This window comes from Bradyrhizobium sp. Bra78, assembly GCF_024519855.1.
GTDB classification, from domain to species: domain Bacteria; phylum Pseudomonadota; class Alphaproteobacteria; order Rhizobiales; family Xanthobacteraceae; genus Bradyrhizobium; species Bradyrhizobium japonicum_G.
On record NZ_JALJRE010000008.1, the window covers coordinates 224,446 to 334,607 of the forward strand.

Consider the following 110,162-nt stretch of genomic DNA (forward strand, 5'->3'; position numbering starts at 1 on the left):
TCATGGGTCAGGCCTGTTCAATTTCTTCGCGAAGCATCTCTAGTTCGAGCCAGCGCTCTTCCGCGGCGGACATTTCGTCATGCGCCTTGGCGATGGCGGCGGACGTGTCGTCGAATTTTTTGCGATCCTTGGCGTACAAGTTTGGATCGTCGAGCACCCGCTGCAATTTTGCAATATCGGCCTGCAATTTTTCCATCATCTTCGGCAGCGTTTCCAGCGCGTGCTTCTCGTTGAAGCTCAAGCGCCGCTTGGGCGCAGAGGCGGGTGCTGCGAGCCGATCCTCTTTCTTCTCCGCCGGGGCTTGCGCCTTCGCCGTCTCGCGCTTGAGGTCAGCGCCGCGCTGCGCGAGCATGTCGCTGTAGCCGCCGGCATATTCGGTCCATTTGCCGCTACCCTCAGGCGCGATCACCGAGGTGACGACACGGTCGAGGAAGTCGCGGTCGTGGCTGATCAGGATCACGGTGCCCTCGTAGTCGCCGAGCATGTCTTCGAGCACGTCGAGTGTTTCGAGATCGAGATCGTTGGTCGGCTCGTCCAGCACCAGAAGGTTCGACGGTTTCGCCAGCGCGCGCGCCAGCATCAGCCGGCCGCGCTCGCCGCCCGAGAGCACCTCGACCGGCGTGCCGCGTTGCTCCTGTGCGAACAGGAAGTCCTTCATGTAGCCGACGACATGCTTCGGCTTGCCGCCGACCATGATCTGGTCGCCGCGGCCGCCGGTGAGCGCTTCGGCCAGCGTCGATTTGGGATCGAGGCTTTCGCGGTGCTGGTCGAGGGTCGCTATCTCAAGATTGGCGCCGAGCCGAATGGTGCCGGAGTCGGGCTGTGCGCCGCCGGTCAAAAGATTGACCAGCGTGGTCTTGCCGGCGCCGTTCGGTCCGATGATGCCGAGCCGGTCGCCGCGCTGGATGCGGGTCGAAAAATTCTCGACGATCTTGCGCTCGCCATAGGCTTTCGTGACGCCCTTCGCCTCGATCACCAGCTTGCCGGATTGCTCGGCCTCGGCGGCGGCGAGACTGGCACTGCCTGCGGTGCCGCGATAATTGCGCCGCTGGTCGCGCAACGCGTGCAGATTGCCGAGCCGCTTGACGTTGCGCTTGCGCCGGCCGGAGACGCCGTAGCGCAGCCAGTGCTCCTCGTCGACGATCTTGCGGTCGAGCTTGTGCTGATCGCGCTCTTCCTCGGCGAGCACCTCGTCGCGCCAGGTCTCGAACGACGCAAAGCCGCGATCGATCTGCTTGATCCGGCCGCGATCGAGCCACGCCGTCGAGCGCGATAGATTGGTGAGAAAGCGGCGGTCATGGCTGATCAGCACCAGCGCGCTGCGCCGGCTGTCTAGCTCCTTTTCCAGCCACTCGATGGTGGAGAGGTCGAGATGGTTGGTCGGCTCGTCCAGCAGCAGGATGTCGGGCGAGGGCGCCAATACGCTCGCCAGCGCCGCGCGACGCGCCTCGCCGCCGGAGAGGTTTTCGGGGTTTTCGTTACCGGTGAGCTCTAGCTGCTCGAGCAGATAGCGCGCCTGGTAGGGATCGTCACCCGGCGCGAGGCCCGCCTCGACATAGGCGAGCGTGGTCTTGTGTTCGCCGAAATCCGGCTCCTGCTGCAAATAGCGCACGGTCGCGCCGGGCTGGACAAACCGCGTGCCGCCGTCGGGTTCGACGATGCCGGCCGCGATCTTCAGCAGCGTCGACTTGCCCGAGCCGTTGCGGCCGATCAGGCAGACCCGCTCGCCAGTCGCGACGTTGAGTTCGACGCCGTTCAGCAACGGTGTGCCACCGAAGGTGAGCTTGATGTCCTTGAGTTGGATCAGCGGCGGCGCCATGTCAGCCTTGACTCGAATTCTGGCTCGTTGCGGCCTGATCGGCGCGGCGACGCTGGATCCGGCGCAGCGTCTGGTCGAGCGCAGAGAGAAACGTCGAGCGGTCGCGTGGCGCGAACGATCGCGGGCCGCCGGTGACTTCGCCGGCCGAGCGCAAATCCGTCATCAAATTGCGGACCGCCAGCGTCATTCCGATCGATTCTTCCGTGAACGGTTTTCCGTTCGGCGCGATCACGTCGGCACCCGCCTTCACGCAGCGGCTGGCGAGCGGAATGTCCGATGTCACGACCACGTCGCCCGGCCTGGCCCGCTCGGCGATCCAGTCGTCGGCAGCGTCCATGCCGGCACCGGCGGCGATGCGCTCGATCATCGGGTCCTGCGGCACCCGGATGAAATTGCCGGCAACCACGCTCACGGGCACGCCGTGGCGGCTGGCAACGCGGTAGATCTCGTCCTTCACCGGACAGGCGTCGGCGTCGACATAGATGCGGGTGGTCGTGTCGGTCATTCGCCGCGTGGTACCCCATTCGGGCCGCAAAGGCGAGGGGATTGACCGGTGTTCCCTGGGGCCTACGATCGGCCCGAAGCAACAAGAATTTGGGGAAAGCCAAGCCATGCCGAACCGGCTCGAAACCTGGCGCGTCGAGGCCTACAACACCGCGAAACAATCAGAAAACAAGATGCATGACGACAGGGTGGCGCGCCGCTTCGGCTTTTCCGGCGGACTGGTCCCGGGCGTCGACGTCTTCGCCTACATGATGCACGTGCCGCTGGCTCGCCGGGGCCGCGATTTCCTGACGCGCGGGCTGGTCGAGGCCCGCTTCATCAAGCCGGTCTATAACGGCGAGACCGCCGACGTCGACGCCACCGAGCACAACGGCCTGCTCACGATCGAAGTGTTCAGCCGTACTGAGCTCTGCGCCACCGGGACGGCGTCGCTGCCGGCGGTCGCGCCCGTGGTTTCGCTGAGCGACTATGTCGATGTTCCCGCTATCGCCGAGCGCAAGCCGGTCAGCCCGGCGACGTTCGAGACTGGCAAATGGTTCGGAACGACACCGCGCCGCTGGGCCGGACAGGACGCGGCCGGCTATCTCGCCGACATCAGGGAGACCGATCCGATCTTCGCGCGCGAGGGGCTCGGCCATCCCGGCCTGATCCAGCGCGTGATGAACCGCGTGCTGGTGGACAACACCATCCTGGGGCCGTGGATCCATGTCGGCAGCCGCATGCAGCTGCTGTCAGCCGCGCGCACCGGCGATGAGATCACTGCGCGGGCCAGGGTCACGGCGAATTACGAGAAGAAGGGTCACCGCTTCGTCGAGTTCGACGCGCTGGTCGTCGCCAACGGCACGACGCCGCTGGCGCATTGCCAGCACACCGCGATCTACCAGCCGCGCGAGCAGGCGGCGGCGTAGTTTCCTCACCTCGCCCCGCTTGCGGGGAGAGGTGAATAGCAGTCTTACGCCGCCCCCTTCGCGTCCTGGATCGCGCGCCAGACGCGCTCGGGCGTCAGCGGCATGTCGATGTGCTTGATGCCGTAGTCGGAGAGCGCGTCGATCACGGCGTTCACGACCGTCGACAGGCTGCCGGCGCAGCCGGCTTCGCCGCAGCCCTTGCTGCCGAGCGGATTGGTCGTGGCCGGCACCGGGTGGTCGCCGACCGTCATGTTCGGCACGTCCTCGGCGCGCGGCAGTGCGTAGTCCATCAGCGAGCCCGTGATCGGCTGGCCGCTCTCGTCGTAGCGGATTTGCTCCATCAGCGCCTGGCCGATTCCCTGGACGACGCCGCCATGGAGCTGGCCCGCGACCAGCAGCGGATTGATCACCGTGCCGAAATCGTTGACCGCGCTGTAGCGCACGATCTGCACGACGCCGGTGTCCGGGTCGATCTCGACCTCGGCGACGTGGCAGCCGTTCGGGAAGGCGGAGGGCACCGGCTCGCTGGTGTGGTCGACGTCGAGGCTGTCGGGCACGCCCTCCGGCATCTTGCCGTCGTGCATGCGCTTGGCGAGTTCCATGATGTCGATGCTGCGATCGGTGCCGGCGATCGTAAAGCTGCCGCCTTCGAATTCGATGTCGGCCTCGGAGGCCTCCAGCATGTGCGCGGCGGCGCGCTTGCCCTTTTCGATCACGAGCTTGGCGGCGCCCACGATCGCCATGCCGCTTGCGGTGATCGAGCGCGAACCGCCGGTGCCGTTGCCGGTGTGGACGATGTCGCTGTCGCCCTGCACCAGCTTGACGCTGTCGAAGGGCACCCCTAACTGCTCGCACAGCACCTGCGCGAACGGCGTGGCATGGCCCTGGCCGTAATCGAGCGTACCGGTGATGAGCTGCACCGAGCCATCGGGATCGAACACGATCTTGCCGAGCTCGGGGCTCGGCGGCGCGGTGACCTCGAGGTAGGAGCCGACCGCGATGCCGCGCAGCTTGCCGGCCTTTTTGCTCTCCTTCTTGCGCTTGGCAAAATTCTCGTGGTCGGAGATGTCGAGCGCCTTGTTGAATACCGCCTGGAAGTCGCCGCTGTCATAGGTGACGCCGGAGGAGGCCGGGAACGGCATCTGGCTCTGCTTGATGAAATTGCGCTTGCGCAGCGTCAGCCGGTTGATGCCCATCTCGTCGGCGGCGCGGTCGATCAGCCGCTCCATGTAGTAGTTCGCCTCGGGCCGGCCGGCGCCGCGATAGGCGCCCATCAGCGTGGTGTTGGTCAAGACCGTCTTGATGTCGACGCCCATCAGCGGCGTACGGTAGACGCTGGAAAAGTTCTTGCCGGTGTTGAGCGAAAGCGGGCCGGGCGCAACGCCGGTGATGTAGGCTCCGAGATTGCCGTAGCCCGACAGCTTCGCCGCGAGGAAATGCCCCTCGGCATCGAGCGCCAGCTCGGCATGAATCTTCTGCGCGCGGCCGTGGCTGTCGGAGAGGAAGGCGGTCGAGCGCTCGTCCAGCCACTTCACCGGGCGGCCGAGTTCCTTGGCCGCGTACAGGATGCACATGTATTCGGGATAGTTGACGTTCTTCATGCCGAAGGAACCACCGACATTGGCGGTGAGGATGCGCACCTTCTCGTTCGGCACCTTCAGGTTCTTGGCGAGGTTGGCGCGGTTGCCCGCGACGCCCTGCGTCGGCATCTGGATGGTGTAGCGCTCGGTCTTCTTGTCGTAGGAGGCAAGGCCGACGCGCGGCTCCATCGAGACCACGGCGACACGGGTGTTCTCGATGTCGATCCTGGTGACATGGGCGGCGCTGGCGAAGGCTGCGTTCACCTTGTCCATGTCGCCATAATGGTAGTCGAGCGTGACATTGTTCGGGATGTGGTCGTAAAGCTGCGGCGCGCCGGGCTGGGCGGCTTCCTCGGGATCCGTCACCGCCGGCAGCGGTTCGATATCGAGCTCGACGGCCTCGGCCGCGTCGCGCGCCTGGGCCAGGGTATCCGCCACCACGAAGGCGACGGGATCGCCGACGAAGCGGACCTTGTCGGTTGCGAGCGGCTGGCGGTTGGTCTGGAGCAGGGGCGAGCCGTCGCGGTTCTTCAGCGGCAGGCCGCAGGTGAAGGGACCGTAGCCGGCGGCATCGAGGTCTTTCCCGGTCCATACCCCCAGCACGCCCGGCATCGCCTTGGCGGCATCAAGGCCGATGCCGCGGATCACCCCATGGGCATGGGTCGAGCGGACGATCGCGGCATGGGCCTGGCCCGGCAGGTTGAAATCGTCGGTGTAGCGGCCTTTGCCGCGCACCAGCGTGTCGTCCTCCTTGCGGCGGACCGGTTGTCCGACGCCATATTTTTGCAGTGCAATAGCGTTTTCGAGCGTGGACGATTTGGTGTGTTCTTGCATGGAATTGACCTGAAAAGCCGGCAATTGCGCGGTTTGGGGGGCGCCTAGAGGACCGGACCCTCCAAAAATAACCCACCACCCCGTTCACGACAACGCACGAATGGGCATGGTCCTATGTGATGCGTTGTTGCGCAGACCTGCCGCGCTGCTAATGTTTCAGGCGAAAAAGCAATTCCAGATCGGCCCCTTGGGCCGCGGAAAGACAGTTTGTATGAATGACCACACGCGGCTCCGCGACGGCCATGCGCCGCACGGTGAGCTCGAGGGGTCGATGGCGGCGGTGGCGTTGGCCCCCGAACCGGCCGTCGCCGCGCAAGCGCCGGGAACCGGCGTCTACGCGGCGCTGGACCTCGGCACCAACAATTGCAGGCTCCTGATCGCCTGCCCGACCCAAGACGGTTTTCGCGTGGTCGATTCCTTCTCGCGCATCATCCGGCTCGGCGAGGGCGTCTCGGCGACGGGGTGCATCAGCGAGGCCGCGATCGAGCGCGCCATTGCCGCGCTCAGCATCTGCCGCGACAAGATCAATTTGAGAAAGGCGCGGCGGCTGCGGCTGATCGCGACCGAGGCCTGCCGTGCGGCCTCGAACGCCGAGGGTTTTCGCAGCCGCGTCGCGGCCGAGACCGGCATCGAGCTCGAGGTGATCGACCGCGAGACCGAGGCTGCGCTCGCCGTGCTCGGCTGCTCGCCGCTGGTCGATCCGAGGGGGCGCGGCGCGATCCTGTTCGACATCGGCGGCGGTTCGACCGAGCTGGTGCGGATCGAGCGGGACGCCGCAAATCCGGAGCCGCGCATCAAGGCCTGGATGTCGATCCCGTTCGGCGTGGTCACGCTCGCAGAGCAGTTCGGTGGCCGTGACGTGACGCCGGAGATCTATGCCGCGATGGAGCACGAGGTCGCCCAACACATCGCCCCCTTCGCCGAACAGCATGGCGGCGATCTCGCCGACATGCATCTGCTCGGCACCTCGGGCACGGTGACGACGCTCGCCGGCATCCATCTCAACCTCGCGCGCTACGACCGCCGCCGGATCGACAGCGTCTGGATGAACGATTCCGACCTCACCGCGACCATCAGCAAGCTGCTCGGCATGAGTTACGAGGAGCGCGCGAACAACAACTGCATCAGCGTCGAGCGCGCCGATCTCGTTCTGGCCGGCTGCGCCATTCTCGACGCGATCCGCCGCGCCTTTCCGCTGCCACGCCTGCGCGTCGCCGACCGGGGCCTGCGCGAGGGCATGCTGGTCGAGATGATGCGCGAGGACGGCGCGCTCAGGAGCTGGTGAGATGGCGAAAGACACCACCGGCCGCTTGCACGTCCAGGTCAAGACCGGCGGCAAGCGCAAATTGTCGTCGAAGCTCTGGCTGGAGCGGCAGCTCAACGACCCCTATGTGGTGAAGGCGAAGTCGCTGGGCTATCGCTCGCGCGCCGCCTTCAAGCTGCTCGAGATCGACGACAAATATCGTTTGCTGAAACACGGCATGGCGGTGGTCGATCTCGGCGCCGCGCCGGGCGGCTGGAGCCAGATCGCCGCCAAGCGCGTCGGCTCGGTCGATGGAAAAGGCAAGGTCGTCGCGATCGACCTGCTGGAGATGCCCGAGATTGCCGGCGTTGAGTTCGCCCAGCTCGACTTCATGGACAACGACGCCCCGGAAAAGCTCAAGGCCATGCTCGGCGGCGGCGCCGACTTTGTGATGTCCGACATGGCCGCCAACACCACCGGTCACCGCAAGACCGACCAGCTCCGCATCGTCGGCCTGATCGAGACCGCGGCCGCCTTCGCCTGCGACGTGCTCAAGCCCGGAGGGACGTTCCTGGCCAAAGCGTTCCAGAGCGGCGCCGACGCCGATCTGCTCGCCCAGCTCAAGCGCGACTTTGCGACGGTGCGTCACGTCAAGCCCGCCGCGAGCCGGCAGGATTCGTCGGAGCGCTACGTGCTGGCGACGGGATTTCGGGGCGGTGCGGAAACGTAGCCGCAAACGTCGTCATTGCGAGGAGCTCTCGCGACGACGAGGTGGGACTAACCCAGCCGCTGGTCGCGGGCGTCCTGGGTATCCTCGGTTGCGGTTTTGACGGCGGCACTTGCCGCGCTCTTTGCGGCACCCTTGCGGCTCGCGATCTCCACCGCCTTGCGGCCGGAGATCTCGTGGCCGGCATCATCGGGCATCTGCCAGAAGAACCAGCTCGATGCCGCCGAGGTCAGCGCGACCACGATGAAGGCCGGCGCGAACACCGTGGCGTTGAGCTCGCTGACATGGCTGAACCACATCGTCGTCTCCACCGACGCTGCGCCGACGGCGACGCCGGCGGAGACCGCGAGCTGCTGGTTGACGCTGACGAGCGTGGTGGCGCGGCTCATCTGCGGGGGCTCGACGTCGGCATAGGCCACCGTGTTGATCGCGGTGAACTCGAGCGAGCGGAAAAAGCCTCCGACCACCAGGATGATCATGATGATGAGCAGCGGGGTCGTCACCGTGAACAGCGCACAGGCGGCGAGGAAGAATGCGCTGACGATCGCGTTCACCGTCATCAGATTGCGGAAGCCGAAGGTCCGGATGAGGCGCGCCGCCAGCGCCTTCATGCCCATGGCGCCGAGCGAGGAGCTAAAGGTCACGAGACCGGATTTGAACGGCGACAGCCCGAAACCGATCTGCATCAGGAGCGGCAGCAGGAACGGCAGCGCGCCGATGCCAAGCCGGAACATGAAACCGCCGAAAATGGCCGCGCGCAGCGTCGGCAGCTTCAGCAGGGAAAAGTCCAGCACCGGCGATCCCGTCCGCCGGGCGTGCAGGACATACAGCGTCATCGAGATCGATCCGCCGACGACCAGCGCGGCGACCGTGCTCCAGGGCAGCAGGTTGAGACCGGCGACCGAGAGGCCGAACGCAATGCCGGCAAGTCCCATGCCCGCCAGCACCATGCCATAGAGATCGAACGGCTCCCGTTCTTCGCTCTTGATCGGATCGATGAAGCGCAAGGCCATGAAGATGCCGAGCAGTCCGATCGGGATGTTGATCAGGAAGATCCAGTGCCAGGACGCGTAAGTGGTGATGAAGCCGCCGAGCGGGGGGCCGATCACGGGGCCGATCAGGGCAGGGACCGTCACCCACGCCATGGCGTTGACCAGCGCGCTCTTGTCGACCGAGCGCAGCAGCACGAGGCGCCCGACCGGCGTCATCATCGCCCCGCCCATGCCTTGCAGGATCCGCGCGAACACGAAATCGGTGACCGAGGTCGACAGCGCGCAGCCGACCGAGCCGACCATGAACACCCCGACGGCAATCGCGAACACCATGCGCGCGCCAAACCGGTCGGCGGTCCAGCCGCTCGCCGGGATGAACACTGCAAGCGACAGCAGATAGGAGGTGATCGCTAGCTTGAGCGTCAGCGGGCTGGTGCCGATGTCGGCCGCGATCGCCGGCAGCGAGGTGGCGATCACCGTCGAGTCCATGTTCTCCATAAAGAGAGCAGTGGCCACGATCAGCGGGATGATGCGTTGCTTGTCGACCATGACGGATTGGTAATGGAGAGCAGGAGGAATGGCGAGAATTGCGGCTTATCACCGCCACAGACCCGGGACCATTGCGGATCAACGCATAGCACCTAAATCCCGCGTAACAACGGTGTGACCCCAAAGCGGTTGCACCTGAGGCCGGAGACGTCGCGATGATCTACCTGCTTGCCGCGCTGCTGCCGCCGATCGGGCTGCTCATGAACGGACAGCCGTTCGCGGCGATCCTCAACCTCGTGCTGTGCGCCGTCTGCGCGATTTTGGGCCTGGTCTTCCACGTCCTGCTTCTTGTCCCGTCGGCCCACGCCCTCATCGCGGTGCACGTGAAGCGGGAGGACCGGCGCCACCGGGAGGTCGTGGATGCGATCCGCCGGCACGGCCTGCCGCCAGGCTATCCACGCTGATTTACCCAAAATGCCTGTGCATGGCTGGCCAGCGGTCCGATTTGCTTTGATTCGTCGCCCAGCCGTGCTATCGACCCGCGTCAACCCCACCGATGGGCTCCGATTCTCCGGCGTTGCCGCAAGGTACGCCGAGGGCGGCGCTCATCCATAGCTATTTGCGGCAGGGCCGCTGGAAGGAGTTGGCAAGATGGCCACGGTGCAACTTCAAGGCATTCGCGAAGCCCTCACGTTCGACGACGTGCTGTTGAAGCCGGGCCTGTCGGACGTCATGCCGGGCGAGGTCGACATCCGTTCCCGCGTCACCCGCGCCATTCCCCTCAACATCCCGATCATGGCCTCCGCCATGGACACAGTCACCGAAGCGCGCATGGCGATCGCCATGGCGCAGGCCGGCGGCCTCGGCGTCATCCACCGCAATTTCGACCCTGAAGGGCAGGCCGCGCAGGTGCGGCAGGTCAAGCGCTACGAGTCGGGCATGGTGGTGAACCCGCTCACCATCAGTCCCGAAGCCAGCCTCGACGACGCGCTCAAGCTGATGAGCGATCACGGCATCTCCGGCATTCCCGTCGTCACCGGCGCCGGCAAGTCCACGCCGGGCAAGCTGGTCGGCATCCTCACCAACCGCGACGTGCGGTTTGCGACCGATCGCCGGCAAAAAGTCTCCGAGCTGATGACGCATGAAGGTCTCGTCACGGTGCGCGAGAATGTCAGCCAGGACGAGGCGCGGCGGATGCTGCACCAGCATCGCATCGAGAAGCTGCTCGTGGTCGATGAGCAATATCGCTGCGTCGGCCTGATCACCGTCAAGGACATGGAGAAGGCGGTCGCCCATCCGCTCGCCTGCAAGGACGCGCAGGGCCGCCTGCGCGTTGCCGCCGCCACCACGGTCGGCGATACCGGCTTCGAGCGCACCGAGCGGCTGATCGATGCCGGCGTCGACCTCGTCGTCGTCGACACCGCGCACGGCCATTCCCGTCACGTGCTACACGCGGTGAACCGCATCAAGCGCCTGTCCAACTCCGTGCAGGTCGTTGCCGGCAACGTCGCGACCTCCGAAGGCGCGCAGGCGCTGATCGATGCGGGCGCGGACTGCATCAAGGTCGGCATCGGACCGGGCTCGATCTGCACCACGCGCATCGTCGCCGGCGTCGGCGTGCCGCAGCTCACCGCGATCATGGATGCGGTGGAAGCGGCGAAGAAGTCCGACATTCCCGTCATCGCCGACGGCGGCATCAAATTCTCCGGCGACCTCGCCAAGGCACTCGCGGCCGGCGCCGACATAGCCATGGTCGGTTCGCTGCTTGCCGGTACCGACGAGACGCCCGGCGAAGTGTTCCTGTGGCAGGGCCGTTCCTACAAGGCCTATCGCGGCATGGGCTCGGTCGGCGCGATGGCGCGCGGCTCGGCGGACCGTTACTTCCAGCAGGACATCAAGGACGCGCTCAAGCTCGTGCCTGAAGGCATCGAAGGCCAGGTGCCCTACAAGGGCCCGGTCGGCAACGTCATGCACCAGCTCGCCGGCGGCCTGCGCGCCGCAATGGGCTATGTCGGCGCAAAGGACATGAAGGAGCTGCATGAGAAGGCGCAGTTCGTTCGCATCACGGGCGCGGGCCTGCGCGAAAGTCACGTCCACGACGTCACCATCACGCGCGAAGCGCCGAACTATCCGGGCGGGGGTTAGCTTCCGCGCTGCTCTCGTGCCCCGGACGCAGTGCAGCGCTTGTTCAGCGGTGCGCTGCGGCGCGTCCGGAGGAACGCACGGCTGGCGACAACGCGCTCCACTGGTTTTGTATTGACGCAGCTGCCTCCCTCCGCTTCCGTTCGCGCCGAAGCATAATCAGGAGGAAGTCATCATGTCCCAAGGCAAACGCATCGTTCTCGCCGCGCGTCCCGTCGGTGAGCCAAAGCCGTCCGATTTCCGCATCGAGGAATTCGCTGTGCCGACGCCTGCGGCAGGTGAAGTCCTGCTGCGCACGATCTGGCTGTCGCTCGATCCCTACATGCGCGGGCGCATGAGCGACGGTCCATCCTATGCAGCGCCGGTGCCCGTCGGCGGCGTGATGGAAGCCGGTACGGTCTGCGAGGTCGCAGCCTCCAACAATCCGAACTTCGCCAAGGGCGACATCGTGCTGTCGCGCACGGGCTGGCAGACGCACGCGATCTCCGACGGCAAGGGACTGAACAAGATCGACCCGAAGCTGGCGCCGATCTCGACGGCTGTCGGCGTGCTCGGGATGCCCGGCATGACCGCGTATACAGGCCTGCTCGACATCGGCAAGCCGCAGGAAGGCGAGACTGTCGTCGTTGCCGGCGCCTCAGGTGCGGTCGGCTCGGCCGTCGGCCAGATCGCGAAGATCAAGGGCGCGCGCGCGGTGGGAATCGCCGGCGGCAAGGACAAATGCGATTACGTCGTGAAGGAGCTCGGCTTCGATGTCTGTATCGATCACCGCGATCCCGATCTGGCCGCGAAGCTGAAGGAGGCCTGCCCGAAAGGCATCGACGTCTACTTCGAGAATGTCGGCGGCGCCGTGTTCGAGGCGGTCTTCCCGCTGCTCAATCCGTTCGCGCGCGTGCCGGTTTGCGGGCTGATCGCCCATTACAACGACACCGAGGCCAAGCCGCCGAAATGGGCGGCCTCGATGATGCGCGCGACGCTGACCAAGCGGCTGACCTTCCGCGGCTTCATCGTCTCCGACTTCGCCTCCCGCCATGGTGACTTCCTGCGCGACATGTCCGGCTGGGTTCGCGACGGCAAGGTCAAGTACAAGGAGTTCGTCACCGAGGGCCTGGAGAGCGCGCCCGGTGCCTTCATGGGGCTCCTGAAGGGCGCCAATTTCGGCAAGCAGCTGGTGCGGGTCGGGCCGGATAAGGCTTGATCCGCCGCTCCGGCTCCCTCGGGGTCCGGATATGGTTAATAAAGAGTGACCGATCGGCCACACCCGCCCGTAAAAGCCGCAGGTGTGACCGTCGGTTCATTGACGGACCCACGAAGGCATTGAATCATTGCGCATATTTCAGGTGCGATGATGTTAGAGATTGTTGTTTTCTGCGTAATCCTGCTGGCTGCCGGATATTGGGCGACCATGTTTGTCATGGGCCGTCGCGACGACGTCATCCATGGCAAGTTCGTTCACACCGAGGACGCCGACACGTTCGCGCAGTCCGCGATGCCCACACCCATGCCGCCATTCCCCAGGCGTCCGGTCAAAGCCGCGCGGCCTGACAATGTCCAGCCTACCAATGCCGGGGCCAAGCCGGTGGACAGCGCGGCGCTGCAGTCCCTGCTGGCTGCGATCCAGCAGGACCTCAAGAGCGTCGCCTGACGATCGCCGTTAGTGCTCGCTACCCATCTGGGCGAACAACTCCTCGATATCGACGTCGACCTGGCCCGGCGCCCTGACGTGGCGAACCTCGAAACCGTCGGGCTGGAAGCGGTATTCCACGAGCCCGACTTCCTTGATCGCGATACGGTCCTGCCGCGCGTCGTTGATCTTGAAGCCGGCCGACGGCGCCCAGACGTGGCGAGTGTGCCTATAGGTGAAGTCGCGGCGCTGGTGCACGTGGCCGCTGGCGATCAGGCGCAGGTCGACATGCGCAAACATCTTGATCAGCCGCGCCCGGGCCGGCTGCGGCACATAGCGGATCGAGGTCTCCGGCGTTTCAGCATCGTCGGGCAGGTTGAGGAACATCGGCTTGTGCAGGAACAGCGCGACCGGCCTGCCGTTCACGCGTGAAACTTCGGAAGCGAGCCAGTCGAACTGTTCGGCCTCGAAGGCGAGCCCTGAATTCATCACCAGCGTGTTGAGGCCGATGAAGCGCCAGCCCGCGGCCTCGAACGACCAATGGTCCTCGCCGATGATGTCGCAGAATTGCCGGCGGTGTGCTTCTTCGACCGGCGGCTTCGGTGCCGGGCCGATCGCGGTCGGATTGTCGCCGATGTCGTGATTGCCGGGAAGGTAGCGGCAGGCGACGGGCAGGGCGTCGTGCAGGCCTTTGGCGAATGCGACGTCGTCGCGGCTGGTCGGCCCGTCGAACGAGACATCGCCGGTGTTGACGACGAGATCGGGCCTGTCAGCGTCGATGTGCTCGCTGACGCGGTGGAAGTTCGCAATCAGGCCGGGAAAGCGCCGGCCAAGATGCGTGTCGGAAATCTGCGTGAGGCGAAATTCGGACATGGGATGAATCATATCCGTGGTCGCGCGTCGGAACGATGACGGTGCGGGCATGCATCGCAGCGAACAAAGTTTAAAACACGCGGTAGCGGATCGTGTAGGCGTCTTGTGCCGCCGCGTTGCCGGTAAGCGGCGAGGAGATGCGGTCGGCGAGGTGCCAGGGTCCGAACAGCTCGGTGCGATGCGGCTCTGCGGGCAGGCGAAGGCGGAATTCGAAGGTGCCCTTGCCGGGCAGGTTCACCACCAGCACGCGGTCTGCGGTGCGATGCTTGAGCGCCACCGCGCCGCGCAGCACGGAGCGGCCATCGCCGATGTCCCGCACGCCGTCGACCAGCGCCAGCGTTTGGTTGCGGTCGGTGTGCAGCTCGATCTGGCTGTCGGCCGCCGCCGTCAGCGTCTCCTTGGGCATGCGGATCTCGAACTCGACCGCCGGCTTGGACGGGTTGAGGCCGAGATAGGCCATCGCGGCGTGACGCATGTCGTAGGCGGCAAAGGCCAGCAAGGCAGCTGCGGCCAGCGCCGCGAGGCCATGCCTGACGACATCGCGCCAGGTCCGGTAGCTCATTCGGAAGTACACCGACATCGCCAGCGCCACCGCGAGCGCCGCCGCGATGCCTGACAGCGCCGACATCAGGATGCTGAACTGGCCATTGGCGGATTCGGACCAAACGACGGTCAGGCCGGCGATCTGGCTGAAGAGGGTGTTCATGGCTCGCCTTGCGCCCAAAGTGGCAAAAGTCGCTTTAACGATCGCCATTTGGTCGCCGGATCGGGAACGCCGGTTCAACTCGTCGATTGTCAGCGCCAACGGTCGCGGCTAATGACGGTCCGCGGCGTTCCGCCTTACGGGAAAGTTCCGATGTCTGCTCAAATGGTCCTGCTGCCTGTCTTCGTGCAGGTCGGTCTCACCTTCGCGCTCCTGATCGGCATGGTCTTCGGGCGCCGGAAAGCGCTGGTCTCCGGCGAGACCAGGATCCGCGACATTGCGCTGGGCGAGCCGAACTGGCCCAAGGGCGCCACGCAAATCGCCAATTGTTACCGCAACCAGTTCGAGTTGCCGATGCTGTTCTATGCCCTGATCGCGCTGGCACTTCCCTTGCGCCACGCCGATCTCTTCATCGTGCTGATGTCCTGGGTGTTCGTGGTGACACGGTTCGCCCATGCCGGGGTGTTCGTCTCCTCCAACGACCTTGGCCGGCGCTCGGCGATCTGGCTCGCCGGCGTGCTCGTGCTGCTCGCGATGTGGATCTATTTCGCGCTGAGAATGCTGTTGCTGATCTGACGCTTGCGCGCCAATCCTGATCTGAAAGATTCAAATGACTCCCGCTGCCCGGCTGTCCGCCGCCATCGAACTGATCGACACCATCGAGAGAGACCGCGTGCCCGCGGCCAAGGCGTTGAAGGAGTGGGGCACCTCGCACCGCTTTGCCGGCTCCGGCGACCGCGCCGCCATCGCCGGCCTGGTCTGGGACGTGCTGCGTCGCTACGCCTCGAGCGCCTTCCTGATGGATGCCGATACCGCGCGGGCGCGGCTGATCGGCATGCTCCGGCTCGAGCGCGACATGGATGCGGCCACCATGGCCGCCTTGTTCGACGGCAGCCGCTTCGCGCCGGCTCCGCTCACCGAGGCCGAGCAGGCCGCGCTCGCCTCGCGCTCCCTTGAGGGTGCCCCGGCCGCGATCGCCGGCGACTATCCGGAATGGCTCGATTCGCATCTGGCAAAAGTGTTCGGCGAGGACCGCGCGGCGGAGGCCGCCGCGATGGCCAGCCGGGCCCCGCTCGATTTGCGCGTCAACACGCTAAAATCCAATCGCGACAAGGTGCTGGGCGCGCTTGCTCATCTTCATGCGAAACCGACGCCCTGGTCCGCAACGGGCCTGCGCATCGAGCTTTCGGCCGATGCGCGCAACCCGGGCATCCAGGCCGAGGAGGATTTCATCAAGGGTGCCGTTGAAGTGCAGGATGAAGGATCGCAGCTTGCGGCCCTGTTCACCGCGGCAAAACCCGGCGAGCAGGTGATTGATCTCTGCGCGGGGGCCGGCGGCAAGACGCTGGCGCTCGCCGCCATGATGCAGGGCAAGGGCCGGCTGATCGCGACCGACAGCGACAAGCGGCAACTTGCGCCCATTCATGAACGCCTGTCGCGCGCCGGCGTCCACAATGCCGACGTGCGCACGCCCAAGGGCGAGGCCGATCCGCTGGCCGACATCAGCGCCACCGCCGATCTCGTCGTGATCGACGCGCCCTGCACGGGCACCGGAACCTGGCGCCGCAACCCCGACGCCAAATGGCGCATGCGGCCGGGCGCGCTGGAGATTCGCCTGCGCGACCAGACCGCGGTGCTCGATCGCGCGGTTCCGCTGGTCAAGGCCGGCGGCCGCATCGCCTACATCACCTGTTCGGTGCTGTCGGAAGAGAACGGTGAGCAGGTGAGGGCGTTCATGGGCCGTCATCCCGAGTTCGCGGTGGTGCCGCCCGAGCAGACCGCGAGCGTGCTCTGGGACAAGGCGGACGACTTCGCCCAAGCGGCGCTGCAATCGCCGGAGGGGTGGCTGATGACGCCGCGGCGCACCGGAACCGATGGCTTCTTCGTCTCGGTGTTGAAGAAGGCGTAACGCGGCTTCGTTCGCCCCCCCAAAACAAAAACCCCGCGAACCGGAACCCGGTCGCGGGGCTTTCTAACTCTACGCTCTGCCGGTACGTCCGTGGTCAGAGCGCTCTTGCGTGGCGATTAGCCGACGCGGAGATTGTCGGCGGAGGACTTGCCGCTGCGACGATCGGCGACGATGTCAAACGAGACCTTCTGGCCCTCGTTGAGGGTCGAGAGGCCGGCGCGCTCGACGGCGCTGATGTGCACGAACACGTCCTTGTCGCCGTCATCCGGCTGAATGAAACCGAAGCCCTTTTGATTGTTGAACCACTTCACGGTGCCCATAGCCATGGGAATTTCCTTTGCTTAAGAAGTTAACACGCAGACCGGTACGCACTATTGCGCCCATAGTCCTGATCAGTCGATGTTGGAGAAATCATCTGAAGCGTGCGCGCCCGTCAGCAACGAAGCGAAGCGGCCCAGTCGTTCGGCCAAGTATCGATGATCACAATATAGCGAGATTTTGGGGCCACTTCAAGGCACCACCCGCGGCTCGGGATATCCATTCGGTTTGCTATTTTGCGGTGCAAATTAACCGTTCGGGGCACCTCAGTCGACGATGAAAAGCGTCGCTCCCGTCGCTGTGGAGGACCGATGCGCGGCGTCGCCGAAATCCGAGACCTGGTAGCTCATCCCCGCCGTGAGCTTGAACTTGCGCCCGTCGCGCAGCTCGCTGTCGAGCTCGCCTTGCAGAACGTAGAGCACGTGGCCGCGATCGCACCAATGGTCGGCGAGATAGCCCGGCGAATACTCGACCATCCGCACCCGGAGATCGCCGATGTTGAGCGTACGCCACTGGGCTTGCCCGGTCTCGCCGGCATGCGTGGTCGGCGCAACCTTGCTCCAGTCGGTGACGGTGAAGGGGGAGGCGGGGAGTTTCATGCTGTGTCCTGTCTTGGTGCCGGCGGGCGGAGTGTTAGCGCACGCGCGCGCCGCAGTCTCCGTCATTGCGAGCGCAGCCAAGCAATCCAGAAATGCATTCGCAGCGGCCTTCTGGATTGCTTGGCTGCGCTCGCAATGACGCGGATGGGCTAAAGCATGATCCGGAAAAGTACGAAGCGGTTTTCCGAAACGATCATGCTCAAACAAGAACCTAAAGCGCGATGACGATTCATCCCAATCTCATCGCGCTTTAGTGCGGCAAATGGTTGGCCGATCCCTGCACGATCAACCCCGCATCATTCACCCGCAGATATTCGCAGATCCGCTTGCCGCGCTCGTTCTCGTAGAACACCACGACGCTGTCAGGGCTGACGAAGACATCGATCAGCGAGAAGTGCAGGTTCGGCAGCAGGGCGAGCGCCTTGCCCCAATACGCCCGCAACGCGTCCTTGCCGCGCACGGTGCCGCTGGCATCGAACCCCATCGCGGGGATGCGGTCCGAGGTCATCATTGCGGCCTCGTCGTAGAGCGTGAGCACGCGCTCGAGATCGCCAGTATTCCAGGCCTCGACCCAGGTTCGGCCGAGCGCGGCAAGCGATGATGGCGGATGGTGCTGTGACACAAGCGTTCTCCCTGATCGGGCCCTGTTTGAGCAGCGAGGCACATTAGGTCAATAATACTTACCTATATCGGTTTGTCCATGCCCAAAGAAGGATGTGGGCGCGCAAACCTGCGCGGTTGCGGGTCGTCGCGCCGTCGCGTATCTGCTTGCCATGACAGCAGCACAGACCGACCGTTCCGCGTCGACGCCCTCCGTGGCCTCGGCGCATGACAAGATTCTCATCGTCGACTTCGGCAGCCAGGTGACGCAGCTGATCGCGCGTCGCGTGCGCGAGGACGGCGTCTATTGCGAGATCGTCCCGTTCAACAAGGCCGAAGAGGCCTTCAAGGAGATGAAGCCGAAAGCGGTGATTCTCTCCGGCGGGCCGGAGTCGGTGCACGAGGCCGGCTCGCCGCGCGCCCCGCAGCTGATCTTCGCCTCCGGCGTGCCCGTGCTCGGCATCTGCTACGGCCAGATGACCATGGCGGAGCAGCTCGGCGGTACCGTCGAGGGCGGCCATCACCGCGAATTCGGCCGCGCCGACGTCGAGGTCAAGGCGCCGAGCAAGCTGTTCGAGGACGTCTGGTCGCCCGGCGGCAAGAACCAGGTCTGGATGAGCCATGGCGACCGCATCACGAAAATGCCGCCGGGATTCTCGGTGGCCGGCACCTCGCCGAACGCGCCGTTCGCGATCATCCAGGACGAGACGCGCAAATATTACGGCCTGATGTTCCACCCCGAAGTGGTGCACACGCCCGACGGCGCAAAGCTGATCCGCAATTTCGTGCGCAAGATCGCCGGCCTCTCCGGCGACTGGACCATGCGCGCCTTCCGCGAGGAGGAGATCGCCAAGATCCGCGCCCAGGTCGGCAAGGGCAAGGTGCTCTGCGGCCTCTCCGGCGGCGTCGATTCAGCGGTGGCGGCCGTGCTGATCCACGAAGCCATCGGCGACCAGCTCACCTGCGTGTTCGTCGATCACGGCATGCTGCGCCTCGACGAAGCCAAGACCGTGGTCGATTTGTTCCGCCACCACTACAACATCCCGCTCGTGCACGTGGATGCCTCGAAGCAATTCCTCGGCGAGCTCGAAGGCGTCACGGATCCCGAAACCAAGCGCAAGACCATCGGCCGTCTCTTCATCGAGGTGTTCGAGGACGAGGCCAAGAAGATCGGCGGCGCCGACTTCCTGGCGCAGGGCACGCTTTATCCCGACGTGATCGAGAGCGTCTCCTTCACCGGCGGCCCCTCGGTGACGATCAAGTCGCACCACAATGTCGGCGGTCTGCCCGAGCGCATGAACATGAAGCTCGTCGAGCCCCTGCGCGAGCTGTTCAAGGACGAGGTGCGCAAGCTAGGCCGCGAGCTCGGCCTGCCCGAAATCTTCGTCGGCCGCCACCCGTTCCCGGGCCCGGGCCTCGCCATCCGCTGCCCCGGCGAGATCACCAGGGACAAGCTCGACATCCTGCGCAAGGCCGATGCCGTCTACATCGACCAGATCCGCAAGCACGGCCTCTACGACGACATCTGGCAGGCCTTCGCCGTGCTGCTCCCGGTCAAGACGGTGGGCGTCATGGGCGACGGCCGCACGTATGATTTTGTGGTCGGCCTGCGCGCCGTCACATCAACGGATGGCATGACCGCGGACTTCTACCAGTTCGACATGAAATTCCTCGGCGAGACCGCCACGCGCATCATCAACGAGGTGAAGGGCGTGAACCGGGTGGTGTACGACGTGACGAGCAAGCCGCCTGGGACGATTGAGTGGGAGTAGGGGGCGCTCCTGTGGTTCAACATCACTGAAGTGGGGCGCCACTTCCCGGAGAGGATGCGCGGCATAGATCATGGGATTTGGGGTTTTCATCCATCGATCGGACTCGATCTACGATGACAGCCCGGCTGAACGGTATCAGTTTCCCAGTCAGTATTTTCGTCGCGTCGAAGCATGCATCGGCGATTGGATCATCTATTATGAGCCGAGCAAAGTCGCCGAAACGCGCGGCTACTTTGCGATTGCTCGGGTTCAGCAAGTCATTCCCGATCCAGGCACTCCGGGGATGTACCTCGCTCTGATCGAACCCGGAAGTTACCTCGATTTTGCCAATCCGGTTTCCTTCAACGGGCCAGCTGGTCCTGTCGAACGCGGCGTCCTGAATGAGCAGGGGCGAATTTCGGGGCGTGCTCAGTCGGCAGTCCGACCAATCTCGCCGGAGGATTTCAACAGAATATTCGAGCTCGGTTTTGCGGAAGGCGCACCGCTGCTGCCCCGCGTTGATACCGATGTTCAGTTGTCTCAATTTGACGAAAAGCAGCAGGCCCCGTTCATATTTGAGCAACAGCGAGATCGCGTCAGCCTAACTGTATCGAGAGTTCTGCGTGACCGCGTCTTTCGCCGGATTGTACTGCGTGCCTACGATGAGCGCTGCGCCATTACCGGGCTGAAGCTCATTAATGGAATGGGGCGCGCAGAAGTCGCGGCGGCGCACATTCGGCCTGTGGAGGCAAATGGGCCGGATATCGTGAGCAATGGGATTGCTTTATCCGGTACCGCTCATTGGATGTTCGATCGCGGTCTGATCAGCTTGGCTGATGATCTGGAAATACTGATCTCGCGCCAGACAAACGACGTGGACGGCGTTCGATCGGTCATCAACAGGACCGGTCGTGCCCTTGAGCCCGAGAGGCCATCGGACCGACCTCATCCGCATTTTCTAAAGTGGCATCGCGAGCATTGCTTTAAGCAATGAACATGTAAGCAAGGCTGCTGGGCGGATTCCAACTTGAAGTGCAATACCCCGTACAGATATCGAGAGTGATCATGGGACGCCACGACAGCCAATGGAGTGCGATCTTGAACGGGGAAGATCCGGGAAAGTGGCGACCACACCATCGCGGTGGTGCATTGATGCGCGCCGCGTTGAAAGTGGTGATGGCCGCAATATTTGCTATGCCGGCTGCGGTGGCTCTGGCGAAGTCTCCGGACTGCGCGAGTTGGCCCACGAACATGGCCCTCACGCACCTCAAGAACGCCGGGTTGATTGATATCCCATCAGTGATCGAGGCGCAGACCAGGGCCGTTCGTTTCGCATCCGAAAAGATCGGCAAAGACCTCTACCAGCAGGTCTACGACATCACGTTTCACACCAAGGATGGCACGAAGATCGAGGTCATCACGAACAGCCGGGCATCAAGCGAGGAATGCTCGATGAGCGGCGTCGACGTCTACGTGGTCTCGAAGAAAATCGGCGGGTCGGCAGAGCAGCCATCTGAGGGCGCGACTAAAAAGTAATCCGGCTGCACCGAGAGCTCAAGAACTGTAATCGACCCGCAGCGGATGCGAACAAGTCCAGCGAAGACATCGAGGCAACCCGCTGCGGAGGTCGAGATGACGTCGGCTACGACCCGTCAGGGCTTCACGAACCGATAGGCGAAGCGATCGGTCTTGCCCTTGATCGAGGGATCGAACACCTTGATCGCGTGTGCATCGTCCTTGTTCGCAAGCAGGGTACTTTCTGCGTCCAGGACGAAGCCGGCCGCCTCCACCTCCTCGCGAACGGATGCAGGCTCAATCCGGTGCAGCGACGGGGCCTCGCTCGTGCCCGTCCCGACGGCGGCGGCGTGGTCTACGATGACGTAGCGCCCGCCGGGCTTCAGCCGCTCGTAGACAGCTCGATTGAACTGGGCCGCCGTCGCGCCTTTGGCTTGGATCAGCGCGGTGTGGAGATCGTGGTAGAACAGGTGCAGCCACAGCACGTCCGCAGGCTGCGTGGCCTGCGGCATCGCCACGAGGTCCGCCGAGACGGCTTCGACATTCTCTCGGCCCGGTTCCTTCGCAAGTGTCCGCATGCGGCCGACCGGATCGGTCTTGAAGTGGGCGACTTCGGCCGGCACGAAGCTGTAGACCCGTCCGCCGGGTCCGACGATTTCGGAGAAGAGACGGGTCCAGTCGCCGTCGCCCGGGTAAACGTCGATGACGGTGGAGCCCGCATCTATTCGTGCGAACCGGATCAACTCGGATAGCTTGGATTGGTCGTACATCGTGTTCTCCTTCAGGGTTGGGCATTCGACGGGCGCGCGGCCCGCGCCAGGGCCTGCGTGTCGACGTACTCCCTGATGTCAGTCACTTTGCCGCTTCGAACGGTCATGGCGAAAACCCAGTCGCCCCTGAACGGCTTGTTCGTGGCTTTGATCTTTCCCGTCGCGAAACCTGCGACCAGGACCCGGTCTCCCTGCGCTATGAACTCGCGGGGCTCCGTGGAGGTTTCCATCGTTTTGGATGCCGTCTCGAGCAAATCGGCGAGCCCGTCGTGCCCGCGGTGCGTGCCGGCCAGCGGCCAGTTTTCGCCCGGAATGATCCACTCGATGTCCTCGGCGACCAGCGCCAGCAGAGCTTTCCTGTCGCCGCGGCCGATCGCGGCGAAGAAGTCCTTCACGGTCTGAACGTTCGTCTCGGTGCTCACAGTCGTTTCTCCATTTCGCTCCGATCGGATCGCGCTGGATCCGATCGCGTGCGTCGTGTCCCTGTCGGTAGGAACGTTGTGGGCCTTCAGATCGCCGAGAAGCCGCCGTCGACAGACAGTTCCACCCCGTTCACGAAGCTGGAATCGTCCGAGGCAAGAAACACCGCGACCGCCGCAATTTCCTCGGGACGACCCATCGTCCCCCGCGGGATCAAGGATTCGAACATCCGCTTTGCTTCCTCGGTGAGAACCTGGTCCTGCATCGGTGTGGCGATCGGCCCCGGGCTCAGCACGTTCACCCGGATATTCCGGCCCTTCAATTCGTTGAGCCAGGTGCGTGCGAATGAGCGCAACGCCGCCTTGCTCGCCGCATAGACGCCGTAACCGGGAAAGCCCTTCACCGACGCAACGGACCCGGTCATGAAGATGGATCCGCCATCGCGAAACAGCGGCAGCGCCTTCTGAACCGTGAACAGCGTGCCGCGCGTATTCAGGCCGAAGGTCGCATCGAAATGCTGCTCGGTAATCTCGCCCAGCGGGACAGCTTCGCCGATGCCGGCGCTCGCGTACAGGACGTCGATCCTGCCCTTGTCCCGCGTGACCGTGTCGAACAGGCGGTCGAGGTCGTCGAGATTGGCCGCGTCGCCGCGCACGCCGGTCACGTTCCGGCCGATCAGTTTGACGGCAGCGTCGAGCGCTTCCTGCTTCCGGCCCGTGATGAAGACATACGCGCCTTCTTCGACGAACCGCCTGGCGCTCGCCAGCGCCATGCCGCTCGATCCGCCCGTGACGACGGCAACCTTACCCTCAAGCTTTCCCATAACTTCTCCGTTCGTGGTGTCGGGACAGCATCTGTCCCCGAGAACCCCGAGATGGGTCTGCCGGCGTCAGGTGGTGAGTGCGGAAGCGCGCACATCGGTGGTGCGAAATCGATCCGGTTGGACGACTGACTCCAACCGCGAGGATCGGTGTCTGCCGTTCGGAATTGGGCCGTGTTGCCGGTCTGGGCTATGATAATCGCCCCGCGCCACCCACATACGAGATGCTGTTCGATGGGTTGGACACGGCTCTGGAAGGCGCACCGCGCGGTGCGGGATTGCACCATGATCGACTGGGATGACGTTCGCTACTTTCTTGCCGTCGCGCGCGGAGGCTCGGTGCGGGCTGCCGCCGAGCGCCTCGGTGTGAACCACGCGACCGTGCTGCGACGCATCGCGCAGCTCGAGGAACGCCTCGGGGTCCACATGTTCGAAAAGCTGCCTTCGGGCTACCGCCTGACGGCTGCGGGCGAGGAGGTCCTCGAGTTCGCGGACCAGATGGAGGCGTCGTCGCACCTGCTGGAGACGCGCGTCTTCGGGCGCGACCAGGGCGTCCGCGGGCTCCTGCGGGTGACGCTGGCGCCGCCGCTTGCGACACACCTGCTCATGCCTGATCTCGCCGATTTCGCGCGTCTGCATCCGGACATCGAGATGGAGATCCTGTCGTCCGGCGAGCTGGCGAATCTGACCAACCGGGAGGCCGACGTCGCGATCCGCGTCGTCTACGACCGCAAGACCCTGCCGCTCAATCTTCACGGCCTGAAGGGACCGGAGGTGTTCGGCGGCATCTACATGTCCAGGGATCGACTGGCCGCGTGGCGCGCCGGCGCGCCTGATCCTGTCAGGTGGATCGTCATCAGCATTCATGGAATTCCGGATTGGGCCAGCGAGGGTGAGGTTCGCACCACCGGCGTTCCGTTCAGGATCACGGACGCCGAGGCGCAGATCGTTGCCGTCAGGCAAGGAATCGGGATCACGACACTGCCTTGCTTCGTCGGCGATGCCGACCCGCTGCTGGTGAGGGTGCCGGGCACCGATCTGCACATGTACGGAACGCTCTGGCTTCTCACACAGGGGGAGACACGCAAGACGAAGCGCGTGCGGCTCTTCACGGAGTTCGTATCCCGCAGGCTCGCCGCGTACGCGCCGCTTCTCGCGGGCCTGTCGATATCGCGCGACTGACGCGCGGCAGTGCTGCCGGTGTTAGCGGGGCCTCCCGGGCAATCCCGGAAGCAACCCTCCAATCCTTCTCTGAGCAAACGTAGACTGCTCCCGACACTTAAATGCCGGGAGCAAGGTTGTCACTTCGCGAGCGTTGCCTTCTCGATGACTTCAGCGACTTGCTTCGCATGGACGACGAGCGAGGCATGGCTGCCGGCGACTTCCGTCGTCTGGGCCTTGATCCTGGCTGCGAACGACTTCTGGGCCTCGGGCGCGAGCACCTTGTCCTTCGTGCTGATGACATAGAACGTCGGCTTGTCGTGCCAGGCCGCAATGTCGACGGGAGCTTCGAACGCAACGTGGTTCAACGGAAGCTGCGAGTTGGCGAGGTGCGCGGCGATCTCCGGAGGTAGGTCAGCCGCGACGGCCGACGGAAACACCTTGGGGTCGATGTACAGATTGCCCTTCGCGTCGGGATGGATCGCGCTGCCGCCTTCGGTCGGCGGGCCGGCTTTGGCCAGCGACGCCAGGGATTCACCGACCTCGGGCGCAAACGCGGAGACATAGACCAGCGCCGAAACCTTGGGATCGTTGCCGGCTTGCGTGATCACAACGCCGCCCCATGAATGGCCGACCAGAACTGTCTTGCCGTCCTGCTTCGCGAGCGCCTGTTTGGTGGCATCGACATCAGCGGCGAGCGAGGTGAGCGGATTTTCCACGAGCGTGACGTGATAGCCCTTCTTCGTGAGAATGTCGGCAACGGGCTGCCAGCTCGTCTGGTCCACGAAAGCGCCGTGCACGAGCACGATGTTGTGGGCTGCACCCCTGGGCAGTTCGGCGGAATGGGCGGAGCCGACCAATGGCGATCCGGCCAGGAGTGCGGTGGCGGCTGAGAATAGGAAATTTCGCATTGATTGTTCCTGTTGGCATGTCGGACGGAATAAAGTCCGGGGGAATGGACAGGCGTTTCCAGCAAGGTTGCGGTTTTTTCCATCCGCCGTTGGCGACATGGTTGCCGCACGTGACGTCGGCCCGCCGCGACATGACCTGGTGCGCGGGTATTTCGGACGATAGAGATCAATCGTCCGGATGTTGTGTCCGATCGTCCATCGGATTAGCTTCTCCGGCATGGATATCCTCGCCCAGGTGCTCGATCGCGTTCGTCTCGGTGGAACGTTGCTCTTCCACTTCGAGCTCGGCCATCCCTGGAATCTGGAGCTGCCGGCGCGCCCCTACGCGCTGTTTCACTATCTCAGCAGAGGTTCGGCGACCCTCGCGCTCGAACAGGGACAAGAAATCCAGATGACCGAGGGCGATTTTGTCGTCATCACACGCGGCGAGCCCCACAAGTTTTATTCGGATCGCCGGGCCAAGCCTTTGCGGATTGTGGATATCGATCGATCGTCGCCGCGTCTTGGCGTCGTTCGTCACGGCAGCCGTGCAAAGCCGCTCGCGACGATGATTTGCGGCAATTTCACCGTGTCACGGCCGCTGCTTGGCAGCGTGCTGGAACTGCTTCCGCCCGTGCTGCTGCTGAAGCCGACGGCGGACGGTGGCTGGCTCGAAGCCATCCTGCGCCGCATGGTCAGCGAGTCCGCGCTCGAGCGTCCCGGCCAACGCGTCGCGCTTTCACGACTGACGGAAGTGCTCTTTGTCGAGGCACTCCGAAGCTGGATCGCGTCCCTCAGTCCCGGGCAGGGCGGCTGGCTCGGGGCCATATCCGACCCGCATATCGGACCGGCGCTCAAGTTGATCCACGAAAACCCGGAGCGGCCCTGGACGCTGAGCGACCTCGGCCACCGCGTGGGGCTCGGCCGCTCGGTATTTTCAGCGCGCTTCACCAGGCTCGTCGGCCAGTCCATGCATCGCTATGTGATCGAACGCCGGATGGCGGAAGCGGTGTTCCTGCTCGAAACCAGCGACGAGCCCATCGCACGGATTGCGAGCCGGGTTGGTTACGAGACAGCGGCGGCGTTTTCAAAAATCTTTCATCGACATCACGGCCTGTCGCCCGGCCGCTACCGGACCGCTCAACGCCTTGATGAAAGCAAAGATGCGGACTGAACGGCTTCGACGCCGCACGCCATGTCGAGCTTTCGCGCCGGTGCTCAATTGTCGCACCTCCATGTGAACCCCTTCACACGCACGCTCGCATAAATCCTGCGATAAAGTACCTGCTGTGATTGAACGTGGTGAATTGGGTTGATTGATAGACCCGCCACCACATCAGCTTGAAATGAGCTGCACACGCCAGAACGGCATGTTGAGATAGCTTTCAGCCGGCGGATCACCGCTCGGTCGATGAAAAGCTATGGAGACACTATGGCTGACAAGCACGGACAGAGCATGGTTGGTACGTGGACCAAGGCCACGGCGGCTGCGTGTGCGGACAAATATCCCGCCACTCTCACGTTCTCGACCGGCACCTACCGCGGCACCCGCGGGGAAGGGCAGGGCATGGTGTGGTGGGACGCGGGAATCTACCGCCTGGAAGACTCCGAAACGCTCGTCGTGGGGACGGCGACCGACGAACTTGTGACCTATCGGATTTCACTGCACCCCGACCGATTTGAGTTTACGGATTCAGAGAGCTGCCATGTGATTTATCGGCGCGCGTAGGATTTGCGCGCGCCCTGGCTGACCGAAATAACGCGGGTGTACCCGCGAACGAGCCCGCTCACGTCGATCGCCTACGTTTCAACGAGGGAGAAGACGACATGTGCAATTGCTCAGAACATGAATCGAGTGGAAGCCTTTCAAACATGACCCCGGCATCGGTCGAGCCGGCGATGAAGCCGCAGGTACCCCTATCGCGCCAGATCAGCTTCGGCGATGACGAGTCCGGCGACCAGCCGGCCACAACCGATCTGCAGCCGTTTCCGCCCTTCAGGCTCTGCAGGCTCGACTTCCGCGAAGGCTGCTACCAGATCAACTTCAGGCCGACCGCGGGCTTCGTGACCTTCGAAGGCACGCTGCGCGTCGATCGCTCCGCGCCCGACGGCGGCGCCGACCATCTGATCGTCAGCGGCGATCTCTATTCGAAGCGGCCGGTGATCGGTCCGATCCCGGGGCCGGTGCTGCCTGTCGTGGGTGCCGGCACGGACGAAGAGGAGGGGGCGGACTCGGGCTTGACGAGCCTCGCCGGTTCGCTCAGCGCGCTCGACAACCCCATCATTCCGTCACCGATCCTCAGGCCGAGGATCCCCATCTTCCCTCGCGCGCGCTATCACTCCTATCTCAGGGTGACCAGTGTGTCCGCGCCGGTCGCGGTGCCGTTCCCAAAGAAGTGCGAGCTGACAATCACAGCCGAGCAGTTCAACTACACGCAGCCGCCGGTCGGCCAGTTCAAGGGCACGTTCCCGGCGACGCCGTCGCGCACCGTGACGATGAAGCTTTCAAAGGTGCCGGCGCCGTTTCCGTTCTCCCTGACCGGCGGGCCGTTCTACCAGGGACGGCTGTTCGAAGGCGGCGTGGACAAGGGCAGCATCACGCTTGCCTGGGTGTCGAAATTCTTCCGGCGCTGCACGCTTGAAATCGACACGCTGGTGGGGGCCGTGCGGCCCGCGCCGGTGCCCGATGGCGCCGGCGGCACGGAGTTCTTCGACACGGTCTTCGCCAAGACCGGCTGGCAGCTCTCGGTCGTGCAGGACCAGCTCAACGTCCCCGTGCCATCAGGCGTGACGCCGACCAATTGCTGGAGCTCGGCCGATTTGCACGCGCTGATGACCAATGTGCGCAATCCCGCGACGAATCTCGACACCGAATGGCGCGTGCACATGATTGTCGTGCCCGCGAAGCTCGGGTGCTCGCGCGGCATCATGTACGACCAGATCGGCGTTCCCCGCGAAGGCTGCGCCAGCTTCTCCGACGACGGCTATCCCGTCGGGGATTCCTCGAACTTCGGCCTCGCCGCCAACAAGAAGCAGCGCGACGTGCCGCGTGCGTTCCTGCGCAGCGCGACACACGAGCTGACGCACACCCTGAACCAGATCCATCAGGAGCAGGAGACGGCGGCCGACAACTCGATCATGACCACGACGCCGAGCGTCGCGGACGTGCTCGGCGGTCCCGCGACCGGTGCACCCGGCGTGTTCCCCGATCAGATCAAGCTCGCACACAACACCAACGTCCGTCATCACCTCAACCACATGCCGGACCCGGTCATTCGTCCCGGTGGATGGCCGTTCGCAAGCTGGTTCCCGACCGGTGCGCCGCAAGCCGCCGACCGGCACGATTTCGACTCCTCCGAACTGGCGCTGACGGTGACGGCTACGACAAGCCGTGTGGCGCTCGGCCAGCCGCTGGATCTGTCGTGGACGATGACGAACACGAGCGGCGTGTCGCTGCGCGCGCCGAACGACGTCAGCATCGAGGCCTTGTTCGCATCGATCACCGTCACCGATGCCGAGGGGCGCGAGCGTCCGGTCAGGCCCTTTGTGATCCTGTGCGAGCACGCGAAGCTGAGCGAGCTCGAGCCCGGCAAGAGCATCACGGCCTCGGCGAAGGTGTTCTGGAGCACGGCGGGCTTTGCCTTCGAGAAGCCGGGCCGCTACCGCGTCGACGTCGCCGTGTCGTGGTCGGCGCAGGGCGTGATGGTCGGCGTGCAATCGGGGGTCGACGTGTTCGTCGATTATCCGACCAGCGATACCGACAACCATTCGGCCAATCTCGTGCTGCATCCCGAGGTCGGCACATGGGTGGCGCTCGGCGGCGAGGCCTATCACCTCGGCGAGGCGTGCCGGCGGTTGCAGGCTCTCAGCCGGACCGCGGCGCCGGCAGGCGCCCGGGCGATGGCTGTCGGCGGCGACGGTGCGGCCGCGCCGCGTGTGCTCGACGGCTTCGCGGACATGCTGCCGGACCGCGCCAAGCTCGCCAGATTGCGTCCCGAGTTGACCGCCGACACCGGTGGGCGCAGGGAAAGCGGATCCGCGCGCGCAGCGGCGCCGGGGCGCAAGCGTGCGGCGAAGGCAAAGAAGCGCACCGGGCGAAAGGGCTAAGGCGCTGACCTGACGACCATCGGCATCACGGGCGGCGGCGCACCTGCGATCATGACATCGTAGGTGCGCCGTCGGCTCTATCGACGGATTTCGTTGTTGTGTTCCGGCCGCCGTGCTGATTGTCGCGCAGCACCCCGGCGCAATCGCGAGATGTACGCTGCGCGAGCCCATGATACGACACCGGCATCGTTCTCTCCGGAGCCAGTGTTCATGTCCGCCGCGTCCATGCCCGACCATCCTTCCGCCACCGAAACCGATCCCGAAACCCTCGGCTGGATGAAGGGCTCCCCGCCCGCGCCGGACCGCACCATCACCTTCCAGAACGGCTCGTTCCGCAGCTTCCCCGAATTGCGCTGGGCCTGGAGCAACATCCGCCAGCTGGTGCCCACCGTGAACGTCTGGCGCGGGGCGGGGCCGGCGTCGCCGCTGCCGCGCGAGGATCACGACATCGGCGCGGTCGCCTCGACCACGATGGACGGCCGGCCCATGACGTTCGCGAAAATGCTGGAGGAGACATACACCGACGGCATCGCCGTGCTGCACCGGGGCAAGCTGATCTACGAGCGTTATTTCGGCGCGCTGAAGCCGCACAAGCCGCATATCGCGATGTCGGTGACGAAATCGTTCACCGGCACGCTCGCCGGCATCTTGATCGCGGAAGGCAGGATCGACCCGCAGGCGCCGGTCACGGACTACGTGCCGGAGCTGAAGGCCAGCGCCTTTGGCGATGCGCGCGTGCACGAGGCCATGGATATGACCACGGGCCTCGCCTACACCGAAATCTACACCGACAGGAATTCCGCCGTGTGGGGATTGCGGCGCGCCAACGGCATGGCGCCGATCGAGCCCGGCTATGACGGTCCCACCAATATTTTCGATTTCCTAGTCGCGCAGAAGAAGCAGGGTGAGCACGGCAAGGCGTTTGCCTACAAGACCGTCAATTCCGACGTGCTGGCCTGGATCATCAGGCGCGCCAGCGGCATGACGCTGTCCGACCTGCTCTCCGAGCGCATCTGGACTCCCATGGGTGCGGAAGAGGACGCGCATTATCACGTCGATCGCATCGGCACCGAGAGCGGCGGTGGCGGCCTGTCCACCACCTTGCGCGATCTCGCCCGCTTCGGCGAGACCATGCGCAATCACGGCCGCTTCAACGGCCGCCAAATCGTGCCGTCAACCGTGGTCGAGGACATCGCGCGGGGCGGCGATCCCGAAAAATTCAAGCCGGCCGGCTACACCACGCTGCCTGGGGCCTCCTACCGCAATCAATGGTGGGTCACGCACAATGCGCACGGCGCCTATATGGCGCGCGGCGTCCACGGCCAGGGCATCTACATCGATCCCAGGGCCGAGATGGTGATCGCGCGCTACGCGTCGCACCCCGCAGCGGGCAACGCCGCCAACGATCCCGTGACGCTGCCGGCCTACATGGCGCTGGCGAAAGAGCTGATGGCGGGCGGCTGAGCCGAACCCCCACCGTCTCTCTCATCGCAGCACGCTGATTGATGGCGGGTTACGCTTTGTTAGCCCGCCCTGCGAATTATGATCGTGGCCCGTCTACGCCATCTCGCGCCAGCGCGTCGGCAGGACTCCGTCCTGCCTGAAACTGTCGAGGAAGCCGAAGCGGGCGGCTTGCGGATTGGGGCCGGCTTCGATCGTCGTGCCGAGGATCTGCACCACATCTGTCTCGTCATAGGCGGGCCAGGCCGGCAGGCCGGGCCCGTTGGGATCGCCGTGCGCCGCGAAATTCAGCCAATAGTCCATCATCGTTCGCGCCATCGCGCGGTCCTCTTCGGCCGGCGGCGCCGAGCTGCCGATCACCTGTTGCGGCGTCAGCGTGCCGAACACGAACGGAATTTCGGTGACGTGCGAGGCGATCGGCGTGTAGCGCGACGTGTAGCCGAACACATAGCCGTAGACCGGCGCGCGCTTCCCGCGCCGATGCAGCCGTAGCCACTGCCAGCACTGTTCGCCGATCACGGTGTCGCCCGTGAGCGCGGCTGCGGATGCCTTGGCCTCCGTGTCGGTCGCGGCGGGGTAGGCCTTCAGGAAGTCGGCCATGCGTTCGCGGCCGAACATCGCCTCGGCGGCGGCGAGAAAAGCGCGCGCCGATTGATCGGGGAGCGATTGTGCAGCGAACGGGAATTCCTCGGCGGTGTTCCAGCCCGCCAGCAAGGGGATGTGCATCTGCTCGCCGCGCAGAAATCTTCGCGCGGGCACATCCGGCACCACATGATGATCGATGCTCGGAGAGAACGCGGTCACGACCGGGCTGGTCGCAAAACTCCAGGTTGCGGCTGCATTCAACCGGTCGGCCGGCATGGCGCGCAAGGCTGCGATCGACGCCTGGCCCCGTTGCCGGGCGAAAGCGAGACCACGCGTGCGGGCTTCTTCAAAGCTTTGGAGCGGCCCGCGCTTGCCGTCCCAGAACGCGCCGCTCTGACCAATCGCCTTGTGAAACAGTCCATGCGCCAGCGGCGAGGCCATCAGGATGCCGACGGCCATGGCGCCGGCGGATTCGCCGAACAGGGTGACATTGTCGGGATTGCCGCCAAAGCCGGCGATGTTGGCCTTGACCCAGCGCAGCGCCGCAAGTTGATCCTGCAGGCCGTAATTGCCTGACGGCGCTTCCGCATCGAGATCGGGATGGGCGAGAAAGCCGAAGACGCCGAGGCGATAATTGAAGCTGACGACGACGGCCCCCTTGGCGGCCAACGCACCGCCGTCGGTCGCGGGGTTGGCCGAGGAGCCGAACTGAAAGCCGCCGCCGTGAATCCACACCATCACGGGCCGCTTCTCGTCCGCGTGGCTCGCTGCGGTCCAGACGTTGAGATAGAGGCAATCCTCATCGCGCGGCCCCGGCCGATGATCGTTCTCTAGCGATGAAAGACAGCCCGCGCCAAAGACAAGCGCATCGCGCACGCCGTCCCATGGCGTGGGCGGCTGCGGGGCGCACCAACGCAGAAGCCCGACAGGGGGCGCTGCGTATGGGATGCCCTTGAACGCCAGCACGCCGCTTGCGTCGCGTCGAAGGCCGCGTACGAGACCTGCTTGCGTGCGGATATCGCGTCCAAGCTCGGCGGTTGTTGCGGTGCTGAAGCCATGCATGGTCATGTCCCTTGATCGCGTGAGCGCCTGGCCGCGGCCGGGCAGATCCAGGGCGGCAAGCTATCGACTTTCGCGCGCGCTGGATTTAGATATTCAGGCAATCAATGACTAAAAACCGGCAAGCATGAGACAGCCCCTTCGCTTTCCGTGGTTGAATCTCGATGTGGACGATCGCTCCGCACCGGTCATCGCCGTGCGTGTCGATGTCATCGGGACCAAGGCGGAGGTGCCCGATCATCGGCACCGTAAGGGACAGCTGATCTTTGCGCTGGGCGGCGGCGTCACATGTCGCGTTCCCACCGGCCTGTGGATGGTACCGCCTCATTGCGCGGTGTGGGTGCCGGGCGGCATGCAGCACAGCAACCTCGCCACCGCCAATGCGCGGCTGTTCTTCGTCTACATCGAGCCCGACGTCGTCGAGCTGCCGGATCGATGCAGCACGCTGTCGATCTCGCCGCTGCTGCGTGAAGTGATCATCGAATTGTCCGATCAGGTCGCCGGCGACGAGGCGGGGGTGGACTTGCTGGCGAAGGTCCTTTTGCGCGAGCTTCCCCGCATGCCCGTTCAGCAGCTGCATCTGCCGCTCTCGCCCGAGCCGCGGCTGAAGCGGATTGCTGCGGCGCTGGCGAAAAATCCCTCCGACCGCAGCACCCTGGCACAATGGGCCAGGCGCGTCGCGCTCAGCGAGAGCAGCCTCGCGCGCCTGATCGTCAAGGAGACGGGGCTGAGCTTCGGGCGCTGGCGCCAGCAATTGCACCTGATCGTCGCCTTGCGGGAGCTGACGTCCGGCGCGAGCGTGCAGCAGGTGTCGGCCGACCTCGGCTACGACTCAGTCGCAGCCTTCATCACCATGTTCAAGAAGGCGCTCGGGAAACCGCCGGGGAAATATCTGAGCAGTGTCGCGCAAAATTCCGGTTCTGGATAGCGGGCTGGATTAGCCGCCAGCGTAATCGACCAAACCCTTTCGTCTCCAGTGAGCCGACCTGCGCAGTGATCCTCGATAGTTTTTGGTTCTCCGTAGATTGAATGGAATCTAGCTCCCCCGCGACATCTTCTCGAACCGCTTCACCAGCCGCTCCCGCCTCAGCCGCGACAACCGCTGGATCCAGAACATCCCGTCGAGCTGGTCGATCTCGTGCTGGTGGCAGACCGCGCGCAGGCCGTCCGACTCCTCGCTTTGCACCTTGCCGTCGAGATCCCGATAGCTGATCCGCACCCGCGCGTGGCGCTGCACCTCGTCGTTGACGCCGGGCATCGAGACGCTGCCTTCGCGGTGCATGATCAACTCGGGCGAGGCCCACGCGATCTCCGGATTGACGTAGGTCTGCGCACCCTCCTTGTCGTCGAGCTCGAGCACGACGACGCGCAGGGGCACACCGACATGCGGCGCCGTGATGCCGATGCCGGGTGCGGCGCGCATCGTCTCGATCAGGTCGTTTGCAAGCTCGCGCAAGGCATCGTCGAATGCGGTGACGGGGCGGGCCGGCATCGCGAGCCGGCGGTCGGGATAGCGCACGATCGGGCGAATGGTCATGAGAGGCTCCTACCACTCACGGATGGTTGAAGCATCCCATTCTTGACGCTCTACCAACTGGAAGGTAGTCAATCCGACATGAGCAACGCCACCTCGACCGCCGACGATATTCTGGCCTGCGCGCGCACACTGATCATCGCGGGCGGCTACAACGGCTTCAGCTACGCCGACGTGGCTGAAGTGGTCGGCATCCGCAAACCGAGCATCCATCACCATTTCGCCAGCAAGGTCGACCTGGTCCGCACCCTCGTGTCGCGCTACCGCGAGGAAGCGCAGGCGGGGCTGTCCACGCTCGAGCGCAATATCCCTGATCCGCGCGAGCAGCTCAAAAACTATGTCGGGTATTGGGAGGCGTGCATCACGGACGCGACGGCTCCGTTCTGCGTATGCGCGCTGCTGGCCAGCGAGCTTCCGATCCTGCCCGAGGAAGTGGCGCTTGAAGTTCGGGCTCATTTTCGCGCGCTCGCCTCGTGGCTGAATTTGGTGATGGAGCGCGGCAAGCGGAAGGGGCGGCTTCAGCTCTCCGGCACGGCCCGGGTCGAGGCAGAGGGATTCATGGCGACCGTTCACGGCGCAATGCTGTCGGCGCGTGCCTATGGCGATCAAAAAATGTTCGGTGTGATCACCGGGCCGCTGCTGGATCGGCTGTCCGCCAGGCACTGAGAGACATCGGCGAAACGATAACATGAGCGCGCGGGCAAGCCCGGGGACGAAGACGGCTGCGCGCAAAAACTACCAACTAGTAGGTAAAGGAGAGAATGCAGTGGTGCACTATCAGTTGGATCTGGTTCGTGCCGATCGCGAGCGATGGCTGAAGCAATACTACTTTATCCGGGCGGCGTTCTCCGTCGCCTGGGTCGCTGCCGCGCTTGCCGGCGGAGCCGTTTCTCCGGTGATCGCCGGCGCCTTGCTCGTCCTCTATCCGGCATGGGACGCCGCGGCCAATTTCGCGGATGCCTTGCGCAGCGGCGGCTTCAATCAGAACCGTACGCAGGTCCTGAACGTTCTAGCGAGTCTGGCGACGACCATCGCAGTCGTCATCGCATTGCAGGCGGGCATGAACTGGGTGCTCGGAATCTTCGGGGCATGGGCGATCCTGTCCGGACTGCTCCAGTTGGCGACGGCCATCCGCCGCTGGAGGAGTTTTGGCGCGCAATGGGCCATGGTGCTCAGCGGTGGCCAATCAGCGCTGGCAGGCGGCTTCTTCATCTTTCAGGCCACGCTGCCCACGGTTGCGTCGATCGCGAATGTTGCGGGATATGCCGGCGTCGGTGCGCTCTACTTCGGGGTCTCGGCGATCTGGCTCACGGTCGGCAAGTGGCGGCGTAACGCAGCGATATGAAGCACTGCCACGTGAAACCCTGCCACGTGAAACCTCACCACGGCGGCTCACGCGTCCGGGTAGGGCGTGCCGTCCTTGTGCACGAACCGGCCGTCGGAATTGGCGCTCTTCATGTCGATGTCGGAGCAGGTGGTGAGATCGTCGGCCGAGCGCGAGCCGACCTCGAGATAGAGGGCAACCGCATGCGAGCGGTTGATCATGTGGTGGCCGTTGCCGCTGCCCTTCGCGAAGGCGGCGCAGTCGCCGGCGCGGAGCACCGTCTCGCATTCGTCCTCGATCAGCGTCACTTCGCCCTCGAGAACATAGACGAACTCGACCTCATGCGAATGCCAGTGCCGCTGGCTCGACCAGTTGCCCGGCGGCAGGCGCATCAAATTGACGCCGAAATCGGACAAGCCTCCGGCATTGCCAAGCCGCTGCCGGACCCGATCGGCGCAAGGTGCATCGAAGGGCGCGGGATAGCCGGAGCCCTTGCGGGCGGGTACGGCAGCAAGGTCGATTTTCGGCATGTGGGCTTCCCCTGGAAGTCTTTCGTTTGAAGTTATTGGGCGAAAGCCGGGCGCACCAGAGGAGCAGTCGTGGGAACAATGCGCTGTCGACGGTCGCGACCGCGCGCGAAATAAAGTACCGTTGCCGTGTCGGCCCCCGCCGTTCCCATTCGTCTTCCACCCAGACAGACCTGACGGGGAGACCAAAATGTTACGTGCCAACTATCGCTGGGTGATCGTCGCCGCCGGCGGCTTGCTCGGCTGCGTCGCGATCGGCGGCATGTTTTCGCTGCCGGTGTTCCTGCAGCCGATCGCGACGGACACCGGCTGGTCGGTGACCGGCATCTCCAGCGCGATGACGATCGGCTTTCTGGCGATGGCGTTCACCAGCATGGCCTGGGGCACGCTGACCGACCGGTTCGGGCCGCTGCCGGTGGTGCTGACGGGATCGACGGTCCTGTCCCTCAGCCTGTTCGCGGCCAGCCATGCGACCTCGCTGCTCGCGTTCCAGTTCGTCTTCGGCCTCCTGGTCGGCGCCTCCTGCGCGGCGATCTTCGCGCCGATGATGGCGACGGTCACCGGCTGGTTCGACACCCATCGCAGCCTCGCCGTGTCGCTGGTCTCGGCCGGCATGGGCATGGCGCCGATGACGATGGCGCCGCTCGCGGCCTGGCTCGTCTCCGGTCATGACTGGCGCACCTCGATGCAGATCGTGGCGCTGGTGGTCGGCGCCATCATGATCCCGGTGTCGTTCCTGGTGCGACGCCCGCCCGCGCTCGAGCACGCCGTGGCCGCGCCTGCGGGCGAGGGCGCGCCGCAGACCGAAATGTCGATGGCGGAGGCGCTGCGCTCGCCGCAATTCATGATCTTGCTGGCCACCAATTTCTTCTGCTGCGCCACCCATTCGGGCCCGATCATCCACACCGTCAGCTATGCCGTGAGCTGTGGCATCCCGCTGATCGCCGCGGTCACGATCTACAGCATCGAGGGTTTTGCCGGCATGGGCGGGCGCATCGCCTTCGGCCTGATGGGTGACCGCTTCGGTGCCAAGCGCGTGCTGGTCTCCGGGCTCCTGTTGCAGGCGTTCGGCGCGCTCGGTTATGTGTTCGCGCACCAGCTCGCGACGTTCTACGCGGTCGGCGCCGTCTTCGGCTTCATCTATGCCGGCACCATGCCGCTCTACGCGGTGCTGGTGCGTGAAAACTTTCCGCTCAGGATGATGGGTACGGTGATCGGCGGCACCGCGATGGCCGGAAGCCTCGGCATGGCCACCGGTCCGCTCGCCGGCGGCCTGATCTACGACGCCTTCTCCAGCTACGCCTGGCTCTACATCGCCTCTTGGGCGATGGGCCTCGGCGCTTTCCTGATGGCGGTGAATTTCAGGCCGTTCGCGAAGCCGCAAGCGGAGGTGGCGCCGGCGGCGGCGTGAGGGGTCTCGTCGAGGCGCAGCGTTAGAGTTGCGCCTCGATCGCGGCCTTTTCGACGACCGAGTGCCGGCCAGTCCTGCCGGTTCAGACAGCCGATGCAGTCGCGGAAGATGTCAGCGAGGTCGGATCTGGTCACGGCGACGCTCCTGCGGCGTGGCGCTGCTGACGCGGCAGGCCGGGAGTCGCCGCGCCTTCACAACCGTTTTTCGAAGAACAGGTCCGGGTAGGGGTCGTCGTTGAAGCGAGGAATTTCGCTCCAGCCCGTGGTGCGGTAGAGCTGGCCGGCTTCGGTAAGCGCGCTGTTGGTGTCGAGCCGCAGCAGCTTGATGCCGAGCTGGCGCGCAGCATTCTCGGCCGCGTCCATCAGGCGCCGGCCGAGCCGCAATCCGCGCGCGGCGGGAGCGACCCAGAGACGCTTGATCTCGGCATAGCCGTGATCGGTGCCCTTCAGCCCGACGCAGCCGATCGGCAGCGTGTCCGACATCGCGACGACGAAGGTGCCGCGCGGCCGGCGCATGTCCTTGGCATCAGGGTCGCGCGACAGCGAGACGTCAAAGCCCTGCTTGAAGCGGCGGCCGAGCTCCGCATAATACTCGCCGAGGCAATAGCGGGCCGCTTCGCACCCCGGATCCATCTCGTCCAGCGTGACGCGCTCGCGCGTCAGCGCGGAGGCGATCATGTCCATCGCCGCCAGCAGCGCCTCGCGCTGCGAATGCTGCGCGACAAAGCCCTCGGCCTGCGCGTTCGACAATGCCTCATAGGCGTTGAACTCGCGCCGGCCGGCGCGTGTCAGCCTTGCGACGCGGCGACGGGCGTCGTCGTCATGTGCCGTCGTCTCGATCAGGCCTTCATCCTCGAGAGAGCGCAGCAGGCGGCTCATCAGACCGGAATCGAGACCGAGATAGTCGCGGATATCGGCCACGTCCGAACGCCCGTGCCCGATCGCATTGAGCACGCGCGCCGCCCCGAGCGGACGGCCACGCCCGAGGAACGAGGTATCGAGCGCGCCGACGGCAGACGTCACGGCACGGTTGAAGCGGCGAACACGGGAGACAGGATCAAGCATATATCTGACTTTAGTCAGATATCGTCTTCAGTCAATTGGGGTGTTGTTCACTTCAGCGTCAGCAGCGGCTTGTCCTTCTCGACGATGTAGGTCGCAAGCTCGCTCGCGGTGTCCTGGCCGACGTTCCTGGCCGCATGCACCGTTCCGGCCGGGATGAACAGCACGTCGCCGGCCTTCAGCGTCACCGGCGGCTTGCCTTCGACGTCGTATTCGATCGCGCCCGCGAGCACGTAGATGATCTCTTCGCCCGGATGGGTGTGCCGGCCGAACGCAACCCCGGGGGCGAGGTCGACGCGCACCTGCACGGCCTCGCTCCCGGGCGCGCTGAGATCGTGGCGCTGGAGGTCGGTACGCGTGACGCCGGCCGGCTGCGCGGCCGTGGGCAGGGTGAGAAGATTGACGGCGAGCACGGCGGCGCTGGCGAGAATACGCACGGCCGGCAAAAGACGATAGCCCATGGTCGGCTCCCGAAGTTCACGGAATTGATTGCGCCGCGCGGGCCCGGCCGATCTTCGGCCGGCCCGCGTCGTGGCGTTTCAAGCAAGGGTGGTGGTCACCTCGATGTTACGGTGCACCGCCTTGGAATAGGGGCAGATGCCGTGCGCGGCTTCGATCAGCTCTTGCGCGACGGCGCGATCGACGCCCGGGACGCTGACGTCGAGGCGGGCACGCAGGAAGAATGCGCCGCCGGCGTTGTTCAGGTCGATCGTGGTGTCGACCGACGGCTCGCTCGGCAGCTTGACCTTGCGCTGGGCGGCGGCAAGGCCGAGTGCGCCGAGGTAGCAGGCCGACCAGGCGGCGGCGAACAGGTTTTCGGCAGCGGGATGTGGCTGGGCCAGCTTGATGTCGAGAGTGCCGTCGCTCGCGTGCGCGGCGCCGTCGGCGCCGGAGGTGACGTGGGTCTTGCCGGTGAAGAGAAGCTTTGCAGCGGTGGTCATGGCGGATCCTTTCGGGTTGTATTTAGATCGTATCCGATTTAATCGGATGCGCGTTGAAATAAACTCCTTGGCCCCGCTGGTCAAGCTCTTCCGATTTAATCGGATGCGATTTATATCATGTGCCGGATCACGAATTGCGGAGGTTCCCGTGTCCCGTCCCGCCAAAGCTGCCGGCAAAGGCCGGAAACTGTCGAACTTCCTGTGCTTCGCCGTGTACTCGGCCAATCTCGCCTTCGGCCGCGCCTACAAGCCGCTCTTGGACAAGGTCGGTCTGACCTACACCCAGTACATCGCCATGGTGGCGCTGTCGGACGAGGACGAGCAGACGGTTAGCGCGCTCGGCGAGAAGCTGTTCCTGGAATCCAACACGCTGACGCCCATCCTCAAGAAGCTCGAGCAGATGGGCTACATCCGCCGTCGCCGCGATCCTGACGACGAGCGGCAGGTGCTGGTGAGCCTGACGCCTGCAGGGCGCAAGCTGATCGAGCAGGATCTCGGGGGGGCTGTGATCGAGGCGACCGGGCTCGGCGACGAATTTCCAGCCGTGCAGAAGACGGTCAGCAGATTGCGCGACAATCTGCTGCGCAACACCAAGCCTCGATAGGCCGGGTCTTGAAGCGTGCCGACGCTCGCGCTCAGCCGAGTCCCAGCGCCTTGCGCGATTTGCGCGTCAGCCTCGCCACGATCAGCGCGTGGGCCTGCGCGAGATAGGCCGTGAGCTCGGCGTCTGACAGCGCGTTGTTGCTCACGAGCTGCACCCATTTGGCGCGCGCAAGATACGGCGCAGGCCGCGCCAGACCGTGCTCGATCAGCATGGCATAGGCCATGTTCGAGACCTTGAACATGTAGCCGCCGGAGCTTGCGGCAAAGCCGCCGCCGAGCGCGAACATCTTGCCGCCGACCTTGAACACGGAGGTGCCTTCCCATTGCACCACCTTGGTGACGGATGGCAGGTGCAGACAGCGGGTTTCGAAAGCCTTGGGCGTCATGCGATCGCAAGCGAGAGTTCGGACATCGGCAGGCCGGCATGGCACATGCGGCCGCCAACCAGGGAATGACATGCCACGTCGCCAGTTTCGATCAAGACCTGGCGCGCCGTGCGGTGTTTTCAACCGTGTCACCGACATACTCCAGCTCGAAGCAGGGGGTTCCCCTCAGCGAAGCCGCCGAGTGACCTGACGCCCGGCGGCATCGCTCCCTGCGGGAACAGCGCCATGGTGTCCGATCACAGATTTGTGGGTTGCGGCGGCATCATCGCAAATTATATCGTAAGATATGTTTTACATAAGGACTTACGAAATGCACCACGGACGAGACCACAAGGACTTCCATTTCGGGCATTTCGCCCATTTCGCCATGGGCAGACACGGCGGACGGCATCGCTTCGGTCGCGGCGGCCATGGCTTCTTCGGGCGCGGCGGCGACGATTTTCCGGGTGCGCGGCGGCTGTCGTCGCAGGACCTTCAGCTCGTGATCCTGGCGCTGCTCGCCGAAAACCCGGCGCACGGCTATGAGCTGATCAAGATCATCGAGGAGCGGTCCGACGGCTTCTATACGCCGAGTCCGGGGGTGATCTATCCGGCGCTGACCTATCTCGAAGAGGTGGGCCATGCGCGCGTCGAGCAGGATGGCGGCCGCAAGCTCTACAGCATCACGCCCCAGGGCGAGGCTCATCTCGCCGAGCACCGTTCGACTGCGGACACGATCCTTCAGGCGCTGTCGCGGATCGGCCGCCGGATGGACGAGGTGCGCGAGGCCTTTGCCGGCGTCGGCGATCTCGATGGCGGTGCGTCGGACGAATTGCACCAGGCCCGCCATGGCCTCAAGCGCGCCCTGCGCGCCAAGCAGGGCTGCGATTCCGCCGAGGCGCGCCGCATTGCCGGAATTCTGGACCGTGCTGCGGCGGAAATCCTCGGCAAGTGAGATTTCGCGATGACGCCGCTTCGTCGAAATAACAAGCCCTTGTGTTGCCCGTCGGGCAAATCACGCCATCGATGGGTCGATGCCGGCCGGCGAAAATATTCCACTTTACCGAAATTCGGCTTTGGCGTATTCCTGCGTCACCTCATCCCTGTCAGAGGGGCGTATCGCGATCGTCACGAAACGCGGGATGGGTTGTGGCGGACGCTGGCAGCACTGGCGCGAAGGGCATCGCAGGGCGGCAAAACCGTGAGCGACAGCGGCGCGCAACGACCGGTGCGGTTCGCGTACGGCAAAACCGTGTCGTCCTGACGCCCGGGGTCTGTGCGTCAAGTCTTGCGGTGATGCAGCGGCCCAACCGGGCGCGCGCATCAGCGATCCGCAAGGCGACGGGGGCAATAGTGCATCGCTCCCCGGGGAGAGCACGGCATAAGCCGTCAAACCGCTGCGCAGGGAAGGCCGTGTGTTGGGCTTCACCTGTATGCCGCTGTGCAGAATCTTGTAGCGCAACCTTCGCACAGTGGACCGTGGGTGCCAGCCGGCACCCGGCCTTCCCTGCGCCCTCTGACATCCTGGGGGCGAAGCCATGAAGCAAAGCTCGGGCAAGGCAAGCCGCGAGAACGCGAAGCTGTGTCTGCGCCGAAGGCCTCTCGCTCCATCACTGCGAGCGACTTGTCCGCCGAGTCTCGGAGAACGAAGGCGGAAGCGAAGCAATTCAGAATCCATCCATGGAAAGACCCTGGAATGCTTCGTCGCAAGAGCTCCTCGCAATGACGATGCTGAAGCCCTCGTGCGCCTCTTTGTGAGTTGTACCGCAGCGGCAGAACGTTACCATGCGCCCGCACCCCGTGGAACACAGGGCCGGCACAGCAAGCGGAGGCGACATGAGCGGGCAGGAACGCAAGGTGAAGGGATCGGACCTGTTTGTCGCGGCGCTGGAGAACGAAGGCGTCGACCGCATCTTCGGCGTCCCCGGCGAGGAGAATCTCGATGTGGTGGAATCGCTCTGCACCTCCAGGATCGAGCTGATCCTGACCCGCCACGAGCAGGCCGCCGCGTTCATGGCCGCGACGCACGGGCGCCTGACCGGCAAGCCCGGCGTTTGTCTTTCGACGCTCGGCCCCGGCGCGCTCAATTTGTCCACCGGGGCGGCCTATGCGCATCTCGGCGCGATGCCGATGATCCTGATCACTGGGCAGAAGCCGATCATGAGCAGCCGGCAGGCGCGTTTCCAGATCGTCGACGTGGTCGCAACCATGAAACCGCTGACGAAGCTGTCGCGGCAGATCATCAACGCCTCCAGCATCCCGACCGTGGTCCGTGATGCGTTTCGCGTGGCGATGGAGGAGCGGCCGGGTCCGGTGCATCTCGAACTGCCCGAGGACATCGCCGGAGATGAAGTGCCTTACGCTCCCGTGATCCCGGTCCATCCGATTGATATCCCCGTGGCGCACCGCGCCGCGCTCGACCGCGCCGCCGAGATGATTTTAACTGCAAAGCGTCCTCTGGTGATGATGGGCGCAGCGACCAGCCGGCCGCGCTCCACCCACGGCATTGCGAGCTTCGTGCGGCGGACCGGCATTCCGTTTTTCACCACGCAGATGGGGAAGGGCACCGTGCCCGGCGGCACCAACCTCTACATGGGTACCGCCGCGCTGTCCGAGCGCGACTACGTTCACGACGCGATCGATGCCGCCGATCTGATCATCGCGATCGGCCACGACCCGATCGAGAAGCCGCCCTTCATCATGGGGCCGTCGGGCCCGAAGGTGATTCACGTCAGCTACACGCCGGCGAGCGTCGAGCAGGTCTATTTTCCGGATGCGGAAGTCGTCGGCGATGTCGGCCCGAGCCTGGAGCTGCTCGCCGACCGCGTCGAAGGCAAGCTGCCGCAGGCCGCCGCGCTGCTGCCGCTGCGCGAAAAGATCCTCAGCCAGATCGCCGATCGCGCCACGGAGGCGCGCTGGCCGCCGACGCCGCAGCGCATCGTGCACGACATCCGGCAGGTGATCCCGGAGAACGGCATCGTCGCGCTCGACAACGGCATGTACAAGATCTGGTTCGCGCGCAACTACCGCACCCGCGTCGCCAACACCCTGCTGCTCGACAATGCGCTGGCGACCATGGGTGCCGGCCTGCCGTCGGCGATGATGGCCGCGATGCTCTATCCGGACCGCCGCGTCCTCGCGGTCGCCGGCGACGGCGGCTTCATGATGAACAGCCAGGAGATGGAGACCGCCGTCCGCCTCAAGCTCAACCTCGTCGTGCTGGTGCTCGAGGACAACGCCTACGGCATGATCCGCTGGAAGCAGGCGGTCGATCATTTCGCCGATTTCGGCATGACCTTTGGCAATCCCGATTTTGTCCTGTACGCAAAAGCCTATGGCGCGAAGGGGCATCGGATCGAGAGCATCGACAGTTTCGCTCCGACGCTCGACAAGGCGTTCAAGGAAGGCGGCGTGCATCTGGTCGTGATCCCGATCGACTATTCCGAGAATGTGCGGGTGCTCGTCGACGAGCTGCGCGCGCACGAGAAGACAAAGGCGTGAGTTTGTGCGTTGCTGTTGCCTTCCTCGTCATTGCGAGCGCAGCGAAGCAATCCAGGCTGTCTCCGCGGAAGCGGCCTGGATTGCTTCGTCGCTTTACTCCTGGCAATGACGGCGTATGCGGAACGGCCTCAATACGATAACAAGTTGCGTCGATATCATCCAACCACAGGAATTATGAAATGACCCGCGTTCGCTGTATCACCGAGATGGGCATGGGCGTCGACGTCCACGGCAGGGACGCCACCAAGGCGGCGAAGCGAGCGGTGTCGGATGCGATCCGGCATTCCAGCCTCGGCTTCTTCCGGATGATCGGCAAGACCGCGAATGACATGTTCGTTGACGTCACGATCGCTGTGCCCAATCCGGAAGCGGTAGACAAGGAAGCCGTTGCGAAGGAACTGCCTTACGGCACCGTGACCGTGACTGCGGTCAAGGGCGGGCTGGAGATACCTTCGGCCACGGAAGTGGCCAACGACCCCATCCTCATCGCCAACGCGGCCGTCATCGTCAGCTTTGACAAGGACTAGGCCGGTGTCCAACAGTGACGAGCGGCTGCTGGATCGCCCGATCTGGAGCGCGCTGACAACGAGCCAGAAATATCTGGCGGAGGGCGGCCCGCAGGCGCGGCGCTATCCCGTGGACATGACGCCTTTTGCCGACATGACGGACATGTCGGCGACGAGCTTTGCTGCGCTCGGTGATCTCCTGTCGGGCTCGCAGGTTGCCGCGCTGTTCACGCCGGAGCCCGTCGAGGTACCCGAAGGCTTCAAGGTCGTGCTCGCCGAGACCGGCGAGCAGATGATCGGCTCGCCCGCCGACAGTTCGCTTCGCGATGCCGAGATCGTCACGTTAGGCGCCGCCGACGTTCCCGCCATGATGGCGCTGACGGCGCTGACCAAGCCCGGCCCGTTTGCCGCGCGGACGCACGAGCTCGGCACTTTCCTCGGCATCCGCGTCGGCGGCGAACTGGTCGCGATGACGGGCGAGCGCATGAAGCCGGGCAGGTTCACGGAGATGACGGCGGTCTGCGTGCATCCCGACCATCGCGGTCGCGGCTACGCACAGGCGCTGCTCGCGGCGGTCGCGCGTCAGATCGAGGCGCGCGGTGAAATTCCGTTCCTGCACGTATTCTCGAGCAACGCGTCCGCCATCGCGCTGTACCAGCGGCAGGGCATGACAATCCGCCGTCGCCTGCACGTCACCGTGCTGATGAAACAGGGATGAGCGGCGATGCGCTGGGCTTCATGTCCGGCGGATTCACGCTATATCCATCCCAACCAGACTTTGGGGGAACACATGGACGCCAGGACACCGGATTTTTCCGCCGTACGGACGGCGATTCAGCGTTACGTCGATCAGGAGATCATTCCCGGTGTATCCTGGGCCGTGCTGAAGGGCCGCGACGTCGTCGATCAGCAATGTGTCGGCTTCGCCGATCGCGAGGCGAGCACCGCGTTGCGGCCCGACCACATCTTCCGCGCGTTTTCCAACACCAAGATCTTCGTCACCTGCGCGGTCATGCTGCTGGTGGAGGAGGGCCGCATCGGGCTCGACGACGTCGTCGAGAAATTCCTGCCGCAGCTAGCCAATCGAAAGGTCTTGAAGTCGGGCGCCTCGAGCCTTGCCGATGTCGAGCCGGCGAAGAGTCCGATCACGATCCGTCAGCTCCTGACCCATACGTCGGGCCTCAGCTACGGCATCTTCGATCCGGGCACAGTGCTGTTCAAAGGCTACAACGAGGCGCGCATCCTCAATCCGCTGACGCCGCTGACCGACATGATCGACCAGCTCGCCGATCTGCCGCTGTCCTATCATCCCGGCACGAGCTGGGAATACTCGGTGGCCACCGACGTGCTCGGCCGTGTCGTGGAGGTCGTCTCGGGCAAATCCCTCGATGCCTTCCTCAAGGCGCGCATCTTCGATCCGCTCGGCATGGTCGACACCGGCTTTTACGCGCCTGAGGCACAGCAGGGCAGGCTGGTCGCGCTCTATAATGGCGCGGACGTGCTCGATCCGATGAAGCCGGGCCTCACGCGGGCCGACAATCTTCCCTTTCCGCAGGCCTATCGGCGGCCGTTTCCGCGGTTGTCGGGCGGCGGCGGTCTGGTCTCGACCTTGCCGGACATGCTCGCGCTGATCCGCGCGCTGCTGCCCGGCTCGGATGCGCTGCTGAAGCCGGAGACGTTGCGGCAGATGATGACGAACCAGTTGCCCGTGGGCCAGACCATCCGCTTCGCCAGTCTCGGCCCGATCCCCGGCAAGGGGTTTGGCCTCGGCGGCGCCGTCACCTTCGCGCCGACGCCCGTCGATCCCGACAATTCGGCCGGTGAATTCCAGTGGGGCGGCCTCGCCGGTACCCATTGGTGGATCTGCCCGCAGGCCAACACCGCCGGCGTGCTGATGACCCAGCGCTACATGGGCTTCTGGAATCCGTTCTTCTTCGACTTCAAGCGCCTGGCCTATCGGGCCGTCGGAGGCTGATCGCGAAAAAATTGCAGGCCTCCGCGAATCCCTTCCGGCCGTCGCATCCTTTCGCCTCGGAGCTGTTAACAATGAGCAACGGTAGGGTATCGGGTTCATACGCGTGAAGAACTATCTCGGCCTCGATGGCTTCCGCTTCGGCTGGGTCGCAGCCTGGATCGACGATCGCGGCGATCAGGGCTTCGACTATTCACCCGGTCTCACGCGATTGCTGGCGATGCCGCACGAGCGCGCGATGATCGACATGCCGATCGGATTGAAACCGAGCGGCTACCGCACGTGCGATTTGCGTGCACGCGAACTGGTCGGCTCCGCCGTGTTTCTCGGCGCGCGCCGCGATCTGTGGACATTTCCCGACATGGCAGCGGCCAATCGCCACTACTGGGAGCGCGAGGGAAGGGGCAGGGGCGTGTCGGCGCAGCTCTGGAACATCAGGGACAAGATCCGGGACGTCGACGAGATCATGACGCCGGCACGGCAAGTCACCATCGGCGAAGCTCATCCGGAGTTGATTTTCTGGAATCTGGCAGGGCAAGTCCGGCTTGCAAGGAAGACGTCGGCGGACGGCCGCGAGCAGCGCATCGCGCTTCTGGCGCAGCGCGGCTTCACACGCCTGCCGAAATGGCTGACGCAGCGTCACGGCACCGGTATCGGCCGCGACGATCTCATCGACGCCTGCGCCTGTGCCGTTGCAGCGCGCGACAGCGAGCAGCGTGTCGGCGGGGAGGAGGTCGATCCGCGCGGGCTGCGGATGGAGATCAATTATTGAGGTCGTCGGCCGATACGGATCGGGAAATAACGGCAAGTAATTGAAGCGTGCAGGAACTGTGGATGGCTGGCCTGCGTTCCTCGTGCGAAACGGGCACAGAGAAGCACTTACGATGAGGGATGCCAGTCGATTCGCGACCGCGATGCTCGCGCTCGTCCTTATCGGAGCGCTGCTCGTCACCGGCCAGCTCTTCATCGAGCAACGCGCACAGCGCGACGTGATCTATGCCACCAGCGATCTGCTGTGGCCGTTGTAACCTGGTCCCGGTGCGGGACGATGATGTAACGGCTGCCCGGCCTTGCGCCATTCGCGGTCTCGCCTAGATTAGGCGGCGTCTCACGAACGCAGCCGGAGTCCCGATGTCCGATCTGTCCGCCTTTCCGATCACCAAGCGCTGGCCGGCGAAGCATCCCGAGCTGCTTCAGCTCTATTCGCTACCGACGCCGAACGGCGTCAAGGTCTCGATCGTGCTGGAGGAGATCGGGCTGCCCTACGAGGTCCATCTCGTCGACTTTGGCAAGGACGATCAGAAGACGGCTGAATTCCTCTCGCTCAATCCGAACGGCAAAATCCCTGCGATCCTCGATCCCAATGGTCCCGGCGGCAAACCGCTGCCGCTGTTCGAGTCCGGGGCGATCCTGCAATATCTCGCGGAGAAGACCGGCAAGCTTTTGCCCGAGGACGCCGCCCGCCGTTACCAGACCATCCAGTGGGTGCATTTCCAGATGGGCGGCATCGGGCCGATGTTCGGCCAGGTCGGCTTCTTCCACAAATTCGCCGGCAAGGAGTTCGAGGACAAGCGGCCGCTCGAACGCTATGTCAACGAGTCCAAGCGCCTGCTCGGTGTGATGGAGACGCATCTTTCGGGGCGGCAATGGTTCATGGATGACGATTACACCATCGCCGATATCTCCATGCTCGGCTGGGTGCGCAACCTCGTCGGTTTCTACGGTGCCGGCGATCTCGTCGAGTTCACCCGGTTCAAATCGGTCGGTGCCTGGCTCGAGCGGGGGCTGGCGCGTCCGGCGGTGCAGCGCGGGCTGAACATTCCGAAGCGGCCGTGAAACTAGCTCAACGCCTTGTAGGTCATGTACAGCGCCATCAGCGAGACTAGGGCGATCATGGTCCGGCGCAGCACCGATTTGCTGACGCCGTTGGCCATGCGTGCGCCGAGATCGGTGCCGATCCACAGGCCGACAACGATACCGATGATGGCCGGCCAGCCGACAACGAGTCCCTTGCTCCAGTAGATCCACGCCGCCGGAATGTTGGTCGGGATGACCGAAAAGACGAGGCTGACGAGTTGCGCCTGATGCTGCGGCACGCGCAGGCCGGCGGCGAGGCCGACAGTGATCGCAAGGCCGCCGCCGATGCCCATGAAGCCGGAGGAAAAGCCGGCAAGCATGCCGATGAGGAGCAGGGGCAGCCAGGGCAATTTGTCGGGATTGGCAGCCCCGCTGCTGCCGTCCTTGCGGTCACGCCGCAGAACCAGCGCAGCGATCAATGCGACGAGGTAGACGACATAGGTCCATTGCAGGACCGCGTCGGAAACGGCGGTTGCGGCATAGCCGCCGCTGACACCACCGAGCAGAAATCCGACGCCGATCCAGACGACCCATTGCAGCGGGCTGCGATTGCCGTTCTGCCAGTAGCGGCGCACGCCGGCGAGGCCGGTCGGCGGCACCTGCGCGATCAGCGACGTGCCTTGGGCCACATGCTGCTCCGCGCCGAGCAGCAGCACGCAGAAGATCACCAGGCCTCCACCCGGGCTCGTCCCCATGAAGCCGGACGTCAGTCCTCCGACGAGACCGACGCCGATACAAGCGAGCAGGTCGTGAATCCAGGACATCGCTCACACCCGGGTCCGTCGCTTGATGTCGGGTTTCGTGGTGCGGAAGCCGTCGATCGCGCCTGCGACAGCCGCCATGCAGGCCTCGACGTCAAAATCCTCGCCCCAGCACTTTTGCAGCACGAAGCCCTGGAAAATCGCAACCAGCACGCGCGCGATCGCATCTGCGCCGAGGTCGCTCCTGATGAGGCCGTCGTGCTGGCCGCGCTCGACCAGCGCGACGATGAGCGTGCGCGGCATGTCGATGCCTTCGACGACGCTGGCGCGGACGCGGCGGTTGCGCAGCGCTTCGGCCCAGCCATGGATGCCGACACGGCGCCGCGCTTCGCCGGCGGGATCGGTGAGCCATTGCGCATAGACGCGGACCAGTGCGTGAAGTCCCTCGATCGGATCTCCCGATCCTTGCGCTACCGAGTTGAGCACGGCTTCGCGGCGATGCCGGTCGTCGGCGAGCGCCTCGATCAGGTCGTCCTTGCTCTGGAAGTAGAGATAGACCGCGCCGTGGCTCAGTCCCGACCGCTTGACGATGTCGGCCATGCCGGTCTGGTGAAAACCATCCTCGGCGAAGCATGCGAGGGCCGCTTCGAGAATCTGCTGCCGCCGGTCTTCACGCTGCTTGTCGCTGATCTTCGGCATCCGCGGTGTCCGTAAATAACTGACTGTTCAATCGTTTTTGATGTCCAGCCCAAACAGCGTGGAAGGCCCGTCCGTAAAATAAAAAACAATCGATCAGTCATTTTTAATTCGATGCGCGAGTTTGGTCAAGGCCCAATGGCCTGGGTCGAGGAACCGGGAGGATTTGACGGTTGGCAGGTCGACGGAGGCCGCGGCGTAGCCCTTGAATGCGCTCGGCTAGAACAGGCGTCCGCCGTTCGGCACGGGTTTGCTCGGCTGCACCAGCACGACCTTGCCTTCGGCATCGGGGAAGCCGAGCGTCAGCACCTCCGAAACGACCGGGCCGATCTGGCGCGGCGGGAAATTGACGACGGCCGCGACCTGCTGTCCGACCAGCGTATCGAGCGGATGGTTTTCGGTGATCTGCGCCGAACTCTTGCGCACGCCGATCGCCGGGCCGAAGTCGATCCACAGCCGCCAGGCCGGCTTGCGCGCCTCCGGGAACGGTTTTGCGTCGACGATGGTGCCGACACGGATATCGACCGCGAGGAAGGTGTTGAAGTCGATGGTCGGCGACACGGTCGCGGCGGGATCGTGGGTGACGTGCATGGCGTGTCCGTTCGAAGAGCTGGCGTCATTCGCAAATATTGTCGCGCGGACCGGAGTTTCGTACAACGCCGGGATCACGATACGACGCATGCGCGAGGGACCTCTTGCCCAACATCATCTACGGCATCAAGAACTGCGACACCATGAAGAAGGCACGCGCCTGGCTCGACACCCATGGCGTCGCCTACGAGTTTCACGACTACAAGGCGGCGGGGGTGGAGAAGGACAAGCTCAAGCAGTGGAGCGACAAGGTCGGCTGGGAGACGCTGCTCAATCGCGCAGGGACGACCTTCAAGAAGCTGCCCGACGCCGACAAGGAGGGCCTCACCGAGAGGAAGGCGCTGGCGTTGATGCTAGCGCAACCATCGACGATCAAACGGCCGGTGCTGGAAGTCGGCGGCAAGCTGCTGGTCGGCTTCAAGCCGGACATTTATGCCAAGGACGTCGGGACCAGGTAAGTCGAGGCCAAATCGCGCTGGCCGCTATTTCAGTTCGACGATCTCGGTGACGAGCCCGGGCTGATCGGCGAATTCGACCAATTCGGCGGCCGCGATGCGGCCGGGAGTGCGGTGAAACAGGTCACGATCGATCACCGCGCGCAATTTTTCGCGCGGCAGCGCGTCATTTCCGCGCATCAGATTCTTGATCTCGAAGCCGCCGTCCTCGCAGAACGTCTTGAGCGAGGCGATGACGTGACAGATCCTGCCCTCGGTTTGGAACGGCAGCAGCAGGCGCTCATAGGCGACGATGCGCCCGTAGATGTCGTCGACGTCGGCAACGCTGTAGACGGGCAACCCGCGCGCCACGCATTCATGATAGACCGGCATCACGAAGGGCACGAGCCGCGGCCCGATATAGTCGTCGAGCAGAACGCCCTTGCCGGTGTGTCCATAGGCACGCGAGATGCGCGTGCCTTCGCTCTGGATAGTGAGGCGCGGCGTCGGCGTCGACATGTCCACCGTATAATAGATGAGATCGGACAGCTCCTCCTCGAGCCGCGCGGGCTGGTACTCCCAGATCGCCGGCGTCGTCTGTTCGCGCGCATAAAGTCGCAGCCACGTGTTCAGGAGATCACGCTGCCTGATGGATTTGACCAGGGAAGGAGCGGCGCTTGCGAAATCCAAGACAATATTCCCGACGTATAAAACCCGCGCATGATCCGGGTTGCGGGAAAATTTTCTATGAAGGCTGGCGCATGGAACGAAAGACCGTTAACGACGGCTTGATGACCGGTGCCTTGCGAACCGGGAGGCCGGGCAGGCACGACGTCAAAACACCTCCGACTAAGGGAGCATTTGTATCCCGGCCGGAGGCCTGATCTGCTCAGCTTTCCGCCTTGCCTAACCCCCGTCAACTCCGGCATATTCCGCGCCCGGAGGCGGCGGTTCCGGGTGGGCTCCAGGGCCTCCGGAATGCCGAAGCAACAAGGACAGCCACGCGTATTGCGCGGGCAGGGGGAAAACTGTTTGGCCGATGAGTTCATTCTCGAAACGGAAGGCTTGACCAAGGAGTTCGCGGGCTTCTTCGCCGTCCGCGACGTTGCGCTCAAGGTTCGCCGTGGGAGCATTCACGCGTTGATCGGCCCGAACGGCGCCGGCAAGACGACCTGCTTCAATCTTTTGACCAAGTTCCTCAAACCGTCCGCCGGAAAAATCCTGTACAAGGGCCAGGACATCACCGCGATGGCGCCCGCCGACGTGGCGCGCATGGGGTTGGTTCGCTCGTTCCAGATCTCGGCGGTGTTTCCGCATCTCACCGCGCAGGAAAACGTCCGTGTCGCGCTTCAGCGCCAGCACGGCAGCTCCTTCGATTTCTGGCGCTCCAAGTCGGTGCTCAACGTCTTCAACGATCGCGCGCGCGAGTTGTTGAACGATGTCGGCCTCAGCGAGTTTGCCAATACGCCCGCGGTCGAGATGCCCTACGGGCGCAAGCGCGCACTGGAGATCGCAACCACGCTCGCGCTCGACCCCGAGATGATGCTGCTGGACGAGCCGATGGCCGGCATGGGCCACGAGGACATCGACAAGATCGCGGCGCTGATCAAGCGTATCTCCGCGAAATACACCATCCTGATGGTCGAGCATAATCTCAGCGTCGTGGCCAATCTTTCCGACATCATTACCGTGCTGACGCGCGGGCAGGTGCTGGCGCAGGGCCATTACAGCGAGCTCACCAAGGACGAGCGCGTCAAGGAAGCTTACCTGGGAGCCGGTCATGCCTGACACTGCGATCGCCGAGGCTCCGGCAAAGGCCGCGACCGGCGGGACCATCCTTCAGGTCCGCAATCTGGAGGCGTGGTATGGCGAGTCCCACATCCTGCACGGGATCAACTTCGACGTGAATGCGGGCGAGGTCGTCACCCTGCTCGGGCGTAACGGCGCCGGCAAGACCACCACGCTGAAGTCGATCATGGGGATCATCGGCAAGCGAACCGGCTCGGTGAAGTTCAACAACCACGACATCATCCGCACGACCTCCGACAAGATCGCGCGCATGGGCATCGCGTTCTGCCCGGAAGAGCGGGGGATATTCTCCAGCCTCGACGTACGTGAGAATTTGCTGCTGCCGCCCATCGTCCGCGCGGGCGGGCTGCCGCTCGATCAGATCTTCGACCTGTTCCCGAACCTGAAGGAACGGCTCAACAGCCAGGGCACCAAGCTGTCCGGCGGCGAGCAGCAGATGCTCGCGATCGCGCGCATCCTGCGCACCGGCGCGAGTTTCCTGATGCTGGACGAGCCGACCGAGGGGCTCGCACCCGTCATCATCCAGCAGATCGGCCACACCATTGCCCGGCTCAAGAAGGAGGGCTTCACGATCCTCCTGGTCGAGCAGAACTTCCGGTTCGCATCCACCGTCGCCGACCGCTATTATGTGGTCGAGCACGGCAAGATCATCGACGGATTTTCCAATGCGGAGCTTGCCGCCAACATGGACAAGCTCCACACCTATCTCGGCGTCTAGAATTGCCAACGAGAAAAATTAAAGAGGTACGTTGCATGAAGACCAGGTCGATTGCGTCATTGCTGCTGACCACCGCGCTCAGCTTCGTGATGACTGGCGTCGCGTCCGCGCAGGACAAGACCGTCAAGATCGGCGCGCTGTCCGATCAGTCCGGCCTTTACGCCGACCTCGGCGGACCAGGCTCGACGCTCGCCGCGCAGATGGCCATTGAAGATTCCGGCCTCGTTGCGAAGGGCTGGAAGATCGACATCATCTCGGGCGATCACCAGAACAAGCCGGACATAGGCACCGCGATCGCGCGGCAATGGTTCGACGTCGACAAGGTCGACACCATCGTCGACGTGCCGAATTCCGGCGTGGCGCTCGCCGTCAACAACGTCGTCAAGGAAAAGAACGGCGTCTACATCAACTCCGGTGCGGCGACCTCGGATCTCACCAACGCGCAGTGCTCGCCCAACACGGTGCACTGGACCTACGACACCTACATGCTGGCCCACACCACCGGTCAGGCGCTGGTGAAGGCCGGCGGCGACACCTGGTTCTTCCTGACCGCGGACTACGCCTTCGGCGCGGCGCTGGAGCGCGACACCACGGCGGTCATCACCGCCAACGGCGGCAAGGTGGTCGGTGGCGTCAAGCACCCGCTCAACACGCCGGACTTCTCGTCCTTCCTGCTGCAGGCGCAGGCTTCCAAGGCCAAGATCATCGGCCTTGCCAATGCCGGCGGCGACACCACCAACACGATCAAGCAGGCGGCCGAGTTCGGCATCGTCAAGGGCGGCCAGAAGCTCGCGGCGCTGCTGCTGTTCCTCACGGACGTCAAGGCGATCGGGCTCGAGACCGCGCAGGGCCTCAACTTCACCGAGACCTTCTACTGGGACATGAACGACCAGACCCGCGCGTTCTCCAAGCGCTTCGCCGCGAAGATGAAGAACAGTGCGCCTCCGACCATGGTGCAGGCCGGCGTCTACGCGGGCGTGCGCCACTATCTCAAGGCGCTGGAGGCGCTCGGCGGCAATCCGCACGATGGCGTCAAGGTCGTGGAGAAGATGAAGTCGATGCCGACCGAGGACGATCTGTTCGGCAAGGGCGAGATCCAGCCCAACGGCCGCACCATCCACAACGCCTACCTGTTCGAGGTGAAGAAGCCCTCCGAGTCCAAGGGACCGTGGGATTTCTACAAGCTGGTCGGCACGGTGCCGGGCGACCAGGCCTTCACGCCGCTGTCCGAGAGCAAGTGCGCGCTCTTGAAGAAGTAGGATAACCGCCCGCGGGCCATCAGGCCTGCGGGCGACTTTCAGGGAACGCCGAAGGGACCGGGTGCGGGATCGATGCAGGCTCTTTACGCTCAGCTACTGGTGGGATTGATCAACGGCTCGTTCTACGCGCTGCTCAGTCTCGGGCTCGCCGTGATCTTCGGCATGCTCAACATCATCAATTTCGCCCATGGCGCACTCTACATGATGGGCGCGTTCGTCGCCTATTTCCTGCTCAACAATGATTATCTCAGTATCGGCTACTGGCCGGCATTGATCGTCGCTCCGATTGTCGTCGGCATCTTCGGCATGATCCTGGAACGGACCATGCTGCAATGGCTGACCGGGCTCGACCATCTCTACGGCCTGTTGCTGACCTTCGGCATCGCGCTGATCGTGCAGGGCGTGTTCCAGAACTATTTCGGCTCGTCCGGCATGCCTTACGCCATTCCGGACCAGCTCAAGGGCGGCATGAATCTCGGGTTCATGTTCCTTCCTATCTATCGCGGCTGGGTCGTTATCTTCTCGCTGGTGGTGTGTATCGCCACCTGGTTCCTGATCGAGAAGACGCGGCTTGGCGCTTACCTGCGCGCCGCGACCGAAAACCCGACGCTGGTGCGCGCTTTCGGCGTCAACGTGCCGCGCATGATCACGCTGACCTACGGTCTCGGCGTCGGTCTTGCAGCACTCGCCGGCGTGCTTTCGGCGCCGATCAACCAGGTGCGGCCGCTGATGGGCGCCGACCTCATCATCGTCGTGTTCGCGGTGGTGGTGATCGGCGGCATGGGGTCGATCATGGGCTCGATCATCACCGGCTTCGCGCTGGGCGTGATCGAGGGCCTGACCAAGTATTTCTACCCCGAGGCCTCCAATACCGTCGTCTTCGTGCTGATGGTGCTGGTGCTCTTGGTGAAGCCAACCGGATTGACGGGAAAGGCGGCCTGATATGACAGCCTTGACGGACGACACGCTGCCGGTGACCCCGCGCGCGATCCGCGACGAGATGATCGTGTTCGTTGTGATGGCGCTGCTGCTGGCTTCGGTGCCATTCACGGGAGTCTACCCGTTCTTCGTCATGCAGGCGCTGTGCTTCGCGCTGCTCGCCTGCGCCTTCAACCTGCTGATCGGCTACGGCGGTTTGCTGTCCTTCGGCCATGCGATGTTCTTGGGGACGGCCGGCTATTGCAGCGCGCATGCGCTGAAGGTATGGGCGCTGCCGCCGGAGCTCGGCATCCTCGTCGGCATCGCCGGTGCCTTCGTGCTCTCGCTCATCACGGGCTATATCTCGATCCGCCGCCAGGGCATCTACTTCTCGATGATCACGCTGGCACTGTCGCAGCTTTTGTACTTCATCTACCTCCAGGCCCCGTTCACCCATGGCGAGGACGGCATCCAGGGCATTCCGCAAGGGCACATGTTCGGCGTGTTCGATCTGTCCAAGCCGACCGTGCTCTACTACGTCGTGCTGGTCGGCTTCCTTGCCGGCTTCCTGCTGATCTTCCGCATCATCAACTCGCCGTTCGGCGAAGTCCTCAAGGCGATCCGTGAGAACGAGCCGCGGGCGATCTCGCTGGGTTACCGGACCGATCAGTACAAGTTCCTGGCTTTCGTCCTGTCGGGCACGCTCGCGGGCTTTGCCGGATCGCTGAAAGTGTTCGTGGCGCAGAACGCCTCGCTCACCGACGTGCACTGGTCGATGTCGGGCGAAGTCGTGCTGATGACGCTGGTCGGCGGTCTCGGCACCGTGTTCGGCCCCGTGGTCGGCGCCTTTGTGATCATCGCCATGCAGCAATATCTGGCGGGGTTTGGCCAATGGGTGACTGTGATCCAGGGCTCGATCTTCGTGATCTGCGTGCTCACGTTCCGCCGCGGGGTCATCGGCGAAATCGCGCATTACTTCCGGCGTTCGCTCTAAACGATTGATATCGCACTAATTTATCTGGTGCGTGAAAGCGGTGGATGACCCGGCTCCGCGGGCGTGAGATGACACGCACGCGGATCGAAAATGGTCTATGACAGTTTTGTGACGGCCGGTTCGGCCGGGCCATTTCCAACCGGTAGTCTCTCCCCATGATGCGATGGTTTCGCGCTTTCCTGCCCAAGGAAGAACGCTTCTTCGACCTGTTCGACCGCCACGCCCAGACCGTGATCCAGGGCTCGATCGCGCTCCAGGGCATGCTCAACGGGGGCGAGGAGACGCCGGTCTTTTGCCAGCGCGTCAACCAGTTCGAGAACGATGCCGACAACATCACCCGTGAGGTGCTGACGGCGGTGCGCCGCACCTTCATCACTCCGTTCGATCGCGGCGACATCAAGAACCTGATCACCTCGATGGACGATGCCATCGACCAGATGCAGCAGACCGCCAAGGCCGTGATGCTGTTCGAAGTCCGCACCTTCGAGCCACCGATGCGCGAGATCGGCGGGCTCTTGATCGAATGCGCCAATCTGGTCGGCCGCGCGCTGCCGTTGATGCAGCAGATCGGCAAGAACGTGGCGATGCTGACCGCAATCACGGAAGAGCTGGGCAAGCTCGAAGGCCGGGTCGACGATCTCCACGACATCGGGATGAAGGAGCTGTTCCTCAAGCACCGCGACGGGAGCGCGATGGACTTCATCGTCGGTGTCGAGATCTACGACCACCTCGAGAAGGTGGCCGACCGTTTCGACGACGTCGCGAACGAGATCAACAGCATCGTCATCGAGCAAGTTTAGGCAGGGCGCCGTGGATGCTGCGTTGGGTCTTCCCCTCCTGGTCGGACTGATCGCCGTCGCGCTGCTGTTCGATTTCCTGAACGGCCTGCACGACGCCGCCAATTCGATCGCGACCATCGTCTCGACCCGCGTGCTGCGGCCGCAATTCGCGGTGTTCTGGGCCGCGTTCTTCAATTTCGTCGCCTTCATGGTGTTCGGTCTGCACGTTGCCCAAACCATCGGCACCGGCATCATCGATCCCGCGATCGTCGATGCCCAGGTGATCTTCGCGGCCCTCGTCGGCGCCATCGTCTGGAACCTCGTGACCTGGGGGCTCGGCATCCCGTCCTCGTCGTCGCATGCATTGATCGGTGGCCTGTTCGGCGGTGGCGTGGCCAAGGCGGGGATCTCCGCGGCGGTCTGGAGCGGATTGTCCAAAACGGTGATCGCCATCGTGCTGTCTCCACTCGTCGGCTTCCTGCTCGCGATGGTGCTGGTCGCGATCGTCTCCTGGGCCTCGGTCCGGTCCACCCCTTTCGCTGTGGACCGCGCTTTCCGCATCCTGCAATTCGCCTCCGCCTCGCTCTATTCGCTCGGCCATGGCGGCAACGACGCGCAGAAGACCATGGGCATCATCGCCGTGCTGCTCTACTCGCAGGGCCATCTCGGCAGCGAATTCTCGGTGCCGTTCTGGGTGGTGCTGTCCTGCCAGGCCGCGATGGCGATGGGCACGCTGATGGGCGGCTGGCGCATCGTCCGCACCATGGGATTGCGAATTACAAAGCTGACGCCAATGCAGGGTTTTTGCGCCGAGACCGGCGGCGCCGCCACCCTGTTCATGGCGACCTACCTCGGGGTTCCGGTGTCGACCACCCACACCATCACCGGCGCCATCGTCGGCGTCGGCGCCGCCCGCCGTCTCTCGGCGGTGCGCTGGAACGTCGCCAGCTCGATCGTCTACGCCTGGGTGATCACCATGCCGGCCTCGGCCATTGTCGCTGCGCTGACCTGGTGGGCGGTCAAGATTTTCCTCAAGTAACGAGTTTCAGCCCGACAATGCCGGCGACGATCAGTCCGATGCTGGCCAGGCGAAACGCGGTGGCCGGCTCGCCGAACAGGATGATCCCGAGCGTCGCCGTGCCCACCGCACCGATCCCGGTCCACACCGCGTAGGCGGTTCCAATCGGCAGTGATTTGAGGGCCAACCCAAGCAGCAGGATGCTCCCGGCCATCGCGGCGAGGGTCAGGACGGAAGGGATCAGCCTGGTAAAGCCCTCGGTGTATTTGAGCCCGATCGCCCAGCCCACCTCCAGAAGGCCAGCGACGAACAGGATGCTCCAGGCCATGACGACCCTCCATATCAAGGCAGGGTCGTCCCCGCGGCTGATGTGCTGAAAGAGGGGAAAGGTCGTCCTTCCCCAGGTCGATATGGGGCTGGCCGGAAGGCTCTGCAATCACCACATGAGGCTTGATCGGGCCGATTTTCCCTGTCAAACGCTCCCGCAATGTCCGACATCGCCACACCTGCCGAATCGACGGCCCGTTCCCCGCTTGCCGCTGAAGTGTCGCGGCGGCGCACCTTTGCGATCATCTCGCATCCGGACGCCGGCAAGACCACGCTGACCGAGAAGCTGCTGCTGTTCGGCGGCGCCATCAATCTCGCCGGCCAGGTCAAGGCCAAGGGCGAGCGGCGCAACACGCGTTCGGACTGGATGAAGATCGAGCGCGAGCGCGGCATCTCGGTCGTGACCTCGGTCATGACCTTCGAATTCGAAGGCCTGGTGTTCAACCTGCTGGACACGCCGGGCCACGAGGACTTTTCGGAAGATACCTACCGCACGCTGACGGCGGTCGATTCCGCCGTGATGGTGATCGACGCCGCCAAGGGCATCGAGGCACGCACCCGGAAGCTGTTCGAGGTCTGCCGCCTGCGCGACATTCCGATCATCACCTTCATCAACAAGATGGACCGCGAGAGCCGTGACGTGTTCGAGCTGCTCGATGAGATCGAGAAGACGCTGGCGCTCGACACCACGCCGATGACCTGGCCGGTCGGCCGCGGCCGCGACTTCCTCGGCACCTATGACGTCGCCAATGGCGGCGTGCGCCTGCTCGAAGGCGGTGGCGCCAAGACCGGCGCGGCGCAGCAGATCGAGATCGCCGAGCTTGGCAAGCTCAACGCCAATCTCGACGTCTCCGCGGTGAAGGACGAGCTCGAGCTCGTGACCGAGGCATCAAAACCGTTCGAGCTCGCCGCGTTTCGCGAGGGCCATCTGACGCCGGTTTATTTCGGCAGCGCGCTGCGCAATTTCGGCGTCGGCGACCTGCTGGAAGGCCTCGGCAAGTTCGCGCCCGAGCCGCGCGCGCAGGACAGCGACCAGCGCAGGGTCGAGGCGACCGATCCGCGCATGAGTGCTTTCGTGTTCAAGATCCAGGCCAATATGGATCCGAACCATCGCGACCGCATCGCGTTTGCGCGCCTCTGCTCCGGCAAGCTCAGCCGGGGCATGAAGGCCAAGCTGGTGCGCACCGGCAAGAGCATGCCGTTGTCGAGCCCGCAATTCTTCTTCGCGCAGGACCGCTCGGTCGCGGACGAGGCCTATGCCGGCGACGTCGTCGGCATTCCCAACCACGGCACGCTGCGCATCGGCGACACCTTGACCGAGGGCGAGGATTTCAACTTCGTCGGCGTGCCGAGCTTTGCGCCGGAAATCGTCCGCCGCGTGCGTCTCACCGACGCGATGAAGGCGAAGAAGCTGAAGGAAGCGCTTCAGCAGATGTCGGAAGAGGGCGTGGTGCAGGTGTTTCGCCCGCGCGACGGCGCGCCCGCGCTGGTCGGCGTGGTCGGTGCGCTCCAGCTCGACGTGCTGAAGGCGCGGCTGGAGGCGGAATATTCACTGCCCGTCGAATTCGAGGTCAGCGAGTTCCAGCTTGCGCGCTGGGTCTCATCGGATGACCGCAAGAAGCTCGATACCTTCATCGCCGCCAACACCTCCAGCATCGCCGACGATGTCGACGGCGACCCCGTGTATCTGGCGCGGAACGAGTTCTATCTGGGCTACACCAGGGAACGCGCCGAGGGCATCGAGTTCACCAACGTCAAGGACGTCAAGAAGAGGGGGTAGGGCGCCCCCGTCCCGCGGCCGAACGCGAGCATGTGAACGAAAGCGGGCTTGACGCCCTCTTGGGCGATGCCACGTTTCAGCCATGTGGCGCGGCATCCTCGTTTTTCTCCTGCTGGCAATATCGACGGTTGCGGCCGATGCGCAGCGTCGCCAGATCAACCCGATCCCGTTTGCGCACGAGCCGTGCAGTGTGCTCGACAATCGTCCCTGCACGCCGTCCTATTGCAGTCCGCTCGAACCCGGCCCCTGCATTCCCGAGATCGACTATCCCTACGGGCAGAACCTCCAGCTCACGATCGAAAGTGTGCCGCAGGACTCCGACCGCGCCAAATACCGCAAGCCCGATCACGACCTCGATACGATCGGCGATCTCTTCGCCGAGCTGCGCACCTGCTGGTCGCCGCCATCGGACAATGCGCGCGCGGGCATGCAGATGGCCGTGCGTTTCAGCTTCAACAAGGCGGGCCGCCTGATCGGCCCGCCGCGGCTGACCTTTGCGACTGCGGGCGTCCCCGCGGGTATCCGCACGACCTATCTGAATGCCATCAACGCGTCGCTGAACGCCTGCCTGCCGCTGAAATTCACCAGCAATCTCGGGGGCGCTCTGGCCGGACGGCCAATCGCGATCCGCTACGTCGACAACCGCAATCTCGCCAACTGATTTGCCAACGAGACCAGCCCGGCGGCGTTGGCCTCTATGGGAGGTCTAACGCCTCGCGTACAGCCGCAGTTGATCGGCCGTCTCTCGTTCGCGAGCCGCCGTACTCAGTTCAGCAGCTTCCATTTGTCCAATTTGAGCACGATGGTGGCCTCGAGGTCTTCGATCCTATTGAATTCCTCATAAGTGACCCCGTTGAGATCCGATGGCAGTCTCAGCGGTTTCTTCAGCAGGATGGCGACGCGCTCGAAGGCGCGGAATTTGGCGAACAGCAACCCCATCTCGAAGATGACATTCTCACGTGCGCGTGCCCCGTAAGGCTCGTTGGCTCTGGCCAAGCGTCCTTCGTCGTCGGGCGTGGCGAGGATGAAGCCTGCCCTGCATGTTCGGATCAACTCTTCCAGGCCCGACAAGATCGTCGTTGCGTTCTTGTCTTCCCGCAACAGCACCTTGGGGGTGACCTTGTTCTGCCGCAAGATCGACTCCAGCGCCTTTCGGCTAGTGTCGTCCCGTCCGTGCACGATGAAGACGTTGCGCTCGAGCTGAAGCTCCGGGTGCGGCGTGTGCAAAGCCAACGCCAGAATATCGGTGTAGGCCTCCAGGACGCGCAGATCGTCGGGAGAGAACACCTTGCCCGTAACGTTGTTATGAAAGCAGGCGACGCCAAATGGGCTGCGGCCCTGTCCTAATTTGATTGGAAAGCAGACCATGTTCTGGATGGGACTGTCGCCGGAGAATTCCCCGCCGAGAGCGCGCGAAAAGACCGTCGGCGTACCCGTGCGGAAGCAATTTCCGGCGATGGTTCCGAAGTAACCCAGCGTGGCCGGAAAGCTGGCCCGTGCTTGAGGATCCAGCAGTTGCTTGTCGAACAGGAAGTCGCCCTCGTTGAAGAGCACCAGCCTGTTCATCTTGGGGTGGTCGATCAGGACCGATCCCGCATCGGCCGCCGGGCTGATCGCGATCGCGGTTTGCAAAAATTCGACAATGATCGCTTCCTGCGAACGGCCGTGGGAAGCGCGAAGGAAATCCAATATTCTGGCGTCAAAACTGATTTTGCCGGTCATAACTAACCGTCCAATCCATCTGCAATGTTTCGATCATATTCCGTCGGGGGCCGAATTCAACAAGAAGTTGTCTTGGGCGAATTTGACCCGTAGCTTCGACCCATTCAATGCAGGATGCCCCGGGGGCCGCGTGAACCGATGGACGCCAGGATCAGCTATTTCCTATTTCTGCTCACGCTCCATTCGGCGCTGTTGGTCACAAGCACGATCGCAGGCTCGAAACTGTTCGCGTTGCCTTTCGGCCTGGACGCCAGTGCGACGGTCTTCAGCTATCTTCTGACGTTCATCATTCTCGATACGATCGCCGAATTGTTCGGCAAGGAGTATTCCAGGCGGGTCATCAATCTCGGCCTGCTTAGCATGGCCCTGTCGGCCGCCTATTTCGAGTTTGCCGCGTATCTGCCGGCGGCGGCAGGCTGGCACCACCAGCAGGATTTCGAGGCGGTCGTTAGCTCTTCCGTTCGCATCTGGATCGGCGGCTGGCTGGCTTACATGATCAGTCAGCACTTCGACCTGTCGTTCTTTCTCCTGTTGCGCGAGACGACATTCGGCAGGAAGTCCGTGGTGCTGTCTGCCTGGCTCAGCCTGATGTTGGCCCAGCTGTTGGACACCGCCATCTTCGTGTCGGTCGCGTTCTATGGTACCGGCGTTGTCCTGCCGACAATCGTCGGTCAGTATCTGATCAAGCTCATTTTCTCGACCGTTGCCGCGCCTCTGGTGAAGCTGAGCATCTCGTTTGGACGAGGCTGGATCGATGCGCGCAGCGGAAAGGTGGCCGAGCAGGACTAGGGCCGTCCTCTTGCCGGGATGGCGGCGCTCCGCGTGATGCATTGCGCTTCTCGGGGCGAAGATGCTACCTGAAGACGTGCGGCTTTGCGAAAGAGGGACGTCGTGGGTTTGCTGGTGATGATCCTGGGGCTGGCGCTGTTTTTCGCAGCCCATATTTTCACGACGAAACGAGACGCGCGCGCGGAGGCGATCGCGAGGCTGGGCGAGGGTACCTACAAGATCGTCTATTCGCTCGCCTCGCTCGCGGGGCTCGCGTTGATCATCTGGGGTTTTGCGCATTACCGTGCGACCGGCTGGATCGACGTCTGGTACCCGCCGAAGGCGCTGAAGCACATCACGCTCGCGCTGATGCTGCCCGCGGTCATCCTGGTGGTCGCGTCCTATCTGCGTGGCCGCATCTACGCGACGCTGAAGCATCCGATGCTGGCCGGTATCAAGCTGTGGGCTGCGGCGCATCTTTTGGCCAATGGCGATCTCGGCTCCATCATCCTGTTCGGCTCGTTCCTGGCCTGGGCAGTGTATGATCGCATTACGCTGAAGCATCGCACCGATGGCGGCGGGCCGCCGATCCCGGTGGGCGGCGTCAGCAACGATCTGATCGCGGTTGCGGTCGGAATCGTCGCTTATCTGGCGCTCGCCTTTGCATTCCATCCGGTCGTGATCGGCGTTCCCGTAGTGGGGGTCTAGCCGGTCAGCACAAGATGGAACCCTGATGCCCGTGCGCGGAAGGTAACAAGAGCAACAAGCTTTAAGGCGTTCCGATGAACTGGTCGCAATCTCAGATCCCGCCGATGCGGCTCGAGGCGCGCTTTGGCGATCGGGTGGTGCCCGCCTTTAGCGACCGGCCGGCGAGCTTGTGGGCGATGATTGCCGACGCGTGCGCCGGCAATGCCGACGGCGAAGCCTTGATCTGCGGGGATGTCCGCCTGAGCTGGCGGCAGGCTGCGGAGCAGGCCGCGCGGATCGCGGCAGGCTTTCGCAAGCTAGGCCTGCGGCGTGGCGATCGCGTCGCGATCCTGCTCGGCAACCGGATCGAATTTCCGCTGCTGCTGTTTGCCGCCGCGCATGAGGGGCTGGTCACGGTGCTGCTCGGCACGCGCCAGCAGAAGCCGGAAATCGCCTATGTTCTGAGCGACTGCGGCGCCAAGATCCTGATCCATGAAGCGGGGCTGGCCGAGCGTTTGCCTGATGCGCGCGACATTCCAGACGTGATTCACCACATCGCGATCGATGCCGACCCGCAGCGGTCGCGTTTCGCGATGCTCGCAGACAACGCGCCGGCGCCGGCGCCGGTCGATGTCGGCGAGGAAGAAACCGCGATGATCCTCTACACCTCGGGCACGACGGGCAAGCCGAAGGGCGCGATGCTGGCTCATTGCAACATCGTGCACTCCTCGATGGTCTTCGTGTCCTGCCTGCAATTGACGGCGGCGGACCGCTCGATCGCGGCTGTGCCGCTCGGCCATGTCACCGGCGTCGTCGCCAACATCACGACGATGATTCGCTGCGGCGGCGCGCTGATCATCATGCCGGAGTTCAAGGCCGCCGATTATCTCAAGCTCGCCGCCCGCGAGCGCGTCACCTACACGGTAATGGTGCCGGCGATGTACAATCTCTGCCTGCTCCAGCCCGATTTCGACGGCTACGATCTGTCGAGCTGGCGCATCGGCGGCTTCGGCGGCGCGCCGATGCCGGTCGCAACCATCGAGAAGCTCAAGGCGACAATTCCCGGCCTGCAGCTGATGAACTGCTACGGCGCGACCGAGACGACGTCGCCGTCGACGATCATGCCGGGCGAGTTGACGGCAAGCCATATCGACAGCGTCGGCCTGCCGTGTCCGGGTGCGCGTATCGTGGCGATGGGGGCGGACGGGCGCGAGCTGCCGCATGGCGAGATCGGCGAGCTCTGGATCCAGAGCGCATCCGTCATCAAGGGCTACTGGAACAATGCGACGGCGACGTCAGAGAGCTTCACCAGCGGATTCTGGCATTCCGGCGATCTCGGCTCGGTCGATGGGGAGGGGTTTGTCCGCGTCTTCGACCGGCAGAAGGACATGATCAATCGCGGCGGCCTGAAGATCTATTCGGCCGAGGTCGAATCCGTGCTGGCCGGCCACCCCGCGGTGGTGGAGAGCGCTATCATCGCCAAATCATGCCCCGTTCTCGGCGAGCGCGTCCACGCCGTGGTGGTGACGCGCGCGCCCGTGGCGGGCGAGGTCCTGCGCGCCTGGTGCGCCGAGCGGCTGTCGGACTACAAGGTCCCTGAAACCATGGTGATCACGGCCGAGCCGCTGCCGCGCAATGCCAATGGCAAGGTGCTGAAGCGGCAGTTGCGGGAACTCCTAGGAGCCTGAGCCGGGCCGGCGGGCATTCCTGGGCGTTCCCGGGTGGTTAACGCCTTGATCGGGCTCGCTTTGCCTTGCCACCGCCATATCGATAGGGTATCGCCGCCGCGACGCGGGGACGGGTTTTTGACGCGGACGATCTGGCGCGCATTCCTGACCGGGTATGGGGTTATCTTAAGTGTCTGAATTATTTGACGAAGTCGACGAGGAAGTACGTCGCGAACAGCTCAAGAAGCTGTGGGACAAGTATTCGATCTATTTCATCGCGCTGATGGTGCTGATCGTGGCCGCCGTCGGCGGTTGGCGCGGCTACCAGTATCTGGAGGCCAAGAAGGCCGCCGAGGCCGGCGCGGCGTTCGAGAAGGCTGTCGAGCTGTCCGAGCAGGACAAGCACGCGGAGGCCGAGGCGGCCTTCACCGAGCTCGCCACCAAGGCTCCGTCGGGCTATCGCACCCTGGCGCGACTGCGTGCGGCGGCCGAGGCGGCGGCCCGCGATCCCAAGGCGGCCGCCAAGCTGTATGACGACATTGCCGCCGACCGCGGCGTGGGCGGCGAGTGGCAGGATCTGGCGAAGATCCGAGCGGCCGGCCTCCTGCTCGACAGCGCCGGCTATGCCGACATGCAGCAGCGGCTGGAAGCTTCCGCCGCACCCAAATCGACCTTCCGTCACAGCGCCCGCGAGATGCTGGCGCTGTCGGCGTGGCGCAACAACGACATGACTGCGGCCCGCAAATGGCTCGACGCGATCGCCGAGGACGGCGAAACGCCGCCGGGCTTGCGCTCACGCGCCGAGGCGCTGCAAGCCCTGCTGCCGCCCGTCGCCAAAAGCTGACCACGCGCCGACGGCCCCGAGAGCTGAGACGAGATAAATCGATATGCGCCGCACGCCCCGCTTGATCGCAGCCGCCGTCCTGATCGCCTTCACGGGCGTCCTGGGCGGTTGCTCGAGCTTCGATCCGACCGACATGCTCGATTTCCTCGATACCAAGAAGAAGCTGCCCGGCGACCGCAAGCCGGTGTTTCCGGAGGGCGTACCGGGGCTCGAGCAGGGCGTCCCGAAGGATTTGTACAAGGGCGCGCAGCAACAGTCCGATCCGAACGTGCCCGCCGTTGCGGCCTTGCCCGCGGAGCCTGCGCCCGAGCCGGCCAAGCCGGCGAAGGGTGCCAAGGCGAAAAAGACCAGGCAGCCGGCCGCCGCCGCAGTCGCACCGGCCGAAGCGCCGGCTGGCGAAGTCGATGGCGAGGCTCAGCCGGAGGCCGCGCCGCCCGCGGCCGCTCCGCCGCCCAAGCAGAAGATCGTGCGCAAGCGCACCACCGCGCCGCCGCCCGATCAGCCCGTCCAGCAGGCGCAACCGAGCCAGACCACCCAGCAGCAATCGCAGGGCGCCTTCCCGGCGCCGCTGCCGAGCGGCAGCTTCTCGCGCTGAAGCATGATCCGGAAAAGTGCGAAGCGTTTTCCGAAAAGATCATGCTTAAACAACAACCTAAAGCGCGGTGAGGATGCATTCCAGCCTCATCGCGCTTTAATCGTTTCATTTCATTGACAGGCGCGGCCCCGGCAGCGCACGAATGACCAATGTCCTTCACAATCGCCATCATCGGCCGGCCCAATGTCGGCAAATCGACGCTGTTCAACCGCCTGGTTGGACAGAAGCTCGCGCTCGTCGATGACCTGCCGGGCGTCACCCGCGACCGTCGCGAGGGCGAGGCGAGGCTCGGCGATCTGGAATTCACGATCATCGATACCGCCGGCCTCGACGAGGGCGCCAAGGGCTCGCTGACCGCGCGCATGCAGGAGCAGACGGAGGCCGCGATCGCACAGGCCGACGCGCTGTTCTTCGTGATCGATGCCCGCATCGGCCTCACGCCGACGGATCGCGCCTTCGCCGATTTCGCCCGCAAGGCCAACAAGCCGGTGCTGCTGGTCGCCAACAAGAGCGAGGGCAAGCACGGCGATGCCGGTGCGATGGAGGCCTTCGCGCTCGGCCTCGGCGATCCCATCCAGATCTCGGCGGAGCACGGCGAGGGCATGGGCGAGCTTTACGATACGCTAGCCAAGCTGATGCCGGAGCCCGTCGACGAAGAGGAAGACGACGAGGACGACGCGCCGCTCTCGGAGGAAGAGGCCGCGACGCGCCCGATCCGGGTCGCCATCGTCGGGCGGCCCAATGCCGGCAAGTCGACACTGATCAACCATCTGCTCGGCGAGGAGCGCCTGCTGACAAGCCCGGAGGCCGGCACCACGCGCGATTCCATCGCGGTCGAGATCAACTGGAAGGGCCGCGAGTTTCGCGTGTTCGATACCGCGGGCCTGCGCCGGCGCTCGCGCATCGAGGAGAAGCTGGAAAAGCTCTCGGTCGCCGATGCGCTCCGCGCGGTGCGCTTTGCCGAAGTCGTCGTGATGACGATGGATGCGCAGAACCGCTTCGAGGAGCAGGATTTGCGCATCGCCGACCTGATCGAGCGCGAAGGCCGCGCGATGGTGCTCGCCGTCAACAAATGGGATCTGATGGAGAGCAAGGGGGGCGGCGCCATCTCCGGCCTTCGTCGTGATGCCGACCATCTGCTGCCGCAGGTCAAGGGCGTGCCGATCATCGCCATCTCCGGCTTGATGGGCGAGGGCATCGATCGCCTGATGCAGGCGATCCAGGACGCCTACGCGCTCTGGAACAGGCGCGTATCGACCGCGGCCTTGAACCGCTGGTTCGAGGAGGCGGTCCAGGCCAATCCTCCGCCGGCGGTGTCCGGTCGGCGGCTCAAGCTCAACTACATCACCCAGACGAAGGCGCGTCCGCCGAGCTTCGTGCTGTTCTGCTCGCGCGCGGACGCGGTGCCGCAGTCATATTTGCGCTATCTCACCAATTCGCTGCGTGAGGCCTTCGAGCTGCCGGGCACGCCGGTGCGCATCACCTTGCGCGAGAAGGCCAATCCGTTCGCCCACAAGCGCAAGCGGCCGTCGTGAGCGGCGATGCCGGCGAGGCGATGGCGCAAAGCGCAGCGCCGGTCCGGCGCGGCGCGGTCGCTTTCATCTTCGTGACCATCCTGCTCGACATGCTCGCGCTCGGCGTGATCATGCCGATCCTGCCGAAGCTGATCGAGAGCTTCGTCGACAACGACACCGCGCACGCGGCCCGTATCTTCGGCCTGTTCGGCACCGCCTGGGCGCTGATGCAATTTGTGTTCTCGCCGGTGCTTGGCGCCCTGTCGGATCGCTTCGGACGGCGGCCGGTGGTGCTGCTGTCGAATTTCGGGCTCGCCGCCGACTATGTGTTGATGGCGCTGGCGCCTTCACTCGCGTGGCTGTTCATCGGCCGCGTGATCTCCGGCATCACCTCGGCCAGCATCTCGACCGCCTTTGCCTATATCGCCGATATCACGCCGCCGGAACGGCGTGCGGCAGTCTTCGGCAGGATTGGAGCTGCCTTCGGCGCCGGCTTCATTCTGGGCCCGGCGCTCGGCGGCCTGCTCGGCGATATCGATCCGCGCCTGCCGTTCTGGGCCTCGGCTGCCCTGAGCTTTGCCAATGCGCTGTACGGGCTCTTCGTCCTGCCGGAATCGCTGGCGCTTGAGAAGCGTGCGCCGTTCCGCTGGGCGAGCGCCAATCCGATCGGAGCGCTGCACCTGCTCCGTTCCAACGCGGCGCTGGCCGCGTTGTCGGTCGTCAATTTCATCGCCCAGGTCGCGCATGTCGTGCTGCCGTCGACTTTCGTGCTCTATGCGACCTATCGCTATGGCTGGGATTCCAAGACGGTCGGCCTGACGCTGGCCATGGTCGGCATCTGCGCCATGGTGGTGCAGGGGCTCGCAATCGGCCCGATCGTGCGCGTGCTCGGGGAGCGGAACGCGCTGGTGCTCGGCCTGTGTTGTGGCGCGATCGGCTTCGTTATCTTCGGCGCGGCGCCGACCGGACCGCTGTTCTGGATCGGCATTCCCGTGATGTCGCTGTGGGGCATCTCGGGCGCCGCCATGCAGTCGCTGATGACGCGGCTGGTCGCGCCCGATCAGCAGGGTCAATTGCAGGGGGCCACCGCGAGCGTGCAGAGCGTGTCGCAGCTCGTCGGCCCGTTCCTGTTCACGCTGACGTTTTCGTATTTCATCGGCACCAGCGCGCCGTGGCATCTGCCCGGCGCGCCGTTCCTGCTCGCGGCGCTGTTGATGGCGGCGTGCGTTGCGATTGCGATGCGAACGCTGGCGACCACGAAGACGGTTGCTTAGGGTGGGCAAAGGCGCTCTTGCGCCGTGCCCACCATCTCTCTACGACCTGAAGAAATGGTGGGCACGCTTCGCGTTGCCCACCCTACGGCAGCTATGCCCTTACTTCTTCACCAGCGGGCACTCGCTGTCCTTGAGCGGCTTGGCCGCATCTTCCGCCGGAATGGTCGCGAGCAGCTTGTAATAGTCCCACGGTCCCTTCGATTCTTCCGGCTTCTTCACCTCGAAAAGAAAGGCAGGAATGATACGGCGGCCGTCCTCGCGCAGCGGGCCCTTGCCGAACAGCGGATCGTCGGTCGGAAGCTCCTTCATCTTGGCGACGACCTTGGCACCGTCGTGCGGATTGCCGCCGAGGGCGTCCATCGCCTTCAGAAGATGCAGCACGGAGGCGTAATTGCCGGCCTGCGTCATCGAGGGCATCGCCTTGTTGGCGACCTTGGCCTGGAAGCGCTTCGAGAAGGCGCGCGTGCCCTCGTTGAGGTCCCAGTAGAAGGATTCGGTGAAGGTGAGGCCGTGCGCGGTCTTCAGGCCGAGCGAGTGGACGTCGTTGATGAACAGCAACAGCGCGGCGAGCTTCTGGCCGCCCTCGACGATGCCGAACTCGGCCGCCTGCTTGATCGAGTTGGTGGTGTCGCCGCCGGCATTGGCAAGACCGATGATCTTCGCCTTCGAGTTCTGCGCCTGGAGCAGGAAGGAGGAGAAGTCCGACGTGTTGAGCGGATGCTTGACGCCACCGAGCACCTTGCCGCCATTCGCTGTGACGACCGCACTGGTGTCACGCTCGAGCGCGGCGCCGAAGGCGTAGTCGGCGGTCAGGAAGAACCAGCTGTCGCCGCCGGCCTTGGTCAGCGCCTTGCCGGTGCCGTTGGCGAGCATGTAGGTGTCGTAGGTGTAGGAGATGGTGTTGGCGTTGCAGGCCTTGCCGGTGAGGTCGGCGCTGGCGCCGCCGTTGTTGAGCAGGACCGCGTTCTTCTCCTTGACGACGTTGCTGACGGCGAGCGCCACGCCGGAATTCGGCGTATCGGCGATCACGTCGACCTTCTGGGTGTCGATCCACTGCCGGGCGATGTTGACGCCGACGTCAGGCTTGTTCTGGTGGTCGCCGCTGATGACTTCGATCTTCCAGCCCTTGGCGCGGAGACCGGAGTCCTCCACCGCCATGTTGATGGCCGCCACGGCGCCGGGGCCGCCGATGTCGGCGTAGAGACTGGACATGTCGTTGAGCACGCCGATCGTGACGGTCTTGTCCTGGGCGTAGGCGGATGTGGCAAAACCGAAAGCGGCGCAGGCCAGAAAGGCCGCGGAGCGGCGTGAGAACGTCGTCGTCATGAAAGAATTCCTCCATTGTCAAATATGCGGACGGCTCTCTTGCGAAGCCCTGTTCCGGCTGATGGCTCTACCGTGTCCGACGGTCGTCGGCAATGCGCCTAAAGCCGGATGACGCTGCGTCCTGGCGTCATCCGTCGGTTAACTTTTGGGCAAAATGCGTTGAGACGCTATTTGAGCGCGTCGGATGTGAGTTTGAATTTCTGGATCCGCTTTCCGGTGTCGACCTCGGCGGTATAGACGTTACCCTTGGCGTCGATCGCCATGGCATGAACCCAGTGAAATTGCCCGGCATTGCGGCCGTTGTGGCCGAAGCTGCCGACCACGCTGCCGTCGTCGCGCCGGATGACCCTGATCTCGTTGTTCTCGCCATCTGCGCTGAGCAGCCAGGTCTGCTTCGGATCGGGCCAGATCGCGATGTCCCACACCGCGCCGTTGCCGAGCGTGTTCTTCTCGAAGAAGAACTCCTTCACGAAGGTGCCGTCCTTCCTGAACACCTGGATGCGGTTGTTGATGCGGTCGCAGACGTAGACGAGACCGTCATTGGCGAGCTTCACGCAGTGGACCGGATTGCCGAACTGCTGCGCAACCGGGGCCTTGGGATCGTAAGGCGCCTGCTTGGCGTCATCGGGCTTGTTGCCGTAGGCGCCCCAGTGCCGCTTGTAGGCGAGCGTGGTTGCGTCGAACACGATGACGCGGCGGTTGCCGTAGCCGTCGGCGACGTAGATTTCGTTGGCGTCCTTGTCGATCGCGGTTTCGGCGGGCTTGCCGAGCTGGGTCGTGTCGTTGCTGCCGAGGCTCGGCGCGATCTTGCCGATCTGGGCGACGAACTTGCCGTCGAGCGTGAACTTCAGGATGGCGTTGTCATTGTCGGCATTGCCGCCGACCCAGACGAAGCCGCGTTCGTCGACCTCGATGCCGTGCTCGCGGCCGACCCATTCATAGCCTTGGCCCGGACCGCCCCATGAGCGCAGCAGGTTCCCGTCGGCATCGAATTCGAGCACGGGCGGCGCCGACACGCAGCACTTCGAGCGCGGCGGGTTGAGGCTCGCGCCTTTCTCGTCGTCAGTGAGCGAGCGCGGGCGATGGATCACCCAGATATGGCCCTGCCAGTCGACGGTGATGCCGCCGACCTGGCCGAGGATCCAGTTGTTCGGCAGCTGTTTTGGCCAGGAGGCATCGACCGCGAATGTCGGCACGTCGCCGGCGGTCGCCACCTGCGGAAGCACAAGCGCGACGGCCGCGATCAGGATGGAGAAGGCGTGAGAGACATTTGCGAGCGCACGCGTAAAGCCTGCGCGATTCCGCCACGGCGCCATGGCGACCTCCCTTTTTTGGCTTGCGGCTTGCTGCCGCTTGAGCGCGGGCAGTCAATCGCGGGGAGGCCTTCAAGTCAATCAGGCCGGCGAGCGGAAGCTCATCAGGCTGCGCGTCTTGTAGTCGTAGAACTTGCCGGTCTCGGTCCAGCCGGGGGTGCACATCGGCACGATGAATTCGGCGACCTGCTCGGCTGTGTCGAGTGTCGCCGGATCCTCGCCCGGCATCAGGGTCGCGCGCATGCGGGTGCGGACCGGGCCCGGGTTGAACAGGTTGACGCGCAGCTTCGTGTTCGCGGTCTCCTGCGCCCAGGCGCGGGCCAGCGTTTCCAGCGCGGCCTTCGAGGCGGCGTACGGGCTGACATAGGCCGTCGCCTTGTTGGCGGCGCCGGAGGTGATGAACACGGCGCGGCCGGCGTCGGACTGCTTGAGCAGCGGCTCCATGCAGCGGATCAGCTGGAAGTTCGCGGAAACGTTGACCGCCATCACGTCGGTGAAGGCCTTCAGCTCGATATGGCCGATCGGCGAGGAGGGGCCGAGCACGCCGGCATTGCCGACGAGGATGTCGAGCTTGCCGTAGCGCTCGTGCAGGCCGGCGCCGAGCCGCGCGATGCCGTCGGAATCGGTGAGGTTGAGCGGCACCAGCGTGGTGCTGCCGCCGTCCTTCCGGATCTCGTCGTCGAGTTCCTCGAGCCCGCCCTGCGTGCGCGCGACCGCAACGATATGCGCGCCGGACTTTGCCAGGGCCTTGGCGGTGGCAAAACCGATGCCGCGCGAGGCGCCGGTGACGAGAGCGATGCGGTCAGCGAGGGGCTTTGTCATGGCGGGGTTTTACAGGCGTGGATGGCCGGGACAAGCCCGGCCACGACGGAATTTTGCCATGGGCTTCAGCTACCGCCGCCCTACTGAATGCTATTGCTGAATGTTATTGCTATTGGGTCCGTTTCCCGAGCTATCGGGCGTCACCTTCATGCCCGGCCTGTAAGCGAAGACGATGAAGCCGACCAACAGCCCTCCGCAGAGAATGGCGATGGTCAGCTGCATCGTCGCGGCCTTGCGTCAGCTCGCCTCCGCCAGCAGCGACAATTGCCGCGGCTGCTGCTCGGTCTGGGTCTGGTCGGTGAGGTGGGTCGGATACGCCCCGGTGAAGCAGTGATCCGAGAATTTCGGATTGGCGGGGTCGCGGCCGGGCTCGCCCATGGCGCGGTACATGCCGTCGATCGACAGGAAGGCCAGCGAGTCGGCGCCGATGATCTCGCGCATTTCCTCCAGCGAGTGCGTCGCTGCAAGAAGACCGCCGCGATCGGGCAGGTCGATGCCGTAATAGTCGGGATAGAGGATCGGAGGCGAGGCGAGGCGGAAATGCACTTCCTTGGCGCCGGCATCGCGCATCATGCGCACGATCTTCTTCGAGGTCGTGCCGCGCACCAGCGAATCGTCGATCAGGATGATGCGCTTGCCTTCGATCGCGGCGCGGTTGGCCGAGTGCTTCATGCGCACGCCCGATTCGCGGATCGCCTGCGTCGGCTGGATGAAGGTGCGGCCGACATAATGGTTGCGGATGATGCCGAGTTCGAACGGCACGCCGGAATGCTGGCTGTAGCCGACCGCGGCGGGCACGCCGGAATCCGGCACCGGGACCACGACGTCGACCGGCACATGGCTCTCGATGGCGAGCTGCGCGCCGAAGGCCTTGCGCACCTCGTAGACCGAGCGGCCGTGGACGATGGAATCTGGTCGGGAGAAGTAGATGTATTCGAAGATGCAGGGCCGCGGCGCGATCGGCGGGAATGGCTTGTGGATGTCCTGGCCGTTCTCGTCGAACACGATGACTTCGCCGGCCTCGATGTCGCGGATGAAGCGCGCGCCGATGATGTCGAGCGCGCAGGTCTCCGAGGTCAGGATCGGGCAGCCGTCGAGCTCGCCGAGCACCAGGGGGCGGATGCCGCGCGGATCGCGCGCGCCGACCAGCTTCTTGTTGGTCAGCGAGACCAGCGCATAGGCGCCCTCGATCTCGCGCAGCGCGTCGATATAGCGCTCGATGAAGCGGCTGCGCCTGGAGCGCGCGACCAGATGCAGGATCACCTCGGTGTCGGTGGTCGACTGCATCATCGCGCCGTTCCTCACCAGCTCGCGGCGCAGCGTCAGGCCGTTGGTGAGGTTCCCGTTGTGGGCGACTGCAAGGCCGCCAGCATTCAGCTCGGCGAACAGCGGCTGCACGTTGCGCAGGATGGTGGCGCCGGTGGTGGAGTAGCGGACATGGCCGACCGCCATGTTGCCGGGCAGGCGGTCGATCACCTCGCGGCGGGAGAAGGTGTCGCCGACGAGGCCGAGGCGGCGTTCGGAATGAAAGCGGCTGCCGTCATAGGAGACGATGCCGGCGGCTTCCTGACCGCGATGCTGAAGGGCATGGAGGCCAAGCGCCGTGATGGCGGCGGCGTCGGGGTGGCCGTAGATGCCGAATACGCCGCACTCTTCGCGCAGCGTATCCCCTTCCAGATCATCCTGCAGCTCTAGCGCGGCCGGGCCGTGGTCACGTTGGGCGTCCTGGTCAGGGTGTCGCATCTCGTCCACGCCTCTCTTTGGGCCTAAATCAACGCGCTGCAGGTTTCTCGATCAGCTTTTTCAGGCTGTCACGAGCCGGTTTGCTGTATCCGTCGCCACTGCCCGAAGGCTGCTGCTCGGTATCAGCTTGATCATCATCTGGTTTGTTTTTCTTGAATCTCTTCAAGATGGTGTTCTCGGGGTCGTCAGGCAAGAGGGCCATCAGCCAATCGCCGGTTCCCTGCAGCACCACGCGGGATTTCGCCCCGGTGACCCAGTCCGGGCGCTGCTTGTCCGGCACCAGCCAGGTGAAGAACAGAAAGGCGACCACGACGATCAAAAGCCCGCGAGCCAGCCCGAACAGGAAGCCGAGGGTGCGGTCGAGCGCGCCGATGCGCGAATCGAGGATCATGTCGGAGATCCGGACCGTGATCACGGAGACCACGACCAGGGTGCCAACGAACACGCCGGCGACGACGACGACGCTCGCGACGGTATCGTTGTTGAAATAGGTCTTTGCAGTCGGCAGCAGCTTCGAGAACGAATAAAGGGTTACGATTGCCGCCGTGCCCCAGGCCGCGATCGACAGGATTTCGCGCATGAAGCCGCGGACCATGGCGAGCAGGCCCGAAATCAGCATCACACCGAGCAGGATCAGGTCGAGGAGTGTTACAGGCATCGGCTGGTCTGGTCCGCTCGTACGTCGAAGGTGCTCAGCGAATCGGTGCTTGGCCGCCGCCCTAAGTGAGGGCCAGACGACGTTCCCGGCAAGGCCGCAACCACGCAATCCCATGCTGCTTTTGTGACGGCTGTATAGCTGTGGGGGCGGGGGACGTCACCTCCACCTAACCCTCTCCACGGCGGAATCTTGCCGGTGTGGCATTTTTCTCTGCCGGTGCGCTCTGCTCGCCCCGGCGGGAGCCGCGGGCGGCGATTTCGGCGACCAATGTCGTCAGGCTGTTGATCGCGTTCAGCGACAGTCCGGCATCGCCGCCGGCTTCGCCCCGGGCCGATTCGGGCAGCACGGCGCGCTGGAAGCCGAGTTTTGCCGCTTCCTTGAGCCGGGCAGGGGTCTGCGCCACCGGGCGCACCACGCCGGACAGCGAGATTTCGCCGAAATAGACCGCATCGCTGGGTAACTGCGCGTTAACCAGGGACGACACCAGCGCCGCCGCGGCGGCAAGGTCAGCCGCCGGCTCGTGGATGCGCAGGCCGCCCGCGACGTTCAGATAGACGTCGTGGCCGGACAGCTTGACCCCGCAATGGGCCTCCAGCACCGCCAGCACCATCGACAGCCGGCTCGGATCCCAGCCGACCACGGCCCGGCGCGGGGTGCCGAGCGAGGTGGGAGCCACCAGCGCCTGCAATTCGACCAGGACGGGCCTTGTGCCCTCGATGCCCGCGAAGACTGCGGTACCGGGCGTGCCGAGATCGCGCTCGGACAGGAACAGCTCCGAAGGGTTGGTGACCTCTCGAAGCCCGAGGCCCGTCATCTCGAACACGCCGATCTCGTCGGTCGGCCCGAAACGATTCTTCACGGCCCGCAGGATGCGGAATTGCTGCGAGCCTTCGCCCTCGAACGACAGCACGGCATCGACCATGTGCTCGACCACGCGAGGGCCAGCGATCTGGCCGTCCTTGGTGACATGGCCGACCAGGATGATGGCAGCACCCGTCTTCTTGGCGAAACGGATCAGCGCCTGCGCCGAGGCGCGCACCTGCGTCACCGTGCCGGGCGCCGATTCCACCGTGTCGGTCCACATCGTCTGGATCGAATCGATCACGATCAGCCGGGGCACCGCGCCTTCCGACAGCGTCGAGACGATGTCCTCGACCGACGTCTCCGCTGCGAGCTGCACCGGCGCATCCGACAACCCGAGCCGCTCGGCGCGCAGCCGAACCTGCGCGACCGCCTCTTCGCCGGAAATGTAGACGACGCGATGCCCGGCGCGCGCGAGCAGGCTGGTGGCCTGCGTCAGCAGCGTCGACTTGCCGATGCCGGGATCGCCGCCGACGAGCAGCACGGAGCCGCGGACGAAGCCGCCGCCGGTGACGCGGTCGAGCTCGGTCATGCCCGAGGACAGGCGAGGAGCGTCCTGGGTTTTTCCCGACAGGCTCTCCAGCGCGAATGTCCGTCCCTTGCGCTTGGAGCGGATCGAGACCGGGACGCTTCCGGTCGTGTCCTCCTCGGCCAGCGTATTCCACTCGCCGCAGGACTCGCACTTGCCCTGCCAGCGGTTATAGGCCGCGCCGCAGTTCTGGCAGACGAAGGAAAGCGTGTTCTTGGCCATGGGGACCGCGAGCCTTGGGGACAGCGAGTCGAGGGTTTCAGGTTTGCTGATAGCACGGAATGACGGGCCGAGAGAGCGAGCCGGGCCGCAGCCCGAATATCGCAATTCAGCTCGCCCGATACACCCTTTGTTAGCTCTAAGCCGCCGCAACCGGCCGGACTTTGCCAAATGTTAGCGGACGCGGGTCCAGTTTCGGAACCAATACGGGATGGCGAAGCGAATGACGGGACTCTTGCGGATATTGCTCGCTGTGGGCATGGCCTGCGGCATTCTTGTGCCGCCTGATGGCGCTGTTGCGGCCGATGCCAAGCGTCTCAACATCGTCTTCGTGAACCCGGGCAAGACCGGTGAAGTTTATTGGGACATGGTCGCGCAGACCATGCAGGCCGCCGGCCGCAAGCTCGACGCGCATGTCGAGGTGCTGAACAGCGAGCGCAATTACCGCACCATGCAGGAGCTCGGGCTCGGCGTGGTCGCACGTGGCGACAAGCCCGACTTTCTCATTCTCTCGAACGAGGAATCCGCCGCCGTCCCGATCCTGGAGGCGGCCGAGGCCGCCGGGGTCAGGACGCTGCTGCTCTCCAACACGCTGATCGGTGACGACGCGGCGCGTCTTGGACCGCCGCGCCAAAAGCTCAGGACCTGGCTCGGCGACATCACGACTGATCTCCAGACCGCGGGCGCGCGGATGGCCAATGCCCTGATCGGCGCGGCGCGCGCCGAGAAATGGCAGAGCCCGGACGGCAAGATCCACATTCTCGGCATCGGCGGGGACGAGATCACGCCGGCCTCGATCGCCCGCAATGCCGGTCTCCAGCTTGCGGTAGCGGCCGCACCCGACGTGGTGGTGGACCGGATGCTGTTCGCCAACTGGACGCAGTCGGAGGCCGAGCAGGTCACCACGAATTACCTGAGCTGGGCCGCGCGCAAGCAGATCCGGCCTGCCGGGATCTGGGCCGGAAACGATCCGATGGCGCTCGGCGCGCTCCGTGCGGTCACTGCTGCCGGCCTCACGCCCGGCGGGGACATCCAATTGGTCGGCCTCAACTGGTCGGAGGACGCGCTGCGCGAGATCAAGGCAGGCCGTCTGCTGCTGACCGATGGCGGGCACTTCCTGCTCGGCGGCTGGTCGATCGTCCTGCTGCGCGATTATGCCGACGGCTGCGATTTTGCGGCAACATCGCCTCGCGTCGAGGTCAAGACGTCTGCGATCACGCGCGACAACCTCGCGGCGGTCGGCGACCTGATCAAGACGCGCGCCTTCGACCGGATCGATTTCACGCGTTTCAGGGCAAGGGCAGGCCGCTGCGGTCAGTACGACTTCTCCATCGATGCGCTCATCTCGTCGCTGACGCCTCTGGAAGGCACGGCTGACTGATGCAAAACCGTGACGACATGACCGATCGGGATGGCAAGCAGGCGGCGCGGCCGCGCTTGCGCTCGGTCGTCCGCGCGATGATCTGGGCCACGGTACCCGTGCTGCTGCTGGTGCAATTGCTCGCCTCCGCCGGCGTCGAAGCTTCGAGCTTCTGGTCGCAGATCAGGCAGCTCGACGCCCGCATCGCCCGCGTCGCCGAGAGCCGGGCCGAACTGATTGCCGAACCGCTCTGGAAGATGCGTTACGACCAGGTCACGGGCGTGCTCAACGAGATCATGCACGACGAGACCATCGCCGCGGCGGCCGTCTACGACGATACCGGTACGGCGATTGCCCGCGTGGTGGCGCGTCCGGCAGGGCAGGCGGTCGCGGAGGTCTCGCGTCCGATCAACTACAGCAACGGCAATATGTCGGTTCAGGCCGGCCGCATCGCGATCGCCTATTCGTACGCGACGCTCTATTCGGACACGGGCAGCCGGCTGGCGCTGCTGCTGGTCGTCGGCCTGCTCGCAACATTCGCGACCCTGATCGCAATGCGGATCTCCGCCAACATCTTCATCGGCAAGCCGCTGGCGGCGATGATGTCGGCGATCCAGCGCAGCAAGCAGGACGGCCGCGCCTATCCGGCGGAGGTCAGATCCTCCAACGAGTTCGGTCAGCTCGCACATGCCTTCAACGCCATGCAGCACACGACGTCGGGCGCGCTCGACCGGCTCGGGCACATGGCCGCGCACGATCCGCTCACGGGGCTGCCCAATCGCCGCTCCCTGTCCGAGCACCTGATGACCCTGAGCAACGATGCCGGCTCGCCGGACTCCCTGATCGCGTTCTGCTTCATCGATCTGGACGACTTCAAGGGCATCAACGACACCTTCGGCCATGATGCCGGCGACAAGTTCCTGGTGCATATCTCCGAACGCCTTCGTGATGCGGTCGAGCCGCAAGACTGGGTGGCCCGGCTCGGCGGCGATGAATTCGTCGTCATCCGTCCCGAGGTCAGCAATGAAGCGACCGCACAGAGGTTTGCGCGCCAATTGCTGGATGCGATTTCCGAGCCGATCCGGCTCCACGACAAGCAGGTCGTGCCGCGCGCCAGCATCGGCCTTGCCGTGCGCCGTGCCGGCGATCCCGAGCTTTCGCACCTGCCGGCGCTCGCCGACATCGCGCTCTACCATGCCAAGAGCAAGGCGCCCGGCACGGTCGCCGTGCTCGACGAAACGCTCCAGCGCGACTATCGCCGCCGCCGGGATCTCGAACTCGCCATCCCGACGGGCTTCGCCGAGGGGCAGTTCGAGGTCTGGTATCAGAGCCAGGTCGATCTCGTAAGCCACGACGTCGTCGGCCTGGAAGCGCTGATCCGTTGGCGCCATCCGGAACATGGCGTGATCGGCCCCGGCGAATTCTTGCCGCTGATCGAGCGCAGTGGCAACAATGCGCAGCTGACACGCTACGTGCTGACCGATGCCTGCCGCGCGCTGAAGCGGCTGGCCGCCGCCGGCAGGCCGCAGATGCGGATCGCGATCAACCTGCCGCCGTCCGAGCTCGCCGACCATTCGCTTGCCGCCGAGCTGCGCGCGACCTGCGCGCGCTTCGATGTTGCGGCATCATTGCTGGAGCTCGAGATCACCGAGGGATCTCTGATCAACAACATCGCCAGCGCGTCCGAGACGCTGCACCGCCTGCGGCGCCTGGGGGCGACCATCGCGCTCGACGATTTCGGCACGGGCTACAGCTCGCTCGCCCATCTCAGGCGGTTTCCGCTCGACAAGGTCAAGATCGACAAGGCGTTCATCAGCGAGATACCTGACAGCGCCGAAGACAAGGCGATCGTTGGCGTCATCGCGTCGCTCGCCGGCACGCTGGGGCTCACCCTGGTGGCCGAAGGCATCGAGCGCGCCGAGCAGGCCGAGGCCATGCGCGAGATGGGTGTGATGCTCGGGCAGGGTTTTCTCTATCATCGGCCGCAGCCGCTGGAAGCCGTGCTGGAATGGCTCAAGGAACAGCCGGCACGCGAGAGCCGCGTCCTCGCGGATAGCCCGCCGATCGCGCCCGAATTTGCCGCCTGAGCGCAGCGCGGCTACGGCTGCGCCGCGTTCCAGAGCATGGAGAGACCAGCCGCGATCATGATCGCGTCCATCACCAGGCGGAAGATTTCGGGCTTGAGCTGCAGGACGAAACGCTTGGCAATGAAGGCGCCGGCCATCAATGAAGATCCCGCGACCAGGCCTTTGAGGAACACGTCGCCGGTCAGCGCGCCGAAGCGTTCGAAGGTCACGGATTTCGCGAAGTAGAGGCCGAGCGAAGAAGCCGCCTCGGTGGCGAGGAAGGCGCCCCTGGACAGGCCATAGAACAAGAACAGCGGGACGCTGAGCGGGCCGGTCGAGACGACGATGCCGGTGAGATAGCCGATGACGGCCCCGCCGATCGCCAGGTGCCAGAGGTTGGCCTTGAGATCGTGCCGGGCCAGCCAGTGCCGCACCGGCACCATCGCGATCAGGAAGACGCCGATGGCGAGATCGACGGCGTGTGCGGGCAGCGCCAGCAGCGTGCGCGCGCCGAGCACTGCAGCCGGAATTCCCGTGACCGAATAGGCCGCGCAGGCGCGCCAGTCGACTTCGCGCCACCAGGCCAAGATCCGCGAAAAATTCGCCATCACAGCGGCCACTGCCATGATCGGGACGGCCTCCTTCGGCCCATAGGCATAGACCAGCACCGGCATCAGCATGATCGACGATCCCGTGCCGACGATGCCGGAGATGGTACCGGCGATGAGGCCGACGCTGAGGACGAAGAGAAAGGCCAAGGCGGTCTCCACGAATCGGGAGAGTTTAGCCGCGGACCGTCACGGCGGCGATCCGTCCCAGGCCATGGAACCTATTGCACTCCGCATCGGCATGCCGGTCTGGGCGCCGGGCTTGAGACACTTCAATGCAGCGGCCTCGCAGCTTATCCCGAGTGCGCGTTGCAGCGAGGCGCCCTCATGCAGCATGGCTGCAAACGCGCCGGCAAAAGTGTCGCCGGCGCCGGTGGTGTCAACGGGTGTGATGCGCGGAGCAGGTGCTCTGATGCGGACACCGTCGGCGGTGACTGCCAGCGCGCCTTGCGCACCCGCAGTGACGATGCAGGTGAGGTCGCCGGTTCTCGCGAGATCCTCGGCTGCGGCCCCGTAGTCCGACGCGACGAGGCCGATTGCTGCCGCGGCGTCGAGCGCCTCGTGCTCGTTGACGAGAAGATAGTCGGTCACGGTGAGAAGCTCCGTGACCATCTGCCCCGTCATCTTCTCCGGGACGGGTGCGAGGTTCCAGACGACGGTGCCGGAGGCCGACGTCATCCGGCGCGCGGCCTCGAGCGCCTCCGCAAACGGCACTTCCATCTGAAGCACCAGCACGGTGTCCGGGCCAAAGAGCGAGCCGGGCAGGTCAAGGGCGCCCGCGGCCAAGTTGGCTCCGCTCGCCACCGTGATCGCATTCTCGCTGGCCTGATCGACCGTGATGAAGGCGCAGCCGGTCGGCTCATCCGATCTGATGACGAGACTGGTATCGACACAGTTTGCCGCGAGGTTGTCGATCGCGCGGTCGCCAAATCCGTCCTGGCCGACGCGGCCTGCCATCTGGACCTGTCCTGCTCCTGCGATCCGTGCCGCGGCCACGGCCTGGTTGGCGCCCTTGCCGCCGAAATGCGTCTGGTAGGACGGCGCCAGCACGGTGCGGCCGGGGCCGGGAATGACCGGAACCTGCGCGACCAAATCGATGTTGAGTGACCCGAACACCAGGATCATGGCAGGCGGGACCGCCAACCTTGCTCGTCCATGACACGAAGCTTTTCAACGCGGCGGCGGAAATCCTCGTCGGTGGAGAATTCGGCGGAGAGATAAGACGAGACGAGATCCACGGCGAGCCAGGCTCCGACGATCTGCGCGCCGATGCACATGACGTTGACGTCGTCGTGCTCGACGCTTTGATGGGCCGAATGAACGTCGTGGCAGACCGCGGCGCGAATGCCCCTCATCTTGTTGGCGGCGATTGAGGCGCCGACGCCGGTGCCGCATACCATGATGCCGCGTGCGGCTTCGCCCGAGGTCACCTTCTGCGCAACGGCGCGTGCGATGTCGGGGAAGTCCACCGGCTTGTCGTCATGGGAGCCGACGTCGATAACGTCGTGGCCGAGCTTGCGGATATGGTCGATGACGGTCTGCTTGAGCGGCCAGCCGGCGTGGTCGGATCCGATGACGAGACGCATGTGATGTCCTTTTCGATTGTCCTGTGGCCGTGACGACCGTGGATGGTCGTCACGGCCCGGTGCGGTTCAACCACGCATATCGGGCGGCAGCTCGACCCCGTGGAACTTCTTGTAGATGGCGTTCAGCTTGCCGTTCTTGACGTTCTGGTCGACCCAGGCATTCAATTTTTCCAGCAGCTTTGGTTCTCCCTTTTTCACGCCGATAGCTAGATCGAAGGTCGTGATCGGAATCTTGGCTTCGAAGATGCGCTCCGGATTTTTCTTGCCGATCTGGGCGATGATCGGCAGCGAGGTGCCGATGCAATCGATCTGACCGGAGACGGCCGCGGTCACGTCAGTGGCGTCGTCCTCATATCGCGCGATGTTGAATTCCTTGTCCTTCATGTTCGTCAGGGTAGTGTCCTGGGTCGTGCCACGCGTGACGCCGACCGTCTTGCCCTTCAGATCAGGCCAATCCTTCACATTCATCGACTTCAGGCAACCGACATCGGATTCGAGCGTCGCATAACGCTTAGAGAAATCGATCACCTTGGCGCGGTCGGGGGTGACGGACAGCGTCGAGATGATGACGTCTGCTTTTCCGGTCATGACGTTGGGGATGCGGGTCGCGCCAGTCGTCTGGATGAATTCGAGCTCCAGACCCCAATCCTTGGCGAGCAATTGTGCGACCTCGACGTCGGAGCCGGTCGGCTTCATGTTGGCGTCCATCATGCCATCAGGCGGAATCGCAAGATCCGTCGAGACCCGGATCTTCTTCGCCTTCATGATGTCGTCGAGCAGATCGGCCGACGCGGGCGTGGCCGCAATCATGATGAGGCCGCACAACGCGGCGGCGGTGCCCAGCAAGGTCTTGTTTGTCATCTTGGTCTTCCTCTCCCTGTTATGATTTTAGGTTTCCCGTCCCCACGAATTGCGTGAGTTCGGGCGTGGTCGGCGACGTCAGGATCGAGGCAGGTCCGGTCTCGTGGACCCTGCCGCGATGCATGAAGACAATCCGGTCGGCGATGCCCTTGGCAAAACCCATCTCGTGGGTGACCATCACCATGGTCATGCCGTCGGCCGCGAGCTGCTCGATCACCTTCAGCACCTCGCCTGTGAGCTCGGGATCGAGCGCCGAGGTGACCTCGTCGAACAGCATGACTTTCGGCTGCATCGCCAGCGAGCGGGCGATTGCGGCGCGCTGCTGCTGTCCGCCCGACAGCTGCTCGGGATAGGCGTGCAGCTTCTCTTCGAGCCCGACCTGCGCCAGCACCTTTCGCGCCAGGTCCTTGGCCTGCGACGTCGCCATGCCCTTCACCGTGCAGGGCGCGAGCGTGATGTTCTGCTCGATCGTGAGATGCGGAAACAGATTGTAGCTCTGGAAGACGATGCCGACGTCCTGGCGCAGCGCGCGCAAGTTCACGTCGGGACGGTCGACCCGATGTCCGCAGACGACGATCTCGCCGGCATCGACCTTCTCGAAGCGGTCGATGCAGCGCAGCGCCGTGCTCTTGCCGGAGCCGGAGCGGCCGATCAGGGCGATCACCTCGCCGCGTGCGACGGCAAAGGAGACGCCGTCGAGCACCCGGAGCGGGCCAAAGCTCTTCTGCACGTCGCGGAGCGACACGATCGGTTCGGCGGAGGGAGCGTTTTGCTGCATGTCAGGCTGGCGCGAGGTTGGACCGGCCACGCCCCATCCGCCGTTCCAGCTTCTGGCTGAACAGTGACAGGGGATAGCACATGGCGAAATAGACGACGGCGATGATGGCGTAGATGGCGAACGGCTCGAACAGCGAGTTGTTGACGATCTGGCCCGAGCGCATCAGCTCGACGAAGCCGACGACGGAGGCGAGCGAGGTGTTCTTGATGATCTGGACCATGAAGCCGACGGTCGGCGGCGTCGCGATGCGGATCGCCTGAGGCAGGATCACCTTCATCATGCGCTGGGTCCGGCTCAGCGCCAGGCCGTCGGCGGCCTCCCATTGCGGCTTCGGCACCGACTCGATGCAGCCGCGCCAGATCTCGCCGAGATAGGCGGCGACGTAGAGCGTCAGCGAAGCACCGGCGGCCGCAAGCGGCGAGACCTTGAGGCCGATCGCGGCAAGGCCGAAATAGCCGAGGAACAGGATGACGAGCAGCGGCGTGCCCTGGACGAGCTGGACATAGACGGCGCTGCCGATCCGCACCGATTTGAGTGGCGAGATCCGCGCGAGCGCGATCACGAAGCCGACGATGCCGCCGCCGATCAGCGCGATCACGGACAGCCCTATAGTCCACAGCGCGCCCTGGCCGAGGAACATCAGATGGTTGATGTTGAGATGTCCGCCCATGGTCATCTCACAGTGGCGTGCCGAGCCGGCGCCGGCGCGGAAACAGCACGAGGCCGAGGCCCCAGAAGCCCGCGCGCATCACCAGCGACAGGATGACGTAGAGCACGGCGACGATGATGTAGGTCTCGAACGCCCGATAGGTGTCCGACTGGATGTAGTTTGCGACCGCGGTGAGTTCCTCGGCCGAGATCTGCGAACAGACGGAGGAAGCCAGCATCAACAGCACGAACTGGCTGGTGAGCGCGGGATAGACCTTCTCGATCGCCGGCAGCAGGATGATGTGCCAGTAGATCTGCAGGCGCGACAGCGCCAGCCCTTCGGCGGCCTCGATCTGCCCGCGCGGGATCGCCTCGAAACCGGCACGCATGATCTCGGCGGTGTAGGCCCCGACATTGATCGTAAGCGCGGCCACCGCCACGGTGAAGGCCGAGAGTTTCAGCCCCAGACTGGCGAGGCCGAAATAGACCAGGAAGATCTGCACGAGCAGTGGCGTGTTGCGGATCGCCTCGACATAGATTTTGCAGGCTCCCGCGATCAGCGGGCTTCGCGAGCCGCGGCCGATGGCTGCGAGCGTGCCGATCAGGGCGCCGAGCACAGTCGCGAAGCACGCCAACTCCAGCGTCAGCACGGCGCCGCCGAGAAGGCTCGGCCAACGCTCCAGCACTGCGGGAAAGTCGAGTTGGATGCTCATCGTAACAGGGTCAGCCGGTCGTCTGGTTGGTCATGCGGTCGTAGACGCGGAACAGCGCCTGGTTGCCGTTGGCGCCTTCGCCATGTGCGCGGGCGTCGACATACTGGCAGGTGACGAGCGCGGTGCCGGGCAGGGGCACGCTCAGCGATTGCGCATGCTCCTGCACCAGGCGGAGGTCCTTCAGCATGAGGTCGATGCGGAAGCCGGCCGCCGCGTCGCCGGCGATCATGGCGGGGCCGAGCTTGTCCAGCATCCAGGAGGCGGCGGAACCGCCGAGCAGCATCCGGCGCAGCAGATCGAGATCCACGCCCGAGGCGCGCCCGAGCGCAAGTGCCTCGCAGATCGCCTGGATGTTGATGCCGCAGATGAGCTGATTGCAGAGTTTCACGGTCTGGCCAGCGCCGCTGGCGCCGGCATGGGTGATGGTCGTGCCCATCGCGCGGAAGAACGGCTCGGCCTTGGCGAAGGCGTCCGCCTCGCCGCCGGCCATGATCGACAGCGCGGCGTTCTTTGCGCCCAGTGGTCCGCCCGAGACCGGCGCGTCGATGAAGCTGACCCCGGCCTTTTGCAGGTCGGCATGGATGCGGCGGACGGCGACCGGCGAGATCGTGCTCATATCGACGATGAGCTTGCCGGGCGGGGGCGACTCCAGGAGGCCATGCTCGCCGTAAATGGTTGCTTCCACATGGGGCGTGTCCGGCAGCATGGTGATGACGATGTCGGCGCCTTGCGCGGCAACGGCAGGGCTGTTGGCGCGAGCCGCGCCTTCCTTGACGATCTCGGTCAGAGCCGCCTCGTTGAGGTCGAACGCGCGCACCGCGTGCCCGGCCTTGAGGAGGTTGCGCACCATCTCCAGGCCCATCGTGCCGATGCCGATGAAGCCGACGTTGCCCTTGTCGTTCCGTCCCATGTTGTCAGTCCGCTTCTTGGTTCGCCCGCGATCAGCGCGAGGCGCTGGTCTTGTCGCTGGTCTTGTCGATGTCGCCGACGACGGCCCGCCTGCGGTATTCGTCGCCGATGGCAAAATGCTTGCGCAGCGTTGCGTCCGCCCGCTCCGGATCGCGCGCGATGATGGTGTCGAAGATGCGCCGGTGGTCGTCGATCAGATAGGTCTTCATCGACGGGAAGGCCTGCACCAGCTCACGGCGACTACGATGCGAATGCGTCAGCAGGCCCGCCATCGAGCTATGCAGCACGGTAAGCGTCTCCGAATGCGATGCCACGACGATGGCGCGATGGAATTCGAAGTCGGCCATGCCGCCGGCATCAGCCTCGTCGATCGTCTCGCCGATCTTTGCGAGCGTCCGCTGGAGGCGCTCGAAATCGGCGATGTTGGCGCGTTCGCAGGCGAGGCGGATCGCCTGACATTCGATCGCGACGCGCGCCTGCATGACGTCGTCGAGCATGTCGGCCTGCTGGGCCAGCGCGAAGGTGAAGAAGTCGTTCAGGACCGACACATCCGGCCGGGTCACGACGGTGCCGATGCGGTCGCGGATCTCGACGATGCCGAGCACGGTCAGGGCGCGCAGCGCCTCGCGAACGATCGGCCGGCTGACGCCAAGCAGGGTCGCCAGCTCGCGCTCGGAAATCAGGCGGTCGCCGGGCTTGAGCGAGCCCGCAAGCAGGCGCTCCCGCAAGAAGGCGAACACCTTCTCGAACCCTTTTTCGCCCTCGGCGGCCCGCTTCAGCTCCATCCCGGTCTCTTTTGGTCTGATCTTGGTCAGACCAGTATGCTAACCAGAGTGCCCGCGTCAAGGGCTCTGGTTAATCGGCGGTGTCTCGGGCGCCGCCAATCCGCTCCACTTGCCGGCCTGATCCTTCAAATTTGACGCGTATTGATCGGAGCGTTCGCTCAAAGAACTTGAGGTGCGTGATGCCCGACCATGAGTCCTTCTCCGCGCTCGACCGCCATGCGGTACTCGGCGGATCCGACGACGGTTTTCCCTGGTATGCCGGCGCAATGCTCGCGGTCGAAGCGAGCGAGGTCGTGCGGCTGCGCTATGAGAAGCTCAGCCACGGTGATGAGGCCGCCGGGCAGGAGGCCGTGCTGATGGTCAGCGAGAAGATCGCCGCGGCCTTCGAGGCCGCCGCGAGCCTGCTTGCCGGCGTAACGCCGGGGACCATCGTCCGGCGCTATCGCGAGCATGTGGCTGCGAACGCCGAGCGGCTGTCGGCGAACGAGACGTCCTGACGGAATGGTGCTGCTGACAGCATGTTGGCAGCAGGGACCGGCTACGACCACCTCCTGACAAAACGGAGAGTGGGTCATGCCGATCGAGGCAAGCTGTCATTGCGGTGAAACGGTGTTCGAGGTGGCGGAGGCGCCCTCGGGCGTGACTCGCTGCACCTGTTCGCTTTGCGCCAAGCGCGGCGCGCTGTGGGCCTATTACACGCCGGCGCAGTTTCGGCTGCTGTCGCCGCCGGAGAACGTTGCGACCTATCTCTGGGGCAGCCGCACGGTCAAGCATCATTTCTGCGCGAACTGCGGCTGCGGCACCTATTCGGAATCGCCGGACTGGTCGACCGGCAAGCCCGATTTCGACAATCCCAAGGTCGGCGTCAACGCGCGCCTGTTCGACGATTTCGATCTGGAGGCCGTGCCGGTCAACCTGATCGACGGCAAGAATTTGTGGTGAGCAGTATAGGTTCGTACAATCTATCTCAGCATGATCCACGCCGGCGCGTGATCGCTCGCGCCGTCCTCGCCGCGGACCTCCTTGTCGACGCCCGCTTTGGCCAGGCGTGAGACGAGGACGGGGCTAACCAGGAGGTGATCGAGCCGCAAGCCCGCATCGCGCGGCCAGCGGTTCCGCTTGTAGTCCCAGAAGGTGTAGATGCGCTTGTCCGGATGCAGCTCACGGATCGCGTCGCACCAGCCCTGTGAGACGAGCGAGGCAAAGGCCGCGCGGCTCTTCGGCTGGATCAGGGCATCCTTGTCCCACGATCGTGTCGGATAGATGTCGATCTTCGTCGGCGCGACGTTGTAATCGCCGGCGAGCACCACCGGCAGATCCTGCTTGATGAAGGTCCTGGCGTGGCGCTTGAGACGCGCGAACCAGTCGAGCTTGTAATCGAATTTCGGTCCCGGTTGCGGATTGCCGTTTGGCAGGTAGATGCTGGTGACGATGATTCCGCGCACCGCAGCTTCGATGTAACGGGCTTCGTGATCATCAGGCTTTCCCGGCAAGCGATCGCGCGTGAGAACCGGCTCGGCATTGCGGGCGAGAATGGCGACGCCGTTCCACGTCTTCTGTCCACACCACACTGCGCCGTAACCGGCCTTTTCGATGGCGGCCGCCGGAAATTCGCCATCACTTGCCTTCAACTCCTGAAGCGCGACGACGTCAGGCTTCGCCGTTCGCATCCACGCCAACAGATTGGGCAGGCGGCGATTGACGTTGTTGATGTTGAATGTCGCGATCTTCATGTAGAGCTACCGGCTCCTGCCTTCCGTCACCGGAGATACAATGTCCAGATTGAGCTTTGTCGCCATCGTCGTCACCGCTGCCTTCTCCGCAGCGGCTTCGGCACAATCGGCCGATCCGCGCGGCGCATGCAAGGCGGACTATGATAAATTCTGTGCCGGCCTCGCACCCGGAGGCGGGATCGTCGCCTGCCTCAATGGCAAACGCGACCAGCTCAGCGCGACCTGCAAGGCGGCCCTGGACAGCAGGAAAAAGAAGTAAGCGGCGAACAGCTCAGCTCAGCAGCGGCGGCGGGCTCGCCGGCTGCTCGATCGGCGGCGTGGCGGGCGTCTGCTCGGCCACCGGCGCCGGACGTCCCAGCGGCTCGACCGCGTTGCCGCCCTTGTAGATACGGGCGTAGCGATGGCCGAGGCTGGTCAGCACCTCATAGCCGATCGTGCCGAAATGATGGGCGAGCTCGTCGACGGTGATGCCTTCGCCGAGCAGTGTCACCATGTGGCCGCGCCGCGCCGCGTTCGGGGGCAAATCGGTGATGTCGATCGCGATCAAGTCCATCGAGACGCGGCCCGCGACCGGGCAGCGCTTGCCGGCGACGATGACCTCGGCGCCGCGGGTGCCGTCATTGGAGCTGGCGGCGCGGAAATAGCCGTCGGCATAGCCGACCGCGATGATCGCGAGCTTGGTCGGCCGCCGCGCGGTCCAGGTGCCGCCATAGCCGACGCTCTCACCGCGCTCGACATTGCGGATCTGCACGATGCGCGCCTTCAGATCGACCACCGGCTGCATCGGATTGTCGGCCTCCGGCGTCGGATTGACGCCGTAGAGCGCTGCGCCCGGCCGCACCAGATCGAACTGGAAGGGCGCGCCGAGGAAGATTCCGGAGGAATTGGCGAGCGCCGCGGGCACGCCGGAGAATTCGCTGGCGATGCTGCGGAAGGCTGCGAGCTGCTTGGCATTGACGGGGCTGTTGAGCTGCTCGGCCGAGACCAGATGGCTCATCACCAGCGTGATGCCGTGATCGCCGGCATTGATGCGGGGGATGATGGCCTGCGCTTCCGCCAGCGTCAGCCCGAGCCGGTTCATGCCCGTATCGATGTGGATGGCGGCGCCGCCGGTCCAGCCGGTGCGGCGGCAGAACACGTCCCATTCGGCGAGCTCGTTGAGATCGCCGATCACGGGGCGGCAATTGATCTGGGCGTAGTGCTCGCCGGTGTTCTGGAAATGGCCGCCGAGCACGTAGATCGCCGGCTCGGGGACCGCGGCGCGCACCTTGCGCGCTTCCTCGATGGTCGCGACGAAAAAGGTCTTGCAGCCGGCCTTGTTCAGTGCGCGCGCGACCTGCTCGGCGCCGCAGCCATAGGCGTCGGCCTTGATCACCGCCGAGCATTCGGCCGGGACCGCCGTCTTCTCGAGCTTGCGCCAGTTGGCGATGATGGCGTCGAGATCGACGGTGAGCACGCCGCCGAAGCCAGCGAGTGCGGCTGCCTGATTGGCCTCCGCCGAGAGAAGGCCGGATTGAGGGATCATTTTCGGGTCGGACGCCATTGTCATGGCGCCGTTTTACGCAAGAGGCCGGTCCGGTTCAAGGAACTCAGTACTCGCTGCGATCCGGAATCTGGCCGTCATGCGCGAGGTCGCCGAAGCGCGTGACCGATGCGTCGAAGTGCAGCTCGACGGTGCCGGTCGGGCCATGGCGCTGCTTGCCGATGATGACTTCGGCGCGCCCCGCCGTGCGTTCCATGTCGGACTGCCATTTGGCGTGTTCCTCGGTCCCGGGGCGCGGCTCCTTCATGGCGAGGTAATATTCCTCGCGGAACACGAACAGCACGACGTCGGCGTCCTGCTCGATCGAGCCGGATTCGCGCAAGTCCGAGAGCTGTGGCCGTTTGTCCTCGCGCGATTCCACCTGACGCGAGAGCTGCGACAGCGCAATCACGGGGACGTTGAGCTCCTTCGCCAGCGCCTTCAGACTGGTCGTGATTTCCGTGATTTCCTGAACGCGGCTGTCGCTGGCGCGCTTGCCCGAGCCGGACAGAAGCTGGATGTAGTCGATCACGAGGAGATCGAGGCCCTTCTGGCGCTTCAGCCGGCGCGCACGCGCCATCAGCTGCGCGATCGACAGGCCGCCGGTTGCGTCCACATAGAACGGCAGCGACTGCAGCTCGATCGAGACCTGGCGGATCTTCTCGAAATCGGCCTCCGAGATGCCGCCGCGGCGGATGTGGGAGGAGGGGATGCCGGTGCGCTCGGCCACGATACGCGTGGCGAGCTGGTCGGCCGACATTTCGCAGGAGAAGAAGCCGATGACGCCGCCGTTGGCGGCCTTCATGGTGCCGTCGGCCTGTAGTTCCGGAACGTAGGCCTGCGCGACGTTGTAGGCGATGTTGGTCGCCAGCGACGTCTTGCCCATGCCGGGACGTCCCGCGACGATGATGAGGTCGGAGTGCTGCAAGCCGCCCATCTTGGTGTCGAGATCGCGCAGGCCCGTGGAGATGCCCGACAGCTTTCCGTCGCGCTGGAACGCCTTGGCAGCGAGATCGACCGCGACTGTCAGCGCCTGCGAGAATTTCTGGAAGCCGCCGTCGTAGCGGCCGGATTCCGCGAGCTCGTAGAGGCGGCGTTCGGCGTCCTCGATCTGCGCCCGCGGCGCAAAGTCGACCGGGGCGTCATAGGCGACATTGACCATGTCCTCGCCGATGCCGATCAGGTCGCGGCGCAATGCCAGATCGTAGATGGTGCGCCCATAATCCTGCGCATTGATGATGGTGGTCGCTTCGGCCGCGAGCCGCGCCAGATATTGCCCGATGGTCATGCCGCCGACATCGGTGTCGGCGGGCAGGAACGTCTTCAATGTCACCGGCGTGGCGATCTTGCCCATCCGGATCAGGCTGCCGGCGGTCTCGTAGATGGTCTGGTGCAAGGGCTCGAAATAATGCTTCGACTCCAGGAAATCGGAGACGCGGTAGAAGGCGTCGTTGTTGACCAGGATCGCGCCCAGAAGGCTCTGTTCCGCCTCGATATTATGCGGCGCGCTCCGATAAGCGGGAGTTCCGGCTTCGGGCGCGAGTTTGAGAACGTTCGAATCAGTCAGGGCCATGGTCGAGCGATAGCAATTTTCTGGGGCGGATGCGGGGCCGGGATAAAGCGCCGCCTCGGCCCAAAGCGGAAGCGAAAGCTGGCTGCTATCAACCGATCATTAAAATGGTGGATGATTGGTCGCCGCAGCCCGCGCCGCGCTTGACGGGTTTTCGCGGAACTCGGGGCGCGGCCTGGAAGCGGCCGCAGCGGCGCCACGGAAAACTCCGGATGAAGTGAACCTAATGGATTGGCGGGCAGACGTATCGAGATGCGCGCGAAATGACGCACGCTGGGAGCTTTCGGCTCGCCTTCAGACCAGCAGGAGGTAGACCAGCGCAACCACGGCCGCCCCGACGCCGGTCACGATCAGGGCGTAATCGGTGCGGAGGTCGTCCTGCATGTCGAATGAGGTTTGGGTCTCTTTGCTCATGGCGACGGTCTAAGCCAGGCCCGACGAGACTTATGTGAAGCAGATCACATCTCCCCGGATTCTTTCGGGGGTAGTGCCGGAACAGGCAGGCGGGCAGGGAATTATCCCGTGATCCGCCAACGGGGGAGACGAGGCAGGCGATGCGGCCAGAACGGCAGCCCCAGAATTGGCGGAGCGAGGCAGGCAGCCGGCTTTGGCTGTCGGGCCTGATCGCGGCCATGGAGCACGCCGAACGTCCCGAAATCCGGCGCCAGCCGGTCGCACCCGAGGTCATCGTGGAATTGCGCGCGCAACTGGCGTTAACAGCCTCTTTCCGCCTCTCCCAGATATCGACCCTGCGCCACTAGGCCATCATTCATCTGCGACCTTTCGTCTGAGCAGCCTCATGTGCGCCATGGCGTCGCGGGTGGAGCAGAAATCAGTTCAACATCGGGGCACTGGCGAGCCGTCATTGCGGTCTGCTATTGCGCTGTGATCACAGCCGATATTCCAAAAGCGCTTAATCACATCCTTGCGTGTGGAGCCTGCTTCCATTCGCGGCTCAATCCGCTAAAAGGTGACCCGCCGCCGCGCCTTCTGCCGGCCGGACCTCTCGGAATTCAATGGAGATGATGGGAATGTCGAGCCGAGCGCTCAGCCTCGCGACGGTGTTGCTTCTGATCGGCTTCGGTGCGACCGATGCCGCTCTTGCACAGGCGACGAACCTCGAGGCCGGCAAAAGCCCGTCCCAGATTTTTGCGCAGACCTGCACTGCCTGCCACAAGAGCCCGCGCGGACTTCTGAAGTCCGTGGCGCCGGGTTCGCTGCCGGGATTCCTGCGCCAGCACTACACCACGAGCTCGGACATGGCGGGCGTCCTCGCCTCCTACCTCGTCTCCAACGGTGCCACCGACACCCGCTACCAGGCCAAGGACGGTGGCAAGGACAAGAAGGACGGCGCCAAGGAGAAGGAAGCGAGCACCAATCCTGCGCAGTCGCCTGAGCATCATGGCCGTCGCCAACGCTCCCAGGAGGCCGCCAAGCCGGAAGGCGAGGCTGCTGTCGCCCCGGCGGCCGAGGGCGCGCGCCAGAAGCGTGCTGCGCGACCGAGCGAGGAGGGTGCCAAGGAAGCTGCAAAACCCGAGGGGCAAGCCACGCCGGAGGGCCGCAAGGCCAAGCGTCTCAGCAAGCGCGGCAAGCCCGAGACCGAAGAGGCGCCGAAGGCCGATGCCGCCACGCCGGCCACCGACGACAAGAAGGCCGACGACAAGAAGAACGAGTCCAAGCCCGAGACCGCCAAGCCCGAGACCGCCAAGGTCGAGCCCGGTCGCGATGAGGCCAAGCCCGACAGCGGCAAGGCATCGGAGAAACCCGCCGAGTCGAAGCCGGAGAGCGCCAAGGTCGAGCCGCGTGGCACTGATACGCCGGCGCTGCGGCCCGATCCGGTGCCGCAGGTGACGCCGGCGCCGCCGGCAGCGGCCACTGCCGAACCCAAGCCTGCCGAACCCAAGCCTGCCGAACCCAAGCCTGCCGAACCCAAGCCCGCTGAGCTCAAGCCGGCGGAAGAGGCGGCTCCCAAGCCGGCCGCGCCCGCCGCCAGCTCCGAACCGGCAGCCAAGCCGCCGGAGCCGGCGCCGCCCGCGACTGCTGCGGCCCCGCCGCCGGCGGAATCTTCCGGACCGCCGGCGCCGCCGATCTCGCGGTAGGCCGCACCCCATTTTTATTCGACAAACGGAAGCCGCGCTCATCGCGGCCTCCGCATCATCTTGACCATGACTAGAGCACTGCTCTAGAGTAATGCTCCAGGAGGCGCCGATGACGGCGAGCGTGCGCGACGATCTGCTGGCGGCGGGGCTTTTCGTCTTCGACCGCGTCGGCTTCGAGGCTGCCACGGTGGCTGCGATCCGCGCCCGGGCGCGCGCCTCCAACGGCAGCTTCTTCCACGTCTTCGGCTCGAAGAAGGAGCTTGCCGGTGCGCTGTTCTTGGACGTGCTGCGGCAGTATCACGCCGCGATGCTGGCCGCGCTCGATCCTCTGCCTGACGCCGGGCAGGGCATCGATGGCCTGATCCGGGCGCATCTCGACTGGGTCGTCACCAGCCGGCGCCAGGCGCGCTATCTGTTCGATATCTCGCGCAGCGAATGGGGCGAGGACGTTCGCGACGCCCAGCGCGCGCAGAATGCGCGCCTTGCCGAAGGCATCGAGCGCTGGCGCGGGCCGCTGGTGGGGCGCGGAGAGCTTTTGCCGATGACGCCGGCGATGTTCGTCAGCCAGCTCATCGGTCCGGCGCAGATTTTTTGCCGCGCCTTCCTGTCGGGACGCGACCGCACCGATCCGCGCGCCGAGGCCGAGACGTTGATCGCCTGCGCCAGCCGTGCGCTGCGGCCACTCGATCGTATCAACACGCCCTGAGGAGAGGCCCATGCCAGCCGAAGCAGATCCCGAATTCGCGGCGGTAGCCGAGCGCATCCACGCCAATGTCGGCCGGCAGGGCTTTATGAACCTGGTCGGCGCCGAGCTGTCCGAATTGTCGCGCGGCACCTGCACGATCGCGGTCGAACGCCGGCCGGAGCTGCTGCAGCAGCACGGCTTCTTCCATGGCGGCGTCACCGCCTTCCTGGTCGACAACGCGACCACGATCGCGGCGGCCACTTCGCGCGGCCAGCCGGCACTGACGGCGGAATACAAGCTCAATCTGCTCTCGCCTGCGGTCGGCGAGAAGCTGATCTGCCGGGCAAGGGTGATCAAGCCGGGCCGTCAGGTCGCGGTGGTCGCCGCCGACGTGTACTGCGTCAGCGGCGGTGTCGAGAAGCACACGGCCACTGCGCTTGCCTCGATCGCGATGCTGAGCGAGGAGGCCGCCGCCAAAACGATCAGCCCGGCCGCCTGAGGCGGCCGGGCTGATCCATTTTCCGTCGTCATTGCCGGGCTTGACCCCAATCCATCTTCTTGAGCAAGGCTCTTTTGATGGATGCGCGGGTCAAGCCAGCGCATGAGGCGTATTTACTTCTCGGTCTCTGCCGCCGGAGCCGGCTCGACGTCGTCGTGCTCGGCTTCCGGATCGAAGAACTCGCCTGCGGCGGCGATCGCTTCGGCAGCCGCGTCGCGGTCTTCGTTGCGGGTCGAGATGTCCTCGCCGCGGTTGATGCGCTCGGCCTCGTCCTGGCTGCGCGCGACGGTGACACTGATCTCGACCTCGACCTCGGGGTGGACCGCAACCGTGATGGTGTGCTTGCCGATGGTCTTGATCGGCGCGTCGAGCTGAACCTGCGGGCGGGACAGCGAAACGCCGTCGGCTTCGAACGCCACGACGATGTCACGCACGTTGACCGAGCCGAACAGCTGGCCGGCTTCCGAGGCCTGCCGGATCACGATGATGTTCTTGCCCTGGATCTTCTCGGCGACCTTGGACGCCTCGCCCTTGGACTGGAGGTTGCGAGCCTCGAGCTCGGCCTTCATGCCGTCGTACCTGGCACGGTTGTCGGCGGTGGCGCGCAGGGCCTTGCCGCGCTTGAGCAGGAAATTGCGGGCATAACCGTCGCGAACCTTCACGACTTCGCCCATCTGACCGAGCTTGTTGACGCGTTCCAGCAAAATGACTTCCATATTCGTTCTCCTTTGAAGTGTTGAGTGAGTTGGATTTTCGGACTTGAACTCAGGGGGTCGGCAGCGGCGGTGGCTGGCGCATACGCAGGAAGCGCTCGCGGAAGCCGAACACGGCATCCGCAAGGCCGAGGATGACCATTGCAATGACGGGCCAGCCGAAAAAGACGACGACGGCGTAGGTCGAGCCGAGCCAGAAGGTGCGGCTTTTCAGTGCCAGCGTCAGCGTATGCAGCACGGCAAAGCCGGTCAGCGCATACCCCATCATCAGCGCCGCCGTGGTGATCTGCGCGACGATCGCGAGCAGTCCGCCGGTGAAGCAGAGGGCGATCGCGATGCAGAGCGCGACGAGCGTCATCGGCGGCAGCTCCGCCGTCATCAGGTCCGGCCAGGGACGTCGCAGCCGCCCCGACGTCGCGGTCACCTTGGCGCTGAGCCAGAGATTGAGTGTCAGCGTCATCATCGCGACGATGGTGGCCGCGGCCGGTGCGATATTTACCAGCGCGTCGACGAACTGGCCGGCTTCGCCGGAGGCCTGCGGGTCGGCGGTACGGAGGAGGCGCATCAGGCCACGTCGCAGCGCGCCGGTGATGGTCTCGGCGTCGGTACCGAGCGTGAGCAGGGCGGCGATCGTGGTCAGCGTGGCGAAGCCCGCAATCCAAAGCAGGATGCGGCCAACCGGATACCACTCGAGCTCGGGTTCGGCCGGCGGCGCGGCGTCGGCGGCGGGCGCTGCGCCCGGCACCAGCCGGCTGAGCAGGACGAGATGGCCGAGCCACCAGGCCGGCAGTGCGACGGTGACGGCGAAGGCGATGCAGTAGGGCAGTCCGAACAGGGCGCCGAGACCGAGCGCGGCAGCGATGCCGCCGAGCGTCGCGCAAAGCGGTCCCCAGCCGATCGAGGCGACCATCAGCGGCAGCGGTGCGAGATAGAACAGGACGAGCGAGACCAGCGCGCCCGAAATGATCGAGGCGAACATCAGGGCCGACGCAGCGCCGGCGATCAGGGCTATCAGTCCAAAGGCCATCATCAGCTGTCCCGCTCCCTTCGAGCGGTTAGAGGCGTCTTGCCCCAACCATCGGCGACCGGACGACCCGGAAGCCTTATGAAACTCAAGCATGATCCGGAAAAGTGTGCAGCGGTTTTCCGAAAAGATCATGCTCAAACGACAACCCAAAGCGCGATGATGATTCATCGCGTTTTGGAGTGCGGCCGGCGGCGATGTCGTCGCCGGCCGGGTTCGTCTTAGCGAATGACGTAGGGCAGCAGGCCCAGGAAGCGCGCGCGCTTGATCGCACGGGCGAGCTCACGCTGCTTCTTCGCGGACACCGCGGTGATGCGGCTCGGCACGATCTTGCCGCGCTCGGAGACGTAACGCATCAACAGCTTGGAGTCCTTGTAGTCGATCTTCGGAGCGTTCGCGCCCGTGAAAGGGCAGCTCTTGCGACGACGGAAAAACGGACGGCGTGCACCAGCTTCAGCCATTGATCTTACTCCGCATCCGGCGTTGAGGTTTCAGCTTCGTCGCGCGGACGGCGCGGACCGCGGTCACCGCGGAAGCCACCACCGTCGCGATCGCCGCCACGGAAACCGCCTTCGCGGTCGCCACGGAAGCCACCGCCTTCGCGATCACCCCGGAAGCCGCCGCCACGGTCGTCACGCTCGCGGTCGCGGTCGGCCTTGCGCATCATCGCGGACGGGCCTTCCTCGAGTTCTTCGACGCGGACGCTGAGATAGCGGATCACGTCCTCGCTGATGCGCTCCTGGCGCTCGATCTCGGCGATCGCGGCGGACGGCGCGTCGATGTTGAGCAGCACGAAGTGCGCCTTGCGGTTCTTGTTCATGCGGTAGGTGAGGGAGCGCACGCCCCAGTTCTCGGTCTTGGTGACCTTGCCGCCGAGACCCTCGACGATGCCGGTCATCTGCGCAGTCAGCTCTTCGACCTGCTGCGTGCTCGCGTCCTGACGCGCGAGAAAAACATGCTCATAGAGAGCCATGGTGGTCCTTTCCTCATGTTGGCGCATCGCCCGGCGTCAAGCCCTTAAGAGGCCTTCGGAAAGGACTCTGGGATTAAGCTCAGAAGGCGGAAACACGGGACGACGGGCCGACTGGCCCTGCCACACCAAAATCACGAATGATTTGCTGAGACCGTCCGTTCAGCTCCCGGCCGGGGTCTGCGGTTGCGCGCCTTATACGGATTTTGGCCGACTTGGCAAGGATGCAGGCGGCTATTCGCCCGGACGGTTCCCGTCCAACGGCATTGGGCCGGTCCTTTCATACCACAATCCAGCTTGATCTATTTGTTTGTATGTCATACAAATAAACGAGCAAGAGGGCTCCATGGCGGAAAAGTCGGTTCATGAGCCGTTTGAGGCGGCTGGCGACCCCAAGCATACCGCGCGCGCCACGCGCTCGGCAGGCCGCAAGATGCGGTCGCTGCTGCTGGATGCCGCGAGCCCGATGTTCCGGGAGCGGGGGCTGTCGGGCACCGCGATCACCGACATCGCGGCCGCTGCAGACGCCTTCCCGAGCCAGATCACCTATTACTTCCGCACCAAGGAGGCGCTGTTCGTCGAATGCGCCTGCCGCGAGCTGCTGTATCTGGCGCGAAAGACGGAGCAGGCGGCGCTGAAGGCGCGCACGCCACGGGAATACACCCATGCGCTGGCCGAGACCGTAACGGCGAGCGATTCTGTCGCTTTCTTCGCCGAAGCCCTGACATTGACACGGCGGCGCCAGGATCTCGCACCGCTGGTCGAGCGCACCATCGAGCGTCTTCACAGCGAGGGCGCGCGGGCCTATGCCAGTCAGGTGGAGCGGCACGGCTGGCGCTCCCTGCGTGCGCCCGACGAAAGCTCCCGGCGGTTCTGGGCCGTCGCCATCGGCATCATCCTCGAGGGTTACGCCATGGGCCGTTCGCCCGAGGAGCTCTGTGCCGAGATGCTCCGCGTGCTCGGCGAGCAGGCGAAATCCGTCGGCGACGCCGCGCGCCTGCGCCTCGTCGACGCGCACACTGCATCAAGCAATTCGAACGAGGAGGGTAGGCCATGACCGCGCTTCGCATGCGTGCCCGTGATTTCCTGACCGACGATCAGCTCGCCGACGTGCGCCGGCGCGTGACGTGGAAAGGTGTCGCACTGATCGCCCACGCATGGGCATTGATCATCGGTGCGATCGCACTGGTCGCGTGGTGGCCAAATCCGGTCACCTATGTTCTCGCCGTCGCCATCATCGGCTCGCGCCAGCTTGGGCTCGCGATCCTGATGCATGACGGTGCGCATGGTTGCCTGTCCGCCGACGAGAAGACCAATCTGGCCCTGAGCCAGTGGTTTTGCGCCTATCCACTCTTCGCGGAGACGCGAAGCTACCGGCGCTATCACCTTCAGCATCATGCGCGCACCCAGCAGGAGGAGGATCCTGATCTCGTGCTGTCGGCGCCGTTTCCGATCACGAAGCTGAGCTACCGCCGCAAGTTCATTCGGGACATCACCGGGCAGACCGGCTACCAGCAGCGCAAGGCGCAACTGCTCAATGCGCTCGGTCCGAAGGACTGGTCGTGGCGGCAGCGCGCGGCGCATTTCCGGGAGCAGCTCGGGCCGCAATGCCTCGTCAATGCGGCGATGTTCGCAGCGCTTGCGGCGGCCGGTGTGTGGTGGGCCTATCCGCTGCTATGGCTGGTGCCGCTGCTCACATGGATGATGGTCATCACCCGCATCCGCAACATCGCCGAGCACGCCGTCGTCCCCGACAGCAGCGATCCCCTGCGCAACACCCGCACCACTTACGCCAATTTTCTCGAGCGCCTGTTCATCGCGCCGTATTACGTGAACTATCACCTCGAGCATCATCTCTTGTTCTACGTGCCCTGCTACAATCTGCCGAAGGTGCATCGCCTGCTGAGCGCGAGCCGGCACGCCGGCCGCATGGAGGTGCAGCCGGGCTATGCGGCCGTGCTGCGGCTTGCGACGGCGAAGCCGAACCGCGACGACCGGCCGGGTCAACTGGTGAACAGCGCACGCCGCGCGCAGGCCGGGTCGGAGGTCGATGCCAACCAGACCGCCGGCGGATTTTAAGGGGTCGCGTTCCCGGTTGAATGCCGGTCGAAGTTCCCATCTTGGCTTGACAGTCCGACCCCGGACAGTGTCTACGGCCCCCTTTGGAGCATGATCCGGAACCATGGCCTAAGGCCGTGCGTAATCGGCTGCCGGTTCTCGCAGAGATCACGCCCGACAAGCAGGGAGCGCCGATGACGGCTGCATTCACATTTCCAGGGCAGGGTTCCCAGGCGGTTGGCATGGGCAAGGCTCTCGCCGACTCATTTCCGGTGGGGCGCGCCGTGTTCGACGAGGTCGATGCCGCGCTTGGGGAGAGGCTGACGGCGACCATCTGGGAAGGCCCGGCCGAAACCCTTCAGCTCACCGAAAACGCCCAGCCGGCCCTGATGGCGGTGTCTGTTGCCACATTGCGTGTGCTTGAGGCTGAAGCCGGTTTTTCCGTGGGGCGGGACGCGACCTTCGTCGCTGGCCACTCGCTCGGTGAATACTCGGCGCTGGCTGCGGCCGGCAGCCTGACGATTTCCGACACCGCGCGGCTGCTTCGCACTCGCGGTCTCGCAATGCAAAAAGCGGTGCCGGTCGGCGCCGGCGCGATGGCCGCTCTGCTCGGCCTCGACTACGAGGCCGCCATGGAGGTCGCGCACGAGGCGGCGCAGGGGCAGGTCTGCCAGGCCGCCAACGACAATGGCGGCGGGCAGGTGGTCGTCTCCGGCGACAAGGCCGCGGTCGATCGCGCCGTCGAGATCGCCAAGACCAAGGGTGCCAAGCGCGCGATGTTGCTGCCGGTGTCCGCGCCGTTCCATTGCAAGCTGATGCAGCCGGCTGCGGACGCGATGGCCGAGGCGCTGGCCAAGGTTACGATCAGGGCGCCGGCGGCGCCGCTGGTGTCGAACGTGCTGGCGCGCGCGATTACCGATCCCGACGAGATCCGCCGCCGTCTGGTCGAGCAGGTCACCGGCACTGTGCGCTGGCGCGAGTCGGTCGCCTACATGGCGGGGCAGGGCGTCACCCGTTTCTTCGAGATCGGCGCCGGCAAGGTGCTGACGGGACTCGTCAAGCGCATTGCGGACGGTGCCGTCGGGGTTGCGGTCGGCGGGCCGAACGACATTGCCGCCGCCAGGGATGCATTGGCCGCTGCGAAGCAGGGCTAACGCGCGATGGTTCGTCATCGCGCTTCAGTTCTTTAAGTTTGCGCACGATCTTTCCGGACAACTTCTGCACGCTTTTCCGGATCGTGCTTTGAAGGAGTTATCGATGTTCGATCTGACTGGCAAAAAGGCGCTCGTCACCGGCGCAACTGGCGGCATCGGCGGCGCGATCGCGCAGGCGCTGCACGCGCAGGGCGCCACCGTAGCGATTTCGGGCACGCGGAAGGAAGTGCTGGATGAGCTTGCCGGCAAGCTCGGCGAGCGTAGCCATGTGCTGCCCTGCAATCTCTCCAAGGCGGACGAGGTCGAGGCGCTGGTGCCCGCCGCGGAAGCTGCGATGGGACAGGTCGACATCCTCATCGCCAATGCCGGCATCACCCGCGACAACCTCTTCGTGCAGCTCCGTGACGAGGACTGGGATGAGGTCATCAACGTCAATCTGACTGCGACCTTCCGCCTCGCGCGCGCCGCGACCAAACTGATGATGCGCAAGCGCTTCGGCCGCATCATCGCCATCACCTCGGTGGTCGGCGTCACCGGCAATCCCGGGCAAGGTAATTATACGGCCTCGAAGGCGGGCCTGATCGGGATGATCAAGACCCTGGGTGCCGAGTACGCCAAGCGCGGCGTCACCGCGAACTGCATCGCGCCCGGCTTCATCAAGACGCCGATGACCGATGCGCTCAACGACAAGCAGCGCGAAATGATTCTGACCAAGGTTCCGGCTGCCCGCCTGGGGACGCCTGAGGACATTGCGGCGGCCGCCGTCTACCTGAGTTCGAACGAAGCTGCCTACGTCACCGGCCAAACCATCCATGTCAACGGCGGCATGGCCATGATCTGACCCATGATCTGACGCCTCGCTCCGCGCCGCCCCTCGGGGCGGGCCGGATGCGGCAAACGGCCGTTTCCGGAGCGAAATGAGGCTTGTAGTCAAGGCAATTGAAGTATGATAACCGGACCTTCAACGGATGGGCAAAGAACGCCATTGCAGGTTTTTGAAACCCTGTATATTGGCGATGCTGAGCCTTGGCCGTCGTTCGCCGGGCCCTGCATCGGTTAGGATGGGGCCAAATCAAAGTTCGTAAGCGAAGGCAGTCAAACGACCACGACGGCTCGTATCGTCCCGGGGGGTCGGGTCTACAGGGAACAACACGAGGTTAAGCAATGAGTGACATTGGCGAGCGGGTTAAGAAGATCGTGGTCGAACACCTTGGTGTTGAACCCGAGAAGGTTGTCGACGCTGCGAGCTTCATCGACGACCTCGGCGCCGACAGTCTGGACACCGTCGAACTGGTGATGGCGTTCGAAGAAGAATTCGGTTGCGAGATTCCGGACGACGCCGCGGAGACGATTCTCACCGTCGGCGACGCGACGAAGTTTCTCGAGAAGAACGCGAAGAGCTAAGGCTCTTCAATTTCGCGGGGACAACATTGAAACCGGACGGGCCGCTTCCCAGCGGTCAGCCGGTTTCTTGTTATTGGCCGCGAATCTTTCGATACGGAGTTTTCAGATATGAGGCGGGTTGTCGTCACGGGTCTCGGCATGGTGTCGCCACTCGGCTGTGGCGTCGAACCGACCTGGAAACGCATCCTCAACGGCGAAAGCGGTGCGCGCAGGATCGAGAGCTTCGACGTCTCCGATCTGCAGACCAAGATCGCCTGCACGGTCGTGCGTGGTGACGGAACGAACGACACCTTCAATCCCGACAAGTGGATGGAGCCGAAGGACCAGCGCAAGGTCGACGACTTCATCATCTTCGGCATGGCTGCGGCCGGCCAGGCGCTCGACGATGCCAACTGGCATCCCGAGACCGAAGAGGACAAGTGCGCCACCGGCACCATGATCGGGTCCGGCATCGGCGGCCTCAACGGCATTGCCGACACCGCGATCCTCCTGAAGGAGCGCGGACCGCGCCGGGTCTCACCGTTCTTCATCCCGGGCCGCCTGATCAATCTCGCTTCCGGCTACGTCTCGATCGCGCACGGGCTGAAGGGGCCGAACCATTCGGTGGTTACGGCCTGCTCGACCGGCGCACATGCCGTCGGCGATGCCGCCCGGCTGATCGCGCTCGGCGATGCCGACGTGATGGTCGCCGGCGGCGCTGAATCGCCGATCGGCCGCATCGGCATTGCCGGCTTCAACGCCGCGCGTGCGCTCTCCACCGGCTTCAACGACACGCCCGAGAAGGCCTCGCGTCCTTACGACAAGGACCGTGACGGCTTCGTGATGGGCGAGGGCGCCGGCGTCCTCGTCCTGGAAGAACTCGAGCACGCCCGGCGCCGCGGCGCGAAGATCTATGCGGAGGTGGTCGGCTACGGCCTCTCGGGCGATGCCTATCACATCACCTCGCCGGCACCCGATGGCGATGGCGGCTTCCGCAGCATGGCCGCCGCGCTCAAGCGCGCCGGCATCACGGCGTCCGATCTCGACTACATCAACGCCCACGGCACCTCGACACCGCTCGGTGACGAGATCGAGCTCGGGGCTGTCGAACGTCTGCTCGGCAATGCAGCATCCAAGGTCGCGATGTCCTCGACCAAGTCGTCGACCGGACATCTGCTCGGTGCAGCCGGCGCGATCGAGGCGATCTTCGCCGTTCTGGCGATTCGCGATAATGTCGTGCCGCCGACCATCAACCTGGAAAATCCGTCGGTCGAAACTGCGATCGATCTCGTGCCGCGCACGGCGAAGAAGCGTGAAGTCAACATCGCGTTGTCGAATTCTTTCGGTTTTGGCGGTACCAACGCGTCGGTGATCGTCCGGCGTCTGGACCATTAGTTTGTTGTTGCGACGAATCCACCGTTTTGCCGCATTCGGCGATAGTCATGGAAGTGGGCGCGTGCATCTGGCTCGGCAAGCGATCGTCGGGCCGCGATTGAACCGGCAGGATTCAGGTTGCATCGATGAGTGAAAGGCCGCCCATTTCGCCGCGGAGTCCGCGGGCAGCGCTCGAGCCCGAGCAGGTCCCGCCGCCGCCGAAGCGATCGGACCGCGCGCGCAATCCTTTCGTGATCGTCGGCAACGCCATCATCACCCTGCTGCTGATCGCGATGATCGGCGCCGGCGGCGTCTATTATTACGGCCGGCAGGTGCTCGAGGCGCCAGGGCCGCTGAAGGACGACAAGATCGTCAACATTCCGCAGCGTGCGGGCAAGCGCGACATCGCCGAGACGCTGAACCGGGAAGGCGTGACCGACGTCAATCCGTGGGTGTTCATCGCCAGCGTTGCTGCGTTGAAGGCGAGTTCGGATCTCAAGCCCGGCGAGTACTCGTTCCAGAAGAACGCATCCTTGCGCGACGTCATCGCCACCATCGTCGAGGGCAAGGTGGTGCAGCATGCCGTCACGATCCCGGAGGGCCTGACCTCCGAGCAGATCGTGGCGCGGCTGTCCGACAACGACATCTTCACCGGCAGCGTGCGTGAGCTGCCGCGCGAGGGCACGCTGTTGCCGGAAACCTACAAGTTCCCGCGCGGGACCCCGCGTGACCAGGTGGTCCAGCGCATGCAGCAGGCGCACAAGCGCGTGCTGTCCGAGATCTGGGAGCGCCGCAGCCAGGACATCCCGGTCAAAACTCCTGAGCAACTGGTGACGCTGGCCTCGATCGTCGAGAAGGAAACCGGCAAGCCGGACGAGCGCAGCCGCGTCGCCGCGGTGTTCGTCAACCGCCTGAAGCAGAGGATCAAGCTGCAGTCCGATCCCACGATCATCTATGGCCTCGTCGGCGGCAAGGGCACGCTCGGCCGTCCGATCAAGCGCAGCGAGATCACGCAGCCTTCGCCCTACAACACCTATGTGATCGAGGGACTGCCGCCGGGGCCGATCTCCAATCCCGGCCGCGCCTCGCTCGAGGCCGCCGCCAACCCGGCCCGCACCCGCGACCTCTATTTCGTCGCCGACGGCACCGGCGGGCATGCCTTCACCGAGACCTACGACGCGCACCAGAAGAACGTCGCTAAGCTCCGCGCGATGGAGAAGCAGATCCAGAACGACACGGTCGAGCCGGCCGAGGACGCGCCGCCGCCGGCCGCCGCCGCGCCCAGCGCCGCCGACACGCCGACCGCGACCACGCCGGCGCGGCCCAGCCAGCAGAAGAAGCCGCCTGCGGCGCGCCCCGCGCCCGCCCGGCAGGGCGCGGTGCAGACCTCGCCCCCGGTGGTCCAGCGCTAACCCGGCGCAGACCTGTCAACCGCAGACCTGCCTGCGGGACTTTGCGGATTCCACTTTCCTGCAAAATAGTCTTAAGATTCGCGTGCCTTGATGGGCCCGCGAATCCCGTGTTTCTGGAGAAATTGACCTGATGGCGTTGTCGTCCATGACGGGCTTTGCCCGAAGCCACGGCGCTAGCGGGCCGTATACGTTCGAATGGGAATTGAAGTCGGTCAACGCCAAGGGCTTTGACTTGCGCGTGCGGCTGCCGCAGGGGTTCGACGAGCTCGAGGCTCATGCCAAGAAGCGCGCCGCCGAGCTGTTGTCGCGCGGCACCGTCTACGCCAATCTGACCGTCAAGCGCGCCAATGCCGCGGCGTCCGTCCGTGTCAACGAGGATGTCCTCAACGCCGTCCTGAAGGCCGCAGCCGTGATCGCCGGCAAGGTCGACGCGGTCGCGCCGAGCGTCGACGGACTTTTGGCCATCAAGGGTGTCATTGAGGTCGCCGAGCCCGAGGGCGACGAGGAGGAGGACAAGGCCGCGCGCACTGCTGCAGCCGACGCCTTCGACCAGGCACTCGCCGATCTCGTCGAGATGCGCAAGCGCGAGGGCACCTCGCTCGGGCAGATCCTGACGCTGCGGGTGGACGAGGTCGAGCAGCTGGCGAAGAAGGCCGAGGCTGCGCCCGGCCGCAAGCCCGAGGCGATCAAGGCCAGGCTCGCCGAACAGATCGCCAGCCTCCTCGACACCTCCGACCGTTTCGATTCCGACCGCCTGATGCAGGAGGCGATCCTGATCGCGACCAGGGCCGACATCCGCGAGGAGCTCGACCGCATCGCCTCGCATATCGCGCAGGCACGCGAGCTGATCGGCAAGGGCGGCCCGATCGGCCGCAAGCTCGACTTCCTGGCGCAGGAGTTTCACCGCGAGGTCAACACCTGCTGCTCGAAGTCTAACGACATCGAGCTGACCAATACGGGGCTCGCCATGAAGAACGTGGTCGAGCAATTCCGCGAGCAGGTCCAGAATCTGGAGTGATCGATGACGACGGGCGGTCACGGAACTGACGGTGTCGAGCGGCGCGGATTGATGTTCGTGCTGTCTTCGCCCTCGGGCGCGGGCAAGACGACGCTGTCGCGTCTGCTGATCGAGCGGATGCCCGGCCTGCGAATGTCGGTGTCTGCCACCACGCGGCCGATGCGGCCCGGCGAGGTCGACGGCCGCGACTATCTGTTCGTCGACAAGCCCCGCTTCGATGCGATGGTGAAGGGCGACGAGCTACTGGAATGGGCGACCGTGTTCGACAACAGCTACGGCACGCCGCGCGCGCCGGTCGAGGCGGCGCTGTCGGCGGGGCAGGACGTGCTGTTCGACATCGACTGGCAGGGCACGCAGCAATTGCGCGAGAAGGCGCGCGCGGACGTCGTCAGCGTCTTCATCCTGCCGCCCTCGGCGGCAGATCTCGAGAAGCGGCTGCACTCGCGCGCGCAGGATTCCGACGAGGTGATCCGCAAGCGCATGAGCCGCGCCAGCCACGAGATGAGCCACTGGGCCGAGTACGACTACATCGTCATCAACCACAACGTCGATGACGCCTTTTCCGAGGTGCAATCCATCCTGAAGGCCGAGCGCCTCAAGCGCGAGCGGCGGACTGGCCTCGTGGGTTTCGTGCGCGGTCTGCAAGGCCAGCTTCAAGGCTAGGCTGCGACAGGCGCGGCCCGTCCTGCGCCAGCCGTTCCAGCATCGCCGTGATCACGTCGACGTCGACGGCGTCATCAATTGCCTCAGCCTCATCGCGATCGGCCGGCTCTTCGTCATGAGCCTCGTTGGCCGCGAGCCGGGGCGCAGACGCCTCGATCTCGAACTCTCCGCTGAACACATCGGCCTCGTCGAGTTCTGCGGCCGCGTTGCGGGCCGGCGGCTCACGCGCGTCGATCACTTCGATCTCACGATCAATCGCGGCCAGCTGCAAGGGTTTGGGCTCCAAGGGTTTGGGCTGCAAGGCTTCGGGCGCCAAGGCTTTGAGCTGCGAGAGTGGGGGGCGTACAGCATCGAAATCGATCGGGCGCGGCTGCTGCGCGCGCGGTGCGATGTCGGTTGCGTTGAGCCAGGGCGCACGGCCGTCGCCGTGATCGTGCGGTTCAAAATTGTCCCAGTTGACGCGGCGATGGTCGGCGGCCTGGACGCGGATGCGTCCGCGGGCGGCGAAGCGGTAGACGATGCTGGCGAGGATGCCGGCAAGCGCCAGGGCGCCGCCGATCACGAGCAGCAGCATCTGGAGCGAGCCGGCCGGCTTGTCGGCGGTGCTGTCTGCCGCGGCCAGAGCCATCGGAGCAGGGGATTTCGAAGGCTTTGCACTCGGCTGTGCCGTCGTCGTGACAGGAGCGGGCGCCGGCTGCGGTGCGGGCGACGTGGACGCATCGGGCCAACGCGTCGCAACGGCAGGCTGCTGCGCGCTGTCGTCGGCGGCGGGGCTCGCAGCTTGTTGCGTCGGCGCCGCCGGTGCGGGCACCTTCGGCGCTGCGGGGCTCTGCGGCGTCAGATATTCGGCGCGGGCATCCTGCACCGAGTGCGGCTGCGGCGCTGCTGAATCGGCTGTCGGCGCGTCGGGCGCAGCCTGCGCGGTCTGTACGGTTTTTGCATTGTCCTTGCCGCCTTCGGCACGCAGATACCAGCATTGCCGCTTGGTGGCGCGCTCGAGGCGATAATGCCAGTGCTGGCCCTGCGGCGCAGCGCCCTTTGGCGAGGCAAGGCAGTCGCTCGCGGCATTTGCCGTGCTCGTTGCCGTGGGCGCAGTCTGCGACACGGCGGCCAGCGGCGCACCTGCAATGATGCTGCCCGCAAGCGCGGATATGAACTTTGCGGTGCGGTTGCCCATCCTGGTCTCCCGGTTACGCATGACGCAACTCTTAACCAGCCCTTTCTCGTCAAAGACTTGGGTGGCAATGAGCCGCAAATCCGGAGAGGATGTGGCCTGAATTGGGCCTGCGCGCCGTTCGTTCCGCCCCGCAGCCAGGCTTTTTTGCTGTTATTGCTTGGTCGAGGTCCAGGTTCCGCCGCAGCCGTCGGAGCGTCGGAAGGTGCCGGAACCGCTGCGCGCTCCGAGGCGGCCGGCGCCCGTGAATGTCACACCCTCGCCTTGGCCGAACGTGCTGACCGATCCGCTTGGGCTGACGGTGCCGGTGACGCCCTGGCCGATGACCTTGCCCGAGGAGACCACGACCGCGCCGGACGTGGTGCCGCCGCAGCCGACGCTGACGACCATCCAGGCGCCGTCAAAACCGCCACCGCCGCCACCCCCACCGCCGCTTCGCCGCGACGACGCGCGTGGCTCCTCGGCCGGCTTGCTGCGTCGCGCCGAAGGCGCCGGTTCGGCCGAACGGTCAGAGCGCGAGCCGGACAGCGACTTCTCGTCATTGCCGATCGAGCCGCCGGCGCTGCCGGACTGCGCGATCGCGGACGATGAGGCGGAGGCGGTGAGCAGGAAGGCGAAAGCGAACGTCCGGGTGGCGGCATTGGGCATGAGCAAAAATCCAAAATGAAAATCGTATCAGCGGCCGGAGCCGTCGGCGCAGACGGATCCGATAATGCGGCAAGCTTTGCCAGCCTTTCCGCATTCGTCAAGCGCGGCGTCCCTGGCGCGCTGGACGCTGTCGCGCTGGACCAGCGACCAGGACTTGTCCGATATCGCGAAGGCGCCGCAGCTCTTGCCGTAAAAGGAAAGCTCGATCGGACATTTGGCGTCGGCGCAATTGCCGCGCGCGTCCGCCACCGCCGCGCGCCGCGAGGCGTGATTCCACGATATCCCCCATTTGCTGTCGTCGGGCCCGTAGACGATCGAGCCCCACGGCTTCAGATCCTCCATCTTGCGCATCCGCAGCAGCAGGCCTTCGGTCGGCTCACCCGTGGGCGCCATGGAAATCCGCTGCTGGAGTTTCGTGATCGCGCGGGTGAGTCCGTCGGCCGTGTCCGGGTCGAAATTGAGCTCGTAGAGCCGCTCGCTGAGCTCGCTCAGCAGGGCGGCATCACGCAAGGGGACGCGGTCGGGGTCGGCGCGCAGCCGCTCTGCCGGAAGCGGATCGGGCTGCATTGCGGCCACCTGCGGCGGTGCGGTTTGCGTCGGGGCCACGAAATAGAAGGTGCCGTCGATCGGCGAGGACGACACCCAGGGCTGCTGCGCGCCTGACGTGGCGCGCTTCACGGCGAGGCCGACCTGGTTGAAGGTCTGGAAGACGTCGAGACCCGCGGTCCGGACCGTCGCGGCCAGCGCCTTGGTGTAGGGGCTGTGGCCGTCGCTGCCGTCCTGCGCGACGTTGCCGGGCTGGGTCGCATAGGAGATCAGCGTGCCCTCGGGCGCGCGCATCTGCGCAAGGCCGCCATCTGACGACCGCAGGCCGCGTGAACCAAAGGGGTTGTTGCGGCAGGCGTCGAGGATCACGAGGTTGAGGCGCGTGCCCGATCCCTGCATCTGGCGCAGCACGAGGTTGACGTCGGTCATCTGGAAATCGACGTCGGCCTCGCGCGTCGGATTGGCACCGACCGGCACGAGATAGTTCGAGCCCGCGACCTGCACGCCGTGGCCGGCATAATAGAACAGCGCGACATCGGCACCTTGCACCTGCCGCCCGAAGCTCTGCACCGCGAGGTCCATCGCGCCCTTGTCGAGATCGAGCTGGGCGCGGCCACCGACCAGCGCGAAGCCGAGCAGTCCAAGCGTCTCCGCCATCAGGCTCGCGTCCCTGGACGGGTTGTCCAGCGGCGTGATGTTCTTGTAGGCGGAGTTGCCGACGACCAGCGCGACACGCTTCTCGGCCGATGCCGCTGCAACCGTGGCAACGAGCAGGGCCGCGGCCAGCATTGTCACCGTCAGGACGCGATTGAAAAAGCTCGCGCGCATCAAAATTCCCCAAAGCCAAATTCTTCAGAGTAATCGCGTCAATCTACCAGCTTGAGGCGCGGGCGAAAAGCGGTGCGACGTCCTGTACGGGGAGGGCCTGGGCGTATCAGCAGGGCTATGGCAGATGACAGCGGGAGGTTTCCGAAAGAGCTCGGCCTGCATGGTTCGAGACGCCCGCTTTGGCGGGCTCCTCACCATGAGGGT

Annotated in this window: 119 protein-coding genes (1 of these 119 running past the window's edge); 66 read left to right on the forward strand and 53 right to left on the reverse strand. The window is 64.7% G+C overall.

Going from position 1 to position 110,162, the window contains the following annotated elements; all coding sequences use genetic code 11:
* The 3 genes in view from OC450_RS19640 to OC450_RS19650 are tightly spaced (at most 3 nt apart) and all read right to left on the reverse strand, a layout consistent with a single transcriptional unit that may run on beyond the window.
* Positions 1-4, reverse strand: the start of a protein-coding gene (locus tag OC450_RS19640) for a D-TA family PLP-dependent enzyme (RefSeq protein ID WP_262048492.1). 1,076 nt of this gene lie to the left of the window's left edge; only the first 4 of its 1,080 coding nucleotides appear in the window; its start codon is at positions 2-4; its stop codon lies beyond the left edge, outside the window.
* Between the two features lie 3 nt (positions 5-7).
* The gene (locus OC450_RS19645) at positions 8-1,819 is read right to left on the reverse strand and encodes an ABC-F family ATP-binding cassette domain-containing protein (protein ID WP_256806758.1); all 1,812 of its coding nucleotides are present in this window, start codon (positions 1,817-1,819) and stop codon (positions 8-10) included.
* A 1-nt stretch (position 1,820) separates the two neighbouring features.
* Entirely contained in the window at positions 1,821-2,324 is a 504-nt protein-coding gene (locus tag OC450_RS19650) for a YaiI/YqxD family protein (protein ID WP_211383470.1), read from the reverse strand.
* A 106-nt stretch (positions 2,325-2,430) separates the two neighbouring features.
* Between OC450_RS19650 and OC450_RS19655 the strand changes: the two genes are divergently transcribed.
* A complete protein-coding gene (locus tag OC450_RS19655; RefSeq protein WP_262048493.1) occupies positions 2,431-3,231 on the forward strand; it encodes a hypothetical protein in 801 nt (266 codons plus the stop codon).
* Between the two features lie 44 nt (positions 3,232-3,275).
* Here OC450_RS19655 and OC450_RS19660 read toward each other — a convergent pair whose 3' ends face one another.
* Positions 3,276-5,645 carry a xanthine dehydrogenase family protein molybdopterin-binding subunit gene (locus tag OC450_RS19660; protein ID WP_262048494.1) on the reverse strand — a complete coding sequence of 790 codons (2,370 nt, stop codon included), beginning with the start codon at positions 5,643-5,645 and terminating at the stop codon, positions 3,276-3,278.
* A gap of 211 nt (positions 5,646-5,856) precedes the next feature.
* Here OC450_RS19660 and OC450_RS19665 point away from each other — a divergent pair, with 211 nt between their 5' ends.
* Together OC450_RS19665 and OC450_RS19670 are read left to right on the forward strand one after the other, a co-directional pair.
* Complete coding sequence (locus tag OC450_RS19665; RefSeq protein ID WP_256806754.1) at positions 5,857-6,930, forward strand: Ppx/GppA phosphatase family protein; 1,074 nt, start codon at positions 5,857-5,859, stop codon at positions 6,928-6,930.
* A gap of 1 nt (position 6,931) precedes the next feature.
* On the forward strand, positions 6,932-7,618 hold the full coding sequence (locus tag OC450_RS19670) for an RlmE family RNA methyltransferase (RefSeq protein WP_211383474.1): 687 nt from the start codon (positions 6,932-6,934) through the stop codon (positions 7,616-7,618).
* Between the two features lie 47 nt (positions 7,619-7,665).
* On the opposite strand, the gene OC450_RS19675 is transcribed toward OC450_RS19670, so the two are convergent.
* On the reverse strand, positions 7,666-9,156 hold the full coding sequence (locus tag OC450_RS19675; protein WP_211383475.1) for an MDR family MFS transporter: 1,491 nt from the start codon (positions 9,154-9,156) through the stop codon (positions 7,666-7,668).
* 155 nt (positions 9,157-9,311) lie between these two features.
* Here OC450_RS19675 and OC450_RS19680 point away from each other — a divergent pair, with 155 nt between their 5' ends.
* The 4 genes from OC450_RS19680 (at position 9,312) to OC450_RS19695 (ending at position 12,883) form a co-directional block, all read left to right on the forward strand.
* Positions 9,312-9,560 carry a hypothetical protein gene (locus tag OC450_RS19680; RefSeq protein ID WP_262048495.1) on the forward strand — a complete coding sequence of 83 codons (249 nt, stop codon included), beginning with the start codon at positions 9,312-9,314 and terminating at the stop codon, positions 9,558-9,560.
* Positions 9,561-9,747: 187 nt separating this feature from the next.
* Positions 9,748-11,241 carry an IMP dehydrogenase gene (gene guaB / locus OC450_RS19685; RefSeq protein WP_211383477.1) on the forward strand — a complete coding sequence of 498 codons (1,494 nt, stop codon included), beginning with the start codon at positions 9,748-9,750 and terminating at the stop codon, positions 11,239-11,241.
* Positions 11,242-11,413: 172 nt separating this feature from the next.
* Positions 11,414-12,436, forward strand: coding sequence for an NADP-dependent oxidoreductase (locus OC450_RS19690; protein WP_262048496.1), 1,023 nt, complete (start codon positions 11,414-11,416; stop codon positions 12,434-12,436).
* Between the two features lie 150 nt (positions 12,437-12,586).
* Positions 12,587-12,883, forward strand: coding sequence for a hypothetical protein (locus OC450_RS19695; RefSeq protein ID WP_211383479.1), 297 nt, complete (start codon positions 12,587-12,589; stop codon positions 12,881-12,883).
* A 9-nt stretch (positions 12,884-12,892) separates the two neighbouring features.
* Here OC450_RS19695 and OC450_RS19700 read toward each other — a convergent pair whose 3' ends face one another.
* Both OC450_RS19700 and OC450_RS19705 read right to left on the reverse strand, forming a co-directional pair.
* The gene (locus tag OC450_RS19700; RefSeq protein WP_256806752.1) at positions 12,893-13,735 is read right to left on the reverse strand and encodes a metallophosphoesterase family protein; all 843 of its coding nucleotides are present in this window, start codon (positions 13,733-13,735) and stop codon (positions 12,893-12,895) included.
* A gap of 70 nt (positions 13,736-13,805) precedes the next feature.
* Positions 13,806-14,441, reverse strand: coding sequence for an acriflavin resistance protein (locus OC450_RS19705; RefSeq protein WP_211383481.1), 636 nt, complete (start codon positions 14,439-14,441; stop codon positions 13,806-13,808).
* A 150-nt stretch (positions 14,442-14,591) separates the two neighbouring features.
* Here OC450_RS19705 and OC450_RS19710 point away from each other — a divergent pair, with 150 nt between their 5' ends.
* A complete protein-coding gene (locus OC450_RS19710; protein ID WP_256806749.1) occupies positions 14,592-15,014 on the forward strand; it encodes an MAPEG family protein in 423 nt (140 codons plus the stop codon).
* A gap of 34 nt (positions 15,015-15,048) precedes the next feature.
* Positions 15,049-16,347 (forward strand): RsmB/NOP family class I SAM-dependent RNA methyltransferase, encoded by a 1,299-nt coding sequence (locus OC450_RS19715; RefSeq protein WP_256806747.1) that lies wholly within the window; start codon positions 15,049-15,051, stop codon positions 16,345-16,347.
* Between the two features lie 116 nt (positions 16,348-16,463).
* Here OC450_RS19715 and OC450_RS19720 read toward each other — a convergent pair whose 3' ends face one another.
* The 3 genes from OC450_RS19720 to OC450_RS19730 form a co-directional block, all read right to left on the reverse strand.
* A complete protein-coding gene (locus OC450_RS19720; RefSeq protein WP_007592195.1) occupies positions 16,464-16,673 on the reverse strand; it encodes a cold-shock protein in 210 nt (69 codons plus the stop codon).
* A gap of 258 nt (positions 16,674-16,931) precedes the next feature.
* Positions 16,932-17,264: a DHCW motif cupin fold protein gene (locus tag OC450_RS19725; RefSeq protein ID WP_211383484.1), complete on the reverse strand. Its 333-nt coding sequence runs from the start codon at positions 17,262-17,264 to the stop codon at positions 16,932-16,934.
* Between the two features lie 250 nt (positions 17,265-17,514).
* Positions 17,515-17,886 carry a nuclear transport factor 2 family protein gene (locus OC450_RS19730; RefSeq protein ID WP_211383485.1) on the reverse strand — a complete coding sequence of 124 codons (372 nt, stop codon included), beginning with the start codon at positions 17,884-17,886 and terminating at the stop codon, positions 17,515-17,517.
* Positions 17,887-18,037: 151 nt separating this feature from the next.
* Between OC450_RS19730 and guaA the strand changes: the two genes are divergently transcribed.
* From guaA to OC450_RS19745, 3 genes are all read left to right on the forward strand, one after another.
* Positions 18,038-19,636 (forward strand): glutamine-hydrolyzing GMP synthase, encoded by a 1,599-nt coding sequence (gene guaA, locus OC450_RS19735; RefSeq protein WP_211383486.1) that lies wholly within the window; start codon positions 18,038-18,040, stop codon positions 19,634-19,636.
* 70 nt (positions 19,637-19,706) lie between these two features.
* The gene (locus OC450_RS19740) at positions 19,707-20,609 is read left to right on the forward strand and encodes an HNH endonuclease (RefSeq protein ID WP_256806745.1); all 903 of its coding nucleotides are present in this window, start codon (positions 19,707-19,709) and stop codon (positions 20,607-20,609) included.
* Between the two features lie 71 nt (positions 20,610-20,680).
* Positions 20,681-21,151 carry a hypothetical protein gene (locus OC450_RS19745; protein ID WP_249128972.1) on the forward strand — a complete coding sequence of 157 codons (471 nt, stop codon included), beginning with the start codon at positions 20,681-20,683 and terminating at the stop codon, positions 21,149-21,151.
* Between the two features lie 116 nt (positions 21,152-21,267).
* Here the strand turns inward: OC450_RS19745 and OC450_RS19750 are convergent, their stop codons facing one another.
* The 3 genes from OC450_RS19750 to OC450_RS19760 all read right to left on the reverse strand — a co-directional run bounded on the left by OC450_RS19750 (position 21,268) and on the right by OC450_RS19760 (position 23,143).
* Positions 21,268-21,900, reverse strand: a complete 633-nt coding sequence (locus OC450_RS19750) for a class I SAM-dependent methyltransferase (RefSeq protein ID WP_262048497.1) — start codon at positions 21,898-21,900, stop codon at positions 21,268-21,270.
* An 11-nt stretch (positions 21,901-21,911) separates the two neighbouring features.
* Positions 21,912-22,322 (reverse strand): nuclear transport factor 2 family protein, encoded by a 411-nt coding sequence (locus OC450_RS19755; RefSeq protein ID WP_262048498.1) that lies wholly within the window; start codon positions 22,320-22,322, stop codon positions 21,912-21,914.
* 86 nt (positions 22,323-22,408) lie between these two features.
* The gene (locus OC450_RS19760) at positions 22,409-23,143 is read right to left on the reverse strand and encodes an SDR family NAD(P)-dependent oxidoreductase (protein ID WP_262048499.1); all 735 of its coding nucleotides are present in this window, start codon (positions 23,141-23,143) and stop codon (positions 22,409-22,411) included.
* A gap of 282 nt (positions 23,144-23,425) precedes the next feature.
* On the opposite strand from OC450_RS19760, the gene OC450_RS19765 reads away from it, so the two are divergent.
* Positions 23,426-24,322 carry a LysR family transcriptional regulator gene (locus OC450_RS19765; protein ID WP_211383491.1) on the forward strand — a complete coding sequence of 299 codons (897 nt, stop codon included), beginning with the start codon at positions 23,426-23,428 and terminating at the stop codon, positions 24,320-24,322.
* Between the two features lie 119 nt (positions 24,323-24,441).
* On the opposite strand, the gene OC450_RS19770 is transcribed toward OC450_RS19765, so the two are convergent.
* Entirely contained in the window at positions 24,442-25,212 is a 771-nt protein-coding gene (locus tag OC450_RS19770) for an alpha/beta fold hydrolase (protein WP_211383492.1), read from the reverse strand.
* A 178-nt stretch (positions 25,213-25,390) separates the two neighbouring features.
* Between OC450_RS19770 and OC450_RS19775 the strand changes: the two genes are divergently transcribed.
* The 4 genes from OC450_RS19775 to OC450_RS19790 all read left to right on the forward strand — a co-directional run bounded on the left by OC450_RS19775 (position 25,391) and on the right by OC450_RS19790 (position 30,762).
* The gene (locus tag OC450_RS19775; protein ID WP_410050518.1) at positions 25,391-26,365 is read left to right on the forward strand and encodes a cupin domain-containing protein; all 975 of its coding nucleotides are present in this window, start codon (positions 25,391-25,393) and stop codon (positions 26,363-26,365) included.
* Between the two features lie 258 nt (positions 26,366-26,623).
* Positions 26,624-26,920 (forward strand): hypothetical protein, encoded by a 297-nt coding sequence (locus OC450_RS19780; protein ID WP_211383494.1) that lies wholly within the window; start codon positions 26,624-26,626, stop codon positions 26,918-26,920.
* A gap of 143 nt (positions 26,921-27,063) precedes the next feature.
* Entirely contained in the window at positions 27,064-29,298 is a 2,235-nt protein-coding gene (locus OC450_RS19785) for a hypothetical protein (protein ID WP_262048500.1), read from the forward strand.
* Positions 29,299-29,508: 210 nt separating this feature from the next.
* Positions 29,509-30,762, forward strand: coding sequence for a serine hydrolase domain-containing protein (locus OC450_RS19790; RefSeq protein ID WP_211383496.1), 1,254 nt, complete (start codon positions 29,509-29,511; stop codon positions 30,760-30,762).
* Positions 30,763-30,855: 93 nt separating this feature from the next.
* Here OC450_RS19790 and OC450_RS19795 read toward each other — a convergent pair whose 3' ends face one another.
* Positions 30,856-32,406 carry a carboxylesterase/lipase family protein gene (locus OC450_RS19795; RefSeq protein WP_262048501.1) on the reverse strand — a complete coding sequence of 517 codons (1,551 nt, stop codon included), beginning with the start codon at positions 32,404-32,406 and terminating at the stop codon, positions 30,856-30,858.
* 124 nt (positions 32,407-32,530) lie between these two features.
* On the opposite strand from OC450_RS19795, the gene OC450_RS19800 reads away from it, so the two are divergent.
* Complete coding sequence (locus OC450_RS19800) at positions 32,531-33,331, forward strand: AraC family transcriptional regulator (protein ID WP_211383498.1); 801 nt, start codon at positions 32,531-32,533, stop codon at positions 33,329-33,331.
* Between the two features lie 108 nt (positions 33,332-33,439).
* Here the strand turns inward: OC450_RS19800 and OC450_RS19805 are convergent, their stop codons facing one another.
* Positions 33,440-33,940, reverse strand: coding sequence for a peptide deformylase (locus tag OC450_RS19805; protein ID WP_256806734.1), 501 nt, complete (start codon positions 33,938-33,940; stop codon positions 33,440-33,442).
* Positions 33,941-34,018: 78 nt separating this feature from the next.
* On the opposite strand from OC450_RS19805, the gene OC450_RS19810 reads away from it, so the two are divergent.
* Together OC450_RS19810 and OC450_RS19815 are read left to right on the forward strand one after the other, a co-directional pair.
* Positions 34,019-34,603, forward strand: coding sequence for a TetR/AcrR family transcriptional regulator (locus OC450_RS19810; RefSeq protein ID WP_262048526.1), 585 nt, complete (start codon positions 34,019-34,021; stop codon positions 34,601-34,603).
* A gap of 100 nt (positions 34,604-34,703) precedes the next feature.
* Positions 34,704-35,282, forward strand: coding sequence for a DUF308 domain-containing protein (locus tag OC450_RS19815; RefSeq protein ID WP_262048527.1), 579 nt, complete (start codon positions 34,704-34,706; stop codon positions 35,280-35,282).
* Between the two features lie 47 nt (positions 35,283-35,329).
* Here the strand turns inward: OC450_RS19815 and OC450_RS19820 are convergent, their stop codons facing one another.
* Positions 35,330-35,791, reverse strand: a complete 462-nt coding sequence (locus OC450_RS19820) for a cupin domain-containing protein (protein WP_262048502.1) — start codon at positions 35,789-35,791, stop codon at positions 35,330-35,332.
* A 187-nt stretch (positions 35,792-35,978) separates the two neighbouring features.
* Between OC450_RS19820 and OC450_RS19825 the strand changes: the two genes are divergently transcribed.
* Positions 35,979-37,199: an MFS transporter gene (locus OC450_RS19825; protein ID WP_211383501.1), complete on the forward strand. Its 1,221-nt coding sequence runs from the start codon at positions 35,979-35,981 to the stop codon at positions 37,197-37,199.
* Between the two features lie 191 nt (positions 37,200-37,390).
* Here the strand turns inward: OC450_RS19825 and OC450_RS19830 are convergent, their stop codons facing one another.
* The 3 genes from OC450_RS19830 to OC450_RS19840 form a co-directional block, all read right to left on the reverse strand.
* Positions 37,391-38,263, reverse strand: a complete 873-nt coding sequence (locus tag OC450_RS19830) for a helix-turn-helix domain-containing GNAT family N-acetyltransferase (RefSeq protein ID WP_211383502.1) — start codon at positions 38,261-38,263, stop codon at positions 37,391-37,393.
* A 47-nt stretch (positions 38,264-38,310) separates the two neighbouring features.
* Positions 38,311-38,721: a cupin domain-containing protein gene (locus tag OC450_RS19835; protein WP_211383503.1), complete on the reverse strand. Its 411-nt coding sequence runs from the start codon at positions 38,719-38,721 to the stop codon at positions 38,311-38,313.
* Between the two features lie 78 nt (positions 38,722-38,799).
* Entirely contained in the window at positions 38,800-39,201 is a 402-nt protein-coding gene (locus OC450_RS19840; RefSeq protein WP_211383504.1) for an Ohr family peroxiredoxin, read from the reverse strand.
* A gap of 103 nt (positions 39,202-39,304) precedes the next feature.
* Here OC450_RS19840 and OC450_RS19845 point away from each other — a divergent pair, with 103 nt between their 5' ends.
* Complete coding sequence (locus tag OC450_RS19845) at positions 39,305-39,805, forward strand: MarR family winged helix-turn-helix transcriptional regulator (protein ID WP_306235450.1); 501 nt, start codon at positions 39,305-39,307, stop codon at positions 39,803-39,805.
* Positions 39,806-39,836: 31 nt separating this feature from the next.
* Here the strand turns inward: OC450_RS19845 and OC450_RS19850 are convergent, their stop codons facing one another.
* The gene (locus tag OC450_RS19850) at positions 39,837-40,190 is read right to left on the reverse strand and encodes an MmcQ/YjbR family DNA-binding protein (protein WP_262048503.1); all 354 of its coding nucleotides are present in this window, start codon (positions 40,188-40,190) and stop codon (positions 39,837-39,839) included.
* A gap of 310 nt (positions 40,191-40,500) precedes the next feature.
* Between OC450_RS19850 and OC450_RS19855 the strand changes: the two genes are divergently transcribed.
* From OC450_RS19855 to OC450_RS19895, 9 genes are all read left to right on the forward strand, one after another.
* A complete protein-coding gene (locus OC450_RS19855; RefSeq protein ID WP_211383507.1) occupies positions 40,501-41,124 on the forward strand; it encodes a PadR family transcriptional regulator in 624 nt (207 codons plus the stop codon).
* 9 nt (positions 41,125-41,133) lie between these two features.
* On the forward strand, positions 41,134-41,433 hold the full coding sequence (locus OC450_RS19860; RefSeq protein WP_262048504.1) for a hypothetical protein: 300 nt from the start codon (positions 41,134-41,136) through the stop codon (positions 41,431-41,433).
* Between the two features lie 572 nt (positions 41,434-42,005).
* Positions 42,006-43,670, forward strand: coding sequence for an acetolactate synthase large subunit (locus tag OC450_RS19865; RefSeq protein WP_262048505.1), 1,665 nt, complete (start codon positions 42,006-42,008; stop codon positions 43,668-43,670).
* 179 nt (positions 43,671-43,849) lie between these two features.
* The gene (locus OC450_RS19870) at positions 43,850-44,197 is read left to right on the forward strand and encodes a Lin0512 family protein (RefSeq protein ID WP_014495864.1); all 348 of its coding nucleotides are present in this window, start codon (positions 43,850-43,852) and stop codon (positions 44,195-44,197) included.
* A gap of 4 nt (positions 44,198-44,201) precedes the next feature.
* Complete coding sequence (locus tag OC450_RS19875) at positions 44,202-44,894, forward strand: GNAT family N-acetyltransferase (RefSeq protein ID WP_256809366.1); 693 nt, start codon at positions 44,202-44,204, stop codon at positions 44,892-44,894.
* 72 nt (positions 44,895-44,966) lie between these two features.
* Positions 44,967-46,151: a serine hydrolase domain-containing protein gene (locus OC450_RS19880; RefSeq protein WP_262048506.1), complete on the forward strand. Its 1,185-nt coding sequence runs from the start codon at positions 44,967-44,969 to the stop codon at positions 46,149-46,151.
* A 103-nt stretch (positions 46,152-46,254) separates the two neighbouring features.
* On the forward strand, positions 46,255-46,920 hold the full coding sequence (locus OC450_RS19885; protein ID WP_262048507.1) for a DUF429 domain-containing protein: 666 nt from the start codon (positions 46,255-46,257) through the stop codon (positions 46,918-46,920).
* A gap of 112 nt (positions 46,921-47,032) precedes the next feature.
* Complete coding sequence (locus tag OC450_RS19890) at positions 47,033-47,176, forward strand: hypothetical protein (RefSeq protein WP_211387312.1); 144 nt, start codon at positions 47,033-47,035, stop codon at positions 47,174-47,176.
* 103 nt (positions 47,177-47,279) lie between these two features.
* A complete protein-coding gene (locus OC450_RS19895) occupies positions 47,280-47,984 on the forward strand; it encodes a glutathione S-transferase family protein (protein WP_256809361.1) in 705 nt (234 codons plus the stop codon).
* Between the two features lie 2 nt (positions 47,985-47,986).
* Here the strand turns inward: OC450_RS19895 and OC450_RS19900 are convergent, their stop codons facing one another.
* From OC450_RS19900 to OC450_RS19910, 3 genes are all read right to left on the reverse strand, one after another.
* Complete coding sequence (locus OC450_RS19900) at positions 47,987-48,769, reverse strand: sulfite exporter TauE/SafE family protein (protein WP_211387310.1); 783 nt, start codon at positions 48,767-48,769, stop codon at positions 47,987-47,989.
* A gap of 3 nt (positions 48,770-48,772) precedes the next feature.
* Positions 48,773-49,405 (reverse strand): TetR/AcrR family transcriptional regulator, encoded by a 633-nt coding sequence (locus OC450_RS19905; RefSeq protein ID WP_262048508.1) that lies wholly within the window; start codon positions 49,403-49,405, stop codon positions 48,773-48,775.
* 216 nt (positions 49,406-49,621) lie between these two features.
* Positions 49,622-49,993: a tRNA-binding protein gene (locus OC450_RS19910; protein WP_256809358.1), complete on the reverse strand. Its 372-nt coding sequence runs from the start codon at positions 49,991-49,993 to the stop codon at positions 49,622-49,624.
* A 104-nt stretch (positions 49,994-50,097) separates the two neighbouring features.
* Here OC450_RS19910 and OC450_RS19915 point away from each other — a divergent pair, with 104 nt between their 5' ends.
* A complete protein-coding gene (locus OC450_RS19915; protein WP_262048509.1) occupies positions 50,098-50,451 on the forward strand; it encodes an ArsC family reductase in 354 nt (117 codons plus the stop codon).
* 24 nt (positions 50,452-50,475) lie between these two features.
* Here the strand turns inward: OC450_RS19915 and OC450_RS19920 are convergent, their stop codons facing one another.
* Entirely contained in the window at positions 50,476-51,117 is a 642-nt protein-coding gene (locus OC450_RS19920) for a hypothetical protein (RefSeq protein ID WP_256809356.1), read from the reverse strand.
* Between the two features lie 342 nt (positions 51,118-51,459).
* On the opposite strand from OC450_RS19920, the gene OC450_RS19925 reads away from it, so the two are divergent.
* From OC450_RS19925 to OC450_RS19955, 7 genes are all read left to right on the forward strand, one after another.
* Positions 51,460-52,215, forward strand: coding sequence for an ABC transporter ATP-binding protein (locus OC450_RS19925; RefSeq protein WP_211387305.1), 756 nt, complete (start codon positions 51,460-51,462; stop codon positions 52,213-52,215).
* On the forward strand, positions 52,208-52,954 hold the full coding sequence (locus OC450_RS19930) for an ABC transporter ATP-binding protein (protein WP_211387304.1): 747 nt from the start codon (positions 52,208-52,210) through the stop codon (positions 52,952-52,954). The genes OC450_RS19925 and OC450_RS19930 overlap by 8 nt, the downstream gene beginning before the upstream one ends.
* Positions 52,955-52,989: 35 nt before the next feature.
* A complete protein-coding gene (locus OC450_RS19935) occupies positions 52,990-54,213 on the forward strand; it encodes an ABC transporter substrate-binding protein (protein WP_256809353.1) in 1,224 nt (407 codons plus the stop codon).
* A gap of 72 nt (positions 54,214-54,285) precedes the next feature.
* Entirely contained in the window at positions 54,286-55,155 is an 870-nt protein-coding gene (locus OC450_RS19940) for a branched-chain amino acid ABC transporter permease (RefSeq protein ID WP_211387302.1), read from the forward strand.
* A gap of 1 nt (position 55,156) precedes the next feature.
* Complete coding sequence (locus OC450_RS19945) at positions 55,157-56,125, forward strand: branched-chain amino acid ABC transporter permease (protein ID WP_211387301.1); 969 nt, start codon at positions 55,157-55,159, stop codon at positions 56,123-56,125.
* A 155-nt stretch (positions 56,126-56,280) separates the two neighbouring features.
* Complete coding sequence (locus OC450_RS19950) at positions 56,281-56,925, forward strand: DUF47 domain-containing protein (RefSeq protein WP_211387300.1); 645 nt, start codon at positions 56,281-56,283, stop codon at positions 56,923-56,925.
* 10 nt (positions 56,926-56,935) lie between these two features.
* Positions 56,936-57,943 (forward strand): inorganic phosphate transporter, encoded by a 1,008-nt coding sequence (locus OC450_RS19955; protein ID WP_211387299.1) that lies wholly within the window; start codon positions 56,936-56,938, stop codon positions 57,941-57,943.
* Here the strand turns inward: OC450_RS19955 and sugE are convergent.
* Complete coding sequence (gene sugE / locus OC450_RS19960) at positions 57,936-58,250, reverse strand: quaternary ammonium compound efflux SMR transporter SugE (protein ID WP_211387298.1); 315 nt, start codon at positions 58,248-58,250, stop codon at positions 57,936-57,938. The genes OC450_RS19955 and sugE overlap by 8 nt on opposite strands.
* 159 nt (positions 58,251-58,409) lie before the next feature.
* Here sugE and OC450_RS19965 point away from each other — a divergent pair, with 159 nt between their 5' ends.
* Together OC450_RS19965 and OC450_RS19970 are read left to right on the forward strand one after the other, a co-directional pair.
* A complete protein-coding gene (locus tag OC450_RS19965; RefSeq protein WP_262048510.1) occupies positions 58,410-60,029 on the forward strand; it encodes a peptide chain release factor 3 in 1,620 nt (539 codons plus the stop codon).
* An 82-nt stretch (positions 60,030-60,111) separates the two neighbouring features.
* Complete coding sequence (locus OC450_RS19970) at positions 60,112-60,690, forward strand: hypothetical protein (RefSeq protein WP_211387296.1); 579 nt, start codon at positions 60,112-60,114, stop codon at positions 60,688-60,690.
* Between the two features lie 104 nt (positions 60,691-60,794).
* On the opposite strand, the gene OC450_RS19975 is transcribed toward OC450_RS19970, so the two are convergent.
* On the reverse strand, positions 60,795-61,751 hold the full coding sequence (locus OC450_RS19975; protein WP_211387295.1) for a TIR domain-containing protein: 957 nt from the start codon (positions 61,749-61,751) through the stop codon (positions 60,795-60,797).
* Positions 61,752-61,889: 138 nt separating this feature from the next.
* Here OC450_RS19975 and OC450_RS19980 point away from each other — a divergent pair, with 138 nt between their 5' ends.
* From OC450_RS19980 to OC450_RS20010, 7 genes are all read left to right on the forward strand, one after another.
* A complete protein-coding gene (locus tag OC450_RS19980) occupies positions 61,890-62,540 on the forward strand; it encodes a queuosine precursor transporter (RefSeq protein ID WP_256809345.1) in 651 nt (216 codons plus the stop codon).
* A 102-nt stretch (positions 62,541-62,642) separates the two neighbouring features.
* Positions 62,643-63,227, forward strand: coding sequence for an NnrU family protein (locus OC450_RS19985; RefSeq protein WP_262048511.1), 585 nt, complete (start codon positions 62,643-62,645; stop codon positions 63,225-63,227).
* A 74-nt stretch (positions 63,228-63,301) separates the two neighbouring features.
* Positions 63,302-64,894: a class I adenylate-forming enzyme family protein gene (locus OC450_RS19990; protein ID WP_256809344.1), complete on the forward strand. Its 1,593-nt coding sequence runs from the start codon at positions 63,302-63,304 to the stop codon at positions 64,892-64,894.
* Positions 64,895-65,063: 169 nt separating this feature from the next.
* Positions 65,064-65,717 (forward strand): tetratricopeptide repeat protein, encoded by a 654-nt coding sequence (locus tag OC450_RS19995; protein WP_211385395.1) that lies wholly within the window; start codon positions 65,064-65,066, stop codon positions 65,715-65,717.
* Positions 65,718-65,760: 43 nt separating this feature from the next.
* Positions 65,761-66,312 carry a hypothetical protein gene (locus OC450_RS20000; protein WP_256809342.1) on the forward strand — a complete coding sequence of 184 codons (552 nt, stop codon included), beginning with the start codon at positions 65,761-65,763 and terminating at the stop codon, positions 66,310-66,312.
* 149 nt (positions 66,313-66,461) lie between these two features.
* Complete coding sequence (der, locus tag OC450_RS20005; RefSeq protein ID WP_262048512.1) at positions 66,462-67,847, forward strand: ribosome biogenesis GTPase Der; 1,386 nt, start codon at positions 66,462-66,464, stop codon at positions 67,845-67,847.
* Positions 67,844-69,100 (forward strand): TCR/Tet family MFS transporter, encoded by a 1,257-nt coding sequence (locus OC450_RS20010; protein WP_211385398.1) that lies wholly within the window; start codon positions 67,844-67,846, stop codon positions 69,098-69,100. Before der ends, OC450_RS20010 begins: the two co-directional genes overlap by 4 nt.
* Positions 69,101-69,199: 99 nt before the next feature.
* On the opposite strand, the gene OC450_RS20015 is transcribed toward OC450_RS20010, so the two are convergent.
* From OC450_RS20015 to radA, 7 genes are all read right to left on the reverse strand, one after another.
* A complete protein-coding gene (locus tag OC450_RS20015) occupies positions 69,200-70,426 on the reverse strand; it encodes an ABC transporter substrate-binding protein (protein ID WP_211385399.1) in 1,227 nt (408 codons plus the stop codon).
* 167 nt (positions 70,427-70,593) lie between these two features.
* Complete coding sequence (locus tag OC450_RS20020; RefSeq protein ID WP_256809340.1) at positions 70,594-71,742, reverse strand: hypothetical protein; 1,149 nt, start codon at positions 71,740-71,742, stop codon at positions 70,594-70,596.
* A 78-nt stretch (positions 71,743-71,820) separates the two neighbouring features.
* A complete protein-coding gene (locus OC450_RS20025; protein WP_211385401.1) occupies positions 71,821-72,561 on the reverse strand; it encodes an SDR family NAD(P)-dependent oxidoreductase in 741 nt (246 codons plus the stop codon).
* Between the two features lie 90 nt (positions 72,562-72,651).
* Positions 72,652-72,783 carry a hypothetical protein gene (locus OC450_RS20030; RefSeq protein WP_262048513.1) on the reverse strand — a complete coding sequence of 44 codons (132 nt, stop codon included), beginning with the start codon at positions 72,781-72,783 and terminating at the stop codon, positions 72,652-72,654.
* 15 nt (positions 72,784-72,798) lie between these two features.
* On the reverse strand, positions 72,799-74,304 hold the full coding sequence (purF, locus tag OC450_RS20035) for an amidophosphoribosyltransferase (RefSeq protein WP_211385402.1): 1,506 nt from the start codon (positions 74,302-74,304) through the stop codon (positions 72,799-72,801).
* 28 nt (positions 74,305-74,332) lie between these two features.
* A complete protein-coding gene (locus OC450_RS20040; RefSeq protein ID WP_211385797.1) occupies positions 74,333-74,962 on the reverse strand; it encodes a CvpA family protein in 630 nt (209 codons plus the stop codon).
* A 166-nt stretch (positions 74,963-75,128) separates the two neighbouring features.
* Positions 75,129-76,574 (reverse strand): DNA repair protein RadA, encoded by a 1,446-nt coding sequence (gene radA, locus OC450_RS20045; protein ID WP_211385403.1) that lies wholly within the window; start codon positions 76,572-76,574, stop codon positions 75,129-75,131.
* A 220-nt stretch (positions 76,575-76,794) separates the two neighbouring features.
* Here radA and OC450_RS20050 point away from each other — a divergent pair, with 220 nt between their 5' ends.
* Together OC450_RS20050 and OC450_RS20055 are read left to right on the forward strand one after the other, a co-directional pair.
* Positions 76,795-77,952 (forward strand): ABC transporter substrate-binding protein, encoded by a 1,158-nt coding sequence (locus OC450_RS20050; RefSeq protein WP_249129304.1) that lies wholly within the window; start codon positions 76,795-76,797, stop codon positions 77,950-77,952.
* On the forward strand, positions 77,952-80,018 hold the full coding sequence (locus OC450_RS20055) for a putative bifunctional diguanylate cyclase/phosphodiesterase (RefSeq protein ID WP_211385405.1): 2,067 nt from the start codon (positions 77,952-77,954) through the stop codon (positions 80,016-80,018). Before OC450_RS20050 ends, OC450_RS20055 begins: the two co-directional genes overlap by 1 nt.
* Positions 80,019-80,029: 11 nt before the next feature.
* Here OC450_RS20055 and OC450_RS20060 read toward each other — a convergent pair whose 3' ends face one another.
* The 9 genes from OC450_RS20060 to OC450_RS20100 form a co-directional block, all read right to left on the reverse strand.
* Positions 80,030-80,755: a sulfite exporter TauE/SafE family protein gene (locus tag OC450_RS20060; protein WP_211385406.1), complete on the reverse strand. Its 726-nt coding sequence runs from the start codon at positions 80,753-80,755 to the stop codon at positions 80,030-80,032.
* Between the two features lie 39 nt (positions 80,756-80,794).
* Entirely contained in the window at positions 80,795-81,748 is a 954-nt protein-coding gene (locus OC450_RS20065; RefSeq protein WP_315986394.1) for a ribokinase, read from the reverse strand.
* Positions 81,727-82,191, reverse strand: coding sequence for a ribose 5-phosphate isomerase B (gene rpiB, locus OC450_RS20070; protein ID WP_211385407.1), 465 nt, complete (start codon positions 82,189-82,191; stop codon positions 81,727-81,729). The genes OC450_RS20065 and rpiB overlap by 22 nt, the downstream gene beginning before the upstream one ends.
* Positions 82,192-82,257: 66 nt before the next feature.
* Positions 82,258-83,052: a transporter substrate-binding domain-containing protein gene (locus OC450_RS20075; protein WP_211385408.1), complete on the reverse strand. Its 795-nt coding sequence runs from the start codon at positions 83,050-83,052 to the stop codon at positions 82,258-82,260.
* Between the two features lie 19 nt (positions 83,053-83,071).
* Entirely contained in the window at positions 83,072-83,830 is a 759-nt protein-coding gene (locus tag OC450_RS20080) for an amino acid ABC transporter ATP-binding protein (protein WP_211385409.1), read from the reverse strand.
* Position 83,831: 1 nt separating this feature from the next.
* Positions 83,832-84,500 carry an amino acid ABC transporter permease gene (locus OC450_RS20085; protein ID WP_211385410.1) on the reverse strand — a complete coding sequence of 223 codons (669 nt, stop codon included), beginning with the start codon at positions 84,498-84,500 and terminating at the stop codon, positions 83,832-83,834.
* Between the two features lie 7 nt (positions 84,501-84,507).
* Positions 84,508-85,191: an amino acid ABC transporter permease gene (locus OC450_RS20090; protein WP_211385411.1), complete on the reverse strand. Its 684-nt coding sequence runs from the start codon at positions 85,189-85,191 to the stop codon at positions 84,508-84,510.
* A 10-nt stretch (positions 85,192-85,201) separates the two neighbouring features.
* A complete protein-coding gene (locus tag OC450_RS20095; protein ID WP_262048514.1) occupies positions 85,202-86,101 on the reverse strand; it encodes an NAD(P)-dependent oxidoreductase in 900 nt (299 codons plus the stop codon).
* 31 nt (positions 86,102-86,132) lie between these two features.
* On the reverse strand, positions 86,133-86,885 hold the full coding sequence (locus tag OC450_RS20100; protein WP_211385413.1) for a FadR/GntR family transcriptional regulator: 753 nt from the start codon (positions 86,883-86,885) through the stop codon (positions 86,133-86,135).
* 179 nt (positions 86,886-87,064) lie between these two features.
* Between OC450_RS20100 and OC450_RS20105 the strand changes: the two genes are divergently transcribed.
* Entirely contained in the window at positions 87,065-87,382 is a 318-nt protein-coding gene (locus OC450_RS20105) for a hypothetical protein (RefSeq protein ID WP_211385414.1), read from the forward strand.
* Between the two features lie 76 nt (positions 87,383-87,458).
* On the forward strand, positions 87,459-87,827 hold the full coding sequence (locus OC450_RS20110) for a GFA family protein (RefSeq protein WP_211385415.1): 369 nt from the start codon (positions 87,459-87,461) through the stop codon (positions 87,825-87,827).
* A 20-nt stretch (positions 87,828-87,847) separates the two neighbouring features.
* On the opposite strand, the gene OC450_RS20115 is transcribed toward OC450_RS20110, so the two are convergent.
* Complete coding sequence (locus OC450_RS20115) at positions 87,848-88,618, reverse strand: exodeoxyribonuclease III (RefSeq protein WP_211385416.1); 771 nt, start codon at positions 88,616-88,618, stop codon at positions 87,848-87,850.
* A gap of 40 nt (positions 88,619-88,658) precedes the next feature.
* Here OC450_RS20115 and OC450_RS20120 point away from each other — a divergent pair, with 40 nt between their 5' ends.
* Complete coding sequence (locus tag OC450_RS20120; RefSeq protein WP_211385417.1) at positions 88,659-88,877, forward strand: hypothetical protein; 219 nt, start codon at positions 88,659-88,661, stop codon at positions 88,875-88,877.
* 12 nt (positions 88,878-88,889) lie between these two features.
* On the opposite strand, the gene alr is transcribed toward OC450_RS20120, so the two are convergent.
* The gene (gene alr / locus OC450_RS20125) at positions 88,890-90,161 is read right to left on the reverse strand and encodes an alanine racemase (RefSeq protein ID WP_262048528.1); all 1,272 of its coding nucleotides are present in this window, start codon (positions 90,159-90,161) and stop codon (positions 88,890-88,892) included.
* Between the two features lie 46 nt (positions 90,162-90,207).
* Positions 90,208-91,713, reverse strand: a complete 1,506-nt coding sequence (locus OC450_RS20130; protein WP_262048515.1) for a replicative DNA helicase — start codon at positions 91,711-91,713, stop codon at positions 90,208-90,210.
* 551 nt (positions 91,714-92,264) lie between these two features.
* Between OC450_RS20130 and OC450_RS20135 the strand changes: the two genes are divergently transcribed.
* The 4 genes from OC450_RS20135 (at position 92,265) to OC450_RS20150 (ending at position 94,993) form a co-directional block, all read left to right on the forward strand.
* A complete protein-coding gene (locus OC450_RS20135) occupies positions 92,265-92,471 on the forward strand; it encodes a transcriptional regulator (protein WP_256809333.1) in 207 nt (68 codons plus the stop codon).
* A gap of 270 nt (positions 92,472-92,741) precedes the next feature.
* Entirely contained in the window at positions 92,742-93,809 is a 1,068-nt protein-coding gene (locus OC450_RS20140) for a hypothetical protein (protein WP_262048516.1), read from the forward strand.
* Between the two features lie 109 nt (positions 93,810-93,918).
* A complete protein-coding gene (locus OC450_RS20145; protein ID WP_211385421.1) occupies positions 93,919-94,515 on the forward strand; it encodes a TetR/AcrR family transcriptional regulator in 597 nt (198 codons plus the stop codon).
* Between the two features lie 10 nt (positions 94,516-94,525).
* Positions 94,526-94,993, forward strand: coding sequence for a PaaI family thioesterase (locus OC450_RS20150; RefSeq protein WP_211385422.1), 468 nt, complete (start codon positions 94,526-94,528; stop codon positions 94,991-94,993).
* Positions 94,994-95,106: 113 nt separating this feature from the next.
* On the opposite strand, the gene rplI is transcribed toward OC450_RS20150, so the two are convergent.
* The 4 genes from rplI to rpsF all read right to left on the reverse strand — a co-directional run bounded on the left by rplI (position 95,107) and on the right by rpsF (position 97,703).
* Positions 95,107-95,709, reverse strand: a complete 603-nt coding sequence (gene rplI / locus OC450_RS20155; RefSeq protein WP_211385423.1) for a 50S ribosomal protein L9 — start codon at positions 95,707-95,709, stop codon at positions 95,107-95,109.
* Between the two features lie 49 nt (positions 95,710-95,758).
* Positions 95,759-96,736, reverse strand: coding sequence for a DUF2232 domain-containing protein (locus OC450_RS20160; protein ID WP_211385424.1), 978 nt, complete (start codon positions 96,734-96,736; stop codon positions 95,759-95,761).
* A 215-nt stretch (positions 96,737-96,951) separates the two neighbouring features.
* Complete coding sequence (gene rpsR, locus OC450_RS20165; protein ID WP_007592020.1) at positions 96,952-97,191, reverse strand: 30S ribosomal protein S18; 240 nt, start codon at positions 97,189-97,191, stop codon at positions 96,952-96,954.
* Between the two features lie 5 nt (positions 97,192-97,196).
* On the reverse strand, positions 97,197-97,703 hold the full coding sequence (gene rpsF, locus OC450_RS20170) for a 30S ribosomal protein S6 (protein WP_211385425.1): 507 nt from the start codon (positions 97,701-97,703) through the stop codon (positions 97,197-97,199).
* A 343-nt stretch (positions 97,704-98,046) separates the two neighbouring features.
* Here rpsF and OC450_RS20175 point away from each other — a divergent pair, with 343 nt between their 5' ends.
* The 9 genes from OC450_RS20175 to gmk all read left to right on the forward strand — a co-directional run bounded on the left by OC450_RS20175 (position 98,047) and on the right by gmk (position 106,762).
* Positions 98,047-98,757 carry a TetR/AcrR family transcriptional regulator C-terminal domain-containing protein gene (locus OC450_RS20175; protein WP_211385426.1) on the forward strand — a complete coding sequence of 237 codons (711 nt, stop codon included), beginning with the start codon at positions 98,047-98,049 and terminating at the stop codon, positions 98,755-98,757.
* Complete coding sequence (locus OC450_RS20180) at positions 98,754-99,779, forward strand: fatty acid desaturase family protein (protein ID WP_262048517.1); 1,026 nt, start codon at positions 98,754-98,756, stop codon at positions 99,777-99,779. The genes OC450_RS20175 and OC450_RS20180 overlap by 4 nt, the downstream gene beginning before the upstream one ends.
* A gap of 173 nt (positions 99,780-99,952) precedes the next feature.
* Positions 99,953-100,912 carry an ACP S-malonyltransferase gene (gene fabD / locus OC450_RS20185; protein ID WP_262048518.1) on the forward strand — a complete coding sequence of 320 codons (960 nt, stop codon included), beginning with the start codon at positions 99,953-99,955 and terminating at the stop codon, positions 100,910-100,912.
* 103 nt (positions 100,913-101,015) lie between these two features.
* On the forward strand, positions 101,016-101,753 hold the full coding sequence (gene fabG, locus OC450_RS20190; RefSeq protein WP_211385429.1) for a 3-oxoacyl-[acyl-carrier-protein] reductase: 738 nt from the start codon (positions 101,016-101,018) through the stop codon (positions 101,751-101,753).
* 323 nt (positions 101,754-102,076) lie between these two features.
* The gene (locus OC450_RS20195; protein WP_008130699.1) at positions 102,077-102,316 is read left to right on the forward strand and encodes an acyl carrier protein; all 240 of its coding nucleotides are present in this window, start codon (positions 102,077-102,079) and stop codon (positions 102,314-102,316) included.
* Positions 102,317-102,424: 108 nt separating this feature from the next.
* Entirely contained in the window at positions 102,425-103,690 is a 1,266-nt protein-coding gene (fabF, locus tag OC450_RS20200; RefSeq protein ID WP_256809308.1) for a beta-ketoacyl-ACP synthase II, read from the forward strand.
* Between the two features lie 125 nt (positions 103,691-103,815).
* The gene (gene mltG / locus OC450_RS20205; RefSeq protein ID WP_211385431.1) at positions 103,816-105,081 is read left to right on the forward strand and encodes an endolytic transglycosylase MltG; all 1,266 of its coding nucleotides are present in this window, start codon (positions 103,816-103,818) and stop codon (positions 105,079-105,081) included.
* A gap of 130 nt (positions 105,082-105,211) precedes the next feature.
* Entirely contained in the window at positions 105,212-106,099 is an 888-nt protein-coding gene (locus tag OC450_RS20210) for a YicC/YloC family endoribonuclease (protein WP_256809306.1), read from the forward strand.
* A 3-nt stretch (positions 106,100-106,102) separates the two neighbouring features.
* Positions 106,103-106,762, forward strand: a complete 660-nt coding sequence (gene gmk, locus OC450_RS20215) for a guanylate kinase (RefSeq protein WP_211385433.1) — start codon at positions 106,103-106,105, stop codon at positions 106,760-106,762.
* Here the strand turns inward: gmk and OC450_RS20220 are convergent.
* The 3 genes from OC450_RS20220 to OC450_RS20230 all read right to left on the reverse strand — a co-directional run bounded on the left by OC450_RS20220 (position 106,695) and on the right by OC450_RS20230 (position 109,958).
* The gene (locus OC450_RS20220; RefSeq protein ID WP_249129307.1) at positions 106,695-107,960 is read right to left on the reverse strand and encodes a hypothetical protein; all 1,266 of its coding nucleotides are present in this window, start codon (positions 107,958-107,960) and stop codon (positions 106,695-106,697) included. The two genes, gmk and OC450_RS20220, sit on opposite strands and share 68 nt — an antisense overlap.
* 129 nt (positions 107,961-108,089) lie before the next feature.
* Positions 108,090-108,584 carry a hypothetical protein gene (locus OC450_RS20225; RefSeq protein WP_262048519.1) on the reverse strand — a complete coding sequence of 165 codons (495 nt, stop codon included), beginning with the start codon at positions 108,582-108,584 and terminating at the stop codon, positions 108,090-108,092.
* Positions 108,585-108,611: 27 nt separating this feature from the next.
* On the reverse strand, positions 108,612-109,958 hold the full coding sequence (locus tag OC450_RS20230) for a caspase family protein (protein WP_211385435.1): 1,347 nt from the start codon (positions 109,956-109,958) through the stop codon (positions 108,612-108,614).
* Between the last annotated feature and the right edge of the window lie 204 nt (positions 109,959-110,162).

Coding starts and splice junctions, on each gene's coding strand:
- OC450_RS20050 (WP_249129304.1), top strand. CDS start 76,795: ATGACGGGACTCTTGCGGATATTGCTCGCTGTGGGCATGGCCTGCGGC.
- OC450_RS19845 (WP_306235450.1), top strand. CDS start 39,305: ATGCGATTTATATCATGTGCCGGATCACGAATTGCGGAGGTTCCCGTG.
- rplI (WP_211385423.1), bottom strand. CDS start 95,709: ATGGAAGTCATTTTGCTGGAACGCGTCAACAAGCTCGGTCAGATGGGC.
- OC450_RS20015 (WP_211385399.1), bottom strand. CDS start 70,426: ATGACGACGACGTTCTCACGCCGCTCCGCGGCCTTTCTGGCCTGCGCC.
- OC450_RS19935 (WP_256809353.1), top strand. CDS start 52,990: ATGAAGACCAGGTCGATTGCGTCATTGCTGCTGACCACCGCGCTCAGC.
- OC450_RS19835 (WP_211383503.1), bottom strand. CDS start 38,721: ATGGGCTATCGTCTTTTGCCGGCCGTGCGTATTCTCGCCAGCGCCGCC.
- OC450_RS19980 (WP_256809345.1), top strand. CDS start 61,890: ATGGACGCCAGGATCAGCTATTTCCTATTTCTGCTCACGCTCCATTCG.
- OC450_RS19760 (WP_262048499.1), bottom strand. CDS start 23,143: ATGGGAAAGCTTGAGGGTAAGGTTGCCGTCGTCACGGGCGGATCGAGC.
- OC450_RS20000 (WP_256809342.1), top strand. CDS start 65,761: ATGCGCCGCACGCCCCGCTTGATCGCAGCCGCCGTCCTGATCGCCTTC.
- OC450_RS19890 (WP_211387312.1), top strand. CDS start 47,033: ATGAGGGATGCCAGTCGATTCGCGACCGCGATGCTCGCGCTCGTCCTT.
- OC450_RS19705 (WP_211383481.1), bottom strand. CDS start 14,441: ATGAACACCCTCTTCAGCCAGATCGCCGGCCTGACCGTCGTTTGGTCC.
- OC450_RS19680 (WP_262048495.1), top strand. CDS start 9,312: ATGATCTACCTGCTTGCCGCGCTGCTGCCGCCGATCGGGCTGCTCATG.
- OC450_RS19830 (WP_211383502.1), bottom strand. CDS start 38,263: ATGCTTGATCCTGTCTCCCGTGTTCGCCGCTTCAACCGTGCCGTGACG.
- OC450_RS20175 (WP_211385426.1), top strand. CDS start 98,047: ATGGCGGAAAAGTCGGTTCATGAGCCGTTTGAGGCGGCTGGCGACCCC.
- OC450_RS20225 (WP_262048519.1), bottom strand. CDS start 108,584: ATGCCCAATGCCGCCACCCGGACGTTCGCTTTCGCCTTCCTGCTCACC.
- alr (WP_262048528.1), bottom strand. CDS start 90,161: ATGGCGTCCGACCCGAAAATGATCCCTCAATCCGGCCTTCTCTCGGCG.
- OC450_RS19940 (WP_211387302.1), top strand. CDS start 54,286: ATGCAGGCTCTTTACGCTCAGCTACTGGTGGGATTGATCAACGGCTCG.
- OC450_RS20055 (WP_211385405.1), top strand. CDS start 77,952: ATGCAAAACCGTGACGACATGACCGATCGGGATGGCAAGCAGGCGGCG.
- OC450_RS19780 (WP_211383494.1), top strand. CDS start 26,624: ATGGCTGACAAGCACGGACAGAGCATGGTTGGTACGTGGACCAAGGCC.
- OC450_RS20140 (WP_262048516.1), top strand. CDS start 92,742: ATGTCGAGCCGAGCGCTCAGCCTCGCGACGGTGTTGCTTCTGATCGGC.
- OC450_RS19720 (WP_007592195.1), bottom strand. CDS start 16,673: ATGGCTATGGGCACCGTGAAGTGGTTCAACAATCAAAAGGGCTTCGGT.
- OC450_RS19715 (WP_256806747.1), top strand. CDS start 15,049: ATGACTCCCGCTGCCCGGCTGTCCGCCGCCATCGAACTGATCGACACC.
- OC450_RS19795 (WP_262048501.1), bottom strand. CDS start 32,406: ATGCATGGCTTCAGCACCGCAACAACCGCCGAGCTTGGACGCGATATC.
- OC450_RS19655 (WP_262048493.1), top strand. CDS start 2,431: ATGCCGAACCGGCTCGAAACCTGGCGCGTCGAGGCCTACAACACCGCG.
- OC450_RS20130 (WP_262048515.1), bottom strand. CDS start 91,713: ATGGCCCTGACTGATTCGAACGTTCTCAAACTCGCGCCCGAAGCCGGA.
- OC450_RS20025 (WP_211385401.1), bottom strand. CDS start 72,561: ATGACAAAGCCCCTCGCTGACCGCATCGCTCTCGTCACCGGCGCCTCG.
- OC450_RS20180 (WP_262048517.1), top strand. CDS start 98,754: ATGACCGCGCTTCGCATGCGTGCCCGTGATTTCCTGACCGACGATCAG.
- OC450_RS19850 (WP_262048503.1), bottom strand. CDS start 40,190: ATGACGCCCAAGGCTTTCGAAACCCGCTGTCTGCACCTGCCATCCGTC.
- OC450_RS19905 (WP_262048508.1), bottom strand. CDS start 49,405: ATGCCGAAGATCAGCGACAAGCAGCGTGAAGACCGGCGGCAGCAGATT.
- OC450_RS20030 (WP_262048513.1), bottom strand. CDS start 72,783: ATGCAGCTGACCATCGCCATTCTCTGCGGAGGGCTGTTGGTCGGCTTC.
- OC450_RS20075 (WP_211385408.1), bottom strand. CDS start 83,052: ATGACAAACAAGACCTTGCTGGGCACCGCCGCCGCGTTGTGCGGCCTC.
- OC450_RS19895 (WP_256809361.1), top strand. CDS start 47,280: ATGTCCGATCTGTCCGCCTTTCCGATCACCAAGCGCTGGCCGGCGAAG.
- OC450_RS20220 (WP_249129307.1), bottom strand. CDS start 107,960: ATGCGTAACCGGGAGACCAGGATGGGCAACCGCACCGCAAAGTTCATA.
- OC450_RS19650 (WP_211383470.1), bottom strand. CDS start 2,324: ATGACCGACACGACCACCCGCATCTATGTCGACGCCGACGCCTGTCCG.
- rpsR (WP_007592020.1), bottom strand. CDS start 97,191: ATGGCTGAAGCTGGTGCACGCCGTCCGTTTTTCCGTCGTCGCAAGAGC.
- OC450_RS19800 (WP_211383498.1), top strand. CDS start 32,531: ATGAGACAGCCCCTTCGCTTTCCGTGGTTGAATCTCGATGTGGACGAT.
- OC450_RS19645 (WP_256806758.1), bottom strand. CDS start 1,819: ATGGCGCCGCCGCTGATCCAACTCAAGGACATCAAGCTCACCTTCGGT.
- OC450_RS20095 (WP_262048514.1), bottom strand. CDS start 86,101: ATGGGACGGAACGACAAGGGCAACGTCGGCTTCATCGGCATCGGCACG.
- OC450_RS20080 (WP_211385409.1), bottom strand. CDS start 83,830: ATGCAGCAAAACGCTCCCTCCGCCGAACCGATCGTGTCGCTCCGCGAC.
- OC450_RS20115 (WP_211385416.1), bottom strand. CDS start 88,618: ATGAAGATCGCGACATTCAACATCAACAACGTCAATCGCCGCCTGCCC.
- OC450_RS19810 (WP_262048526.1), top strand. CDS start 34,019: ATGAGCAACGCCACCTCGACCGCCGACGATATTCTGGCCTGCGCGCGC.
- OC450_RS19805 (WP_256806734.1), bottom strand. CDS start 33,940: ATGACCATTCGCCCGATCGTGCGCTATCCCGACCGCCGGCTCGCGATG.
- OC450_RS19670 (WP_211383474.1), top strand. CDS start 6,932: ATGGCGAAAGACACCACCGGCCGCTTGCACGTCCAGGTCAAGACCGGC.
- gmk (WP_211385433.1), top strand. CDS start 106,103: ATGACGACGGGCGGTCACGGAACTGACGGTGTCGAGCGGCGCGGATTG.
- OC450_RS20085 (WP_211385410.1), bottom strand. CDS start 84,500: ATGGGCGGACATCTCAACATCAACCATCTGATGTTCCTCGGCCAGGGC.
- OC450_RS19790 (WP_211383496.1), top strand. CDS start 29,509: ATGTCCGCCGCGTCCATGCCCGACCATCCTTCCGCCACCGAAACCGAT.
- fabD (WP_262048518.1), top strand. CDS start 99,953: ATGACGGCTGCATTCACATTTCCAGGGCAGGGTTCCCAGGCGGTTGGC.
- OC450_RS19950 (WP_211387300.1), top strand. CDS start 56,281: ATGATGCGATGGTTTCGCGCTTTCCTGCCCAAGGAAGAACGCTTCTTC.
- OC450_RS20150 (WP_211385422.1), top strand. CDS start 94,526: ATGCCAGCCGAAGCAGATCCCGAATTCGCGGCGGTAGCCGAGCGCATC.
- OC450_RS20210 (WP_256809306.1), top strand. CDS start 105,212: ATGGCGTTGTCGTCCATGACGGGCTTTGCCCGAAGCCACGGCGCTAGC.
- OC450_RS19855 (WP_211383507.1), top strand. CDS start 40,501: ATGCACCACGGACGAGACCACAAGGACTTCCATTTCGGGCATTTCGCC.
- OC450_RS20100 (WP_211385413.1), bottom strand. CDS start 86,885: ATGGAGCTGAAGCGGGCCGCCGAGGGCGAAAAAGGGTTCGAGAAGGTG.
- rpsF (WP_211385425.1), bottom strand. CDS start 97,703: ATGGCTCTCTATGAGCATGTTTTTCTCGCGCGTCAGGACGCGAGCACG.
- OC450_RS19785 (WP_262048500.1), top strand. CDS start 27,064: ATGACCCCGGCATCGGTCGAGCCGGCGATGAAGCCGCAGGTACCCCTA.
- OC450_RS19750 (WP_262048497.1), bottom strand. CDS start 21,900: ATGTACGACCAATCCAAGCTATCCGAGTTGATCCGGTTCGCACGAATA.
- OC450_RS19945 (WP_211387301.1), top strand. CDS start 55,157: ATGACAGCCTTGACGGACGACACGCTGCCGGTGACCCCGCGCGCGATC.
- der (WP_262048512.1), top strand. CDS start 66,462: ATGTCCTTCACAATCGCCATCATCGGCCGGCCCAATGTCGGCAAATCG.
- OC450_RS19930 (WP_211387304.1), top strand. CDS start 52,208: ATGCCTGACACTGCGATCGCCGAGGCTCCGGCAAAGGCCGCGACCGGC.
- OC450_RS20040 (WP_211385797.1), bottom strand. CDS start 74,962: ATGCCTGTAACACTCCTCGACCTGATCCTGCTCGGTGTGATGCTGATT.
- OC450_RS19865 (WP_262048505.1), top strand. CDS start 42,006: ATGAGCGGGCAGGAACGCAAGGTGAAGGGATCGGACCTGTTTGTCGCG.
- fabF (WP_256809308.1), top strand. CDS start 102,425: ATGAGGCGGGTTGTCGTCACGGGTCTCGGCATGGTGTCGCCACTCGGC.
- OC450_RS19965 (WP_262048510.1), top strand. CDS start 58,410: ATGTCCGACATCGCCACACCTGCCGAATCGACGGCCCGTTCCCCGCTT.
- guaA (WP_211383486.1), top strand. CDS start 18,038: ATGACAGCAGCACAGACCGACCGTTCCGCGTCGACGCCCTCCGTGGCC.
- OC450_RS20145 (WP_211385421.1), top strand. CDS start 93,919: ATGACGGCGAGCGTGCGCGACGATCTGCTGGCGGCGGGGCTTTTCGTC.
- OC450_RS19675 (WP_211383475.1), bottom strand. CDS start 9,156: ATGGTCGACAAGCAACGCATCATCCCGCTGATCGTGGCCACTGCTCTC.
- OC450_RS20135 (WP_256809333.1), top strand. CDS start 92,265: ATGCGGCCAGAACGGCAGCCCCAGAATTGGCGGAGCGAGGCAGGCAGC.
- OC450_RS19665 (WP_256806754.1), top strand. CDS start 5,857: ATGAATGACCACACGCGGCTCCGCGACGGCCATGCGCCGCACGGTGAG.
- OC450_RS20160 (WP_211385424.1), bottom strand. CDS start 96,736: ATGATGGCCTTTGGACTGATAGCCCTGATCGCCGGCGCTGCGTCGGCC.
- OC450_RS20195 (WP_008130699.1), top strand. CDS start 102,077: ATGAGTGACATTGGCGAGCGGGTTAAGAAGATCGTGGTCGAACACCTT.
- OC450_RS19765 (WP_211383491.1), top strand. CDS start 23,426: ATGATCGACTGGGATGACGTTCGCTACTTTCTTGCCGTCGCGCGCGGA.
- OC450_RS19990 (WP_256809344.1), top strand. CDS start 63,302: ATGAACTGGTCGCAATCTCAGATCCCGCCGATGCGGCTCGAGGCGCGC.
- OC450_RS19860 (WP_262048504.1), top strand. CDS start 41,134: ATGACGCCGCTTCGTCGAAATAACAAGCCCTTGTGTTGCCCGTCGGGC.
- OC450_RS19825 (WP_211383501.1), top strand. CDS start 35,979: ATGTTACGTGCCAACTATCGCTGGGTGATCGTCGCCGCCGGCGGCTTG.
- OC450_RS20230 (WP_211385435.1), bottom strand. CDS start 109,958: ATGCGCGCGAGCTTTTTCAATCGCGTCCTGACGGTGACAATGCTGGCC.
- OC450_RS19690 (WP_262048496.1), top strand. CDS start 11,414: ATGTCCCAAGGCAAACGCATCGTTCTCGCCGCGCGTCCCGTCGGTGAG.
- OC450_RS19820 (WP_262048502.1), bottom strand. CDS start 35,791: ATGCCGAAAATCGACCTTGCTGCCGTACCCGCCCGCAAGGGCTCCGGC.
- OC450_RS19880 (WP_262048506.1), top strand. CDS start 44,967: ATGGACGCCAGGACACCGGATTTTTCCGCCGTACGGACGGCGATTCAG.
- OC450_RS20020 (WP_256809340.1), bottom strand. CDS start 71,742: ATGGCGCCGTGGCGGAATCGCGCAGGCTTTACGCGTGCGCTCGCAAAT.
- sugE (WP_211387298.1), bottom strand. CDS start 58,250: ATGGCCTGGAGCATCCTGTTCGTCGCTGGCCTTCTGGAGGTGGGCTGG.
- OC450_RS20110 (WP_211385415.1), top strand. CDS start 87,459: ATGCCGATCGAGGCAAGCTGTCATTGCGGTGAAACGGTGTTCGAGGTG.
- OC450_RS19710 (WP_256806749.1), top strand. CDS start 14,592: ATGTCTGCTCAAATGGTCCTGCTGCCTGTCTTCGTGCAGGTCGGTCTC.
- OC450_RS19725 (WP_211383484.1), bottom strand. CDS start 17,264: ATGAAACTCCCCGCCTCCCCCTTCACCGTCACCGACTGGAGCAAGGTT.
- OC450_RS20120 (WP_211385417.1), top strand. CDS start 88,659: ATGTCCAGATTGAGCTTTGTCGCCATCGTCGTCACCGCTGCCTTCTCC.
- OC450_RS19660 (WP_262048494.1), bottom strand. CDS start 5,645: ATGCAAGAACACACCAAATCGTCCACGCTCGAAAACGCTATTGCACTG.
- OC450_RS19870 (WP_014495864.1), top strand. CDS start 43,850: ATGACCCGCGTTCGCTGTATCACCGAGATGGGCATGGGCGTCGACGTC.
- OC450_RS19745 (WP_249128972.1), top strand. CDS start 20,681: ATGGGACGCCACGACAGCCAATGGAGTGCGATCTTGAACGGGGAAGAT.
- OC450_RS19970 (WP_211387296.1), top strand. CDS start 60,112: ATGTGGCGCGGCATCCTCGTTTTTCTCCTGCTGGCAATATCGACGGTT.
- OC450_RS19740 (WP_256806745.1), top strand. CDS start 19,707: ATGGGATTTGGGGTTTTCATCCATCGATCGGACTCGATCTACGATGAC.
- purF (WP_211385402.1), bottom strand. CDS start 74,304: ATGCGACACCCTGACCAGGACGCCCAACGTGACCACGGCCCGGCCGCG.
- OC450_RS19775 (WP_410050518.1), top strand. CDS start 25,391: ATGTTGTGTCCGATCGTCCATCGGATTAGCTTCTCCGGCATGGATATC.
- OC450_RS19975 (WP_211387295.1), bottom strand. CDS start 61,751: ATGACCGGCAAAATCAGTTTTGACGCCAGAATATTGGATTTCCTTCGC.
- guaB (WP_211383477.1), top strand. CDS start 9,748: ATGGCCACGGTGCAACTTCAAGGCATTCGCGAAGCCCTCACGTTCGAC.
- rpiB (WP_211385407.1), bottom strand. CDS start 82,191: ATGCGTCTCGTCATCGGATCCGACCACGCCGGCTGGCCGCTCAAGCAG.
- OC450_RS19840 (WP_211383504.1), bottom strand. CDS start 39,201: ATGACCACCGCTGCAAAGCTTCTCTTCACCGGCAAGACCCACGTCACC.
- fabG (WP_211385429.1), top strand. CDS start 101,016: ATGTTCGATCTGACTGGCAAAAAGGCGCTCGTCACCGGCGCAACTGGC.
- OC450_RS19910 (WP_256809358.1), bottom strand. CDS start 49,993: ATGCACGTCACCCACGATCCCGCCGCGACCGTGTCGCCGACCATCGAC.
- OC450_RS19695 (WP_211383479.1), top strand. CDS start 12,587: ATGTTAGAGATTGTTGTTTTCTGCGTAATCCTGCTGGCTGCCGGATAT.
- OC450_RS19900 (WP_211387310.1), bottom strand. CDS start 48,769: ATGTCCTGGATTCACGACCTGCTCGCTTGTATCGGCGTCGGTCTCGTC.
- OC450_RS19770 (WP_211383492.1), bottom strand. CDS start 25,212: ATGCGAAATTTCCTATTCTCAGCCGCCACCGCACTCCTGGCCGGATCG.
- OC450_RS19700 (WP_256806752.1), bottom strand. CDS start 13,735: ATGTCCGAATTTCGCCTCACGCAGATTTCCGACACGCATCTTGGCCGG.
- mltG (WP_211385431.1), top strand. CDS start 103,816: ATGAGTGAAAGGCCGCCCATTTCGCCGCGGAGTCCGCGGGCAGCGCTC.
- OC450_RS20090 (WP_211385411.1), bottom strand. CDS start 85,191: ATGAGCATCCAACTCGACTTTCCCGCAGTGCTGGAGCGTTGGCCGAGC.
- OC450_RS20105 (WP_211385414.1), top strand. CDS start 87,065: ATGCCCGACCATGAGTCCTTCTCCGCGCTCGACCGCCATGCGGTACTC.
- radA (WP_211385403.1), bottom strand. CDS start 76,574: ATGGCCAAGAACACGCTTTCCTTCGTCTGCCAGAACTGCGGCGCGGCC.